This window comes from Pseudomonas sp. SWRI92 (genome assembly GCF_014268685.1).
Classification (GTDB): Bacteria; Pseudomonadota; Gammaproteobacteria; order Pseudomonadales; family Pseudomonadaceae; genus Aquipseudomonas; species Aquipseudomonas marvdashtae.
On sequence record NZ_JABWQY010000018.1, the window covers coordinates 1 to 109,598 of the forward strand.

125 protein-coding genes and 1 tRNA gene (1 of these 126 running past the window's edge) are annotated in these 109,598 nt (G+C 59.6%); 32 read left to right on the forward strand and 94 right to left on the reverse strand.

Annotated features, from left to right (window positions below; translation table 11 throughout):
* Positions 1 to 464: 464 nt before the first annotated feature.
* Both dapF and HU762_RS22235 read right to left on the reverse strand, forming a co-directional pair.
* Positions 465 to 1,268: a diaminopimelate epimerase gene (dapF, locus tag HU762_RS22230; protein ID WP_186640671.1), complete on the reverse strand. Its 804-nt coding sequence runs from the start codon at positions 1,266 to 1,268 to the stop codon at positions 465 to 467.
* A gap of 61 nt (positions 1,269 to 1,329) precedes the next feature.
* Positions 1,330 to 1,902, reverse strand: a complete 573-nt coding sequence (locus HU762_RS22235) for a hypothetical protein (protein ID WP_225923608.1) — start codon at positions 1,900 to 1,902, stop codon at positions 1,330 to 1,332.
* A 136-nt stretch (positions 1,903 to 2,038) separates the two neighbouring features.
* Between HU762_RS22235 and HU762_RS22240 the strand changes: the two genes are divergently transcribed.
* Entirely contained in the window at positions 2,039 to 3,004 is a 966-nt protein-coding gene (locus HU762_RS22240; protein ID WP_186640672.1) for a DMT family transporter, read from the forward strand.
* Between the two features lie 16 nt (positions 3,005 to 3,020).
* Here HU762_RS22240 and HU762_RS22245 read toward each other — a convergent pair whose 3' ends face one another.
* The 4 genes from HU762_RS22245 to HU762_RS22260 form a co-directional block, all read right to left on the reverse strand.
* Positions 3,021 to 3,659 carry an XRE family transcriptional regulator gene (locus HU762_RS22245; RefSeq protein WP_186640673.1) on the reverse strand — a complete coding sequence of 213 codons (639 nt, stop codon included), beginning with the start codon at positions 3,657 to 3,659 and terminating at the stop codon, positions 3,021 to 3,023.
* Positions 3,656 to 3,988, reverse strand: a complete 333-nt coding sequence (locus tag HU762_RS22250; protein WP_186640674.1) for a type II toxin-antitoxin system HigB family toxin — start codon at positions 3,986 to 3,988, stop codon at positions 3,656 to 3,658. The genes HU762_RS22245 and HU762_RS22250 overlap by 4 nt, the downstream gene beginning before the upstream one ends.
* A 214-nt stretch (positions 3,989 to 4,202) precedes the next feature.
* Entirely contained in the window at positions 4,203 to 4,685 is a 483-nt protein-coding gene (locus HU762_RS22255) for a nuclear transport factor 2 family protein (RefSeq protein ID WP_186640846.1), read from the reverse strand.
* Between the two features lie 137 nt (positions 4,686 to 4,822).
* Complete coding sequence (locus HU762_RS22260; RefSeq protein WP_186640676.1) at positions 4,823 to 5,866, reverse strand: UV damage endonuclease UvsE; 1,044 nt, start codon at positions 5,864 to 5,866, stop codon at positions 4,823 to 4,825.
* Positions 5,867 to 6,234: 368 nt separating this feature from the next.
* On the opposite strand from HU762_RS22260, the gene HU762_RS22265 reads away from it, so the two are divergent.
* The 5 genes from HU762_RS22265 (at position 6,235) to HU762_RS22280 (ending at position 10,755) form a co-directional block, all read left to right on the forward strand.
* Positions 6,235 to 6,903, forward strand: coding sequence for an Abi family protein (locus tag HU762_RS22265; RefSeq protein WP_238340422.1), 669 nt, complete (start codon positions 6,235 to 6,237; stop codon positions 6,901 to 6,903).
* 1,189 nt (positions 6,904 to 8,092) lie between these two features.
* Entirely contained in the window at positions 8,093 to 8,353 is a 261-nt protein-coding gene (locus HU762_RS22270; RefSeq protein WP_186640677.1) for a hypothetical protein, read from the forward strand.
* A gap of 3 nt (positions 8,354 to 8,356) precedes the next feature.
* Positions 8,357 to 8,653, forward strand: coding sequence for a hypothetical protein (locus HU762_RS26790; protein ID WP_238340423.1), 297 nt, complete (start codon positions 8,357 to 8,359; stop codon positions 8,651 to 8,653).
* A 144-nt stretch (positions 8,654 to 8,797) separates the two neighbouring features.
* Positions 8,798 to 10,072, forward strand: coding sequence for an ATP-binding protein (locus HU762_RS22275; protein ID WP_186640679.1), 1,275 nt, complete (start codon positions 8,798 to 8,800; stop codon positions 10,070 to 10,072).
* Between the two features lie 2 nt (positions 10,073 to 10,074).
* Entirely contained in the window at positions 10,075 to 10,755 is a 681-nt protein-coding gene (locus tag HU762_RS22280) for an RloB family protein (protein ID WP_186640681.1), read from the forward strand.
* Positions 10,756 to 10,897: 142 nt separating this feature from the next.
* Here the strand turns inward: HU762_RS22280 and HU762_RS22285 are convergent, their stop codons facing one another.
* The 23 genes from HU762_RS22285 to HU762_RS22395 all read right to left on the reverse strand — a co-directional run bounded on the left by HU762_RS22285 (position 10,898) and on the right by HU762_RS22395 (position 28,071).
* Positions 10,898 to 11,875, reverse strand: coding sequence for a hypothetical protein (locus tag HU762_RS22285; RefSeq protein ID WP_186640684.1), 978 nt, complete (start codon positions 11,873 to 11,875; stop codon positions 10,898 to 10,900).
* Positions 11,848 to 12,552 carry a hypothetical protein gene (locus HU762_RS22290; RefSeq protein ID WP_186640685.1) on the reverse strand — a complete coding sequence of 235 codons (705 nt, stop codon included), beginning with the start codon at positions 12,550 to 12,552 and terminating at the stop codon, positions 11,848 to 11,850. The genes HU762_RS22285 and HU762_RS22290 overlap by 28 nt, the downstream gene beginning before the upstream one ends.
* Entirely contained in the window at positions 12,549 to 13,091 is a 543-nt protein-coding gene (locus HU762_RS22295; protein WP_186640687.1) for a DNA-binding protein, read from the reverse strand. The genes HU762_RS22290 and HU762_RS22295 overlap by 4 nt, the downstream gene beginning before the upstream one ends.
* Positions 13,088 to 14,011, reverse strand: a complete 924-nt coding sequence (locus HU762_RS22300) for a hypothetical protein (RefSeq protein WP_186640689.1) — start codon at positions 14,009 to 14,011, stop codon at positions 13,088 to 13,090. Before HU762_RS22300 ends, HU762_RS22295 begins: the two co-directional genes overlap by 4 nt.
* Positions 14,008 to 14,574: a hypothetical protein gene (locus HU762_RS22305; protein ID WP_186640691.1), complete on the reverse strand. Its 567-nt coding sequence runs from the start codon at positions 14,572 to 14,574 to the stop codon at positions 14,008 to 14,010. The genes HU762_RS22300 and HU762_RS22305 overlap by 4 nt, the downstream gene beginning before the upstream one ends.
* Before the next feature lies 1 nt (position 14,575).
* Positions 14,576 to 16,159, reverse strand: a complete 1,584-nt coding sequence (locus tag HU762_RS26795; protein WP_238340424.1) for a phage tail protein — start codon at positions 16,157 to 16,159, stop codon at positions 14,576 to 14,578.
* Positions 16,160 to 16,167: 8 nt separating this feature from the next.
* On the reverse strand, positions 16,168 to 16,692 hold the full coding sequence (locus HU762_RS22315; RefSeq protein WP_186640693.1) for a phage tail protein: 525 nt from the start codon (positions 16,690 to 16,692) through the stop codon (positions 16,168 to 16,170).
* Positions 16,685 to 17,860, reverse strand: coding sequence for a baseplate J/gp47 family protein (locus HU762_RS22320; protein ID WP_186640694.1), 1,176 nt, complete (start codon positions 17,858 to 17,860; stop codon positions 16,685 to 16,687). Before HU762_RS22320 ends, HU762_RS22315 begins: the two co-directional genes overlap by 8 nt.
* Positions 17,857 to 18,174: a DUF2590 family protein gene (locus tag HU762_RS22325; RefSeq protein WP_186640695.1), complete on the reverse strand. Its 318-nt coding sequence runs from the start codon at positions 18,172 to 18,174 to the stop codon at positions 17,857 to 17,859. Before HU762_RS22325 ends, HU762_RS22320 begins: the two co-directional genes overlap by 4 nt.
* Positions 18,171 to 20,156, reverse strand: a complete 1,986-nt coding sequence (locus tag HU762_RS22330) for a phage tail tape measure protein (protein WP_186640696.1) — start codon at positions 20,154 to 20,156, stop codon at positions 18,171 to 18,173. Before HU762_RS22330 ends, HU762_RS22325 begins: the two co-directional genes overlap by 4 nt.
* A 170-nt stretch (positions 20,157 to 20,326) precedes the next feature.
* On the reverse strand, positions 20,327 to 20,620 hold the full coding sequence (locus HU762_RS22335) for a putative phage tail assembly chaperone (protein ID WP_186640697.1): 294 nt from the start codon (positions 20,618 to 20,620) through the stop codon (positions 20,327 to 20,329).
* A gap of 42 nt (positions 20,621 to 20,662) precedes the next feature.
* Entirely contained in the window at positions 20,663 to 21,118 is a 456-nt protein-coding gene (locus tag HU762_RS22340; RefSeq protein WP_186640698.1) for a lysis system i-spanin subunit Rz, read from the reverse strand.
* Positions 21,118 to 21,651 carry a lysozyme gene (locus HU762_RS22345; protein WP_186640699.1) on the reverse strand — a complete coding sequence of 178 codons (534 nt, stop codon included), beginning with the start codon at positions 21,649 to 21,651 and terminating at the stop codon, positions 21,118 to 21,120. The genes HU762_RS22340 and HU762_RS22345 overlap by 1 nt, the downstream gene beginning before the upstream one ends.
* On the reverse strand, positions 21,648 to 21,944 hold the full coding sequence (locus tag HU762_RS22350; protein ID WP_112192989.1) for a hypothetical protein: 297 nt from the start codon (positions 21,942 to 21,944) through the stop codon (positions 21,648 to 21,650). Before HU762_RS22350 ends, HU762_RS22345 begins: the two co-directional genes overlap by 4 nt.
* Complete coding sequence (locus tag HU762_RS22355) at positions 21,941 to 22,153, reverse strand: TraR/DksA C4-type zinc finger protein (protein WP_078834475.1); 213 nt, start codon at positions 22,151 to 22,153, stop codon at positions 21,941 to 21,943. The genes HU762_RS22350 and HU762_RS22355 overlap by 4 nt, the downstream gene beginning before the upstream one ends.
* A complete protein-coding gene (locus tag HU762_RS22360; RefSeq protein ID WP_186640701.1) occupies positions 22,153 to 22,602 on the reverse strand; it encodes a DUF2597 family protein in 450 nt (149 codons plus the stop codon). Before HU762_RS22360 ends, HU762_RS22355 begins: the two co-directional genes overlap by 1 nt.
* A gap of 6 nt (positions 22,603 to 22,608) precedes the next feature.
* Positions 22,609 to 23,724, reverse strand: coding sequence for a DUF2586 domain-containing protein (locus HU762_RS22365; protein ID WP_186640703.1), 1,116 nt, complete (start codon positions 23,722 to 23,724; stop codon positions 22,609 to 22,611).
* A gap of 11 nt (positions 23,725 to 23,735) precedes the next feature.
* Positions 23,736 to 24,416: a phage virion morphogenesis protein gene (locus HU762_RS22370; RefSeq protein WP_186640705.1), complete on the reverse strand. Its 681-nt coding sequence runs from the start codon at positions 24,414 to 24,416 to the stop codon at positions 23,736 to 23,738.
* On the reverse strand, positions 24,406 to 24,852 hold the full coding sequence (locus HU762_RS22375; protein WP_186640707.1) for a phage tail protein: 447 nt from the start codon (positions 24,850 to 24,852) through the stop codon (positions 24,406 to 24,408). The genes HU762_RS22370 and HU762_RS22375 overlap by 11 nt, the downstream gene beginning before the upstream one ends.
* A complete protein-coding gene (locus HU762_RS22380) occupies positions 24,849 to 25,310 on the reverse strand; it encodes a head completion/stabilization protein (RefSeq protein WP_186640709.1) in 462 nt (153 codons plus the stop codon). The genes HU762_RS22375 and HU762_RS22380 overlap by 4 nt, the downstream gene beginning before the upstream one ends.
* Positions 25,311 to 25,407: 97 nt before the next feature.
* Positions 25,408 to 26,133, reverse strand: a complete 726-nt coding sequence (gene gpM / locus HU762_RS22385) for a phage terminase small subunit (protein ID WP_186640710.1) — start codon at positions 26,131 to 26,133, stop codon at positions 25,408 to 25,410.
* Complete coding sequence (locus HU762_RS22390) at positions 26,130 to 27,149, reverse strand: phage major capsid protein, P2 family (protein ID WP_186640712.1); 1,020 nt, start codon at positions 27,147 to 27,149, stop codon at positions 26,130 to 26,132. Before HU762_RS22390 ends, gpM begins: the two co-directional genes overlap by 4 nt.
* A 1-nt stretch (position 27,150) precedes the next feature.
* Entirely contained in the window at positions 27,151 to 28,071 is a 921-nt protein-coding gene (locus HU762_RS22395) for a GPO family capsid scaffolding protein (protein ID WP_186640714.1), read from the reverse strand.
* Between the two features lie 161 nt (positions 28,072 to 28,232).
* Between HU762_RS22395 and HU762_RS26800 the strand changes: the two genes are divergently transcribed.
* The 3 genes from HU762_RS26800 (at position 28,233) to HU762_RS22405 (ending at position 31,403) form a co-directional block, all read left to right on the forward strand.
* Positions 28,233 to 30,290 carry a terminase family protein gene (locus tag HU762_RS26800; protein ID WP_238340425.1) on the forward strand — a complete coding sequence of 686 codons (2,058 nt, stop codon included), beginning with the start codon at positions 28,233 to 28,235 and terminating at the stop codon, positions 30,288 to 30,290.
* A complete protein-coding gene (locus tag HU762_RS22400) occupies positions 30,229 to 31,071 on the forward strand; it encodes a phage portal protein (RefSeq protein ID WP_238340427.1) in 843 nt (280 codons plus the stop codon). Before HU762_RS26800 ends, HU762_RS22400 begins: the two co-directional genes overlap by 62 nt.
* A gap of 74 nt (positions 31,072 to 31,145) precedes the next feature.
* Entirely contained in the window at positions 31,146 to 31,403 is a 258-nt protein-coding gene (locus HU762_RS22405; RefSeq protein WP_186640718.1) for an ogr/Delta-like zinc finger family protein, read from the forward strand.
* A gap of 38 nt (positions 31,404 to 31,441) precedes the next feature.
* Here the strand turns inward: HU762_RS22405 and HU762_RS22410 are convergent, their stop codons facing one another.
* Both HU762_RS22410 and HU762_RS22415 read right to left on the reverse strand, forming a co-directional pair.
* Positions 31,442 to 31,627 carry a hypothetical protein gene (locus HU762_RS22410; RefSeq protein ID WP_186640720.1) on the reverse strand — a complete coding sequence of 62 codons (186 nt, stop codon included), beginning with the start codon at positions 31,625 to 31,627 and terminating at the stop codon, positions 31,442 to 31,444.
* A 75-nt stretch (positions 31,628 to 31,702) separates the two neighbouring features.
* Entirely contained in the window at positions 31,703 to 31,996 is a 294-nt protein-coding gene (locus HU762_RS22415) for a helix-turn-helix transcriptional regulator (RefSeq protein ID WP_189684717.1), read from the reverse strand.
* Between the two features lie 141 nt (positions 31,997 to 32,137).
* On the opposite strand from HU762_RS22415, the gene HU762_RS22420 reads away from it, so the two are divergent.
* The 10 genes from HU762_RS22420 (at position 32,138) to HU762_RS22465 (ending at position 39,299) form a co-directional block, all read left to right on the forward strand.
* On the forward strand, positions 32,138 to 32,350 hold the full coding sequence (locus HU762_RS22420; RefSeq protein WP_186640723.1) for a DNA-binding protein: 213 nt from the start codon (positions 32,138 to 32,140) through the stop codon (positions 32,348 to 32,350).
* A gap of 29 nt (positions 32,351 to 32,379) precedes the next feature.
* On the forward strand, positions 32,380 to 32,859 hold the full coding sequence (locus HU762_RS22425; RefSeq protein ID WP_272976360.1) for a YmfL family putative regulatory protein: 480 nt from the start codon (positions 32,380 to 32,382) through the stop codon (positions 32,857 to 32,859).
* Positions 32,856 to 33,221 carry a hypothetical protein gene (locus HU762_RS22430; RefSeq protein WP_186640727.1) on the forward strand — a complete coding sequence of 122 codons (366 nt, stop codon included), beginning with the start codon at positions 32,856 to 32,858 and terminating at the stop codon, positions 33,219 to 33,221. The genes HU762_RS22425 and HU762_RS22430 overlap by 4 nt, the downstream gene beginning before the upstream one ends.
* Positions 33,222 to 33,294: 73 nt before the next feature.
* Positions 33,295 to 33,528, forward strand: a complete 234-nt coding sequence (locus tag HU762_RS22435; protein ID WP_186640729.1) for a hypothetical protein — start codon at positions 33,295 to 33,297, stop codon at positions 33,526 to 33,528.
* 4 nt (positions 33,529 to 33,532) lie between these two features.
* Entirely contained in the window at positions 33,533 to 36,331 is a 2,799-nt protein-coding gene (locus HU762_RS22440) for a toprim domain-containing protein (protein ID WP_186640731.1), read from the forward strand.
* A 15-nt stretch (positions 36,332 to 36,346) separates the two neighbouring features.
* Positions 36,347 to 36,640 carry a hypothetical protein gene (locus tag HU762_RS22445; protein ID WP_186640733.1) on the forward strand — a complete coding sequence of 98 codons (294 nt, stop codon included), beginning with the start codon at positions 36,347 to 36,349 and terminating at the stop codon, positions 36,638 to 36,640.
* Between the two features lie 66 nt (positions 36,641 to 36,706).
* A complete protein-coding gene (locus HU762_RS22450) occupies positions 36,707 to 36,955 on the forward strand; it encodes a hypothetical protein (RefSeq protein ID WP_186640735.1) in 249 nt (82 codons plus the stop codon).
* Complete coding sequence (locus tag HU762_RS22455) at positions 36,948 to 37,118, forward strand: hypothetical protein (RefSeq protein WP_186640737.1); 171 nt, start codon at positions 36,948 to 36,950, stop codon at positions 37,116 to 37,118. Before HU762_RS22450 ends, HU762_RS22455 begins: the two co-directional genes overlap by 8 nt.
* Before the next feature lie 106 nt (positions 37,119 to 37,224).
* On the forward strand, positions 37,225 to 38,388 hold the full coding sequence (locus tag HU762_RS22460) for a DUF3596 domain-containing protein (RefSeq protein ID WP_186640739.1): 1,164 nt from the start codon (positions 37,225 to 37,227) through the stop codon (positions 38,386 to 38,388).
* 266 nt (positions 38,389 to 38,654) lie between these two features.
* Positions 38,655 to 39,299, forward strand: a complete 645-nt coding sequence (locus HU762_RS22465; protein ID WP_186640741.1) for a hypothetical protein — start codon at positions 38,655 to 38,657, stop codon at positions 39,297 to 39,299.
* A gap of 81 nt (positions 39,300 to 39,380) precedes the next feature.
* Here the strand turns inward: HU762_RS22465 and HU762_RS22470 are convergent, their stop codons facing one another.
* The 3 genes from HU762_RS22470 to HU762_RS22480 all read right to left on the reverse strand — a co-directional run bounded on the left by HU762_RS22470 (position 39,381) and on the right by HU762_RS22480 (position 40,700).
* Positions 39,381 to 40,169: a hypothetical protein gene (locus HU762_RS22470; RefSeq protein WP_186640743.1), complete on the reverse strand. Its 789-nt coding sequence runs from the start codon at positions 40,167 to 40,169 to the stop codon at positions 39,381 to 39,383.
* 17 nt (positions 40,170 to 40,186) lie between these two features.
* The gene (locus HU762_RS22475; RefSeq protein ID WP_186640744.1) at positions 40,187 to 40,405 is read right to left on the reverse strand and encodes a hypothetical protein; all 219 of its coding nucleotides are present in this window, start codon (positions 40,403 to 40,405) and stop codon (positions 40,187 to 40,189) included.
* 205 nt (positions 40,406 to 40,610) lie between these two features.
* A tRNA-Ser gene (locus tag HU762_RS22480) sits at positions 40,611 to 40,700 on the reverse strand.
* A 126-nt stretch (positions 40,701 to 40,826) separates the two neighbouring features.
* Between HU762_RS22480 and HU762_RS22485 the strand changes: the two genes are divergently transcribed.
* From HU762_RS22485 to HU762_RS22500, 4 genes are all read left to right on the forward strand, one after another.
* Positions 40,827 to 40,973 carry a hypothetical protein gene (locus HU762_RS22485; RefSeq protein ID WP_186640745.1) on the forward strand — a complete coding sequence of 49 codons (147 nt, stop codon included), beginning with the start codon at positions 40,827 to 40,829 and terminating at the stop codon, positions 40,971 to 40,973.
* Positions 40,974 to 41,007: 34 nt separating this feature from the next.
* Positions 41,008 to 41,697, forward strand: coding sequence for a crotonase/enoyl-CoA hydratase family protein (locus HU762_RS22490; RefSeq protein ID WP_186640746.1), 690 nt, complete (start codon positions 41,008 to 41,010; stop codon positions 41,695 to 41,697).
* Between the two features lie 226 nt (positions 41,698 to 41,923).
* Positions 41,924 to 42,646 (forward strand): 1-acylglycerol-3-phosphate O-acyltransferase, encoded by a 723-nt coding sequence (locus HU762_RS22495; protein ID WP_186640747.1) that lies wholly within the window; start codon positions 41,924 to 41,926, stop codon positions 42,644 to 42,646.
* 135 nt (positions 42,647 to 42,781) lie between these two features.
* Complete coding sequence (locus tag HU762_RS22500) at positions 42,782 to 43,753, forward strand: magnesium and cobalt transport protein CorA (protein WP_186640748.1); 972 nt, start codon at positions 42,782 to 42,784, stop codon at positions 43,751 to 43,753.
* 12 nt (positions 43,754 to 43,765) lie between these two features.
* Here the strand turns inward: HU762_RS22500 and HU762_RS22505 are convergent, their stop codons facing one another.
* The 3 genes from HU762_RS22505 to HU762_RS22515 form a co-directional block, all read right to left on the reverse strand.
* On the reverse strand, positions 43,766 to 44,482 hold the full coding sequence (locus tag HU762_RS22505) for an amidotransferase (protein ID WP_186640749.1): 717 nt from the start codon (positions 44,480 to 44,482) through the stop codon (positions 43,766 to 43,768).
* An 83-nt stretch (positions 44,483 to 44,565) separates the two neighbouring features.
* Positions 44,566 to 46,710, reverse strand: a complete 2,145-nt coding sequence (locus tag HU762_RS22510; RefSeq protein ID WP_186640750.1) for a 3-hydroxyacyl-CoA dehydrogenase NAD-binding domain-containing protein — start codon at positions 46,708 to 46,710, stop codon at positions 44,566 to 44,568.
* 25 nt (positions 46,711 to 46,735) lie between these two features.
* Positions 46,736 to 47,941: an acetyl-CoA C-acetyltransferase gene (locus tag HU762_RS22515; protein WP_186640751.1), complete on the reverse strand. Its 1,206-nt coding sequence runs from the start codon at positions 47,939 to 47,941 to the stop codon at positions 46,736 to 46,738.
* A gap of 599 nt (positions 47,942 to 48,540) precedes the next feature.
* Here HU762_RS22515 and HU762_RS22520 point away from each other — a divergent pair.
* A complete protein-coding gene (locus HU762_RS22520) occupies positions 48,541 to 49,368 on the forward strand; it encodes a cytochrome c (protein ID WP_186640849.1) in 828 nt (275 codons plus the stop codon).
* A 164-nt stretch (positions 49,369 to 49,532) separates the two neighbouring features.
* Here the strand turns inward: HU762_RS22520 and HU762_RS22525 are convergent, their stop codons facing one another.
* From HU762_RS22525 to HU762_RS22575, 11 genes are all read right to left on the reverse strand, one after another.
* Entirely contained in the window at positions 49,533 to 49,874 is a 342-nt protein-coding gene (locus HU762_RS22525) for a ribonuclease E inhibitor RraB (protein ID WP_186611482.1), read from the reverse strand.
* A gap of 202 nt (positions 49,875 to 50,076) precedes the next feature.
* Positions 50,077 to 50,313, reverse strand: coding sequence for a hypothetical protein (locus HU762_RS22530; RefSeq protein ID WP_186640753.1), 237 nt, complete (start codon positions 50,311 to 50,313; stop codon positions 50,077 to 50,079).
* Between the two features lie 138 nt (positions 50,314 to 50,451).
* Positions 50,452 to 51,060, reverse strand: a complete 609-nt coding sequence (locus tag HU762_RS22535) for an START domain-containing protein (protein WP_186640755.1) — start codon at positions 51,058 to 51,060, stop codon at positions 50,452 to 50,454.
* A 39-nt stretch (positions 51,061 to 51,099) separates the two neighbouring features.
* Positions 51,100 to 51,354 carry a YkgJ family cysteine cluster protein gene (locus HU762_RS22540; protein WP_186640757.1) on the reverse strand — a complete coding sequence of 85 codons (255 nt, stop codon included), beginning with the start codon at positions 51,352 to 51,354 and terminating at the stop codon, positions 51,100 to 51,102.
* A 147-nt stretch (positions 51,355 to 51,501) separates the two neighbouring features.
* Positions 51,502 to 51,981 carry a translation initiation factor 2 gene (locus tag HU762_RS22545; protein ID WP_186640851.1) on the reverse strand — a complete coding sequence of 160 codons (480 nt, stop codon included), beginning with the start codon at positions 51,979 to 51,981 and terminating at the stop codon, positions 51,502 to 51,504.
* 84 nt (positions 51,982 to 52,065) lie between these two features.
* Positions 52,066 to 53,508, reverse strand: a complete 1,443-nt coding sequence (locus HU762_RS22550; RefSeq protein ID WP_014339472.1) for a PLP-dependent aminotransferase family protein — start codon at positions 53,506 to 53,508, stop codon at positions 52,066 to 52,068.
* A gap of 200 nt (positions 53,509 to 53,708) precedes the next feature.
* Positions 53,709 to 54,518: an OmpA family protein gene (locus tag HU762_RS22555; RefSeq protein WP_186640759.1), complete on the reverse strand. Its 810-nt coding sequence runs from the start codon at positions 54,516 to 54,518 to the stop codon at positions 53,709 to 53,711.
* The gene (locus HU762_RS22560) at positions 54,515 to 54,874 is read right to left on the reverse strand and encodes a DUF4398 domain-containing protein (RefSeq protein WP_186611488.1); all 360 of its coding nucleotides are present in this window, start codon (positions 54,872 to 54,874) and stop codon (positions 54,515 to 54,517) included. Before HU762_RS22560 ends, HU762_RS22555 begins: the two co-directional genes overlap by 4 nt.
* Positions 54,875 to 54,883: 9 nt before the next feature.
* Positions 54,884 to 55,708, reverse strand: coding sequence for a transporter substrate-binding domain-containing protein (locus HU762_RS22565; RefSeq protein ID WP_186640761.1), 825 nt, complete (start codon positions 55,706 to 55,708; stop codon positions 54,884 to 54,886).
* A gap of 91 nt (positions 55,709 to 55,799) precedes the next feature.
* The gene (locus HU762_RS22570; protein WP_186640763.1) at positions 55,800 to 56,729 is read right to left on the reverse strand and encodes an FAD-binding protein; all 930 of its coding nucleotides are present in this window, start codon (positions 56,727 to 56,729) and stop codon (positions 55,800 to 55,802) included.
* A 2-nt stretch (positions 56,730 to 56,731) separates the two neighbouring features.
* A complete protein-coding gene (locus HU762_RS22575; RefSeq protein WP_028620627.1) occupies positions 56,732 to 57,481 on the reverse strand; it encodes an electron transfer flavoprotein subunit beta/FixA family protein in 750 nt (249 codons plus the stop codon).
* A 546-nt stretch (positions 57,482 to 58,027) separates the two neighbouring features.
* Between HU762_RS22575 and HU762_RS22580 the strand changes: the two genes are divergently transcribed.
* Positions 58,028 to 59,692, forward strand: coding sequence for a 4Fe-4S dicluster domain-containing protein (locus HU762_RS22580; protein WP_186640765.1), 1,665 nt, complete (start codon positions 58,028 to 58,030; stop codon positions 59,690 to 59,692).
* 89 nt (positions 59,693 to 59,781) lie between these two features.
* On the opposite strand, the gene HU762_RS22585 is transcribed toward HU762_RS22580, so the two are convergent.
* Entirely contained in the window at positions 59,782 to 60,672 is an 891-nt protein-coding gene (locus HU762_RS22585) for an AraC family transcriptional regulator (protein WP_186640852.1), read from the reverse strand.
* Between the two features lie 180 nt (positions 60,673 to 60,852).
* On the opposite strand from HU762_RS22585, the gene HU762_RS22590 reads away from it, so the two are divergent.
* Complete coding sequence (locus HU762_RS22590) at positions 60,853 to 61,905, forward strand: NAD(P)-dependent alcohol dehydrogenase (RefSeq protein WP_186640767.1); 1,053 nt, start codon at positions 60,853 to 60,855, stop codon at positions 61,903 to 61,905.
* A gap of 6 nt (positions 61,906 to 61,911) precedes the next feature.
* Here HU762_RS22590 and HU762_RS22595 read toward each other — a convergent pair whose 3' ends face one another.
* From HU762_RS22595 to HU762_RS22615, 5 genes are all read right to left on the reverse strand, one after another.
* On the reverse strand, positions 61,912 to 62,715 hold the full coding sequence (locus tag HU762_RS22595; RefSeq protein ID WP_186640769.1) for an IclR family transcriptional regulator: 804 nt from the start codon (positions 62,713 to 62,715) through the stop codon (positions 61,912 to 61,914).
* A gap of 60 nt (positions 62,716 to 62,775) precedes the next feature.
* The gene (locus HU762_RS22600; protein WP_186640771.1) at positions 62,776 to 64,086 is read right to left on the reverse strand and encodes an MFS transporter; all 1,311 of its coding nucleotides are present in this window, start codon (positions 64,084 to 64,086) and stop codon (positions 62,776 to 62,778) included.
* 98 nt (positions 64,087 to 64,184) lie between these two features.
* The gene (gene dgoD / locus HU762_RS22605; RefSeq protein ID WP_003179439.1) at positions 64,185 to 65,333 is read right to left on the reverse strand and encodes a galactonate dehydratase; all 1,149 of its coding nucleotides are present in this window, start codon (positions 65,331 to 65,333) and stop codon (positions 64,185 to 64,187) included.
* Between the two features lie 49 nt (positions 65,334 to 65,382).
* Entirely contained in the window at positions 65,383 to 66,003 is a 621-nt protein-coding gene (locus HU762_RS22610) for a 2-dehydro-3-deoxy-6-phosphogalactonate aldolase (protein ID WP_186640772.1), read from the reverse strand.
* A 19-nt stretch (positions 66,004 to 66,022) separates the two neighbouring features.
* A complete protein-coding gene (locus HU762_RS22615; protein ID WP_186640774.1) occupies positions 66,023 to 67,006 on the reverse strand; it encodes a 2-dehydro-3-deoxygalactonokinase in 984 nt (327 codons plus the stop codon).
* 175 nt (positions 67,007 to 67,181) lie between these two features.
* On the opposite strand from HU762_RS22615, the gene HU762_RS22620 reads away from it, so the two are divergent.
* Positions 67,182 to 67,814, forward strand: coding sequence for a glutathione S-transferase (locus tag HU762_RS22620; RefSeq protein ID WP_186640776.1), 633 nt, complete (start codon positions 67,182 to 67,184; stop codon positions 67,812 to 67,814).
* Position 67,815: 1 nt separating this feature from the next.
* On the opposite strand, the gene HU762_RS22625 is transcribed toward HU762_RS22620, so the two are convergent.
* On the reverse strand, positions 67,816 to 68,298 hold the full coding sequence (locus tag HU762_RS22625; RefSeq protein WP_014339485.1) for a GNAT family N-acetyltransferase: 483 nt from the start codon (positions 68,296 to 68,298) through the stop codon (positions 67,816 to 67,818).
* A 166-nt stretch (positions 68,299 to 68,464) separates the two neighbouring features.
* Between HU762_RS22625 and HU762_RS22630 the strand changes: the two genes are divergently transcribed.
* The gene (locus tag HU762_RS22630; RefSeq protein WP_186640778.1) at positions 68,465 to 68,803 is read left to right on the forward strand and encodes a hypothetical protein; all 339 of its coding nucleotides are present in this window, start codon (positions 68,465 to 68,467) and stop codon (positions 68,801 to 68,803) included.
* A 42-nt stretch (positions 68,804 to 68,845) separates the two neighbouring features.
* The gene (locus tag HU762_RS22635; protein ID WP_186640780.1) at positions 68,846 to 69,226 is read left to right on the forward strand and encodes a Rho termination factor N-terminal domain-containing protein; all 381 of its coding nucleotides are present in this window, start codon (positions 68,846 to 68,848) and stop codon (positions 69,224 to 69,226) included.
* Positions 69,227 to 69,276: 50 nt separating this feature from the next.
* Here the strand turns inward: HU762_RS22635 and araH are convergent, their stop codons facing one another.
* The 23 genes from araH to HU762_RS22750 all read right to left on the reverse strand — a co-directional run bounded on the left by araH (position 69,277) and on the right by HU762_RS22750 (position 89,397).
* Positions 69,277 to 70,245, reverse strand: coding sequence for an L-arabinose ABC transporter permease AraH (gene araH, locus HU762_RS22640; RefSeq protein WP_025214842.1), 969 nt, complete (start codon positions 70,243 to 70,245; stop codon positions 69,277 to 69,279).
* A 9-nt stretch (positions 70,246 to 70,254) separates the two neighbouring features.
* On the reverse strand, positions 70,255 to 71,799 hold the full coding sequence (gene araG / locus HU762_RS22645; protein WP_186640782.1) for an L-arabinose ABC transporter ATP-binding protein AraG: 1,545 nt from the start codon (positions 71,797 to 71,799) through the stop codon (positions 70,255 to 70,257).
* Between the two features lie 75 nt (positions 71,800 to 71,874).
* Entirely contained in the window at positions 71,875 to 72,879 is a 1,005-nt protein-coding gene (locus HU762_RS22650) for a substrate-binding domain-containing protein (RefSeq protein WP_186640784.1), read from the reverse strand.
* A gap of 174 nt (positions 72,880 to 73,053) precedes the next feature.
* Positions 73,054 to 73,872 carry an SDR family oxidoreductase gene (locus HU762_RS22655; RefSeq protein WP_186640786.1) on the reverse strand — a complete coding sequence of 273 codons (819 nt, stop codon included), beginning with the start codon at positions 73,870 to 73,872 and terminating at the stop codon, positions 73,054 to 73,056.
* 237 nt (positions 73,873 to 74,109) lie between these two features.
* On the reverse strand, positions 74,110 to 74,985 hold the full coding sequence (locus HU762_RS22660; protein WP_186640788.1) for an SMP-30/gluconolactonase/LRE family protein: 876 nt from the start codon (positions 74,983 to 74,985) through the stop codon (positions 74,110 to 74,112).
* The gene (locus tag HU762_RS22665) at positions 74,982 to 75,728 is read right to left on the reverse strand and encodes a FadR/GntR family transcriptional regulator (protein WP_186611507.1); all 747 of its coding nucleotides are present in this window, start codon (positions 75,726 to 75,728) and stop codon (positions 74,982 to 74,984) included. The genes HU762_RS22660 and HU762_RS22665 overlap by 4 nt, the downstream gene beginning before the upstream one ends.
* Before the next feature lie 92 nt (positions 75,729 to 75,820).
* Positions 75,821 to 76,381 carry a DUF1285 domain-containing protein gene (locus tag HU762_RS22670; protein ID WP_186640790.1) on the reverse strand — a complete coding sequence of 187 codons (561 nt, stop codon included), beginning with the start codon at positions 76,379 to 76,381 and terminating at the stop codon, positions 75,821 to 75,823.
* Between the two features lie 15 nt (positions 76,382 to 76,396).
* Complete coding sequence (locus tag HU762_RS22675) at positions 76,397 to 77,002, reverse strand: DUF4823 domain-containing protein (RefSeq protein WP_186611509.1); 606 nt, start codon at positions 77,000 to 77,002, stop codon at positions 76,397 to 76,399.
* Positions 77,003 to 77,107: 105 nt separating this feature from the next.
* Positions 77,108 to 78,076, reverse strand: coding sequence for a radical SAM protein (locus HU762_RS22680; RefSeq protein WP_186640793.1), 969 nt, complete (start codon positions 78,074 to 78,076; stop codon positions 77,108 to 77,110).
* Between the two features lie 138 nt (positions 78,077 to 78,214).
* Positions 78,215 to 78,853 carry a TetR/AcrR family transcriptional regulator gene (locus tag HU762_RS22685; protein ID WP_186640795.1) on the reverse strand — a complete coding sequence of 213 codons (639 nt, stop codon included), beginning with the start codon at positions 78,851 to 78,853 and terminating at the stop codon, positions 78,215 to 78,217.
* A gap of 387 nt (positions 78,854 to 79,240) precedes the next feature.
* On the reverse strand, positions 79,241 to 80,035 hold the full coding sequence (locus tag HU762_RS22690; protein WP_186640797.1) for a TatD family hydrolase: 795 nt from the start codon (positions 80,033 to 80,035) through the stop codon (positions 79,241 to 79,243).
* Between the two features lie 11 nt (positions 80,036 to 80,046).
* Positions 80,047 to 80,403 (reverse strand): PilZ domain-containing protein, encoded by a 357-nt coding sequence (locus tag HU762_RS22695; protein WP_186640799.1) that lies wholly within the window; start codon positions 80,401 to 80,403, stop codon positions 80,047 to 80,049.
* Between the two features lie 42 nt (positions 80,404 to 80,445).
* On the reverse strand, positions 80,446 to 81,432 hold the full coding sequence (locus HU762_RS22700; protein ID WP_186640802.1) for a DNA polymerase III subunit delta': 987 nt from the start codon (positions 81,430 to 81,432) through the stop codon (positions 80,446 to 80,448).
* Positions 81,425 to 82,057, reverse strand: coding sequence for a dTMP kinase (gene tmk / locus HU762_RS22705; protein ID WP_186611515.1), 633 nt, complete (start codon positions 82,055 to 82,057; stop codon positions 81,425 to 81,427). The genes HU762_RS22700 and tmk overlap by 8 nt, the downstream gene beginning before the upstream one ends.
* 20 nt (positions 82,058 to 82,077) lie before the next feature.
* Positions 82,078 to 83,238 (reverse strand): endolytic transglycosylase MltG, encoded by a 1,161-nt coding sequence (gene mltG / locus HU762_RS22710; RefSeq protein ID WP_346656879.1) that lies wholly within the window; start codon positions 83,236 to 83,238, stop codon positions 82,078 to 82,080.
* A 3-nt stretch (positions 83,239 to 83,241) separates the two neighbouring features.
* Positions 83,242 to 84,057 (reverse strand): aminodeoxychorismate lyase, encoded by an 816-nt coding sequence (gene pabC / locus HU762_RS22715; protein WP_186640804.1) that lies wholly within the window; start codon positions 84,055 to 84,057, stop codon positions 83,242 to 83,244.
* Entirely contained in the window at positions 84,057 to 85,301 is a 1,245-nt protein-coding gene (gene fabF, locus HU762_RS22720; RefSeq protein ID WP_186611518.1) for a beta-ketoacyl-ACP synthase II, read from the reverse strand. Before fabF ends, pabC begins: the two co-directional genes overlap by 1 nt.
* A 108-nt stretch (positions 85,302 to 85,409) precedes the next feature.
* Positions 85,410 to 85,646: an acyl carrier protein gene (gene acpP / locus HU762_RS22725; protein ID WP_003175607.1), complete on the reverse strand. Its 237-nt coding sequence runs from the start codon at positions 85,644 to 85,646 to the stop codon at positions 85,410 to 85,412.
* 191 nt (positions 85,647 to 85,837) lie between these two features.
* Entirely contained in the window at positions 85,838 to 86,581 is a 744-nt protein-coding gene (gene fabG / locus HU762_RS22730; protein ID WP_186640805.1) for a 3-oxoacyl-ACP reductase FabG, read from the reverse strand.
* A 15-nt stretch (positions 86,582 to 86,596) separates the two neighbouring features.
* On the reverse strand, positions 86,597 to 87,535 hold the full coding sequence (gene fabD / locus HU762_RS22735; protein ID WP_186640806.1) for an ACP S-malonyltransferase: 939 nt from the start codon (positions 87,533 to 87,535) through the stop codon (positions 86,597 to 86,599).
* A 123-nt stretch (positions 87,536 to 87,658) separates the two neighbouring features.
* Entirely contained in the window at positions 87,659 to 88,669 is a 1,011-nt protein-coding gene (gene plsX / locus HU762_RS22740; RefSeq protein ID WP_186640807.1) for a phosphate acyltransferase PlsX, read from the reverse strand.
* Positions 88,670 to 88,673: 4 nt separating this feature from the next.
* Positions 88,674 to 88,856, reverse strand: coding sequence for a 50S ribosomal protein L32 (gene rpmF, locus HU762_RS22745; protein ID WP_003179396.1), 183 nt, complete (start codon positions 88,854 to 88,856; stop codon positions 88,674 to 88,676).
* A gap of 13 nt (positions 88,857 to 88,869) precedes the next feature.
* The gene (locus HU762_RS22750) at positions 88,870 to 89,397 is read right to left on the reverse strand and encodes a YceD family protein (protein ID WP_186640808.1); all 528 of its coding nucleotides are present in this window, start codon (positions 89,395 to 89,397) and stop codon (positions 88,870 to 88,872) included.
* 105 nt (positions 89,398 to 89,502) lie between these two features.
* Between HU762_RS22750 and HU762_RS22755 the strand changes: the two genes are divergently transcribed.
* On the forward strand, positions 89,503 to 90,081 hold the full coding sequence (locus tag HU762_RS22755) for a nucleoside triphosphate pyrophosphatase (protein WP_186640809.1): 579 nt from the start codon (positions 89,503 to 89,505) through the stop codon (positions 90,079 to 90,081).
* Between the two features lie 33 nt (positions 90,082 to 90,114).
* Here the strand turns inward: HU762_RS22755 and HU762_RS22760 are convergent, their stop codons facing one another.
* Genes HU762_RS22760 through rluC form a run of 3 tightly spaced genes read right to left on the reverse strand, consistent with a single transcriptional unit; the run spans position 90,115 to position 92,733 of the window.
* Positions 90,115 to 91,104 (reverse strand): S49 family peptidase, encoded by a 990-nt coding sequence (locus HU762_RS22760; RefSeq protein ID WP_186640810.1) that lies wholly within the window; start codon positions 91,102 to 91,104, stop codon positions 90,115 to 90,117.
* 20 nt (positions 91,105 to 91,124) lie between these two features.
* On the reverse strand, positions 91,125 to 91,787 hold the full coding sequence (locus tag HU762_RS22765) for an HAD-IIIA family hydrolase (RefSeq protein WP_186640811.1): 663 nt from the start codon (positions 91,785 to 91,787) through the stop codon (positions 91,125 to 91,127).
* Positions 91,777 to 92,733, reverse strand: coding sequence for a 23S rRNA pseudouridine(955/2504/2580) synthase RluC (gene rluC, locus HU762_RS22770; RefSeq protein WP_186640813.1), 957 nt, complete (start codon positions 92,731 to 92,733; stop codon positions 91,777 to 91,779). Before rluC ends, HU762_RS22765 begins: the two co-directional genes overlap by 11 nt.
* Positions 92,734 to 93,432: 699 nt before the next feature.
* Between rluC and rne the strand changes: the two genes are divergently transcribed.
* A complete protein-coding gene (rne, locus tag HU762_RS22775) occupies positions 93,433 to 96,654 on the forward strand; it encodes a ribonuclease E (protein WP_186640815.1) in 3,222 nt (1,073 codons plus the stop codon).
* 79 nt (positions 96,655 to 96,733) lie between these two features.
* Here the strand turns inward: rne and HU762_RS22780 are convergent, their stop codons facing one another.
* The 12 genes from HU762_RS22780 to HU762_RS22835 form a co-directional block, all read right to left on the reverse strand.
* Positions 96,734 to 97,324, reverse strand: coding sequence for a nucleotidyltransferase family protein (locus tag HU762_RS22780; RefSeq protein ID WP_186640817.1), 591 nt, complete (start codon positions 97,322 to 97,324; stop codon positions 96,734 to 96,736).
* Between the two features lie 18 nt (positions 97,325 to 97,342).
* The gene (locus tag HU762_RS22785; protein WP_186640819.1) at positions 97,343 to 98,314 is read right to left on the reverse strand and encodes an XdhC family protein; all 972 of its coding nucleotides are present in this window, start codon (positions 98,312 to 98,314) and stop codon (positions 97,343 to 97,345) included.
* Positions 98,314 to 100,629 carry a xanthine dehydrogenase family protein molybdopterin-binding subunit gene (locus tag HU762_RS22790; protein ID WP_186640821.1) on the reverse strand — a complete coding sequence of 772 codons (2,316 nt, stop codon included), beginning with the start codon at positions 100,627 to 100,629 and terminating at the stop codon, positions 98,314 to 98,316. Before HU762_RS22790 ends, HU762_RS22785 begins: the two co-directional genes overlap by 1 nt.
* On the reverse strand, positions 100,626 to 101,096 hold the full coding sequence (locus tag HU762_RS22795; RefSeq protein ID WP_186640823.1) for a (2Fe-2S)-binding protein: 471 nt from the start codon (positions 101,094 to 101,096) through the stop codon (positions 100,626 to 100,628). Before HU762_RS22795 ends, HU762_RS22790 begins: the two co-directional genes overlap by 4 nt.
* Before the next feature lie 265 nt (positions 101,097 to 101,361).
* A complete protein-coding gene (gene murB / locus HU762_RS22800; RefSeq protein WP_186640825.1) occupies positions 101,362 to 102,381 on the reverse strand; it encodes a UDP-N-acetylmuramate dehydrogenase in 1,020 nt (339 codons plus the stop codon).
* Positions 102,378 to 102,842, reverse strand: a complete 465-nt coding sequence (locus tag HU762_RS22805) for a low molecular weight protein-tyrosine-phosphatase (protein WP_186640827.1) — start codon at positions 102,840 to 102,842, stop codon at positions 102,378 to 102,380. Before HU762_RS22805 ends, murB begins: the two co-directional genes overlap by 4 nt.
* Complete coding sequence (gene kdsB, locus HU762_RS22810) at positions 102,842 to 103,606, reverse strand: 3-deoxy-manno-octulosonate cytidylyltransferase (RefSeq protein WP_186611532.1); 765 nt, start codon at positions 103,604 to 103,606, stop codon at positions 102,842 to 102,844. Before kdsB ends, HU762_RS22805 begins: the two co-directional genes overlap by 1 nt.
* Positions 103,603 to 103,788: a Trm112 family protein gene (locus tag HU762_RS22815; protein WP_003179363.1), complete on the reverse strand. Its 186-nt coding sequence runs from the start codon at positions 103,786 to 103,788 to the stop codon at positions 103,603 to 103,605. Before HU762_RS22815 ends, kdsB begins: the two co-directional genes overlap by 4 nt.
* Positions 103,789 to 103,810: 22 nt before the next feature.
* Entirely contained in the window at positions 103,811 to 104,821 is a 1,011-nt protein-coding gene (lpxK, locus tag HU762_RS22820; RefSeq protein WP_186640829.1) for a tetraacyldisaccharide 4'-kinase, read from the reverse strand.
* On the reverse strand, positions 104,821 to 105,249 hold the full coding sequence (locus HU762_RS22825; protein ID WP_186611534.1) for a biopolymer transporter ExbD: 429 nt from the start codon (positions 105,247 to 105,249) through the stop codon (positions 104,821 to 104,823). The genes lpxK and HU762_RS22825 overlap by 1 nt, the downstream gene beginning before the upstream one ends.
* Positions 105,246 to 105,881 (reverse strand): MotA/TolQ/ExbB proton channel family protein, encoded by a 636-nt coding sequence (locus tag HU762_RS22830; protein ID WP_186611608.1) that lies wholly within the window; start codon positions 105,879 to 105,881, stop codon positions 105,246 to 105,248. The genes HU762_RS22825 and HU762_RS22830 overlap by 4 nt, the downstream gene beginning before the upstream one ends.
* A 95-nt stretch (positions 105,882 to 105,976) precedes the next feature.
* Entirely contained in the window at positions 105,977 to 108,223 is a 2,247-nt protein-coding gene (locus HU762_RS22835) for a DNA internalization-related competence protein ComEC/Rec2 (protein WP_186640831.1), read from the reverse strand.
* Between the two features lie 144 nt (positions 108,224 to 108,367).
* Between HU762_RS22835 and HU762_RS22840 the strand changes: the two genes are divergently transcribed.
* Complete coding sequence (locus HU762_RS22840) at positions 108,368 to 108,883, forward strand: DUF2062 domain-containing protein (RefSeq protein ID WP_186640833.1); 516 nt, start codon at positions 108,368 to 108,370, stop codon at positions 108,881 to 108,883.
* 71 nt (positions 108,884 to 108,954) lie between these two features.
* Here the strand turns inward: HU762_RS22840 and HU762_RS22845 are convergent, their stop codons facing one another.
* On the reverse strand, positions 108,955 to 109,598 hold the 3' portion of the coding sequence (locus HU762_RS22845) for an ABC transporter permease (RefSeq protein WP_186640835.1). 136 nt of this gene lie beyond the right edge of the window; 644 of the gene's 780 nt are visible here — the last part of the coding sequence; its start codon lies off the right edge, out of view — the gene reads right to left on this strand; it ends in the stop codon at positions 108,955 to 108,957.

The following is a 109,598-nucleotide window of genomic DNA, read 5'->3' on the forward strand; positions in this document are numbered from 1 at the left end:
GGCAAAGGGGGGGTGAGGGGCGGGCACGGGCGATGAGGCTACAGAAATATCCTACATATCGTTGGGATTTGGCCTGATGTAAGTGGCGGGCTTGCTGGGTTGTAAGACATACAGCTCAGATACCCGCGACCCTTCAGGATCTGGCGCAGCTCTGCTGCATCCCGCTGCGTGATGGGTGTGATGTGATGGATGTGATTGCCCGTCGATTGGATGCGGCACCGGCAGGTTCCACTTTAAGCTTGCCCGCCAAATAAGCCTGCAAACCGACAACCTGTGGCGAGGGAGCTTGCTCCCGCTGGGCTGCGCAGCAGCCCCTTTTGTGAGCGCTGCACACTCAAGCGGGAGCAAGCTCCCTCGCCACGGAGTGTGTAAATATTAAGACCGTGTGTAACTCACTGCCGCGTTGGCGAGCAAGCTGAACTTCCTGCGGATCCTTGCTATGTCGGGGTGGAAAGCCTACCGACTCAGCCTTGACTCATCGTCCCCGAAAAACTCGCCTCCACCGGCCCGATAAGAAAGACCGCACCCACGCCATCCCATTGCACCGTCACGCTTCCGCCGTCACATTCAACCTCGACGGAACCGTCCAACAAACCACGACGAATCCCGTTGACAACCGCACCGCATGAACAAGACCCCGAACCCAGCGCAATACCCGCCCCGCGCTCCCAGATGCGCAGTCGAATATGTTTGCGATCAACAACCTGGACGAAATGAACGTTGGTCTTGAGTGGAAATAGCACGTTGGTTTCGATGGCCGGTCCGATCGTTGCGATGTCGACGCTAGCCAGATCATCGACAAAATAAGTGCAGTGGGGATTTCCCATGCTGCACGCGGCTGGATTGCCGGCCAGTGGCAAGACAGTGGAGTCCAGCTCTTGCGCCAAGGGAATGTCCGACCAGCCGAAAAGCGGCACGCCCATGTCGACGGAAATGTCGCCGGTTGGGGTACGTTCGCTAGTAAGCAGCCCACGGTTAGTGCGCAGGGTTATCGAAGTAACATCGGCCTCGCGCATGAGCAGGTCCGCAGCCCCCCGCGTCGCGCTGCCGCAAACATCCAATGCGGAGCCATCTGCATTCCAGAACATCACGCGCGCATCGGCATCGTCGCAATCGAGCAGCACCGCGAGTTGGTTGAAGCCCACGCCCCGGTTCCGATTACCCATTCGCTGGACCATGGCACTTGTCATTGGGTTAACGGCGTTTCGCGCGTCGACGATGACGAAGTCGTCGCCATTGGCATGCATCTTTTGAAAGCTCAACGGCATGGATTGATCCTGACAGCGAAGAATGGGGGCCATTTGATCGATCGGTCGAAAAATCGCCACGCTATAAGTTGTCCGTTGCCCTACACAGTTTGCTGTCCTTCAAGAATGAAGGGGGGAGCTGCGTCGATCCCGCAGGCAGTTGCTGGAGTGTCACCGTACATTCATAACGCCCCGCTGCTTCCAGCTGGTAATCCATTCCTGCCTCAGGAATAAAGCTGAACATGTTGTAGCACTGAGCCCCGATGTAATGAAAAGCGATGGGCTTCCCGGCGGGCACTCGCAGCTCAGTCATTACCGTAGAGGGCGAGGATTTGCCGATAGCCGGCATGCCCAGGTTCTCACCGTTGCGATTGGCGTATCCATCGCGCAACGCCACCATGACGCCCGCGCCCGGCAGACGGAAGTCCACGCAATCAGACTTGGGGACAGCCCTGACCATGCCATCGCTGATCACCCGCAAGCGCGCGGTCTCAGCACCATCGGGAGTTGAGTAGGGGGTGGAGAAAGAGCGGACGTCCGACAGCGCTCCGCATCCGCTGAGCAGCGCCAGGAAGCTGAGGTTAAAGGCATGTCGCAGCGCGCGAAACGTACTGCGGGGGCGAATGTCAGTTCGGGAGTTGAGGTGGGGAAACATTTGGCTCACGATGATGCTCCATGCAGGTCAGATATCCAGGGCCAACGACGGTCGAAAGGGACGCGATGCCAGCGCGAGATTTTATAGAGGGTTCAGGGACTCGCTGCAATGGCCGGTGCATCGGGGCGCACGCCTGATGATCCGGACCCACTCGAACCTCATCACCGGACTAGCCCTCGCCGTGGTCGCGACGCTGAGCTGGGCGTTGAACTTCATTGCGCCTTACGTCACCGGTGCCTACACGATCTATGACTTGTTGATCGTAAGATTCTTGATCGCCGGTGCCCTGGGCCTGGCTGTCATGCTGATCTACCGAGCCCAGCTTCGACGCCTGCGCCCCAATCAGGTTTTTCTGGCCGCAGGCCTGGGCGTGATCGGCTACCTCGGCTACAGCGCCTGTATCGCCGCCGGCATCATCTTCGGCGGGCCGGTGCTGACCCCCGCCTTTATTGGCATGGTGCCGGTCTTGCTGGCACTGCTGGGCAACGCCACGACCAAAACCCTTCAATGGCGCAAACTGGCGATCCCACTGATGTTTTTGACGGTTGGACTTCTGCTGTCGAATCTCGGCGCGATCCATCAACCCGTCGCAAGCGATGGCTCGTGGCTGATGGGCTTATTATTTTCAATTGGCGCCGTGTTGTTGTGGCTCGCATTCAGCTGGTTGAATCAGCGGGCGCTGCTTAAGCTGCCAGCCGATGCATCAGGTGCGTGGACCGGTCTCATGATGGTCGGCGCCGGAATCGGCACCTTGTGCCTGCTACCGACGGTACAAGCCCTCGATCTGCTCAAACTGCCGAGCCTGGGTTTTGGTGTTTCCGTTGCAGGGGATCTATACCTCTGGGGTTTCGGGATTGCGCTGATGTCATCCGTTGTCGGGGCCTGGGCTTGGAACGCCGCGTCACGGCGCCTGCCCATGGTGCTTTCCGGGCAGTTGATCGCTCTGGAGTCGTTGTTCGCGACATTACTCGGCTTGTGGTTTCATGGCCGGTTGCCGACAGTTCTGGAGACGACAGGTCTTGCCGCTGTGTTGGTTGGGATGGTGATGGGCGTGCGTATCATCCTGACTTCCCGTGAGTCGTCAACTGGCCCCGGCCCTTAATCAGCAGATGACTGCCCTACCCTTTGTCAGGCTCTTCGACTGTTTTTTTGCGGCCCTTCGAAGCCACCACTTTGTATTCACCAGCGCTGGGCTCTTTCACTGAATGGGCGGTCAACGGGTCGTTGCGAAAGCGGTGATACGCTGAAGTTTTACCGACGGGAAGACGAACAGTTTCGATATGAGCCGCCTCTATCGAGCCTGCGGTCAAGAAAGCACTCGGCTCCATCGCAAATCGTTCGGCCAGCGCATACGCCATCTTGTGACTGATAGGCCGATCGCCATTGAGCACTTTGGACACCGCCGTTTTATCGCCGATTTCAGGGAGGTCTGAACCGGTGAGCCCGACCGTCTCCATAAGGTCCTTGATCAGCTGTACAGGCGTGCAGGTCGCCTCAAAAGCGGCATTCGATTCGCGAAACTGGTCGGAGTCGCTCTGGTAGGCCAGGATCTCATCCTCAAGTTCAACGAGAATTCTCTCTTCGGTTCTGTTCAGCTCGTGCCCATCGGTGAGCGCATCGAGCAAGTCCGTCGCACGCTTATAGTCGGCAGGAGTTTTGATGCCGTGCACAAACTCACCGCGCAGGCGATCCAGTACCGCGTGTAGCTCGCCAAGCGTAGCGATCACGGTTTGAAAGTCGGTCCGGGCTGCGCTCATCGTCTTACCCCTTTGTTTCTTGCATACCAGATGTTGGCAACGTCGTAATCAGCATGCGCGTAGATGTGTTTGACGTAGAACTTCTGTCGGGTGAAGTTGACTCCGCCTATCACCCTCAGATTATTGCCACCCACGTCGATCACCACCCAATTCATCGCAGCTCTGGGCTTGAACAAGTCGACACCGTGCACACCGAAAAGCTTTTGCAGGTCCGAGAACCCTTTGGGGCGCGCCATCCTTAAAATGCGCAGGCAACGATCAAGCCCAGCCTTATCGTTTGGGTAGAGAATCGCAGCGTCGCCAAAACGTGATGGTGTGAGTATATCCATGGGCGTCCTTGTCTTCGGGCCGATGGTACTCTTGTTGTGTTTTTTCACAACTTCTGTTTGATGACTGCCGGGAGCATTCATATGTGGAAAGATTTCAAAGGCGCAAGCGGCGGGGGCTCAAACAGAAAGGGCGCGTTGCGCAAGGGAATTGGCAACGCGCCCATCAAACGGGCGCTCGAACAATATAGCCCAGCACGCGGTTTCCGACAGGCCATCACTGCGCGGGTTTCACCCGTCGCATGAGGTCGTCCAAGGCGTAGGTATCCAGAAAAGCCGTCACTTCAACGATCTGGCCATTCTTGAACGTCATGTGCCACAGATAGGTGTTGTCGTAGGGTTTGTGATCCAGCGCCGTGGCCGTTCCATTCCAAAGAACCGCCACGACATCGCCCTGGGCAACGATACTGCGCACCGTAGGGACAATTGGCGTTGCCAGCCTCGCAGTAATTGGCCGCACGGCTTGGGCCAACTCAGCCTTGCTGGCGTAGACAGCAGAAACGGGGCTCGTGCCGGCCACGGTCCATTTGGCATCGGGCGCCAGCAGATCGAACGCCGAGCCTTTGCCTTGCTGCCAGTTAGCGAATGCCTGGCGGACCAGATCCGTGTTGGTGTTTTGAGTGTTCTCCGAGGCCCTGGCGTGGGCCGTTGAAAATATTAAAGACAAAGCGAGAACCTGGACGCGCCAGGCCAAACTCATCCATTTCATCATGATGTACCTCACAGCAGTTCAGTGGGTAAGGGTCTTCAGGAAGAACCTTACCGGCATGCGCCGTTAAGCTTTTGCCCGATACTGCTGTGGGGTTGCATGATGCTGTTCAGTGGTCTGAAGTTCGCTTAAGTCGACAATGCAGCAAGATACGGCCGCGCAACATTTTCATAGAACGCCTGCGCGGCCAGGTTCTTGTCTTTCGCCTCCAACATAATGTCGAAACGGTCCAGGAACCTGAGCGCATAGGTGTTCGTCCAGTCGTTCCACATTTGATCACTGTGACCGTACAAATCACGTTTGGAAACGGCCTTCAACAACGCCTCCATCTCAAGCTTGCGGTCCGCATCGAAACCCAGCTCCTGAAGGCGCTCCGGCGGCTGCGAGTAATGCATGGTGGGCCGAACCCCACGCCAACTTTCGATGATGCGATCGACTCGCGAGGAATCCGGCGCGATGTAGTCGTTCTCGTTGATCCAACAGTGATGAATGTCCAGCACGACGGGGGCAAGGTCAGCGAGTTGCAGGCAATCATCCACGCCGTAAGTTTTCTCCTCGTTTTCAAACGTGATGCAATTGCGTGCCACTTCCGACAGTTGCGGCCAGATCCCACGAATCCCCTCGCCTCCCAGGCGCCCGGCGATGTGCACGTTGCATTTGAAATCCTGGAAGCGCCGTCCGTAGCCCATCATCCGAATCATGTCGGCGTGGTATTCAAACTCGGCGATGCTGTTTTCCACCACCGATGGTTTATCCGAACCCAACACGCAGTATTGGCCCGGGTGAAAGGACAAGCGGATATCCGCCGAACGCGCCAGATCGCCGATCGCGGCGAAACGCTCTTCAAGTTGATGTTGAATAACAGTGTCCTGATAGAACCCGCGCACTTTCGGATGGCTGTAGAACGGCAGCAGGTCGCTGCTCAGGCGAAGCATGCGCAGAGTAGGCGGCAACTCGGCAACGTAGGCGATAAGGCGCAACTGCGCGTCGAGATTGTGGACGACCACTTCCACTAGCTTGTCGCGGGCGACCTGGGGAGCGACGCCATCCATCCAGCGCAACGTCGTGGTGCGAGGATTGAATGGGCTTTCGATTGCTTTTAACGCGCTGACTGAAAGGCCGCGATCTGGGTGCCGATATTGGCAGGCGAAGCCGATTCGGGGGTGGGTCATGGAGTGTCCTGGCCGTTGAGTCCGTATGGGCGGTAGACATTGCGGTGGCCGAGTGGTGCTTTTTGATTGGCTATTTGACAGCAGACAGCAAACCCGTCGCCTACATACCGAGTTACGCCGAACTAAGAAAGTAGGATAAATCTGGGAGCTACGTAAGAGAGTGCGTTTACGTTGGGTATCTACCTGAAACCGGCTTGTTGGCCTTACAAACAAGCAATAGGCTTCACCCGTTCGCCTATTGCCGCTCAAACGAGACAGCGGATTGACGCCCTCGCCTTCAGCACAGATAATCAGCCCAATAGCGCCCGAACCCCTGGTGCTGGCTCAGTCCAGCATTATGTTTGGGCCTTCTTTTTTCTGGACAACGGATGTCGCAACAATTAGCTCCGCCAAAACCGTTTAGATCCTATAGCGCCCTCTGCTCCCTACTCGCCAGCCGTGGCATGCAAATCGCCGACGTACCCCGAGCCGAACGTAAGCTCAGACAGGTCGGCTACTACCGCTTAAGCGGATTCTGGTACCCGTGCTGTGAATTTCTCCGCGATGCCAGCGGCAACGTGATGCTGTGCACCGTTAGCAAAAAACCATTACGCCAAGATTCGTTTGCCTCGGGCACCCAGTTCACCGCATCGAAATACTACGAGATCTTGAAGGACAGCCACCGGAACAGAATCTGCAAGCGGTTTGGCCTCAAACACACAAATATCTTGAAAGAATGGCTGCGAGAGATCAATACCCTACGAAACCGGTGCGCCCACCACAGCCGCATCTGGAACCAGGTTTCAGCCAATCCGCTGCCCACCATTCCGAATGATCGCTACTTCGAAAGACTTTCCCTCGATTCGAATGCAACGAGCCGTCTATACGGATTGATTGCGATCATTTGGTATCTGGTCAAAACCATCGGAGCCAACTCGAAATGGATACAGCAGGTTGCAGACGTCATCGACTCCAAGCCTATGGTGCCGGGCTGTCCATTTGCATCGCTGGGTTTGCCTGATGAAACAGGATTCCCCCGGGCGCTGTTTGGGATCTGACTATGCTTTGTGTTCCCTGATGGGTCCCATAGCGCCCTTTCCCACACACCAAAAACCACAAACCCCCGACTTTCTCTAGGAAAATCAGGGGTTTGTGTTTGTAGAATATGGCGGTGAAGGAGAGATTCGAAACTACCCGTTCGCGGTTTTCGAAACAAAAGCCCCCGGTTTATAAGGGCTGCAGCCCGATGGTGCGCGCAGGATCTGTCCCATGTCAGTCCCATGGCTCAAATGCACCAGGTTGCAGAAAACGGTCAGAACAGCCGTTTTGAGTGATTTATGTTGAGGCATGGGAAAAAGGTAATTTTGGTAATGAGCCGTGAAAAACCGGATAAAGCCTAATAAAATCAGATAGTTGATATAATTTTATAGAGGTAATAATAAGGTAAGTAAGTGGTTAGAAAATTACTTTCAGAGCTAGTAATGCCAGTGAGCCGCCAAACCCAGTAAAATGGGGGCTTGAACAAAATATTACCTCTCTCGTTACCTTATATTACCCTTCAAGGTAATGGCTGAAGACCAAGCTCTATAAGCGCTCCAGCCCATTCCTACCTACCGATTACTAAAATTACCCTTTTCCCACCCCTCGCCTAGAAAATAGCCATGCGCTAACCGTTTTGGCGTTTTTTTCCGCACGCTCTTGGTGGGTACTCACAGCCGGAAACTGATGGCGATGCTGTGCAATGTCTCGGGATGCTTGAAACCCAGACAGGCTGGGCCTCACAGTCGTTTTTGCGTAGGGTTTGACAGCAACTGGTTGACCCCTGATATGAACGGTTCCGAAAACGAAAACACCGCCTGCAGCAGGTTTTCACAACCATAGCCCCCGTAAACCGGGCACCTCCTTTGCATGACCACTCCCCTGCCGTCCCGTGACACATGCGCAAGGCCACTGCACTTTTTTGCAAAGCCTTGCACTCTGTGCAATTGCGAAACATCCCCCAGCCCCCGCAGCGGGCTTGGGCGGGGGCACCGTTTGCACCCCAATCCCTGTTTGCACAAAAAAGGGACACAAAGCCCGTCGGCGGGAGGGGGATAAGTGCTTTTTCGCGATCTTTTTCCTTCACTCACCGGCTTTCGCCGCGTCCCAACCTGATCCGCACTCACCAGCACTTCATCGGCCTGCTATAGCTTGACGCCGCCCCATAGATATACTGTTCATATATACAGTTATCAATAGGAGCCAGCGATGCGTGAAGAACATTCTGAAAGGTCGGTCGACCAAGCAACCGATATCGCGCTGTGGCACGCACTGCTGCGTGATGAAGCCGCTTTGTTAGCGCACGCGGGATCTCATCACAAAATGCTGCTGGCAAAGGCCTACGCCATGCATCGGAACCTGGTGATCGACCGTGACGATCTGAGCGATCTCCTGGAGCAGGCTGATGGCGCCCTAGCCTATGCAATTGAAGCCCTTTTTGATCGCCAGCTTGGCGAGTCGGCGGACTAACGTATGCATATGTTGATTACCCCAATGAGGTGCCGAGGCGTTGCACTGACGCCCCAGGAACGGCGACGCTATCCAGCGATAAAGGGCAATGTGATGGTGAACTCAGAGAACAATGCCGAGCTGGGCCGGAGTGCCAATGTTGCCCGTGTTGAGGTGGGCATGCCTCTCGACCCAGATCCCTTACCACGATTGCTGGACGCAACGCTGGCGGGGATGGCTGTGACGGGATTCGTCTTGAGTGGGATTGAGTACATCGATGGGTGCGCTTATGCACAGTCCTGGTGGTGCCGCCTCGGGTAATCCGGGAGCAATTCATCAGCAGCGTCCGAAATCAAGACGGAATAGGTTTTCGTCATGACCACTGTATAAAAACCATGCTAAAGTCGATTTCGTTATATTTTTTGGCGTTTTTTGTCAAAAATCACCTTTAAATGGGCTACTGCAATGCTAATTCAGTTCAGCGTAAAAAATTGGAGATCGGTCCGCGACGAGCAAACGCTGAGTATGGTTAAGGCCAAAGGTGGTGAACTGGTAGAAAGCAACAGCTTTCAACCAGACGCTCAGGCTACCGATGCTCTCCTGCACTCTGCGGTAATTTATGGAGCAAACGCTGCTGGAAAATCGAACTTGCTTAATGCTCTTCGCACTATGCGCGTAATAGTTGTGAACTCAGCCACAAATAAGCAAGAAGGTGATGAGCTGCCGGTAGTACCGTTTCTTTTAGATGAAGAAACAATCGACTCTCCCACCGAGTTCGAAGCTATCTTTGTAGCAGATAATGTTAGGTACCAGTACGGGTTTAGCGCTACAAAAACACAAGTGGTAGATGAGTGGTTAATTGCGTTCCCCAATGGTCGGCCACAACGCTGGTTTGAAAGAGCGTGGGATGGTGAGAAATATCACTGGGGTCTCGGCGGCTCACTGCTCGGGCAAAAACAACTATGGCAAGAATCTACCAGAAGCAACGCGTTATTTTTGTCTACAGCCAGCCTACTAAATAGCAAACAACTTAAGCCCGTATTCTCATGGTTCAAGCAGACCCTCGGATTAGGAAAAGTCACCGGCTGGACACCTAACTATACTGCTTCGCTATGCGAGAAAGACGAATCTCGCACAAAGGTGCTTGAATTTTTAGCCGCTGCTGATCTTGACATTAAAGACATCTTGGTAACCGCTGAGCAGCTTAGCACCAAACACTTACCGGCCTCCATCCCAGAGGAAATCAGAAAGCAACTTATTGATAACGTTGAAACCCCAACTAAATTCTACGACATCAAAACAGTGCACAAAGGTATGCAGGGGCAACTTGTTGAGTTTAACTTTAACGAAGAGTCTGACGGAACCAAAAAGTTTTTCTCATTTGCAGGCCCTTGGATCGATGTTCTTACCCGAGGACGAGTGCTCGCAATTGATGAGCTTCACGACAACTTACACCCGAAACTCGTCAAGTTTTTAGTAGAATTATTCCATAACAAAAAAACAAACCCATATAACGCACAATTAATTTTTACGACACATGAAACTTCAATCCTCAATCAGGAAGTTTTTAGAAGAGATCAGATTTGGTTCTGTGAAAAGACAGACAATCAGGCGACAAGACTCTACCCACTGAGTGATTTTAGCCCTCGCAAAGGTAGAGAGGATTTGGAAGCAGCTTATCTATCTGGACGATACGGCGCCTTGCCTTATGTGCGTCCTTTGAAGGATACGGTGTCATAATCATGGGCAGCGATAATTTTTTCCACCGCCGCAAAGCAAAAAAAGCAAAAGACGTGCAGCGTAGCAAGGCACTTAGGGAAAGATATCCAAAGGTGCTGATTGTTTCAGAGGGGAGCAAAACCGAACCAAACTACTTCAACGAAATAAAATCTCATTACGAGATTAATACAGCCAATATTCGCATTAGTGGAGAATGTGGATCCGACCCAGTCAGCGTTGCTCGCCACGGCAAAAATTTATATTTGGACGAAATCCGAAAGGGACTTGAGCCGTATGATCGGGTGTTTTGCGTGATCGACCGAGACCAACATGATAATTTCGACGAAGCCGTGTCCCTTATAAAAAGTTTTAATCCCACAAATACCTACAAAGCGATTGTTTCCGTCCCTTGCTTTGAAGTATGGCTATTACTTCATTACACCTACTCTTCCGCTGAGTTTATTTCTAACGGAGGAAAAAGCTCTGGCAGCTTAGTAATGAAAGAGCTTCGCCGATACTGGCCCGAATACTCCAAAGGCCAGAGCGGAGCGTTCCAACATTTATTCAATCAGATGGATGGCGCGATTCATTCAGCCGAAAGATTAAATAAAGAAGTTGCTGCACGAGGCGGAGATAATCCAACCTCAAATGTATACGAACTAGTGACCTTTTTGAAGGATATAAAAGCAACGGACGCAGGCTAACTTCTCGGATATTTTCTCGGAGAAGCCACGCCCTCTTGAAAGGGAATACCAGACTGAGGAAAGCAGTTATCTACAGCATAGTGACGACTGCAAACATGATGAGCTGCCCGCTATGTGCGGGCATATTTGCACTGACCCGCAGCTACAAAGTGATCGGTTTTAACTTCGTAGCAAGTGCCAAAGCTTTTCCCGCTTTCGCGGTAAATTCCGCCGCATCAGTCGGGCTCGGAGCTGGCCCTGGTGAATGAATGTGAGCCGCCAATTGCATGTTCATCTGCTGCAGCAGATCTAGCGTGTCGCATACCACCTGAAACAGGTTCACACCGCCGGAGCCAATCCAATTCTTCGGCGCCTGCAACTGCTGACTCACACCGGCAACTCTTTTGTGCAAGCCCTGAATCCTTTCCTGCATGTCACCACCGACCGTGGCGTTGTGCTTCTGCCCCACCACTAAGTTTAGATCTCTGCCAGTAGCCTGGTGCAGATCATCCACCGCCGCCAGGCTTGCGGATCCACCCGACAGCAGCTTCAACGCGCCCAGTGCCTCGATCTTTTTGATGCCGCCTACTGACTCGGTCGAATGATCGTCCACCGTCCTGGTGTGGCTCTGGAAGTTTTCGGTGTTGTCCAGAGCTTCGACTTCGCGTTCGATCGCCTGGTCCCGGATCTTGCCATCCGTCTGGCGCAGCCAGTTGCCGTCGGCGTCGACGCGTTGCTGGCAGGCTTCGCTGTGTTGCCAGACCTGGTCACCCTTCGGCACCCGGGGCAGGCTCAGTCCGTGAGGCAGGATCTGGGTGATAAAGGGCTTGTGCGGCTTCCCGTAGGCGAAGCTGATCACCACGGTGGTGCCCTCCTCCGGAAAACCAAACATGCCCGCCTCTTGCCCGCCCATCGGGGCAGGCAGTGGCAGGCCAGTCAGGATAGGCAGGTCTGGATCCGGTTCGCCGTCCTCCCGCAAAACCTCGACATCGACGCCGAAGCGTGGCCGGAAGTCGTCGCACAGCCCAGGTGCCGCCGGGGCATCCGGTACCGCGACCACGCGGCCAAAGCGAGGCAGGTGGTAGCCTCCGCTCAATTCAGGGAATTGGCGCGCTACGCTGCGCCGGATTGCGTCGTCCATTTGATCGCCATTTGATTGCCGGCAAGGGTCACACTCGTGATCCGTTCGCCCTGGTTGATGGTTGCACCTGGTCGAAGCCCTGGAAGGGGCGCGATCATGGCGCTCTGATTACCTTGGTAGCCGTCGAACAGTTCGACGGGCAGCTGCAGCGCGGAGCGGGCACCAAAAAAACTATCGGCCCAACTGCCCACAAACACTTCGCCGTCGCCCTGTTGCTGCCAGATAAAGTCGGGAATGCTGAACACACTGGCCAAACTGTCCATGGCCAAGTAACCCGCTGCCAGGCTGTAGAAGAACGGGGCCTTGACCTTTGCGTAGGCTTTGTCCGGGATCCGGAACCCCAGCCCGGTCTTTTCGCTGATCTCAGCCAGCACAGCCGGAAGGTCGACATGCCGCAGATTCAGCGGCAAGGGGTTGGCCAGGATCGAAGCCAGTTCACGGCAGCTAATTAGCTGCTGGGTGCTGTTGGCAGCGGTCGAGCGCTCGACATAGCCTATAAAGTGGCGCTGCAGCGTGCGCTCGTTGTAGCCGAGATCCAGTGTCACCAGCCCTTTCAGCGCCTCGCTGGCCTGTACCGTGAACGTCGCCCGGCCGGGGCTTTTGATATCCAGGCGCACTTCGTCCTTGATCAGAGGGTAGATCTGGCCGGCGATCGTCAAAACCTTATGCAGCTTCATGGTGTCGGCGCCAGGTAGTCGTCCAGCTTCTTGAGGGTCCTTTCGAAACCGCCCAATTCCTGGCCGCTGCCGGATTCGCCGGCGGCCGCCGAACTCCCAACCGCTTGGCCGGGCGCTGACTGCGAGCTGACTCCATTCGCCGCACGCCGCTGCTCGACCTTCTCGGGATTTGAGGCCTTTTCCGACAGGGTGAACTGGACCAGCCAGGCGGCCAGAGTATCGTCCTCCCGGGCGCTGACACCGTCCGAAAACTGCACCTCCCGGATGCCGAATGCAGCGGCGGTATCATTGACGATTCGGTACATTTTCAGCTGACCGCCGCCGGCGGTGGCCTCTGCCAGGCGCATGATGGTGCGTAGTTGCACCTTGTCCACAAAGGGGATCATCAACGACACCGCTAAAGTTTTGGGCTTGAAGCCCTTGTGCGCAGTCTGGGTGTTGCTGGTCTGCCCGGACATGTCATCGCTTTCAATCCGCAGGTTGGCGGTGATCTTCATCTTCTTGCCCAGAACCTGTTCGCCGTCGAGTAGTAGTGTCATAGGCCAACCAACTCCCGGACGAAGCTCAAGCCCTGGGGCGATCCGACCAGCAGCACGCCGGCGGACAGCACCCACTCATGACCTGGTGCTTCACCCTCGAGTAAAAGACGGCGCAGCTCGGTGCTGTCGCCAGGGCCGATGATCCGCGCACGCATGCTGTTATCTGCGTTGCCGTTGGCCAGCAGGACTTTCAGATCATCCAGCTGCTTATCGTGATCCCGTTGCTGGGCAGCTTTGCGGCCGGCCAGGGCCGCCAAGTCGCCCATGGGCGAGCTGTCGGCCGCGTAGCTCTCCAGGACGGCAATCTGGCCGGCCATGGATTGCTTGGCCGCTTTGACCACCGTGCAACGCTCCAGGGGCAGCGCAGACCAACGCGGCAAAGGCCCTGCGCTGGGCATCTCCCACTTTTCAGCGTCGAGGCGCGACAGGTTGCGGGCACGGCGTTCGGTGCGCACCAGGTCCGGAATCGGCAGCAAGGCGTTGAAGCGTGCGAGGGTTTCGGCAAACTGGTCGTAGCGCGTGCCGAGAAACATCAGCGACAACGCGTATTGCGGCCCGACCGGGCGCCCGGCGTCAGTGTTATCGACCAGTTTTCTGGCCATCTGCTGCAGCAGGTTCGGTGCCGACAGAAAACGCTGGTGGCCCTGGCCCTGGCCGATCCCGCTTTGAAAGGGAGTAACAGCCAGGCACGCCGGTGCCTCACCCATCTGTCCGGCCAGCGCAGCACGTCCGGCCTCGATCGCGCCCTTTGCCGCGTCACCCACCGGCCCGGGGTTGGTGCTGGTCATGCCGTCAAGGCCGGCCAGACGCAAGCCTGTGCTGGCCAACTCGCTACCGGCCAATTCTTGCGCCGCCACCAGTCCGTCCATCCATTGGGTCGACTGCTCGGGCCAGCGCATGGTTACGGGTGCCCAGGTCATAGCGATCCAGACTCCCAGATCACCGCCTCAATCGCAGCAACATCGAGGGCTGCCAGGGCCGCGTCCAGCGTCTGTTTGAGGTCATTCGCCTTCCGCAACAGTTGCAGCTTGATCTGAATGAAATCCTCACCGACTTGCTGCAACTGCGCAGCAGTGTGATCCCGGAATACCTTCACGCCCTTTTCGTCGCGGCAGGGATAGGCGCTGTCAGTACCGGCCTGGATGATGCCAGTCAGGTTCAGTTGGTCTTCTAACCGGCTGTCGTAGAAAAACGCGCCCCCCAAAGCCGACGACCAAAACCCGTCACTAATACGCGCCTCACAAGCCGCGTTTATCTCTTGGACTTTCTGGTCATAAATTGCGGTGGCGACTTCTTCCAAGGCGAGTGCAACGCGTTCCACAATGATTGGAAGCCCAGTTACAGGATCAGGCCGCAAAGCATTCCCTCGGCTTTCAGCCTGCAGCAATTCTGTATGGCGGGCCGTGCTAATACTCTTTTCGCCCCGCTCCAGGCTGAACGAGAATCTTTGGTCAGCGTCAATCCAAGTCGTAAAAATGTTCATGTCAGATTCCGAAGGCAAACCAGGGGATGTCGCCAATTGAAGTATTGGTGTCGTGATCGCCGGCGACTTCAAATCCGGTGAGGGTGTGACCGGGCTTAATCACAGTAGCGACGGCGCCTGTAATGACGGCGCTGCGGCTAATCACTGCGTCGACGTAAAAGACCTCACTGGTAAACGCTATTGGGAACGTCACCGGGTAGAACGTCTGATTGAGGCCCACCGACTCCAAGCGCCCCCAAACTATTTTCAGGCTCAGCATCCAGCTTGGAAAAATGATGTACTTCAGCCCCTTGACCATTCCCCAACGAAGTTTTTTCGAGGTGATATAGGCCGTATCGTCTATGCCCTGGTCAGTCTGAGTTTGGGTTGCGACCCGTGCCCCACCAGCCACAGCCTCGGTGGCTTGAGTTGCCGCGACAGCTATCGTCACATCTGTGGAACCGTCGAAAGTCACGTTGCCGGTCATTGCACCGCCCAGCGTGATCTTACGGGCAGTTGCCCACCTAGCGGCTTTGCCGACAACAGTAGCGCCCGAAACGATGTTGGCGATCGCCGTCCAGATCAGCGCCGCCGCTGTTTTCACCGCCTTGGTGGTTGCCAGAATCGCGCTGCTGTTGGTCTCCGAATCATCACTGATCGCATTGGGCAGGTTCCCCAGTTTCACGTCATCCTTGGTCGTTGCACGGGCACGCAGGTCAGGGTAATCACCCACTCGAGCCGCAAAGTGCGTCACCAGCGGACCGCTGATCGCTTCGACTGAGCGCCGATCGGTGATGGTTGCGGACGTTGGAAAATCGGCAATGGCCACGCAATAGTGCTTTGCACCTGCGCTATCGGTGTAGTCCGCTTTATCAGCCCCAAACACCACTTGCCAACTGGCCACCACATCGCTCAGTTCGCGCTGCAGCGACACGTCCAACCACGCGGTGGTCGGAAACGCTGGCGGTACGATCACCAAAGCGGTCGACCGCTGCAGGCGAATGCCCTCCACGTACCCGGTGCCGGGTTTTACCTGGTAGACGCTGCCGACCTTTTCCACCTGCAGGGAACTGCCGAAGAAACAGGCCCGGCCGAACACATCGCGATTGCTCTGGCGCTCGCGCTCGTCAATGCCGGCCAGGCGCACGGTGAAATCATGCTGCCAGGTGTTGGCATCGATCGTGATTCCGGTCAGCGCCTGGGCGCCATCGAACACCACCAGGAAGTTGCGGGTCAGGTTATTGCCGATCTGCAGCGGCGGGATGTTCCGGCGCTTCTGTTGAACGGGCACATAGGCCACGGCAAACAGCACGTTTTCTGCCGTTTCCAGGCCGATCCAGTTGAAATCCCAGTCACCGATATCAGACCCGATCTGCGCGCTGTACACGATCTGGTTGGGATTCACATAGCCGGCGTTTTCGTCTGGAATCGTGTAGCTGTAGACGATCTGTGCCGCAGCTGGCTTGCCGGCGGCTCGATCCACTGGGTCACTGGCATCGAGTCCTAGAACATTGGCAAAAATGAAGCGAGCCACTTTCAAACCCGTGTGAGCGGCTTGCTTTTGGGCGATCAGGTTTTCACCTGCAAGGGTAATGCTGGCTCCCATGAGGGCTCCTACAGGCTGGCAACCAGCGTTTGCTGGTCGTCGTGGAAGTGAACGATGCCGGCGGATAGCTGGATCGGGGTCATGGTTGAGAAGTCGTAGCGGCGGCAGGTGCGGCCGTATTGCTGGATCAGCACGCGCAGCAGCTCGGGGTTTTGTGACAGCTGGGAGTCGGTAAAGCGCAGCAGCACCACGTCCCAATCACGGTCGGGCTGGCGCTCGTCGATCTCGACATAGCCCACACCCAGGCGCACCAGGATGCGTTTCATCCCGGCTGTGCTGCCGGCGTCCACCGCGTTGATGAAAGCGTGTTTCACGCGCAGCCGATAAAGGGCTTCAGGTTCATCCTTGAAGCGGGTGATGTCGCGCTGCCAGGCCAGCAGATCGAGTACGGTCAGGTGGCAGGTGTCGGCATCCATCTGCAGCAAGGGCCAGCGCAGCCAACCCTCGACCTTTTCCCACCAGCCCTGGGCAGCGTCCTTGAGCTTGGTCAGTTCGGTACCGGCCAGCCAGAACTTCAAATCGAGCTTAATCATGCAGCACCACCTGCAGACTCTCGATCCGAGGAATGTTCAACTCAGACACAATGTCGGCATTAGCGAAGTGCAGCGACTCAATGCCGGCGAACTGCTGGTGCAACTCCTCGCCCAGGCGGCTGAAGGAAAACCGCGACTGAGGAAAGGTCAGGGTCGGCTGGTAGTCGCTCGCGGTACTCTCGCGGAACGCCGCTCGGATGAACTGTTCGGCACCGTCCTCCAGGGCCTGCCGCTGCTCGGTGGTCAGGGTAGAACGGGGCCAGATCTCGACACTCAGCGCATGCTGGGTTTCTGGCATCACCATCACCAGAAGATCATCGCCGTGGCCATGGTTGCCCTGGTCACGGATATGGGCGTTGATTTGCTCCAGGTAAGTCGCCGCCGGCACGTCTGCCTCAAACAGCACAAAGGCATTGGCGCTGCCGGGTCCACGTGGGGCCCCGTGCTCGAAGTAAACACCATCGGGCCGAACACCCGGGAACGCGGAAATCATGGCCCGATACACCGCGTCGGTGTGCCACTGGTTGACCGCCGAGAACTGGTTGCGTGTGCGCAGGCGCAACTCGTCATTGCCCTCCGGATCGGCGCCGGGAGTAGTCAACCAGCCGTCGTTATTAACCACCTGGGCAATGCCCGGCACTGGTACCGGCAGAATGGCGTAATAACCCGGGGCCAGGTTGAACCCTGACCCCGTGTCGACCGCCTCCACGGGGATTTCCAACTGCATAAGGCCGTCGGTGAACAAACCCGGGGCCGTGGTCACCAGCTGGTAAACGTGACCATTGATCGCGGCGGACTGCACCACCGTTCCGGCGGGAACCTCCATCGCGCCGCCGGCGGCCGTACGGGTGAACAGCAACACGCCCCGGGCTTTAGTCGCGCCCTTGCGCTCGACGTTCACCGCCCAGGCCAGCATGTCCAACCAAGCATCCACAGCGGTTTTGACAAAGAAGTTCGGCAGCACAGTGGCCACGAAGAACTCCAGGATCCATAGCACTGGTTTGGTTACCAGCGCGGTGATCACCCGCCAGAACGGCGAATACGCGCTGGTGTTGCTCAGTTTGCTGCCCTGCTCGGCAACCTCAACTTCCCAGGCTTGACGCAGGCCTGCCTCGGTGGTCGGAATGCCAGCGTCAGCCAGCGCCTGCTTGAAATCTACGTCGCTCACAACGTTACCTCGATCGTGCCGAATTTCAGGGTGGTGGCCGTCACCAGGTACTGCCCTGGCTCCAGTTGAGTGATCAGCGCGGTACCGGGTACCAGGCGCTCGTCCGCTTCCACCAACAGCTCCAGTTGCTGGATACAGTCGCGCTGCTTGAGCCGATCGCGCTCAGCAACCAGAGTCACCAGCAGACCGCTGTCGCGGATCATGTGAGCGAGATCCTGGGCAATGCTCGCCCGGTCATCGATGAGCAGCGGCTGACGGGATAGATCCAGTACCAGGTCGTTGTCATGGATCAGCAGGTCGATGTATTCGCTCATCCCGGCACCGCCATGCTCATCATGTTTTCCAACTCCAGCGGGGTCATGGGCTTGGCGGTGTTGATGTTCAGGGTTTCCACGTGAGTGCCTTTGTTCTGGCTGCTGTTGTTGTTCTGGATGCTGGTCAGCAAGCCACCCGGCGGCACGGCGTTGGGCCGCGCCGGCGATAGGCTTGGAATGGCTGCATTGATGGTCTGCTGGGCGCGCTGCGCCGCTGCAGCGCTGTCTATGGTGTTGACGCCAATGTCTGTACCGGGCACCTCGGGCATGGCGCCAAAGCGGGCTTCAATGTCGACGCCGGGGATCTTGTTCAGCATCTCGATCAGGTTATTGATCGCGGAATGAAAGATCGCGACGATCCCGTCCCACGCAGCCTTGGCCATCCCGGACCAGCCGCCCATCGAGGCGAACCACTCCGACAGCGCGGTCAGTTGGTCGCTGACCCACTTGAACGCCTCGCTGTTCATCAACGCGGCCGTCCACTCGTCCCAGTACACAACGGCCGCGATCACCGCAGCGACCAACGCCAGAACACCGATGACAACCCAGGCCACCGGGTTGGCCAGCAGCGCCGCGTTGACCAGCCAGATCGCGCCCTGCCAGAGCATCATCCCGGCTCGAATTAACGCCATCGTGGTGTACAGCACCGTCAGACCGGCCACGTACAAGGCGATGACAGCCACCTGCAGCAGAAATCCAGCAATGGCCCGCAGGTTGAGCAATTGCACCACCTTCCAAACGGTCACCATGGCCAACCAAGCCATACGGCCGGCGCCGATGGCGAAGGTCAGCAGGGACATGGCCGCAATCAGCGCCAGGATCGTCAGCGTGACGATGCCGATCACCCGGGTGATGTTGGGAAACATCTGCGTCCAGCGGGTCATGCTGCCGGCGATGCCCGACAGTTTGGCCATCAGCGGCGTGAGGATCGGGATCAGCGCCTGGCCGAAGGCAATGCGCAGCGCTTCAACGGCCGCCCCGAACTGTTGCCACGGATCGACCATGGCCATGGCCATGTTCTGCGCATCCTCTAGGCCCCGCACCTTGCCCAGCTTTTCCATGCCGTTGCGCAAGCGATCGGTGTCCTTAGCCAGGGCGCCGATCACCTGCGCGCCCTCCCCGCCAAACGCTTCCATCAGCTTGGCGCTGGCCGACGCGCTGGTCAGATCGCCCAGCTTGCCCTGCAGCTTGTCCATGATCTGCAGCATGGGAAGCGCTTTGCCGTTGGAGTCAGTGAACTTCACGCCCATTTTTTCGGACGCAGCACCCAGGTTTTCGAAAAACGCCTTATAGCGCCCGCCGGCGTCGCCGCCTTCCATGGTGCTGCTGAGCGAGCCGATCACCGCAAACTGTTCGGCGATATCGACGCCAGCCGCGGTGGCGATTGAGCCTACTTCTTTGAAAGCATCCTTGAGCTGGGCGCCGTCGGTGCGGAACAGCTGCACGGCCAGGGCGGTCTGCCCACCGAGTTTTTCAACCCATTCGCCCTTGCCCATGGCGTCGGCTTGGCCCTTGAACAGGTTGTACATGGTGCCCACGTAGGCGCCCATGGTTTCGGCGTCGGACTTGGTGGCCTTGGCCAACAGGTTGCTGGTGTTGGTGAAGGTCGCCAGCTGGCTGCCGGTCAGCCCCTTGATAGCCCCCTCAATGCTGTAGGCCGACGCCACAAAATCCCGGGCGTTCTCGCCATAGTTCACCGAGAACTCCAGGGCCTTCTGATTCAGCGCGGTCAGCGCGTCCTCGGCCACGCCCAGCGACTTGACCTCGCCCAAGGCGCGGTTCATCTCCAGAGCGGGCTGCAGTGACTCGTTGATGCCGACAAAAGCGCCGGTAACGCCCGCCAAGCCCATGGCCATGGTCTTGATGTTCTTTTCGCTTTGCTCAGTCAGCTCGGAAAAGCCCATTTTCACCTTGCCCAGGGGTGCGGTGACCTTGTCGGTCAGGGCCAGGATGAAATCGAGGCGGGCGCTACGGTCAGCCATGCGGTGCTATCCATTCAAGGCGTGGGCGATGCCGTTGGCCACGGCGAACTCCATGCGCTTCCAGTGTTCGTCTTCCAGCCACTTGGCCGTGCCCATGTTTTCAATACTGGGCTCGGCGCCAGGCAGCCATCGGTTGGTCAGGGCCAGCAGCTGGCCGAGACCGTCCTTGGTCAGGCGGTCAGCGTGCTCAAGGGCTTTTTTACGATGATCTCGACGTCGGGGGCGTACTCCTCGAGCAGCGCGCCGGCGATTTGCATGGTCATCACTGGGTTGGCCAACACCTCGCGCAAGCCGGCCTTTTCGGCGGGCAACACGGTGCTGCTCAGCAGGTTGAAGGAAGGCGCCACCTTGTTGTTGGCGGTCATGGCGTTGAAGTACTTGGTCACGTCCTGGGGCGTCAGGGTGAAGGTGAATTCCTTGTCGCCGACTTCCAGGGTGATGTCGCGGGCTTGGATCTGGCTCATGTTCGTATCCATTATGGTGGTTGGTTTGAAGGGTTTTTCGGGTCAGCGCAGGCACACCTGGTGCACGTAGTCCTGCAGGCCCAGGATCATTTGTTTACTGAGGGCAAGCTGATCTCTGAGGGTGAAATAATCCGGTCGAGCGTCAGTTGCGAGTTCGGCGGCGGCTGCATCAGCCACGCCGCCGGCGCTGGCTTTTTCGGCACCGGCGGCGCTGCAGGTGGCGTTGACGCGCAGCCGCTGACGGCGATCGTCAACAGACTGGCGAAGCTCAAGGTTTGAAGCGCGTTCATCGGCAAGCTCCAGGGTTCGTTTAAGATCGATCGCGTCACGGTAGGCCAGCATTTCGCCGCTGATGCGGGCGGCTTCGCGAAGCCCCGACACTTCGAACAATGCGTCGTCACGTTCCTGGCGGGCGGTGTCGCGCTGCCCCTCCAGAATGTTGAAGCCAACAAACGCCACCAGGCACAGCACCAGGGGAAACAGTATCTCGCGCAGCATCACAAGCCCTCCGCGCACATCGCCGCTTCGGCACGCCGGCGAGCGTGTAACCCCGGCACAAAGCGCTTGCGGCCCTGGGCGTCGGTGACCGAAGCCCACACCGGACTCTTGCCATCGGGGCCCCAAGCGAGCGCCTTGCAGCCTTCGGCGATCTTGCCGGCATTGATCAGGCCCACGGCCCGACTGGCGCATGTGCTGGGTACGCCGAAGTTGTGGCCATGGCTACTCAGGGCGTCGAAGGTCTTCTGCTCGATCGCCGGGTTGGTCAGGCAGTCAGCCAGCGTCAGTTGGCCTTTCTCGACCACCAGCTGCTCCACCTCGGCGCAGCGCTCCGGCGACCAGTAGTCACCGACCACCAGCGGATACGGGCTGGTGTAACGAGTGATGCCTTTGCACACCGTAGGCAGGCCTCGGGCCAACTGGTCGGGGTAGACGACGTTCTGGCCGTTGCCTTCCCACTTGCCCAGGAACGCGAGCAAAGGCGCGCTGACCAGCACGATGGCGCCCGTGGCGATCTTGTTACGCAGGCTCATGGGAACAGGATCCGCAATAGCGCCGGCCCGACCATCTGCGCGACCACACCCAGCACTGTCAGCACCGCCAACATGCGGGTGACCTTGGTACCAATATCGGACACGGTGGCAGTAAGTTCGCGCTGGCCATCGTTCAAATCCGATAGCTGCACAGCCATGTGTTCGAACTCGCCTTCCAGCCTGGTGACGCGAGTCGGCACGGTTTCGTGACGTTCTTCCAGGTCGCCGACGCGGTGTTCAAGCACAGCGAAGCGGCTTTCCAGAGTGCCTTTGGGCTTGGCGCGTGCGGTCATCGGCGCTGTCCTTGCTCAGTAAGGGATTGGCACGGCACGCAGCGGGTAATTCCGCCCAGGGCCTGGCGCTTTTCCGGGATTGGCTTATCGCAATCTTTGCAATGGGTCAGGCTTGGCCCGCTCGGCCGTGCTGCAGCAAGTGCGGCCGCGATTGCAGCGTCACGCTGACGTTGCTCCAGGGCTTGGGCGCGATCGAACGGGCAAACCATCAGCGCAAGCCCTCGATCTCTGCAGCGGCCAGGTACGGCACGCCGTTGACGCGGATAAAGTCCGGACTGGTGACCTCGAAAGGCACCTTGTGCTTGGACTTCTCGCCACCTTTGGGGTCGACACTGAGCAGGCTGGACACCTTCAATTTGCAGCCGAAGGCCTCGATGCGCAGCTCTTCCTCGCCGGCCTTGGCGAAGAACACCGAGTCGAAGGGTTCCAACTGTCGGAAGCTGCCGGCAGAACGTGCGGCCTCGATCAGCAGGTTGAAGTTGCTGGTGTCGAATTCGAATTCGCCGCTGGCCGCCACGTCGCCGTCGACATGCCCGTTGGGCACGCCCCGGGTCTGCGCCACGGCGGTGTTGTCGGTGATATCCAGGGTGCAGCTTTCGACATGAATCTGCAGGTCGCCCAGGTTGATGTCGAAGTTTTTACCGCCAATACGGGACATACGGGATTACTCCGAATCGTCGTTAGAAAGGTCCAGGGCGATGTTCGCCGTCAGGTCTTTCGGGCAATTGAGGGGCTTGATCTTGATGTACACCTCGACCTTGGTTTTGGTGTGCCACACCAGCTGGATATCGCCGTCTTTCGGGGATTCGATCTCGCCCGGGAACACCTGGCCAGCGAAGGTCGTGGACTTGGCCATCACGCGCAGCGGCTTCATAAAGGCGCTGATGGCGGCCGCCATGCTATTGGCCGTATTGTTCAAGCGCCGATCGGCAACGCGAAGGATCAGCAGCGGGCGCACCTGGCGGGCGGCTTTGTCCGCCAAACGCAAGTACTCAACCACCTGGAAGTCGCTCGCCGGCGCGTCGAGCATGTTGCCGTCGCCCCAGAACACGCCCGGGTAGTCCGGATAGGTCTGCGAGACGGAGAAGCGCGCCTTGTCGAGTTCCGAGCGGATGGCCGAAGGCAACGGCACGCCGTTCATGTCTTTGGGCACAGGGCCCAGGCCCAACACGGCACCGCTGGCCACGCGCATGGGGCTGTCGGCAATACTGACTGCAGCATTAGCCAGTCGCCCAGCCAGAACGCCCAGGTCATTACCGTGCAACTGGGGCACGACCAGGACACGCGGCGCAGCCAGATCCTTGGTGATCGCCTTCTGTTCGGTCAGGTAGTCCGACCAGGACTGCTGGGCAACGATGCCTGCGGTGCTGGTCATCACGAACAGGCGGCGCCCGTAGGTGTTGCTGACGGCAATTGCAGCGTCGTGCATCGCTGACAGTTCCGCTGCAGCGGCTACCGGCTTAGTGATCACCACCGCCTCAACGGAAAAGCCTTGTTGCTGGGCCATTTCGAGTGCATCGGACCAGTTGCCGTCTACTGCGATCGGAGCCGCCAGGCACGCCCAGCGGTCGCCACCGTTAAGGCGTGCTGCAGTGACCTGGGTTTTCAGATCGCTGTCGGGCAGGCCTAGCATTACGTCCAGGTCGCTATCGGTGTTTAGAGCGATCAGGCTGCCTACGCTTTTAGCGCCGGGGCCGATGAACAGGAAATAGCGCTCGATCTCGGTCACGGCACCCTGGCCGAGGTTGAGATTGTTGACGCTGACTTTGCCAAGTGCCATGCAGTGCCTCGTTATTTGGGAGAGTTGAGAATTTGTGCCAGCACCTGGTTAACCAGCAGGCTGGTATCCCGGTCAGTGCTGACGCCCAGGAACTGGCGCTTGGGCAGGGTTATTTCCCAACTTTGCGCGCCGGTGCCTTCGGCTTTTTCGTCAGACAGGATGCGAATTAGCAGCCCGGCCTTGGCGTAGTTCACGTGTTCTTGAATCCACGCTACGGACGGCCGTGTCAGGCTCTTTTTGCCAGCCTGGCGAACCTTGAAACCCAGGCGGCGCAAGCGCTTTGCTTGTTTGTCCGTCGCGGCCAGGCCTTCAGGAACCCTGTTCCACCGGCGCATCTGGGCGGCGGTACGACGCTCACTCACGCCATGGTGTTGTTGCGCAGCGACCCAAGCGGTCAAGCCGTTTCGCCATCCCAGCGTTGCTGAATCGGGGCTCACGCTTGTGACTTGGAGCAACTTGCCAAGGCCGGCTTCCATCTTCTTTTTGCCCTTGGCGTCGCCCTTCCGCGCTTCGAAGGCCGAACCGTCCAAGTTGCGCTGTTCGCGGATCCGCTTACGGCTCATGGTGCGCACGCGCTTGGTAACGTTGTTCAGCAAACGTCGGCGCAGCTGCGGGGGCAGGCTCAACAGGGCCAGTTGCTCGCGAACGCCCAGGTGGCCCCGTACGTCCAGTTCGAAAGTGCTACGCGCCACCGCCGCGGACCTCGCCGTGTTCAGCGGTCCACAGATCGAAGTCGACCAGGCCCCACGTTTTGCCAAACGCATCGATCAGACCGTTGGGATCCTCAGCCAGGTGCTGGGCCTCGACGAACTCAAGGGTCAGTTCCAGGTCGGCTTCGTCCGGGGTGGCCTGGTCGACGGCAAAGGTCGGCGCCGGCAGGTCGTCGTCCCGATCGGGGTCGTTGGATTCAAGCCAGCCGCCCAGGAGCGCCATCAGCAACGCGGGGTTACCGGCGAATCGCTCGATCACGAACACGGCGCGGTAACGCATATCGCCCATGTGCAGGCCCCGCGTGCCCGGTTTCCAGATCAGATCCAGATTGACCTGCTCAGCCCAACTGTCGATCTGTTCCGGCAGCACCAAGTTGAGGCCGATCAAATAGGTGGTGAGGGCACGGAGCTTGTTCATAGCAGCGCCGCCGTGATGCGGCCACGGCCCTGCAGCGAACGAACGGCCTGTTGGCTGAACGCCAGGAAGGTTTCCGGGCGATCGGGCAATTCCTTGCCCAGGTTTTCCGCGCTCTCGCGGCGGACTATGGTCACGAACTGGGGCAGCAGGCTGGCTTTGGCTCTGCAGTAAACGGCGCGCTTGTATGTCGCTGCTTGAAAGGTGCGCTTAGGTAGAACCGTGGTGTCTGCAGACTCAACGCTTGACACTCCAAGGCCCTGCCATCGCGCTTTTAACTTGGCCAGGTCGCTGTTGACTTCGGTCATCGCCGTGGTCAACTCATCGGTCAGCAGTTCCACCAGGTATTCCGCCGGTAGGCGATAGCCCTTCTGAAACTCGCCCACATCGAGGTTCGGCCAAAAGCCGTCGTTCTCGATCGCCAGTTCCACCAGGGTGGTGGGTTTACCTGAAAAGCTCATGCTGACCGCTCAAATAGGGCGGGGAGCCTGTTTTCAGTGGGACGGTCCATAGCTGGGCGGCTCACTTCCACAGGGCCCCGCTGGGGGGGGTAGTCGGTTATTCGTTGGCCGGGGTGGCGGCCGCTTGTTTTGCCAGGGCCTTGCGGACCTTTTCGATACGGGTGTCGTTGCCGGCCTGGGCGTACAGCTCCGTTGAGCGCTCCAGGTGCTTGAGTGCCACCTCAAAATTCCCGGCTTCAATGGCGCGAATACCGATCAACTTGTGGTACTTGCTCGGGATCTGTTCCGTCAGTTGCCATTCACCGTCAACCAGGGGCAGCAGATCGGAGAGGTAAGGCTCCGGGCTGCGGTTGGCTTTGTATTCGGCGTAGGCCCACTCACACACGGCGTCTGCGACAAAGGTCTGGATGTCGCGGCGCTTGAATCGCTCCGGCATCTGCTGGCCCTGCTCTATCAGGAAGTCGGCCAGCTCCAACGCGTCATCGAACTGCGCGGTATCGAACAGCCAGATCAATACCTGCACCGCAACGCGATTCGGGAAATTGAGCCCAGATTCGCAGTAGCGCTGGACGTATTCCTGGTACTTAGGCAGCAGCTCTTCACGCTTAAGTGCCTGGCGTCCGGCCAGGCCATTGATCGCGCTGATGCGTGCCAGGTCCTGGTCCAGCGCGGCTTCCTGCAGCAGCAGGTGCTTGCGCGCATTGGCGGGGCTGCTCAGTGCCTCCGCTGGCGAATAAGGCAGGGCTGCGGAGGCGGCAGCCGCCACAACGGCGGCGCCCCCCAGCGCGATGGTGCGGCGCTTATGCGCTAGGGCCAGACTCACGCGACCAGCTCCACGTTTTCGGTCATGGCGAACTTTTCCAGCTGCTCGATCACATAACCTTCATTGCGGCTGTTGTAGTCCTCGACGCGGGAGCGCTTCGGATTGTCGATGGTCTGCTTACGCCAGCTGGAGTCCTGGAAGTAGATCGACAGGTTGTCCCAGCTGGTGACGACCACACCGTTGACCGGGAAGAACGGCACGCTAAAGCTAGGCAAGCCGCCATAGGTAGCGATTACCTGGGCTTCTTCGATACGCTCTTTTTCGGTCGGGGTGTCGCCCTGCTTCGAATACAGCTTGGCCTTGTCAGCGGCCAACAGGTCGGTACCGATAATCGCAATCAGGTCGCCGGCATCACGCAGACGCTCGTCCACCAGTTGCTTGGTGTCATGCACCAGGGCATCGAGGTTGGCATAGTCGCCACCCGCGCCGAGGGTGACCTTGCCGGCGACATTGCCTTCCTTGAGAACCTGGGCCGGAATTTGCTCGCGGGCCTGTTGCAGCCAGCCTTTGTTGACGTCCTGCAGCATCGGATATTGGGCAATATCGGTCTGCACAGCAGCATGGGTGCCGTGGAAGCCAACCATAATGCGGTCCAGCGCGATCTGCTTTTGCACAGCAGCGGAATAGCGCTGATGGAAGTCCGGGAACTTGGCCCAGGCGTCGATTTTGGCGTACGGCAAGCCCACATCGGATTCGGTGGAAGACAACTCGTAGGTGGACTGATCCAGCGACGACGCATCCTTGGCTTCGCGATCGGTGGTTTTGGTGTTGGTGCGGCCCGTGACCGGACCCGAAACGCCGATGAAGACCTTCTGCCCCTTGATCTCGGTCACCGGAATGACGTTGATACGCCCCAAGAAGTCGGACTTGGCCGTGATGGCGTCGTTCAGCTCCTGGGCAATGGTCGGATCAACGCTAAACATCTTGGTAGCCAGGTCGACGCCATAGCTTTCTGCGATGGCGACCTGCAGCTCTGCGAACATTTGGGCGCCAAAGGCGCTCAGGGAGTAGGCCATGTTAGAGCACCCGCTTTTTGACGGTGGTTACCGGGCCGGGGTTGCGCGGCAACTGGCGACCGGTGGAGTTGTTTTGCAGGACGCTGAACTGCTTCTGTAGCGCATCCAGCTTGGCAAGTACTGACTGGTTGCCCTTGCTCTGGCGGCGGAATTCGCGCTCTTGCTCGGCGGTGGCCACGATGTCATCCACGGCCGTGCTGACGTCATCAATCAGGTCCTGATCGGGCTCAGGTGCATCTGCGGCGGCAGGCTCAATGACGGCTTGAAGGCCGGCAGCGACAACCAGCAGCTGCGCCACCAGGGCTGTCAAAGCCGTTGCTGTAGCTTCATCCATTGGGGGGTTGCTCTCTGTTTGGGGTTGAGTGGTTTCGGCGGGCAGCGCACCGGTGGCGAAACGCTTGAAGAAGCCGGTCAGGGCATCAATCAGTCCGGTTTCGGCGGTGTTGGGGCTGTCGTCCTGCAGGCGGCCGAGTTCGACCGAAGCGGCGTAGTAGGAGGCGCGGTTGTTCTTGTGGGAGAAGTAGAGTTCCTGAGTGCCCACGCTGGCGGGCTGGTCGGTAACACCCAAACCAGTGAGATAGGCTTTGCCCTTGCCACGGAAGTCCGGGGTAATTTCGATGCTGCTGAATAGCTTTTGGCCCTGATCATTCAAGTACAGCAGGCGGTCGTTGGGCTTCAATTGCGCTTCCAACGCCACTTCGCCCGGCTCCAGGTCTTCGGCTTCTTCCACCAGGCGCACCGCGTAAACGGTGCCGTGGGAGCCTGGCCAGCGTTCGTGGTCGCACCAGATCACCGCCGTGTAGAACGAAGGCTTGTAGGTTTCAGCGATATCGCGCAGTTCCTGGGGAAGGATCACGCGCCCATCAACGGTGGCTCCGCTGGTGGCGACACGTTTCCAGAACGATACAAGGGAACGGGGCATGGATTTGACTGCGCTCAATCACTGAATGAGCCGCCAAGATAGGGATCAGTCAGCCCTCAAACAAACGGTTCAAATGCGCGTTTCTCCTATATTTGAGATATAGGCGTATCACGGAATTTAACCCCGCGTTTCCAGCGTTTTCGCCGCATAGACTGCGGCCCATGTACTACTCGACCGAAGTTAAAGAAGCCGCGAAACGCCTATTTCTGCGCCGCTATAAGGCCAAGGAAATTCAGGCGCAGCTCAACCTGCCCAACATCCGGATCGTCTACTACTGGATCCGCCAGGGCGGGTGGGAAGACATGTTGTCGGAAGAAGAACCGCTGACGGCCGTCGGCCGGCGGATCACCCTGCTCCTGGACAAGGTAGGCAGCCTGTCCAAAGACGATCTCAACGAACTGGATCGACTGACCGCCGTTCGCGAACGCCTGCTGAAACAAGCGGCCAAGCCCGCACCGGTGGCGGCATCGAACGGCGACGCCCTGGACGAGCCCCAAGAACCGCGCAAGCGCTCGCGTGGGGAACGCTCCAGCCGTGGCGAGGGCGGCGACAAGAAAAAGGAGAAGAAGGCCAAGAACGACATCAGCGGTCTGACCGAAGTCGACTTCCTGGATAAATTCATCAGCAAGATGTACCGCTATCAGCAAGAGTTGTTTGCCGCCAAGCAAAACCCGCTGACGAGCCGGATTCGCAACATCCTCAAAAGCCGCCAGGTAGGCCTGACCTACTACTTCGCCGGCGAAGCGTTCATGGATGCGGTACTGACTGGCGACAACCAAGTGTTCCTGTCGGCCAGTCGCTCCCAGTCGGAGATTTTCCGCAGCTACATCATCCAGTTTGCCAAGCAGTGGTTCGACATCGAGCTGACCGGCAACCCGATCACACTCAGCAACGGCGCCGAACTGCGCTTCCTATCGACCAACAGCAGCACCGCCCAGGGCTACCACGGGCACGTCTACGTCGACGAATACTTCTGGATCCGCGACTTCGAAAAGCTCAGCACCGTGGCCAGCGCCATGGGTACCCACAAGAAGTGGCGCAAAACCTACTTTTCCACCCCAAGTGCGGTGTCACACCAGGCGTACCCGTTTTGGTCGGGCGAGGAATTCCGCAATAGCAAGCGCGGCAAGAAAGCCGGCGGTACCTGGCCCACCGAGGCGTCCTACACTCAGGGTGCGCTGTGCCCCGACGGCCAATGGCGCAAGACCATCACTATCCAGGATGCGATCGACGGCGGCTGTGATCTGTTCGACCTCGAGCAGCTGCAGCTGGAGTACGACGAAGATAAATTCCAGCAGCTGTTTTACTGCAAGTTCATTGACAGCAGCCAGAGCGCGTTCGGGCTCAAGGATCTGGAGCGCTGCTATTCCGACCTATCGTTGTGGGAAGACTACAACCCGGAGCTAGACCGACCTTTCGGCAGCAGTCCGGTGTGGCTTGGCTACGATCCGAGCCGCACCCGCGACGACGCCACGTGCGTGGTGGTGGCCCCGCCGCTGGAACCCGGGGCGAAATTCCGCATCCTGGAAAAGCACAGCTGGCGAGGACATTCGTTCAACTACCAGGCGGCCCAGGTCAAAAAGCTCACAGAGCGTTTCAACGTCCAACACATCGGCATCGACATCACCGGCGTGGGCTATGGCGTGTTCGACCTGGTGCGCGACTTCTACCCTAAAGCCACGCCGATCCATTACAGCCTTGAGACCAAGAACCTGTTGGTACTCAAGGCCCAGGACACGATCCAGGGTAGCCGCATCGAGTGGGACGCCGGCTGGACAGACATCGCCCAGGCGTTCCTGACCATCAAGCGCGGCACCACCAACAGCGGACAGGTCACCTACAGCGCTTCACGCACCGACGCCACCGGTCATGCCGATATTGCCTGGTCAATCATGCATGCCCTGTTCAATGAACCCCTCAACACCAACAAGCGGCGCCGTAGCCGCTACGTCACGAGCGGAACCAATGCCCAAGCCACGACACAAAAAGTCCCAAATCAGCCAACAAGCGCGACAGCCGCAGCCCATGCGGGCGTTTACCTTCGGAGAACCCGAACAGGTGCTGTCGGGCAATATCGGCGAGTACCTGGGGGTGTTTCTCAGCGACGACGGCGAGATCTACAAACCGCCAGTATCGCGGGCAGGCCTGGCCAAGCTGCTGCGCGCCAACGCGCACCACGGCGCCATTCCGAAGTTCAAGCGAAACCTGCTACTGCGTGAATTCATCCCGTCCGAGGGCTGCAGCACGCAGACCATGGGCAGGGCTAGCCTGGATTACATGGTGTTTGGCGAGGCGTATTTCTATCGCGACACCAATGCGTTCGGCGAAGTGCTTGAGATGCAGCACCTCCCGGCGATCAACATGCGGGTAAAGGTCGACGGCGGGTTTCGGATGCTGCTGCCCGACAGCAAGTTCATGGACTTCGACCAGGACGAAATCGAACACGTGTTGGACTACGACGTAGAGCAGAACATTTACGGAGTGCCTGACTACCTGGGCGGCCTGCAGGCGCTGCTGCTCAACGAAGCCGCGACCCTGTTCCGCCGACGCTACTACAGCAACGGCGCGCACGCGGGCTACATCTTCTACACCAACGACCCGGACCTGACCGAGGAAGACGAAGACAACCTGCGAGCCCAAATCAGCGCCAGCAAGGGCGTGGGTAACTTCCGTTCGATGTTCGTCAACATCCCCAACGGCAAGGAAAACGCGATCCAGATCATCCCCGTGGGGGACTTCCAAGCCAAGGATGAGCTGGAGAAGGTGAAGAACATCACCCGCAACGATGTGATCGCCGCCTGGCGTATGAACCCTGCCCTGGCCGGAATCATCCCCGAGAACAACGGGGGGTTTGGCGACATCGAGAAGATCGATCGCGTGTACACCAGCAACGAGATCAGGCCGATTTGCCAGTTGTTCAACCAGGTGAATGACGCCCTTCGGAGAGACAGACGAATCAACTGGAGAGAGCCGACCTCAGCAGCGGAAAGCGCTAACTGATATTTCAAAGATAGAGAAAAATCCTGCACCGCATGCGAAAATAGTGGCAATTTGCTGCGCCCTGGGGAGGGAACATGAGAGTTACTTGTAAATGCGGACACAAAGGCCGAATTGCATCACGTGAGGTGCTATCTGCCGATTTCGCGAAACTGTATTGCCAGTGCCTGGACGCAAAGTGTGGGCACAGCTGGGTCGCGAATCTCACGTTTTCCCACACGCTAAGCCCGTCTGCACAGACGTTCGACAGGCTCCTGATGGATCGATTGCGAGACATGCCCAGGGCCCAGCAGCGTGAGCTATTCGAAAAGCTTGGATCGCAGGCAGTCGCATGATGCAAACCGCCGACAACCAAATGCCGGCGGCTCAGGAATCAATCGTCGTTGGACTGATCCGGATTGCCCATCAGCGCTTCGGTCAGCCTGCGCAATTGCTCCTGGTCACGACGGCTCAACTGGCGATAGAAACCTATCAGGCGTCTTTCAATGTGCGAAAGCTCATATCGCGCAGATGCAGCTATTTCAACGTAACCGACATCGGCGTTCTTGCGATCCAACATGCTTACCACTCCATAAAATCCATTGCTGACGCACTAATATGGGGGCGAGCTGAAGGCAAGACAGGCACAGCGTGGTCAGTTTGCTCCTTTGACAGCATCGTCTGCCATTGCCTTAAGGAAGCGTCGAATCGCTCTTTGATCATCCGCCGGGATACTGCGGTACTGCTGAACAATGCTGTCTTCAACTTCACTCAGCGAATCAAGGGCGAGCGTGCTGCGCCGTCCTGTGAGGATGTAGGGCACATCGAACTCGAACTGAACCGCAACTTTACTCAGGTACGACGCAGTGGCATCGCTAGATCCAGCCTCGTAGTTCGCCTGTGTTCGTTTTGCTATCCCAAGTGCTTCCGCGACCTGGTTCTGTGTCATGCCGCATCGCTTCCGTTCTTCTTGCAGCCGAGAACCGATCTCTTCAGAAAGATGCACTTTTTTTCATCCTTACTATTTACAAGTGCACCTAAGTGCATCATTGTGCATCTCACACCACATGATATTGCACGGATCTGCACTATGCCGAACTCAAGCGTCACCGAGCAAGCCCGTCAGCAAGCACGGGAAGCATTAGAAAAACGGGGCCAGTCCGCCAAAGACTTCGCCACCAAACATCAGCTCAACCCCAGCACCGTCTATGCGGTCCTGAGTGGCCAAAGCCAGTGCCGTCGTGGGGAAGCACATCGAGCTGCCGTTCTGCTGGGGATCAAAGACGGCGAAATTGCACGGTAATGGCCGGGGCTCTGAGGGAACAGCAGAAGATGAAAAGTCGGGTTCTAAAAACACGCCGCGAGGTAGTTAGCGCAATTATTTGCACCTTTGAAGGTGGACGCGAATGCGCCGCCGCCAGGATCGGTCTGCCGCTCAAGAAGTTTGATAACCATGCCTATGAGAACAACAACTGCCGTCCATTAACCGATGTGCAGATCTGCCAGCTGGAGCAAGTCACTGGCACCCAGCACTTCGCCAACTACGTAGCGGCAATGTACGGTGGCATGTTCGTACCAGTGGCTCATCCCGAGAACCTGGACAACGTAGAGATGTACGCACGGGCGATGCAAAGCTCGGCTAAGCGAGGGACTGTCGATCAAGCGATTGCTCAGGCGCTTGAAGACGGCGTGATCACTGACACCGAAGCCGAGTTGATACGGGACGCTCACACACTACATATGGCGGCACGGACTGCCGAAGTCTATGCAGCGATCGACCTCTACCGCGCCAAATCGGGGAAAGCCAAATGAACGCTCAGACCAATACGCTGAATTATCAGGAATACATGCAGAACACCGCGCTGGCATTCCTTGAGCGTCATCAAGCCGAACACCTGGGCGACCTATCGGCGCTTCTCAACCGTGCAGTCAATCACCTGGTCAGCAGTTTCGATGTGGCGGAACCGATTGCAATCAAACTGACCTCGCTTGCCCACGTCGAGCTGGTCGAAATTGCCTTTCGCCAGCGCCTCGATCTGGACTACAGCAGCGACACCGTTGTGGTGATCAAGGATCCCGTCAAGGGCCATTGCTGGTCCGTGCCCGTCAGCCTGATCTATGAACGCATCTTGAACGCCCCTGACAACGTGCGTTTGCGCTCCGCGAACTCCTAACACCAACCCAACCAATCGCCGGCCCCACGTTCCGTGGGTTTGGGTGAGCTGCGCCCGAAATCGAGGTTTAACGATGGCAAACGCCGTGATTGTCACCACCCAACTGCCACCGGCCGAGGCCGAAGCGTTGCTGGCCAACCTGCGTGAGCAGTATCGCTTGAGCCTCAACGAACACTGGTACGCAGACCAGTTCCGCCTTGTTGCGAACGGTCTGCGCCACGGCGCAATCCTCGCCCATGTCCCGGTAATGGCTGCACAAAAACGCCTGATGGCAGCCCTGTCCCACAGCCTCAAAGCAGTGAAGTAACCCCATGAAAGAAGATCTACGCCACGACGTGTTGCAACGCCTCCAGTCCGACTTCGGGCTCAAGCACCGCACGGGCACCGACTACATGCGCGGCGGCACCTGCCCGAAGTGCAAAAAGAAAGAGCTGTACTCCCGCTTTGACACGCCATGGATGGTGATTTGTGGGCGCCCTGAAAAGTGTGGCCACACCCTGCACGTGAAAGAGCTGTACGACGATCTGTTTGAAGATTGGAGCAAACGTGCGCCGGCGACAGACCAACATCCCAACGCCACCGCACGCGCTTACCTGGAGTTCGCCCGAGGCTTTCGGTTTGAGCTGATCCAGGGATGGTTCACCCAGGAAACATTCTATTCCGTTGAACACAACGCCGGCAGCGCTACTGTGCGGTTCGCCCTGGATAAAGGTGGCTGGTGGGAACGCCTGATCGATCAGCCGCACCGCTTCGGCAAGATGAAGGCCCGCTTCAAATCCAAGGACAGCTATCGCGGCGTCTGGTGGTGTCCGCCCTGCATCGATCTGCTTGAAGCCAAGGAGATCTGGATTGTCGAAGGGATCTTCGACGCCATCTCCCTGGTGCACCACGACATCGCGGCCGTGTCTGCAATGTCCTCCAACGCATTTCCTGGGGACTCGCTCAAGGCACTGATTAAAACCCGGGAAGGCGGGAAGCTGCCCAAGCTGGTTTGGGCTTTGGATAATGAGCCAAGCGCAAACGCCTACACCAGACGTTGGGTCCGCGAAGCACGTGCCCTGGGCTTCGTATGCGAGTCAGCACAGATCCCACAGCGCGACGGCCGCAAGGCGGACTGGAACGATCTCCATCAGCGCTGGAGCTTCATCCAGGACGATACCAAGCGTGCCGGACAGATCGCTACCGACCTCAAGCAAGCCCGTCACCTGGGAGCCTTGCTGCTGGCAGAGAGCGCGGCGGAAAAAGCCTTGCTCATGTACGACTGGAACAAGCGCGGGGAATTTCACCTGGGCTTTGGGAGCCGTCTGTACTGGTTTAAGTTGGACATGGAGAAATTCAACCGGGCCATGTCCGACATCGAGGACAGCGAGAACCACGACGACCAGTTGCTAAACCAATCGCAACAGCGCGAAAAGGCGCTGCAGCAGTCCGGCAGCGTCGTAGAGATCGCCAATTGCTACCCACAAGCCTTGTATTTCCAGCGCAACGAGGTAACGGACGAGTCCTGGTACTACCTACGCGTGGACTTCCCGCACGATTCGGAAAGTGTGAAAAACACCTTCACCAGCGGTCAGCTATCGGCCGCGAGCGAATTCAAAAAGCGACTGCTCGGTATGGCGGCAGGTGCCATGTTTACCGGTAGCGGCCAGCAGCTCGACAAGCTCATGAAGGATCAACTGTTCGGCATCAAAACCGTTTCGACGATCGACTACGTGGGCTACAGCAAGGAATACGCCTGCTACGTCTACGGCGATATCGCGATCAAGGACGGCACCACCTACAAGGTCAACAGCGAAGACTATTTCGAGTTCGGCAAGCTGCGCCTGAAAACCCTGCAGAAAGGCGTCCCTATCAAGCTGCAGCGCGAAGCTAAAGGCTTTGATGAGAAGTGGGTGCAGTTGCTGTGGACCTGCTTCGGCGCCCAGGGCTTTGTCGCATTGGTGTTCTTTTTTGGCTCGCTGTTCTGCGAACAGATCCGCACCCGCTACCAGTCTTTCCCGTTCCTGGAAGCCACCGGTGAGGCCGGCGCCGGCAAAACCACCCTATTGAACCTCCTCTGGAAACTACTCGGCCGCGAAGGCTATGAAGGATTTGACCCTATGAAGTCTACCAAGGCCGGGCGCTCTCGCTTGATGGGTCAGGTTTCCGGCATGCCGGTTGTGTTCCTGGAAGCCGATCGCCACAGCGATGATCGAGCGCACGCTAAAACCTTCGAATGGGACGAGCTGAAGGACTTCTATGGCGGCGGCACCCTGGCTACGAAGGGAGTCAAGACCGCCGGTAATGAGACATACGAGCCACCATTCAGGGGAACGATCGCTATCAGCCAGAACGCGGCCGTGGTCGCGCACGAAGCGATCATGACGCGCATCGTAAAGCTGCACTTTGTGCGCCCAACCGTCACTCCGGAAAGCCGTGCTGCAGCTGATCAGTTGAACGCGCTGGATGGCGGCACTATGAGCCACTTCCTGTTGCGGGCCGTGGGCAAAGAGTCCGCGGTGCTTGAGCTGTTCGCCCAGCGTATGCCCGAACACGAAGCGAAGCTGCGCCGTCTGCACACTCACTGCTTTGCCTGCAGCTCCGCGTATGTCAGCGACCAGGGCAACTGCAGCAGTTGCGGCTATGACCTGCGCGGCTACATCCGGGTCGAGCGCATCAGCAAGAACCACGCTCAACTGCTCTCACTGCTGGATGGCCTGCGCCTGGTCCTGAAATTGAGTGATCCCCAGGTCGCCGCCACCCAACGCCAGATCGTGCGGATGGCCATCGAGCGCCAGGCGTCGATCAGCTCCGACCACGCGGCCGTGGCCGAGTTTTGGGAGGTTTACGACTACCTCGAATCCTTGAGCGAAGACCCGGTGGTGGACCACAGCAGTGACCCCACTGTGATCGCTATCAACCTCAACGAATTTTGCGAGCGCGCCGCCGAACACAAACAGAAGTTGGCCGACGTTGCCACGTTGCGCGACCTGCTCAAAGAGTCCCGTTCCCGCAAGTTTCTGGATAGCAACAAGGCCGTACACAGCGCTGTACGGGCAGCGTTCAACAGCCGCAACCCCTGTTCACAACCCCGGCCGACCACAGTGAAGTGCTGGACATTCAAGGCGTAAAGGAGAGCAAGACCGATGCAAATCCAAGTGTTTATGGGCAATGCCGGCGACGGCAAAACAAACAAGTTGCAGTCAGTACAGGACCGCCTGGACTTCGCCGGCGAGAGCGCGCCGATCATTCAAGCCGGGGCTTATGGGGAGGCTGGCTTGCTGGAGATCCTGGAAGTCCGAGCAGCCGGTGGCCAGCGAGAAATCCTGGTGGACGACTGCAGCCGGCAACAAATCTTGAGGGTACTCGAGTGGCAATCATGTGTTGAACATGAGCCGAATTTTGACGACCTGGTGATCCACCTGGCCCGTAAGGACTGACCTTTTAAGAAACAGTGCCGAGGAGTTGCAGCTCCTCGACACCCAACCACAGCAGAGGGCTATACCATGCAAGCACAGAACCTAAGCAGCAGCGGCACGAAGGCTACCACACCGGCGCGACACCTGGTGGCCACCGCGATTATCGGCGCGGCCGTCATTGGCTACCTGGTGCACAAAACCCCTGAATCCCGGACCCGCCTCGAAAGCTTCAGCCAAATGGCCAACACCCTGGGCGAATTGAGCGAAACGGATGCGGCCGTAGTTGCCCAACTGCTCGCCACCCCCGCAATTCGGGGTGCATCACGCAATGTCTAACAGTCCTGCAGCAACGCCAGTACGGCGCTTTCCTTGGAACATCGATTACACCAGCGTGTGCGACCAATGCGGCAAGTGGCGCGCCCAGGGCAATCATCTGAAATGCAGCCGGCGGCGTCAGTTGCAGAATGCCCATCTACGCAACCACAAGCCCAAGCCATAAGCCGCGTCCACCAGAAGATGCGCTTCCAGATACTTGGCCCGGAAACGGGCCTTTTTGTTTCCGATCGTCAGACTGTCGATATACGAGTACAGCGTTAGGGGTTTACATGAGTGGGGTCGAAGCTCGCGGGAAATCCGTGAGAATCTATTTTCAGTACAACGGGGAGAAATGCCGGGAAACGATCCCGGGTGGCAACACACCGAGCATCGTGGCCCAGGCAAAGCGCCTGGTCGATATCATCGAATACGAGATCCAGACCGGCACGTTCGATTATGCGCGGCACTTCCCCAACTCGGCCAAGCTGGTCGAAAACACCTTCGGGCACTACCTGGACCTGTGGTTAAAGATCAAAGCCAACAGCGTTGCTGCGTCGAGTTATCGAGGCTATGCCAACAAGGCAGAGGTTCATGTGCGGCCGCGCTGGGGGAAGGTACAGATCGACAAGATCGATCACCTGGACCTGCAGGAGTGGATCCAGGGAACCCTTTCTAAAACGCTGAAGAACAAAACCATTCGCGACATCATCAGCAACGTACGCCAGGTGTTCCGGCTCTACCGCACGCGGATGAAAGTCGCCCACGACCCCACCGAAGGTTTGATGGTGCGCCTGCCGGATCCCGAGGCGCCAGACCCGTTCACCCGGGCGGAAATCAAGCAGATCCTGGAAACACCGACCACCCGCACTCATGAGCTGTTGATGGTGCAGTTCATGCTATGGGCGGGGCCCCGGGTTTCAGAAACCATTGCCCTGGCCTGGGAGGACGTCGATCTAGAACAAGGCACGGTGACGTTTCGCCGATCAAAAGTGCGCGGTGCTTATCGCGTGACGAAAACCCGGCGCTCAATGCGCAAGGTTCGCCTGCTGGCTCCCGCGTGGGAGGCCTTGCGCAAGATCGATGCACTGACGCGTAGGCGAAAAGCGGAAACCGTGGATATCGTTGAGCGGGACAACAAGACCGTACGCCGGCACACGCTGCATTTCGTCTTCGTGAACACCAAAAGCGGCCTGCCTCACGCCAACGACTTTGTAGTGCGTGACCGGTTCTTCAAGGCTCATTTACTCGCTGCCGGCGTTCGCTATCGTGGACCAGGTCAATGCCGGCACACATATGCCAGTCAGTTGCTGACCACCGGTATAGCGTCGATCGACTGGATAGCCGAACAAATGGGACATACCAACGGGAACATGATCCGCCAGCATTATGGGACATGGATCAATGAAGACGGGCCGGATGTCGTCGGGATGTTGCAGTTAGCATTGAAGCTTTAACGGCCCATCCCCCAGCCACCCGTTCATAGCCTCCTATCGACCATGTCCGAGATACCCAGTCCAGCCTTCCATGACCGCCCTGGCTGGCCGGACCGGGCCGGCAGGCTGCCGCAACACTTGAAATCAATAGGACAACTGCAATTTATCGTTGCCGGATTGCTGAAATACTCAAGCATGGTATTGTCTTTAATGAGCCGTGAGCTGGCCGAAAGCTTACTCACAGTGGGCGAAAACCACCTAATCTGACGAAATCGGAGCAATTATTCATGCAAACCCCTGTTTACTCGACGTTATTCTCCTGCCTCTATGACGAACCAGAACCAGTTGGGCATCTCGGTCGAGGGTCGCACTACTCGGTCTTTCGATCTGTAGAATGGCTTGATGTCATTCGATCGCCTCTCAAAGTCCCCCAAGTTCATGACTTTGCGGTAATTTGGGATGAAGATCATGACACACGAATAATCGAAATAATCGAATCCATATACATGGCAGGCTTGTTGTCACCTATACAATTCATCGGTGAGCGGAAGGGAACGCTCACAGTTATTGTCGCCGCAAAATTTTACTACAGTGGTAAAGATGCGGCTGATATTATCTCTTATCAGCGCGAGTTACAGAAAATTTGCGATAACCCGAGCCATGGCGACTCCTGGCCAGTTGACCTAGGCATGTTTGATCGCTCCCCTGGATTCCCAACCCACCAAACGGAATTGCATGGTCTGATTAGTGCTGAGGATCACCGTGTAATTACGTACCTACGAAATATCGACTCGCTTTGGCAACTTGGTACAAAATCTTTCACTCCCAAGGTTCAACTAAATACTCTCCCACCATTGCCACCGCTGCCCTCAATTCCGCCATTACCGTCAATCCCGCCACTACCGACACGATCGTCTTTCCCAAACACCTAATCTAGTCATAGTCGTGGCTTAACTTACCGTTCGCTCCAAATAAAAAGCCCCGCTTCGGCGGGTTTTTTTACATAAACTACGTTATGTGTACCTGTCGACGCGAGCAGCCGACCAATCATTGGACTGGAAGTTGGTGCTTGTTGCTTTTAGAAAGCCAGCCTCATACTCGCGAATTGAAACAAATAACTCTTCATCACCAAACGCCTTTGCTGCATAGCAACAAGCCATGATGCCTCGATACATATAATTCCAAAAATCAGCGCGATGCTCAGCTTGCCTTATAGTCCCGTGCATACCACGCATAAAAAATCCACGCGTAACTCCCCCATACATATCCATGATCTGAGGTGACGCGGCATGAACGTAACCAGAATATGCCTTGCTGACAGTTCTGGAAGTGTCCAGGTTCTTGCTTGAATTTTTTGTGCCACTCGCACACCGATCCAAATAGGCCCGAATTTTTTTCCTCGGCACCATCGCCCTGTTTGTCGACGAAGCAGACTCCTCGGCGGGATCAAATTCTTCTTGAAAGAAATTCTCCAGGTATTGCTCATGTGAAGGAGTCGACTCTGCGTTTATTACCGAGAATGCCAAGAACGAAACATCTTCAGTAATTTCATCAAGAATGCGTTGTAGAGACGCCTGTTCTTGAACAAACCCCGCTTCCAGGAGCAGCTTTGCGGCATGGAGACTGCTCACCATCCGCGCGAGCTTTTGCACCAATGCTTGATGTACCGTTTTCTCTACATACCGATAAACGAACGAATGCCTAAAAGCGACACGTTTGGGAGCAGGAACACACATGGAAAACACACTAACTATGCGCTCCATATAATCCAACGCTTGTTCGTAAGGCGTGCTTTCTGTCATAGGAAATGGCATCCCACCTAGGATTGTCGAAGTCGCAGAATCGCATCTTTAATCGCTTTCGCGTTTGTATCCAGGGTTTCCATGGCCATGACCGCGTTTTCTGCCGCCGTCTCTACGCCATTCTCTGCAAGCCATTTCGTGACCTCTTCTATTGCCGCCCCAAGCGCATGCTGGTTGTGCAGGAGCAATGTCAGAGCATCGGCCGTGGCAATGTTGGAATCTGAGTCAGATGGCATGGAAGTCGTCCTTGGAGATGGGTTCGGAAAAGCCTAGCTCATCGCTTGGCTGGCGAAGGTCAGTCGCTCATACAGATGAGCTCTATTTGCGCACCAAAATAGAGCCCCAGTCCCATATCAGTCCCATATGGCCTTTTTTCAGACGCCAAAAACCACAAACCCCCGACTTTCTCTAGGAAAATCAGGGGCTTGCGTTTTCATAATTTGGCGGTGAAGGAGAGATTCGAACTCTCGATACAGTTTCCTGTATACACACTTTCCAGGCGTGCTCCTTAAGCCACTCGGACACTTCACCGTGTCTCGGCAAACTGTTCCGTCTGTCGAGGCGCGCTAATGTAGTCGAAAGCTTTTCCGATGGCAAAGGTTTTTTTCAGAATTTTCATGTGGTTAAGGCTGGCTGGCGTTTCAAACGCGCCGGGGCATGGCAAACCGGCCAAACTCCGGCTTTGTCTGTGTGCTGCGCTATAGAAGGAGGCGCGGCCTGCTGGGCGGGCCGGGCTGTTTGTCGGGGGCGCGGCTGACCGGCGAGTCAGTCATGGTGCTTTACCTGGCCTGCGGCGGTGGGTAACGTCTGCTCCACTTCTCTTACAAGGAATAGCGCCATGAGCGACCTGATTGCCTACCACCTCGACGACGGTATTGCGACCCTGACCTTGAACAACGGCAAGGTCAATGCTATCTCGCCTGACGTGATCGTCGCGTTCAACGCCGCGCTGGACCAGGCGGTGGCCGATCGCGCGGTGGTGATCATCACCGGGCAGCCGGGGATTCTGTCGGGCGGTTACGATTTGAAAGTGATGACCGCCGGGCCCAAGGAGGCGGTGAGCCTGGTCGCGTCCGGTTCGACCCTGGCCCGTCGCCTGTTGTCGCACCCCTATCCCGTCATCGTCGCGTGCTCGGGGCATGCAGTGGCCAAGGGTGCGTTCCTGTTGCTGTCGGCGGATTACCGCATCGGTGTGGAGGGCCCGTTCACGATTGGCCTGAATGAGGTGCAAATCGGCATGACCATGCACCATGCCGGCATTGAGCTAGCCCGCGATCGCTTGCGCAAGTCTGCCTTTCACCGCTCGGTCATCAATGGCGAAATGTTTAACCCGCAGAGCGCCGTGGATGCCGGCTTCCTCGATAAGGTGGTCTCGGCTGACGAGTTGCAAGCGGCGGCATTGGAAGCGGCGCGCCAGTTAAAGAAGATCAACATGACGGCTCACAAGAACACCAAGCTCAAGGTTCGCAAGGCGCTGCTGGAGACGTTGGACAGTGCGATTTTGCTGGATCAGGAATACATGGGCTGAACTGGGCTACCGCGCGACCCAGCGGGAGCAAGCTCCCTCGCTCAGGCTATGCGGGATTTTCCTACGCATGCGGTGTAAAAATCCCGCGGCCGCTCTAGTCTGCTTCTTACAGATGTTTCGAAACATACGCTTAAACATCGGCCATCTCCTACCTCTATAGGGACAATTGCTGAAAACAGTGCACATCCGTACACTGCGCCACCTTTTGTCCCAATGGGGCCTGTTGATGTTGTTTGTACTGCGTATGTGTTTGATGGGCTTGCATTTTGTCTTGGCGGGCGTGCTGGGCGTGATGCTGGGGCTGTGCCGGCCGTTCAACCCCGACAACAGCCGTTTATGCGCCAGGCTGTATGCACTGCCCGCGATGTGGATCCTGCGCCTGCGGGTGAAGGCCGAGGTCGATACGCTGGTGAACAAATCCCAGGGTTGCGTGATCATCGCCAATCATCAGTCCAATTATGATCTGTTCGTGTTCGGCAACGTGGTGCCGCGTCGTACCGTGTGCATTGGCAAGAAGAGCCTGAAGTGGGTGCCGCTGTTTGGGCAGTTGTTCTGGTTGGCGGGCAACGTGTTGATTGACCGCGGCAATGCGATCAAGGCGCGCCAGTCGATGCTGGCCACCACGCATACGCTCCAGCACGAGAACACGTCTATCTGGGTGTTCCCGGAAGGCACGCGCAACTTGGGCGAAGAGCTGCTGCCATTCAAGAAAGGCGCGTTTCAAATGGCGATCGCCGCCGGGGTGCCGATTGTCCCGGTGTGTGTCAGCAGCTACATCAAGCATATGCGCCTCAATCGCTGGCGCAGTGGTGACATTCTCATACGCTCGCTGCCGGCGATTCCTACGGCAGGCCTGAGCATGAATGACATGCCCCGCCTCGTCGCCCAATGCCGGGAACAGATGCGCGAGTGCATCGAGACGATGGATCGGCAGCTGCAAGCCGCATGAGCCAAAAACCCGCCTCCATGGCGGGTTTTTCATTGGCGGCGAACTCAGCGGATTTTGCTGACTCTCAAGCACCATGGCGCGCTAAGCTGCACGTGCCTGCCACTGCCAATTTCCAAGAAGAAGTGAACCATCATCATGGGTAGAGTCGTTGCTGCTGCGGTTTACAGCGCCGGTAAGAAAGTCACCAACATCACCCTCGACGAAGGCAGCGCCTGGGCTGCAAAACCAGGACATTTCGTGTGGATCGGACTCGAAGAGCCGAGCACGCTGGAACTGACCAACCTGCAACGCCAATTCAACCTGCATGAGTTGGCGATTGAAGATGCCATGGAGAAACACAGCCGTCCGAAGCTGGAGACATTTGGCGATGCGCTGTTTATCGTCACGTATTCGCCGGTACGCCAGGACGGCAAGCTGCAGTTCATCGAAACCCATATCTTCGCTGGCAAGGGTTACATCATCACCGCCCGCAACGGTCACTCCGCGTCCTACGCCCACGTCCGGCAACGCTGTGAGGCACGTCCTATTCTGCTGGAGCACGGGGAAGATTTCGTCCTCTACGCCATCCTCGATTTCGTCATTGAAAACTACCAGCCGGTGGGCGAAGCCATTCACGCCGAGATCGATGAGCTGGAGCGCAACGTGCTGTGCAGCGCTCTCAACGAGCGAGACATCCAGAACCTGCACAGTTTGCGCCGCGACGTGCTGCGCCTGCGTCGCTACGCGGCGCCGATGGTGGAAATCAGCGAGGAACTGCAGCGGCTGGACTTTCCGTTCATCGACAAGAATATGAGCCCGTATTTCCGTGATGTGCAGATTCACGTCACCCGGCAGATGGAAGACTTGGCGACCCTGGCGGACATTGCCAGCCAGACCATCGAGATTGGGGTGCTGCTCGAAGCGTCACGCCAGAGCGTGGTGCAACGCAAGTTCGCAGCATGGGCGGCGATCCTGGCGTTCCCGACAGCTGTCGCCGGGATCTATGGGATGAACTTCGAGAATATGCCGGAGTTGACCTGGCACTACGGCTATTTCCTGGTGCTGGGGTTTATCGGGGTGGGGTGTACCGCGTTGTGGGTGAGTTTCAAGCGGTCGGGATGGTTGTAGGAGAGGAGCAGCTTAAAGCTGCTTCTGAGCCACAAAACGCATCATCCACTCCGCCACGGTCGTGCCGTGATGCTCATGCTCAAGACTCGCCACGCCCTGGCTGTAGATCTGCTCGCCGAGGTGCTGTTGGCGGATCTCCAGCAAGGCCCGGGAATAATCGTGGATAAATTCCGGATGGCCTTGGAAGCACAGGACTTGATCGTTGATGTGATAGGCCGCGAAGGGGCAGAAATCGCTTGAAGCGATGACCGTGGCGTTTTCTGGCAGTTGGGTAACTTGATCCTGATGGCTGATCAGCAAGGTCAATTCTTCCATTACCGGGCTCATCCACGGCGCCTTGGCCGCGAGCTTATAACGATGGGTGCCCACGCCCCAGCCTTGGCTCGCCCGCTCAGTCTTGCCACCCAGCAGCAGCGCCAGCAACTGATGGCCAAAGCAGACGCCCAACAACTTGTCGCCACGCTGGTAGCGGTCCAGCAAGTAGGTCTTGAGGGTCTGGATCCAGGGATCGGTGCCGAAGGAGTCGGCCTTGCTGCCTGTGACCAGATAGGCGTCGAACTGCTCGTCGTCACTGGGATATTGCCCTTGCACCACGTTGTACACGGTGAAATCAGCCGCAATGGGCTGCTGCGAAAACAGGCGCTGAAACATCTGCCCGTAACCCTGATATTGGTCGACCAGTTCCGGACGCAGGATATCGGTTTCCAAAATGCAGATGCGTAGCGACATAAAAAATACCTGACACGATGATGGGAATATTGCACACCCAGAGCCTGCCTTGAAACACTGCCCCAAGGCAAGCCCCCTCCCCGTCAGAACCGCGCCTGGCTCGCGGCTTTTTCCAGCAACAGGGCGGGCGGTGAGAAACGTTCACCGTATTGATCGGCCAGGTATTGGGCACGGGCCACGAACGCCTGCACACCGTATTGGTTGATGAACTGCAACGCTCCGCCCGTCCAGGCCGCAAAGCCGATGCCGAAGACCGAGCCGACGTTAGCGTCCGCCGTCGAGGTGACGACGCCCTCCTCGACGCAGCGCACGGTCTCCAAGGCCTGGATGAACAGCAGGCGCTCACGGATGTCCTGAGGCGGGATCTGCCGATCGGGCTTCTCGAAGCGGTTCTTGAGCCCCGGCCAGAGGTATTTCTGTCCCTGGGCCGGGTATTCGTAAAAACCGGCGCCGGCGGCTTTGCCCGCTCGCTTGTCTGTCTCGAGCAGCCAGTCAATCACGGCGAACGCTGGGTGCTCAGTCGGCGCCTTCCCTTCTGCTTGCAGGTCCTTGGCCGTTTGCGTGCGGATATGGCTCATCAGGCTGAGGGAAACTTCATCTGAAACAGCCAGGGGGCCGACCGGCATCCCGGCCTTGCGCGCCTCGGTTTCGATCATCGACGCACTCACACCTTCGCCAAGCATCGCGATGCCTTCATTGACGAAGGTGCCGAAAACCCGCGATGTGAAGAAGCCGCGGCTGTCATTGACCACGATCGGGGTCTTGTCGATTTGCAGGACGAAATCGAAGCCCCGGGCGAGGGTTTCATCGCTGGTCCGCGCGCCCTTGATGATTTCAACCAACGGCATTTTTTCCACTGGGCTGAAGAAGTGCAACCCGATGAACTTGCTCGGGTCCGGCACCGCCATCGCCAAGCCGCTGATGGGCAACGTCGAAGTGTTGGAAGCGATCACCGCGTCAGGCCCTGCCACCGCTTGGGCAGCCGCCGACACGCTGGTTTTCAAAGAACGGTCTTCAAATACGGCTTCGATGATCAGGTCACAACCCGCCAGTTCGGCATCGCTGTCGGCGGGATGGATGCGCGCCAGCGTGGCATCACGCTGTCCATCGGTAAGCTGGCCACGGGCGACTTTTTTGTCCAGCAACGCCGCCGAGCGGGCCTTGCCCTTTTGCGCTGCGGCCAGGTCGATGTCCTTGAGCACCACGTCAATGCCAGCCATCGCGCTGACATGGGCGATGCCGGCACCCATCATCCCGGCACCGAGCACGCCGATTTTGTTTGTCCGAAAAGGCGTGAAACCCTGTGGGCGGGAACCGCCGGCCTTGATCTCGTTGAGTTGAAACCAGAAAGTGCCGATCAGGTTCTTGGCCACTTGGCCGGTGACCAACTCGGTGAAATAGCGGGTCTCGATCAGATGCGCCGCGTCAAACCCCACCTGTGCACCTTCGACGGCGGCGCAGAGGATTTTCTCCGGAGCCGGCAAGCAGCCCTGGGTCTTGCTGCGCAAGATCGAAGGCGCGATCGCCAACATTTGAGCGACTGCCGGGTCGGCCGGCGTCCCGCCTGGCATACGATAGCCTTTGCTGTCCCATGGTTGAGCCGCACTCGGGTTGGCGAGAATCCAGGCCCGGGATTTGGCCAGCAGTTCGTCGCGGTCCGCCGCCAACTCATCGATCAAACCGACCTGCTGCGCCTGTTGCGGGCGCACACGCTTGCCTTCAAGCAAATACGGCAAGGCCTTTTCCAGGCCCAACAGGCGCACCATTCGCACCACACCGCCACCACCCGGCAGCAGGCCGAGGGTGACTTCCGGCAAGCCGATCTGCACCGACGGATGATCCAACGCGACGCGGTGATGACAAGCCAGGCAGATTTCCCAACCGCCGCCCAAGGCTGCGCCATTGATGGCAGCGACCACGGGCTTGCCGAAGGTTTCCAAGGCACGCAGTTGCGCCTTGAGTCCCAAGACCGTTTCGTAGAACGCCTGGGCTTCGTGCTTGCCGACCTTGACCAGCTCGTTCAGGTCGCCGCCAGCAAAAAAGGTTTTCTTGGCGGAGGTGACGATCACACCGGCAATCGAATCTTTTTCAGCGATCAAGCGAGCTACGCAAATGGCCATCGCCTCGCGGTACATCGCGTTCATGGTATTGGCGCTCTGGCCTGGCATGTCCAGGGTGAGGACGACGATCCGGTCCTCGCCGGTTTCGTAACGAATGGCGTCGATCATGAAAAGTGTTCCTTGCAGTCGGGGCTCAGAGGCGTTCGATGATGGTGGCGATGCCCATGCCACCGCCGACACACAAAGTCGCCAGGCCATAGCGCTGGCGACGCACCTCCAGTTCGTCGAGCAGCGTGCCGAGGATTGCGCATCCCGTGGCGCCCAAAGGGTGGCCCATGGCAATGGAGCCGCCGTTGACGTTGACCTTGGCCGGGTCGATGGCCATGTCCTTGATGAATTTGAGCACCACCGAGGCGAAGGCTTCGTTGACTTCGAACAGGTCGATGTCTTCCACCCGCAGCCCAGCTTTCGCCAAGGCCTTGCGGGTGGCTGGGGCCGGACCGGTGAGCATGATGGTCGGCTCTGAGCTGGTGACGGCAGTGGCGACGATTCGCGCCCGAGGCTCCAGGCCCAGCTCGCGTCCCTTCGCCTGGGAACCGATCAGCATCAGCGCCGCGCCATCGACGATGCCCGAACTGTTGCCCGGGGTGTGCACATGATTGATCCGTTCGACATGACTGTAGACCCGCAACGCCGAAGCATCGAAGCCCGCCTGCCCCATCGCTTCGAAACTCGGCCTGAGCTTGCCCAGGCCTTCAAGCGTTGAGTCGGCGCGGATGAATTCGTCGTGGTCCAGCAACACGATGCCGTTCTGGTCCCGCACCGCCACCACGGATTTGTGAAACGAACCGTCGTCACGGGCCCGCGCGGCTTTTTGCTGGGACTGCATGGCGAACGCGTCGACGTCCTCGCGATTGAAACCCTCCAGAGTGGCGATCAGGTCGGCACCAATGCCTTGGGGCACGAAATGGCCGTGCAGGTTGGATTGCGGGTCCAGCGCCCACGCGCCACCGTCACTGCCCATCGGCACCCGCGACATCGACTCGACGCCGCCCGCCACTACCAGATCTTCGAAACCGGAGCGCACTTTCATCGCGGCCAGGTTCACGGCCTCCAATCCCGAGGCGCAAAAGCGGTTGAGTTGCACGCCGGGCACGCTCACGTCCCAGTCGGCCACCAGGACAGCGGTCTTGGCAATGTCGGCGCCTTGATCGCCCACTGGCGTCACGCAACCAAGCACAACGTCATCCACATGGCGGGTGTCCAGGCTCATGCGCTGCCGTAACGCAGTAAGCAGGCCAGCAACCAGGTTTACCGGCTTGACGGTGTACAGCGCGCCGTCGGGTTTACCTTTGCCGCGAGGCGTGCGTAATGCATCGAAAATAAAAGCTTGGGTCATGACATCCTCGAACCGCTATCGGCATGGAACAAAAACCCCTCCAACCTTAAGCCCAGCGGCGCTGGATGCAATGACCACAGTGCTCAATGGCATTGACAGCCACGCTCAGACGAACGGTAGCGAGCTATCGGGTTAACCGTTTCAGGTGAGCAAGCTGTCTAGCAAAAGGCCCGGCAAGAAGCTGGCAATAAGCCTCATGCCTTTTTAATAGCGAAACAACTGGAATTGATATGAATTGGATCTAAGCCATAGCAGCCGTGGCCCCTAAGGTAAACCTTGTACAAGTAAGTCGTCGGGTTTTGCCGAGGCGCTTGTTCAACAGGAAGTGCAATGCCAGCCGTGATGGAGTTATGCAGGCTGGCCTCAGGAAATAACAAAAAGGCGGGTCAGCCATGTTCAAACATTCGAAAGTTCGTCAAGCCGGACTCATTCTCTTTGCCACGACGCTGCTGTTGATTCTGCCGAATATCACCAAGGTGATCGGCTGATCCAGGCGCGTGGTGTCCGCACCCTCAGTAAAGTTGCATCGCCGATAAATACGAGACGGATCGTTGTTCCGACAACGGTGGCTGTGCCAACCTTTGCACTTCCCCCTCGACATGGACGGCGACGTATTGAAAGCTCTCACATTGATTGGGGCGCTGCTGCTCAGCACGCCTTCCTATGCCGCGCAGTTGGTGCTGGAGCTGGGTACGAATGCGCGCACCTGGCAAACCGAAGAGCTGCTCAAGCATTCGGAAGTTCAAACCGTCCAAATCACTGAAGACGTTTCCTACAAGAAACCCATGAGCTATCGCGCCGTGCCGTTGACCGCACTGCTGACCGGCATCCGCTCGGACGATCATTTGCAAGCCGTGGCGCTGGACGGCTTTGCCGCCGAAATGCCCGCGGCGCCGCTGCTCAACACGGACGGCGCACGAGCGTGGTTGGCGATTGAAGACCCGGCCAAACCTTGGCCGCCGCTGGGGCAAGGCAAGCACAGCGCCGGCCCTTTCTACCTGGTCTGGACCGATCCCCAAGCGGGCCATATCAGCCCCGAGCAATGGCCCTACTCAGTGGCGACCATCAAGCGCCTGTCGGCAGTGGCCGACCGTTTCCCGGCGCTACTGCCCTCGCCCACCCTGGCCAAGGATGATCCGGTCAATAAAGGTTTCGAGTTGTTCCAAAAAAACTGCCTGGCTTGCCATCGCCTCAACGGCGCGGGAGACGCGCAGTTCGGCCCGGACCTGAACATCCCTTTCAACCCCACCGAATATTTCTCGGGAGATTTCCTCAAGCGCTACATACGGGATCCGCAAAGCCTGCGTCGTTGGCCTCAGGGGAAGATGCCCGGGTTCGCGGCGGCGGTGCTGCCGGACTCGGAGTTGGATTTGCTGGTGGGGTACTTGAAGCACATGGCGGGGCGTAAGCAGCCGTTGAAGCAGTAAGTTGGCCTTTGTGGTGAGCTTGCTCCTCACCGCAAGGGCTCGCTTGCCAGGAGTTATAGCTGCTGCACGGTGATCAAAGAATGTTGCCGAACGGATCGAGCTGCCAGACACATGAAAACGGCCGACACGATGGCCAGCCGTTGCTGTGGATCTGTTGGAAAGTATCAGGCTTGCAGGCGCCGAATCTCCTGCTTGACGCCCCACCCTTCGATGATGCCACCCAACGGTTCGACCACGGCTTCGAAGTTCATCTCGAAGTCCCCGATATCATCATAAGTGGCGTACATCACCCGGCTCAGCTCCAGCGACCAAGCCCCATCGTCCCGTGCACTGATCTGTGCATTCAACGACTCCCCCCGAAAATGACCTGCCGCGCGCCGTGCCCGTTCCTCGTCGGGAAAAATGGCGTAGAACTCGATGGGATGAAACTGGGAGAAATCGAAACCGCCTTCTTTCATGCGGCGCAACACGCTGGTGCTGATGTCTTCTTGATAGGCTGTGCTCATGAAACGTCCTCCTAAAACCGATGGATAGACTTTCCGTCTTCCCGTGCGTGCAACCTGCTGTTGCAAGCGATACGGCATCAACTGACCGTCGGGACACAAGCATGTAGCTGACAAGACCGGACCTTGGCGATCCTTTCGCTGATCTCGATTGCAGAGTAGCTTCAAGTCAGTGCGGCTGCCAAGCGGGACCAGACAATGAATTTCATGAAACCGGTTTAATGCTGCTGATTTCAATGCTGTTTTGGGTCTTCAGGCTCTTGACTGTGGGGTCGTCGGTGCGACCTTCCAAGTCGTTGAGGTCAAGCTCTTTCGAGAGAGGCACCAGCTTTTCACGAATCAGTTGTGCAGCTTGTTCCATCGTGGGCTCCTGGGCGTAATCAAACTGCTCGGCGATCGTTTCGCCGTGATCGTCAACGAAGGTGATTTCCCACTTTTGCATCAGTGTCTCCTTGATCGATGGAATGGCCGGGCATACCTCTATCTCGACATTGGCGGCGAAACAATCGTTCCGCTGAGTTCATAGCCGGCATATACAAAAAAACCGCCTCGCGGGCGGTTTTTCACAGGGGCATTACCGTTACTTTTCGGCGCGTTCTTTCATCGCTTTCAACGTATTGAACGGCGCATCCACGACAAACTTGTTAGCGAGCCAGGACGGTACGTCGCCACCGGGCTCGGTATGGACCTGATAAATCACTTCGATCTGGTCCGCGCCCTTGGGCGTGAATTTCCAGAACCCGTCGACTTGGGTCACGCGCACGAAACCTTTTTCTTCAGGCGCGTAAGTGGGCACGCCCTTGAGGTTGCGCGTCAGGCTGCCATCAGCGCCTTCGACGGTGGTGACTTCCAGCACGGAATCACGGGACGTGACCGGCCACGGCGTGTTGAATTGCGTATAGGTCCAGCTTTTGTTGCCTTCGTGCTTGAGCAGCTTCTGGCTCTTGCATTCATGAATCCAGGCGCACGCGCCGGGCACGTCTTCCTGCAGGGCCCGCAGCTTTGCCATGGTGGTTTTCATGACGGTCACGCCACGGTAGGCCTTGTACTTCGAGCCGGCCACTTCGCTGAGGGAAACCTGGATACCTTCCTTGTCCTTGGCGACCTGCCAGTCTTCTGCCTGGGCGGTCGCCGCTGCCAACAAGACGGTCAAACCACACAACACAGCCATACGATGCAGCGAACCCATAGTTGTTTTTCCTTATTGTCCAAGTTCGATCATTGACCACTACGCCGCCGTGACTTGCTCCCACCAACCGATCAACCGAATGGCTTCGTCGCTGCTGTGACCACAGACCTCTATATCGGCCTGGAACGCCGAGCACACCGCCGGACGTTCCGGTTGGCCAAAGATCTGGCACAAATTGTCGGCCGACAGTTGCACACAACGCTCTCCCGCAGGTTTGCCCTGGGGCATGCCCGGGATGGGCGAACTGATGGAAGGGGCAATGCAACAGGCGCCACAGCCCTCACGGCATTCCATGACGACGATATCCTCACGACAGGTAATGATTGGTAACAGAGACAGAGTAACGGCTAAAACACTCGTTTCAAATTGCCAGCCGCGTGTTTTTTCGTACATCGCGCGGTGACCGGACGGTCAGCGACGAACAGCACTGTTTTGCTGCGCTTATTGCTTGAATTCGAACTCCAGCGCGGCGCCTTCCACTTCGTTGCGCTCCTGGTTGCGCAGCGGCAGCTGCATCTCGTTGCTCAGCAGGCGGCCGTTGAGCTGGAACGGTCCGGGTTTATTGCCGAACATGGACGGCAATAACGGCTCACGCTTGGGTAACGGTACCTTGCCCGGTGGTTGCAGCTCGTCGACCATATCGTGCGGCAGGCTCAGGTCAAGCTTGGCCGATGGCAAAGGCGTCTTGGCGACCTCACGGGCGGATTTGCTCTTGGAGGCGATGGGCGCGCGTTTTTTCTTCGTCGTGGCGGATTTTTTAGCAGGGGACTTTTTCACCACCACTGCGGCTTTCTTTGGCGTGTCCTTCTTGGCGCTAGCGGTGGTTTTTTCCTGCGCTGGAGCCGCCACGGCAACGCCTGCGACATGGAAGGCGCTCAACAAGCCGATCAAAACCCAGGCAGCAGGACCAATAGCTTTCATAGACACAACGACATCCGCGGCAGAGTCTCCATGCTCGCCCGATTATGAGGCGCTGACAAGCACATCAAACCAAGCCATTGATTCCTATAGGAACCCGTTGGCTGTCTCTTGGCACAATTGAGTGGCCAGCAGCCCCAGCGTCATCAAGGCCCGCTCTGCTTCGCGGTTCCACGGTGTGCCGCAGTTCAGGCGGATGCAGTGGTTGAACTGCTCGGTATTACTGAATATCAACCCAGGGGCGATGCTGATGCCCTGTTGCAACGCCCGCACATGCAATTCCTGGGTGTTGACCCGCCCCGGCAGGCTGACCCACAAGATGAAACCTCCCGTGGGACGGCTCATTTGTGTGCCTTCCGGGAAGTATTGCTGCACCGCCAGCTGGAAGGCGCTGAGGTTTTTGCGGTACTCCTGGCGGATATAGCGCAGGTGCCGGTCGTAGCCGCCGTTTTCCAGATAGGCCGCGATTCCCATCTGGGTGACGCTGCACGCCGAGTGGGTACTGAACGTCTGGAGCCGCTGGATTTCCTGCTGGAACTTGCCGGCGATCATCCAACCAATACGCACGCCCGGTGACAGCGTCTTGGAAAAACTCGAACAGTAGATCACCCGGTCCAATCGGTCGTAGGCCTTCAGCGCCTTGGTGCGGCCCTGCTCGAACATGAGCTCGCCATAGATATCGTCCTCGACGATCTGGATGTCGAAGTCCGACGCCAGACGCAGCAGCTGCTTTTGCCGCTCCTCGGGCATGGTGCCGCCGAGAGGGTTGCTCAGGCGCGTGGTCAGGACCAGCGCCTTGATCGACCATTGGTTGGCCGCCAGTTGCAAGGCTTCAAGGCTCATGCCAGTGACAGGATCACTCGGGATCTCGATCACCTTGAGCCCCAGCAGATCCGCCAGTTGCAGCAAACCGTAATAGGTCGGCGATTCGGCGGCAATCAGATCGCCGGGGCGAGTCAGCACGCGTAACGACATCTGCAGCGCATCGACACAGCCATGGGTGATCACGACTTCGGAAGGATCCACCACGACACCAGCGTCCCGCATGCGAATTGCCACCTGGCGGCGCAACGGTTCGAAGCCGGGGCTGAACATGTAGCTGAACGCCCGTGGGCTGTGGAAACGCGTGACCTTGGCCAATTGCTGATGCAACGCCCGGACAGGCAAGTAGTCGACGCTCGGTACCGCTGCGCCCAACGGAAAGACGCCTTCGCGGCGCGACTCGACCAGTACCTGCTGGATGATGCTGCTGCGCGTCACCAGCCCCGGGCGCTCCACTCGGGCAATGTCCGGCGTCGGCGCGGTCAGGGCTGGCGTCTGGTGCACGTAATAGCCCGATTGCGGCCGCGCGCGAATCAAACCCTGGTCTTCAAGGTTGGCGTAGGCCTGCAGCACGGTGGCATGGCTGACGTTGAGCTGCGAACTCATCTTGCGCACCGAGGGCACGCGTTCACCAGGCTGGTACACACCGCGCCGGATGTCTTCAGCCAGCTGTTGAGCAATACGTTGGTAAAGCAGGAGGTTGGTCATGACGCAGCACTCGATTTCACGGGCATTTTATTCTTGTCGGAAACGATACCGTAACAGTTTAGAAGTGTACTGGGACAGTTGCCAGATTACTCGACAGTACAGTGGAGTGACAGCTCTAACTGTACCCCTTGCCGGACAATAGGCGAGCCCAAAAAAACCCGGCGCCTGTAAAGGGGCCGGGTTCTCCAGAGACGCAGCCCTTAGCGGGCGGCGCCGAGCTGGCCTTTTTCGTCGGAGAACACAATTTCAACCCGACGGTTCTGTGCCCGGCCACGTTCGGACGCGTTGACGTCCACCGGGTATTGATCGCCGTAGCCTTCGACCTGAATGCGCTTCTCGTCGATTCCCAGGTCCACCAGCACGTCCGCCACCGCTTGCGCGCGGTCACGGGACAGCTTGAGGTTCTCCTGTTTGCCACCGGTGCTGTCGGCGTAGCCCTCGATACGCACTACGCGCTTGGGGTTGAGTTGGAGGAACTGCACGATCTTGAGCACCACGCGATTGGCCGAGTTTTTCAGCTCAGCTTCGCCGGTATCGAACAATACGTCGCCGAGCGTCATCACCAGGCCGCGATCAGTCTGGGTTGTCGCCATCGCCATGATCTGCTCTTCCAGCCATTTGCCCTGCTGCTGGACACTCAGCAACTTGGACTCGCGCAAGGCCAATTGCAGACGCTGGCGCTCAAGCTCGAGCTTCGTCGCGCGCTCTTCGTTGAGCACTTGATTGCTGTGCTCCCGGGCAATCGCACTGTAGCGTTGGCTCAGATAGGCGTAATGCTGAACATCCTCACCGCTGCCCCAGTAGCTGGACAAGCGATCGGCACGGGCCAGGGATTCGCCGGCGCGGATCACGTCCCGGGGCGCGGCACGGAGCACGTTGGCGTCTTCCTTGACCTTCTGGAAATCGCCGCTGGCCTGTTCCAGCACTGCCTCGCTGCGCTGGCCGGCGCAGCCATACAAACTCGCGAGACCTGCAATCAGCAGGCCGCCGAATACATGGGAGTGATTCATTGGGCATCCTCCCTCAACTGTTTGCGCAAGCGCTTGATACGCGTATCGAGCACGTTCAGTTGCTCCTGGCTCTTGAGCGTCAGCACCTTCGCTTCGGCCAGGCGCGCGTCCAGCTCGGCCTGCTCGGCCCGCATACGCGCCTTCTTGTAGGATTCGTCGGCCATGTTCGATTTGGCACGAGCGAACTTCTCTTCGGCCAGTTTCAACTCGGGCACTTCTTCGGTGGTGGCACCTACCGCACGTGCTTGCTCGATGGCCTGTTCAGTCAGGCGGATCTGTTCATTCGGCGCAGGATCGGCTGCACAACCCGCCAGAGCCAGAACGGCCAGGGCAGCGAAAAGAGGTCGAATAGTCACTAATATTCCCTACTGTTTTGGGGCACTGACGGGAGGCTTCAACTGTGTCTTCCAACGCTCCAGATTGCGTTGCAATACAGCCTCCGTCAGGCCGGACGCGGCCAATTCTGTCATCTTTTGCGCCAGCTGTCCGCGTAACCATGGGTCGTTGCAGGCGGAGTTATGGGAAACCGCCAGGAACAGTCCCGGTTTATCCACCGGTTGCGGCGCAGCCTGCAGATCGTTGGCCAAGCCCAATGTCTGCGCCATCGCCAAGCCCGAATAGCGCCCCGCCAAGACATATTCCACCTCGCCCAGGAGCAATTTCTGAAAGGCCTGGGTCAGGTTCGGCGTACGGATCAGCGACAATTGCTGCTCGGCGAAAACGCCAAATCCCTGGGTCATTCGAGCCTTTTCCGACAGCGCGCCGGGATGCCCATGAAGGTCCTCGGGCTGGTTGATGACCAGCGTCGAGTCGTTGCGAGTCCAGACCAGGTAATCATTTTCCAACAGCGGCGGATGAACGTAATCCAACGCTTCAAGCCCGGCGGCGGTCAGCGGAGCGTCGGTGAGCAGGTCCATGCGCCCGCTGCGCACTTCGTCCAGCGCCTGGGCACGCTTGCCGGCATACAGCAGCTCGATCTTGATCCCCAGCTCCGTCGCGACGTGCGCCAGCAGATCGGCACCGGCGCCAATCAGGTGCTTGGGGTCCTGGGGGTCTTGCCAGAGGTAAGGTGGCGCGTCCGGACTGCCGGTGGCGATCAGTCGTTCACATTTGCCGGCTGCGACAGACAGGCCCGGCATGACCGCCAATGTCCACAGCAACGACCAACTGGTCAAACGACGCAGATCCATGGCGACTTGCTCCCCTTGCAGCGAAAAAAACAATGCAGAAAATAAAAAGCCCGGCCAAAGGGCCGGGCTCTTTATAAGTGAAGACGCTGGATTAGACCAGCTTCTCCAGCTCAGGGATGGCTTCGAACAAGTCCGCTACCAGGCCGTAGTCGGCCACCTGGAAGATCGGTGCTTCTTCGTCCTTGTTGATCGCAACGATCACCTTGGAGTCCTTCATGCCGGCCAGGTGCTGGATCGCGCCGGAGATACCGACGGCGATGTACAGCTGTGGCGCAACGATCTTGCCGGTCTGGCCGACCTGCATGTCGTTGGGCACGAAACCGGCGTCTACCGCCGCGCGGGAAGCACCGACGGCGGCGCCCAGCTTGTCGGCCAGGGCGTACAGGTGCTTGAAGTTGTCACCGTTCTGCATGCCACGGCCGCCGGAAACGACGATCTTGGCAGCGGTCAGTTCCGGACGATCGGACTTGGCCAGTTCTTCGCCGACGAAGCTGGAGATACCGGCGTCGTGGGCAGCGCCTACCGCTTCAACGGCAGCCGAACCACCTTCGGCGGCAACCGGGTCGAAACCGGTGGCGCGAACGGTGATGACCTTGACCGCAGCGTTCGATTGCACGGTGGCAATGGCGTTGCCGGCGTAGATCGGACGCTTGAAGGTGTCGGCGCTTTCTACCGAGATGATTTCGGAGATCTGGTCGACGTCCAGTGCAGCGGCAACGCGCGGCAGGATGTTTTTGCCGTTGGAAGTCGCGGCAGCCAGGATGTGGCTGTAGCCCTTGCCCAGCTCAGCTACGAGCGGCGCAACGTTTTCTGGCAACTGGTGCGCGTAGGCGGCGTTATCGGCCGACAGCACTTTTGCCACGCCAGCGATTTTCGCAGCGGCTTCGGCAACGGCACTTACGCCCTGCCCGGCCACCAGAACGTGCACGTCACCACCGATTTTGGCTGCGGCAGCAACGGTGTTCAGCGTGGCCGGAGCCAGCGCCTTGTTATCGTGTTCGGCGATTACCAAGATAGTCATAGTCAGATTACCTTCGCTTCGTTTTTCAGTTTCTCGACCAGTTCAGCCACCGACTTGACCTTGATGCCCGCGCTGCGTGCAGCCGGCGCTTCGACTTTGACGGTCTTGTTGGTGGAAGCGGTGGAAACGCCCAAAGCGTCAGGCGTCAGCACTTCAAGCGGCTTCTTCTTGGCTTTCATGATGTTTGGCAGAGACGCATAGCGCGGCTCGTTCAAACGCAGGTCAGTGGTGACGATGGCCGGCAGTTTCAGCGAAACGGTCTGCGCGCCGCCGTCGATTTCGCGAGTCACGGCAACGCTGTCGCCAGACACTTCGACTTTCGAAGCGAAGGTGCCCTGACCATAGCCGCTCAGTGCCGCGAGCATCTGGCCAGTCTGGTTGTTGTCGCTGTCGATAGCCTGCTTGCCGAGAATCACCAGCTGCGGCTGTTCCTTGTCGACAACGGCCTTGAGCAACTTGGCCACGGCCAGGGAAGTCAGGTCTTCGGCGGATTCGACGAGGATGGCGCGATCGGCACCCAGTGCCAGCGCGGTGCGCAGTTGCTCCTGGGCGGTGGTCGGGCCGATGGAAACGACGACGATCTCAGTCGCCACGCCTTTCTCTTTCAGGCGTACGGCTTCTTCTACGGCGATTTCGCAGAATGGGTTCATCGACATCTTGACGTTGGCGAGGTCGACGCCGGAGTTGTCCGCCTTGACGCGAACCTTGACGTTATAGTCGACCACTCGTTTGACAGCTACAAGAACCTTCATGGATTCCTCGTTACTCTCCGGTGAAAAGAAAGCCGCCCGGGCGAACCTGGCGGTTGATGATCATGGGCGCAAGGGCACCTCTAAAAACGCCGGCATGAACCACACATGACCTTTGCTCACGGGAGTGAAGACCATTCGTCAGTGATGACCGATGAGTCATTCATTATCGCGGCGTGTAAACTGCGCGTTTAAACCACGCAACCCGTCACTTTGTGCTGCCTTCGCCCTGTCTTTAGAGGTGCTCTTGAAACCAACAGTCAGCCTACGGCGAGCGCAAAACCGCCCGTATCTTGACCGGAACGCCTATTCCGGTCAATACGGCAAAATGGTCAGTCATAAGCCGTACGTCAGTGATTTATCTGGGCTGCGGCAATTTCAAACAAACGTTTGTATTGGACCCAGAGAGTGGTGTAGATATAATGCGCCGCTTAAGAGAGAAGCGCGGGTCATCCATTGCCGTTTTCGTCGCCTGGCGAGAGAAACAACGGATGCATCGCCAAACCTCCAATTAGAAAAAACTGTAGAGCCTTGAGTAGGAGATAGCCTGTGGAACGCGAATACATGGAATTCGACGTGGTCATCGTCGGTGCCGGCCCCGCTGGCCTGTCTGCCGCTTGCCGACTGAAACAGAAGGCCGCCGAAGCCGGTAAGGAAATCAGCGTCTGCGTGGTCGAAAAAGGCTCCGAAGTCGGTGCGCACATTCTCTCCGGCGCGGTATTCGAACCGCGCGCCCTGAACGAACTGTTCCCGGACTGGAAAGAACTCGGCGCCCCGTTGAATACGCCCGTCAAGCGCGATGACATTTATGTCCTGAAGAACGCCGAGACCGCGAGCAAAATCCCTGACTTCTTTGTGCCCAAGACCATGCACAACGAGGGCAATTATATTATTTCCCTGGGCAACCTGTGCCGCTGGCTGGCCCAGCAAGCCGAGAACCTGGGCGTGGAAATCTACCCGGGCTTCGCCGCCCAGGAAGCGCTGTTCGACGAAAACGGCGTGGTGCGCGGGATCATCACCGGCGACCTGGGTGTCGACCGCGAAGGCCACCCGAAGGAAGGCCTCTACACCCCCGGCATGGAATTGCGTGGCAAATACACGCTGTTCGCCGAAGGCTGCCGTGGTCACATCGGCAAGCAACTGATCAAGCGCTTCAACCTGGACAGCGACGCCGACGCCCAGCACTACGGCATCGGCCTGAAGGAAATCTGGGAAATCGATCCGGCCAAGCATCAGCCAGGCCTGGTGGTGCACACCGCTGGCTGGCCGCTGGACATCATGGGCACCGAGAATACCGGCGGCTCCTTCCTTTATCACTTGGAAAACAACCAAGTGGTGGTCGGCCTGATTATCGACCTGTCCTACAGCAACACCTTCCTGTCGCCGTTCGACGAATTCCAACGCCTCAAGCATCATCCGGTGCTCAAGCAGTACCTCGAAGGCGGCAAGCGTGTCAGCTATGGCGCCCGGGCTATCTGCAAGGGCGGCCTGAACTCGCTGCCGAAAATGGTCTTCAAGGGCGGTGCGCTGATCGGTTGCGACCTCGGCACCCTGAACTTCGCCAAGATCAAGGGCAGCCACACCGCGATGAAATCAGGCATGCTCGCCGCCGAGGCAGTGGCCGATCGGTTGTTCGCCGAATCCGAAGGCGGTGATGAACTGACCGCCTACGTCGACGGCTTCAAGAGCAGCTGGCTGTACGAAGAGCTGTTTGCCAGCCGCAACTTTGGCGCCGCGATCCACAAGTACGGTGCGATCATCGGCGGTGGCTTCAACTGGCTCGACCAGAACATCTTCGGCGGCAAGATTCCGTTCACCCTGCGCGACACCAAGCCGGACTATGCTTGCCTGAAACTGGCGGCCGACTGCAAGAAGATCGACTACCCGAAACCGGACGGCAAGATCAGCTTCGACAAACTCAGCTCCGTGTTCATCTCCGGTACCAACCATGAAGAAGAACAGCCCTGCCATCTGAAGCTGACCGACCCGAGCATCCCGATCAGCAAGAACCTGCCGCTGTACGACGAGCCGGCCCAGCGCTACTGCCCGGCTGGCGTGTACGAAGTCATCACTAAGGAAGATGGTGAAAAACGCTTCCAGATCAACGCCCAGAACTGCGTTCACTGCAAGACCTGCGACATCAAGGACCCAGCACAGAACATCACCTGGGTATCGCCGGAAGGCGCCGGCGGTCCGACTTACCCGAACATGTAAGCCGACACGCTGAACATCGAGGCTCCCGCAATGGGGGCCTTTTTGTTGCCGCCAATTTAAGAAACACCCTCAAGGGAACATCAAAGACCTCAGGCGGCGCGCTCTTCGCCGGGGTTGCGTTCGAAGTAGCGCTTGTACTCGCGACTGAATTGCGACGGGCTCTGATACCCCACCTGATGCGCCACCTGGGCCACGCCCATGCCTTCGATGAGCAGCAGTCGCTGGGCCTTGAGCAGGCGCAACCGCTTGAGGTACTGCACCGGCGACAGCAAGGTGCTGCGCTTGAAGTGCTCATGGAAGGTCGACGCGCTCATGTTCGCGCAACTGGCCAAGGTCTCGACGTTCAGCGGCTCGGTGAAGTGTGCATGCAAATGGCTCAGGGCCGCGGCAATCCGGGCGAACTGGCCTTGCTGCTCCACCAGCGCCCGCAGCACATCGGCCTGGGGGCCGCGCAACACGACGAACAACAACTCCCGCAACCGTGCCTGGCCCATGACCTGGCATTCCAGCGGATCGTGCAGGCAGCGCAACAAGCGTTCGACACACCCACGCATGGCGTCATCAAGCACTGCGCAGGTCATCGATTCAGGCGTCTGCGGCGGCAGGCTCCGACCCGGCATCAGTCCCATGGCCAGCACCAATTCCCCCAACATCGCCCGATCGATCGCAACGGAAACCCCAAGCAGCGGAGCATTGGGCATGGCGTAGGTCTCGCATTCGAACGGCACCGGCAAGGCCTGGATCAGATAATGCCCGGCGCCATATTCCATCGTGCGAGGCCCCAGGTACGCCAGTTTGCTGCCCTGGGCAATGATCACCAGGCTCGGCTCATAAAGCTGTGGGCCACGGGCGACGTCCTGGCTGGCGCGCAGCGCATGCACGCCGGGCAATGGTGTGGGGACAAAACCGTCACGGGTCGCCAAGGGTTCTATCAGGGAAACCAGCGTGGCGTTGGCATCAAGATGGCGGGTCAACAGCATAGGCGAAAACTTCACGGAAAATGGCATGAAAACATCATCGCAGGTCTGGCGCCACAGAGGATCAAATCCTGGCCAAGACCGGAGGATTAGGCATGACAGGCGGAGGAATCGCCATCGCCGCCGGTCGCCATGCCTCCCAGAATGGATTCCCTCACCGTTCACTGCTTAGCGAGGTCCATCATGTACACAGCTATCGGATATGCCGCCCAATCGGCCACCACGCCCCTCGCCCCCATGACGTTCGAGCGTCGCAGCCCGCGAGCCGACGATGTGGCGATCGATATTCTCTACTGCGGGGTCTGTCACTCCGACATCCACCAGGCCCGCAATGAATGGGGCATTGCCGTTTACCCGCTGATGCCCGGCCATGAAATCATCGGAAAAGTTACCGCCGTCGGTGCGAATGTCACCCATCACAAAGTCGGTGACTTGGTCGGTGTAGGCTGCATGGTCGACTCCTGCCGCGAGTGCGAAGCGTGCCGGGCCGACTTGGAGCAATACTGTTTCGAAGGCATGACCCAGACCTACGCCAGCCCGGACCGCGTCAGCGGCGGCCACACCATGGGCGGCTATTCCGACAGCATCGTGGTCAGCGAGCACTTTTTGCTGCGCATCCCGCAAACACTCGATCCAGCCAGCGCCGCACCGCTTCTGTGCGCCGGCATCACTACTTATTCGCCCCTCAAACACTACGGCGTCAAGGCTGGCGACAAGGTCGGCGTGCTGGGCATGGGCGGCCTGGGTCACATGGGCATCAAGTTCGCCAAGGCCATGGGTGCGGAAGTGACGTTGTTCACCCGCTCGGCGAGCAAAGCCGAAGAAGCCCGTCGCCAAGGCGCGGACCATGTGATCGTGTCCACCGACGCTGAACAGATGGCCGCTGCCGCTGGACGTTTCAACTTCCTGCTGGACACCATTCCGGTGCAGCACGACCTCAACCCCTACCTCGACACGCTGCATTTCGACGGAGTGCACATCATCGTAGGCCTGGTCGAGCCGGTCGACCCGCCGGTACACGCGGCAAAACTGATCATGGGTCGCCGAGTGCTGGCCGGCTCGCTGATCGGCGGCATCGCAGAAACCCAGGAAATGCTGGATTTCTGCGCCGAGCACAACATCAGTTGCGACATTGAAATGCTCGACATCCGCCAGATCAACGAGGCCTACAGCCGCATGATCGCCGGGGATGTGAAGTACCGCTTTGTCATCGACATGGCGACCCTCAAGGCCTGACGTTCGTCAAACCTTGGCGCCCAGTTCCGCCGACAGCCGGGCTGTGACCCCTTTGACCAGGGGAATCAGCTCGGCCATCTTTTCCAGCGGCATGTACGGCACGGTGCTGGCGATGCTGATACCGGCGACGATGCGCTTGCCGGCGTCACGAATCGGCGCCGCTACACAGCGAATCGACGGTTCGTTGTCCTCCAGGTCGAAGGCATAGCCCCCCGCCACGTATTCCACCATACGTTGCTGGAACTGTTCCCAGGATTGCTCCTGATGCTGGGGCCAGAACTGATTCTTCCCACCCGCCGGCAGGCTGATTTCATACAGCCGCTTCCATTGTTCCTGAGGGTCATCGAGCATCAGCGCCTTACCGATCCCGGTACGCGCCAACGGCATGCGATGGCCTACGCGCGAGCGCATTTCCGGACCGTTACGTCCTGGGTTCTTCAGCAAGTACAGAACTTCGTCGCCCTCGCGAATCGCCAGGTGAACGGTGTCCCCAGTGAGCGCCGACAGCTCGTCCAGGTACGGCCCCGCCAGGCTCACCAGCGGCAACTCCTCCCGGGCCTGAAAGCCCAGTTCAATCAGCTTCGGTCCCAGCAGGTAACCCACTTGCGGCACCACACGCAGGTAACGCTCGTCCACCAGGCAACTGGCCAGGCGATGGGTGGTGCTGCGAGTGGTGCCGATCAGCCGGGCGATTTCCTTCAAGTCACGGGCGCCGCTGGCGACCGCCTGGACCACGCCCAGGCCACGCAGCAATGTCTGCGTGCCTGTAGGCGCGGCATCCTTGGTGATTTTTGAATCGTCTTGCTGCATATCCGGCCTTTCTCAGTGAGCGGGGAAACGGGCGGCATTATGGTCGCCCGCCTCGTAGGACTACAACTCGATGCGCTCGACTTTCCCCACCAGCAGGATGTAGGAAAGCGCGCCAGCCAATGCCAGGACAGCGATATAGGTAATGGCCGGGGCAAACGAATCGCCGCTCGCCAGGAAGCCAATGACAATCGGCGTCGCGATGGCCGCCAGGTTGCCGATGAAGTTGAACACCCCACCGGTCAAGCCGAGCAACCGCGCCGGCGCCAAGGTGGAAACCAGCGACCAAGTGATCGACGCCAGGCCATTGCCGAAGAACGCCAGGGCCAGGACCGCGATCACCAGCGGCGTCGACTCGACGAAGTTGGCACCGATGATTGAGGTGGAAATCAGCAGCCCGCCAATGATCGGTAACTTGCGCGCAAACCCCACGCTGGTGCCGCGGCGAATCAGCCAGTCAGAGAAGAACCCCGAACACAGCACGCCGACAAACGCCGCGAGGAACGGCAACGACGCCAGCAGGCCAGACTTGATGAAATCCATGCCGCGATATTTCACCAGGTAGGTCGGGAACCACGTCAGGAAAAACCACAGCGTGGAGTTGAGGCAGAACTGTCCCAGGTAAATGCCCCAAAGCTTGCGCTGGGTCAGGACGATGCCCAGGTCCGTCCAGCTGAATTTCGCCTTGACCTTCGCCGTCTCGGCCTGGATATCCACCAGCCCGCCGCCTTCGCGGATCAGCTCGATTTCGGCGGCATTGGCACCTTTGAAATCCCGCGGCTCGCGATACACCGTGTACCAGATCACCGCCCAGAGGATACCGACGGCACCCGTCGCGACGAACACCATGTGCCAGCCGAAGGCATGCTGCAGCCACGCCAGGACCGGCGTCAGGAATGCCAGCCCGACGAACTGTCCGGAGGTATAGAAACCAATCGCCGTGGCGCGCTCACGCTCGGGAAACCACGTGGTAACGACGCGGCTGTTGATCGGATAGGCCGGCGCTTCCAGGGCACCGACCGCCATGCGCAGGACGAACAGCGCGATGAAACTGGAGACGAAACCGAGCATCACCGTGGCCACCGACCACAGCAGCAGCGCCACGCTGTAGAGAATGCGCGGCGGCACGCGGTCGACCAACCAGCCACCGGGAATCTGCATGGCGGCGTAGGTCCAGCCGAACGCCGAGAAAATCAACCCGACATGAATCGGATCAATGCCCAGCTCACTGGTCATTGCAGGGGCGGCAATCGAGAGGTTACTGCGGTCCAGGTAATTGATCACCACGGTGATGAACAGCAGGACCATGATGAAAAAACGCTTGCGGCTGGGCGTCACCAACGACGCCTGCGCGTTCAGGGTGTGCGCTTGCATGTGAGGTGCCTCTTTTTGTGTTTATTGAGGAGTCGAGCACGACCGATCGTTCCCACGCAGAACGTGGGAACGATCAAACCGAGAGAGTCAGGACTCACTCACCACTCGGCAAAACTGCCGTCGGCATGGCGCCAGATCGGGTTGCGCCAGCGGTGGCCGATGGCCGCGCGTTCAATCACATATTCCTCGTTGATCTCGATCCCCAGGCCCGGACCGTTGGGGATTTTCACGAAGCCTTTGTCGTAGTCGAACACCTGCGGATCCTTGATGTAATCCAGCAGGTCGTTGCTTTCGTTGTAGTGAATGCCCAGGCTCTGCTCCTGAATGAACGCGTTGTAGCAAACCGCGTCCAGTTGCAGGCATGCCGCCAGGGCGATTGGCCCCAACGGGCAATGCAGCGCCAGCGCCACGTCGTAGGCCTCGGCCATGTTGGCGATCTTGCGGGTTTCGGTGATGCCGCCGGCGTGGGAGGCATCCGGCTGGATGATGTCCACGTAGCCTTCGCTGAGTACACGCTTGAAATCCCAACGCGAGAACAGCCGCTCGCCCAGGGCGATCGGTGTGCTGGTCAGCGGCGCCAGTTCCTTGAGCGCTTCGTAGTTTTCGCTGAGCACCGGTTCCTCGATGAACATCAACTTGTAGGGGTCGAGTTCCTTCATCAGCACCTTGGCCATCGGCTTGTGCACACGACCGTGGAAGTCCACGCCGATGCCGACGTTCGGCCCCACCGCGTCGCGCACCGCCGCCACGTTGGCCAGGGCCAGGTCGACCTTTTCGAAGGTGTCGAGGAACTGCAGCTCTTCGGTGCCGTTCATCTTCACCGCCGTGAAGCCCCGCGCCACCGCTTCTTTCGCCGCTCGCGCAGTGTCCGCCGGGCGATCGCCGCCAATCCACGAATACACGCGGATCTTGTCGCGCACTTGGCCGCCCAGCAGATCGCTGACCGACACGCCCAGGGCCTTGCCCTTGATGTCCCACAACGCCTGGTCGATACCGGCCAGGGCGCTCATATGGATGGCGCCGCCGCGGTAGAAGCCGCCGCGATAGAGCACGGTCCAGATGTCTTCGATGTTGCGTGGGTCCTTGCCGATCAGGTAGTCGGACAATTCCTCGACGGCCGCCGCCACCGTGTGGGCACGGCCTTCGACCACGGGCTCGCCCCAACCGGTCACGCCCTCGTCGGTCTCGACCTTGAGGAAGCACCAGCGCGGCGGAACGATAAACGTGGTCAGCTTGGTGATTTTCATCTTGTTGTCTCTCTTATCAGATGCAGCGCGCGGGGCGCTGGAAAAGTCTTCAGTTCAAGGCATTCCATGCGACCACATAGGCCTTGGCGCGTACCGCCACTTCATCCGCTGTCAGGCCCGGCTTGAACAGCCCGGAACCGAGGCCGAAACCCTTGACGCCGGCTTCGACGAACACCGCCATGTTGTCCGGCGTGATCCCGCCCACCGGCACTAGCACCGTCCCGGCCGGCAACACCGCGAGCCAGGCCTTGACGACCGCCGGGCCCATTTGCTCGGCCGGGAACATCTTCAGCACGTGAGCGCCTTCGGCCAGCGCGGCAAAGGCTTCGGTGGGTGTGGCGACGCCGGGCGACAGGTACAGCCCCGCCGCTTTCGCCGCTCGCAGCACCTTCGGATCGCTGTGGGGCATGACGATGACTTGGCCGCCAGCAGCTTTAACCTGCTCGACCTGTTCCGCTGTGAGCACGGTCCCTGCACCGATCAGGCAATCGGCCGGCAGGGTACTGCGCAGGATGCGGATACTTTCGTACGGCTCAGGGGAATTGAGCGGTACTTCGATGACGCGAAATCCGGCGCTATAAAGGACTTCGCCGATAGCGGCGGCCTCCTCGGGACGCAGGCCGCGCAGAATCGCGATCAGCCCGTTGTGCGCCAGTGCTTGTGTGAGCATGTCAGACCTCCAGTCAGGTTTAACGCAATGGGGTGGCGTCGAGCAGCCCGGCCGCTACAGCCAACTGCCACAAGCCACGCTCGGTGGCCTGTTCGGCCAAGGTCACCCGGGCGAAACCGCAGGCGTCGAGGGCCCGTTGATAACGGGCACAGAGTTGAGAGTTGCCGATCAACACCACCGTCGGCAGATGCACGCTGTTGCGTCGTTGGCGTTGCGCCGCGGCCAGGGCCGTCAGCTCATGGCCGATCAACAGGCCGGAGAGATAATCGGCTTGTGCACTGGCGCCGAGTTCGCCGGTCAGCCCCAGGCTGCGGGCGCTGAATACGGTGGACAACGGGCCAATCTGCCCCTCCGCCGACAGCGCCACCTGCACGCCGCGATCGAAGGCCAGGCCATCGAACGCCGCGCCGCGCTGCTGGGTACGGCCGAGGATGCTGTGGTCGCTGAGCACGGCAAAGATTTCACCGGTCATGAACGTGTCGAAATGCACAATGCAGCCATCGGTGACTTCCACCCACTTCGAGTGGCTGCCCGGCAGGCCGATCAGCACCGCTTCGTTCGGCAGGCTGTGCAAGGCGCCAAGCACTTGGGTTTCTTCACCACGCATGACATTGGGCAAGCGTGAACGCTGGATCACGCCGGGCACGATGTGCACATCGACACCGCGAAGGCTGCGAACGGTTTGTAGGGAATGTCCGAGGTTGGCGACGTTTGCAGGCGTGTCGCAGTAAGGCGCTTCGCGCCAGCCTTGGGCGCTGCCGACCATGCCGCAAGCAATGACGGGCAGGCTCGGCTGTGCGTCGAGCCAGTCGCCGCAGGCATCGTCGAAGGCCAGTTCAAACCCATCGATGCACACCCGGCCGGCCACGGTTCGTGGCCCGGAGGGCAACTGCATGATCCCCGATGACAGCGAACGCTGCTCGAGCACCTCGCCTCCAGCGGCGAGTTTGTAAGCCCGTAATGAGGTAGTTCCCCAATCGAGCGCGATCAATTGCGCCTGCATCCGCTTCACCTGTTCTGTTTATTTGGCAGTGAGTGAGACGGACTATAAACCCGGGCACGGACAAATCTCAATATATAAATATCACTCCCATATATTGGGATATAACATTGATAGTCGCCATCCGTCCCAGACCCTGCTACGTTTTTGATCGGACGCCAAAAACTCAGGAAAGAACATGGAACATCGACTGAAGATCCTCGGCCGCACCTCCTCGATCAACGTCAGAAAAGTACTGTGGACCTGTCAGGAACTGGACCTTTCCTACGAACGCGAAGATTGGGGCATCGGCTTTGCCTCGACCCATGACCCGGCCTTCCTGGCGCTCAACCCCAACGCCCAGGTGCCGGTGATCATTGACGAGAACGGCGTGCTCTGGGAGTCGAATACCATTTGCCGCTACCTGGTCGGCAAACATGGGCGCAGCGATCTGCTTCCCATCGAGCCTGCCGCACGGGCGCGTGTAGAACAGTGGATGGACTGGCAAGCCACGGAGCTCAACCCGTCATGGGGTGATGCGTTTTACGGACTGGTGCGCAAACACCCGGACTTCCAGGATCCACAACTCATCGCCGCTGGGGTTAAACGCTGGAACAAGACGATGGGCTTGCTGGAGGGTCAGCTGAGTCGCACCGGCGCCTACGTGGCCGGTGCGGACTTCTCCCTCGCCGACGTGCTTATCGGCCTGTCCGCGCATCGCTGGCGCCAGACGCCCATGGAGCGTCCGGACTATCCGGCGGTGACCGCCTACTGCAAGCGGCTCGAGCAACGCCACGGATTTGCCGAGTACGCCTCCAGCGCATACGCGTAAATCAGTTGCCGTTGGCAAAATCCCGGAGCACTTTACCGTCCATTCGATAGCGCACCCACTCCTCCTGCGGTTGCGCGCCGAGGGACTTGTAGAACTCGATGGCCGGCGTGTTCCAGTCCAGCACGCTCCATTCGAAGCGACCGCAATCATTGTCACAGGCGATCTTCGCCAAGTGCCGCAGCAACGTCTTGCCCGCCCCGCCACCGCGCTGCTCGGGAGTGATGTACAGGTCTTCGAGGTACAGGCAGTTGCTGCCCAGCCACGTCGAATAACTAAAGAAGAACACTGCAAAACCGATGGGCACGCCATCACGCAGGCAGATCAAGCCGTGGGCGGTTGCGCCTTCGCTGAACAGGCTGCGCTCGATATCGGCCACACTGGCGATGACTTCGTGGCGGGCTTTCTCGTAATCGGCAAGCTCAGTGATGAAGGCAAGGATTTGAGGCGCATCGCTAGGTTGCGCGGGACGGATCTCGATCGACATGAACGGGCCTTGTAGCCAATTGAAAGCACCATACTAAGCCGCTACGCAGCGCTCGTCACATCTTCTGGACGGGGCTTTCGGTATGCCATTCGTCGCCGCCGAGGCACCAACCTCGCTCCAGCGCGGCCCAAAATCAGGCAAGCATTCCAAAAATGGAGGCGACACCATGATTTATTCAAGGCTGACTGCGTTCACATTCGCTGCACTGCTGTCTTCGGCGGCTTTGGCGGCATCGACCTCTGGCACCGGGCCGACCGACCCGGTGCAAGCTCCGAACTCGCCCGCGACGCAAGGCTTGCCCAAGCTGAACACCGACGGTACCGGTGGCTTGAACAACGGCCAGCCGCCCGCCACTGGAACGGACCCACGGGTCCAAGGGAACGACACCGGTCGCCAGGGCGGCATGAACACCCCGGACTCCACCGCCCCTGACAATGCCGATACCGGCGTGGGTTCGAAAACCACCACCGGCGGATCCGGCTCGGAAGGTGGCGCGAGCCAGTAGTACGGCCCGCCGCTCTGCTCACACATTGAGGAGGAACATTTCATGCCTCGTGGAAGCAAAGAGAAGTACACCGACGAGCAAAAGCGCAAGGCCGAGCACATCGAAAAAAGCTACGAGCAAAAAGGTGTGTCTGAGAATGAGGCCGAGGCTCGGGCTTGGGCCACGGTCAACAAACAATCGGGCGGTGGCGAGCGCTCCGGTGGAAGCGCAAAGAAAAAGCCCACCGAAGAGAAGCAATCCGACCGCAAGGAGTCGGCCCGGCGTGCCGCCAAGACCCGCGAGGGACATCCGCGTACCAGCAAAGCCTCCCATGAGGCCCAGACCGTGGATAACCTGATGAAAGAAGCCCGGGCAAAAAATATTCCCGGGCGTTCGAAGATGCGCAAGCAAGAGTTGGTCGAAGCGTTGCGCAAGGCGGGATGAACGATGGCGTCAAGGACGACGCCATCGAGCAGGCCTGTCGCGCAGGGTTCTCAGCGTTGCTTCAACCGGTCGATCACCACCGCCAGCAGCAAGATCGAGCCGCGGATGACGTATTGGTAGAAGGTATCGATGTTCTTCAGGTTCATCGCGTTTTCGATGATCGCCAGGATCAGCACACCCGCGATGACGTGGCGAATCATGCCGATGCCACCACTCAATGAAACCCCACCCAGCACGCAAGCCGAGATCACCGTCAGTTCGAAGCCCTGGCCGATCATCGGTTGGCCCGAGGTCATGCGCGACGCCAGGATTACCCCGGCCAGAGCGCCGATCAAGCCATGCACGGCGAAGATGATGATCTTGGTGCGGTCAACGTTCACCCCCGCCAACAACGCCGCTTCCTGGTTGCCACCGATGGCCATGGTGTTGCGCCCGTAGGTGGTGTAGTTCAGCAGCCAGCCGAAAAACAGGAAGCAGACGATGGTGATCAGGATTGGCACCGGCACGCCGAACAACTGGCCGTTGCCGAAGACGAAGAACGATTCCTGGGACACGCCCACCGCTTTGCCGTTGGCGAAGATGTAGGCCAGGCCGCGAACGATCTGCATGGTCGCCAGCGTCGTGATCAAGGCATTGACCCGCAGCTTGGCAATCACGATGCCGTTGATCAGGCCGACGATCAGCCCCATCGCCAGCGCCGCGCTCACGCCCAGGAACACACTGTTGGTGTCGCGCATCACCACCGCCGCGACCACCCCAGCACAGGCAATCACCGAACCGACCGATAAGTCGAAGTGCCCGGAGGCCAGGCAATAAAGCATGGTGCACGCGGCGATGCCGGTGGTGGAAATCGCCAGGCCCAGGCCACGCATGTTCAGCGGTGACAGGAAGTTGTCGATCATCAGGGTGCAGAGCACGAAGATGCCGATGGCCGCCAACAGCATGACCCAGTCGTCGAGGAAGCGGCGCAGGTCCAGGGGTTTGCGTGCCGTTGGCAGTGCATTGTTTTGAATGGTCATGATTACCTCTCAGTTCGCCGCGTCGGCAACGCGTTGGCGCGGCAGCGCCAGTTGCAGCAGGTTGGATTCGTTGGCCTGGTCACGTGGCAACTCGCCGCGCATGGCCCCTTCGCACAGCACCAGGATCCGGTCGGAAATGCCCATCACTTCCATCAGGTCGCTGGACACCACAATCACGGCGATGCCATCGGCCGCCAGGTTGTGGATGATCTGGTAGATCTCAGCCTTGGCGCCGATGTCGATGCCGCGTGTCGGCTCGTCCAGCAGCAAGACTTTCATCGGCATCGACAGCCAGCGCCCGAGGATCGCCTTCTGCTGGTTGCCGCCGGACAAGTACATGATTTTCTGGCCCGCCGACGGTGTCTTCACCTTCAGCGCCTTGATCTGCTTGTCGGCGTTGCCCCGCTCCCAATCGCCACGCAACAGGCAACCGAGGGTTGAGTGGGACGGGCGCGCGCTGATGTTGATGTTCTCGCCGACACTGCCCAGCGGAATGATGCCTTCCTTCTTGCGGTCCTCCGGACAGAGCAGCACGCCAGCGGCGATGGCATCCCGTGGCGAACGCAGCTTCAGTTCCTTGCCGTGCAGCACGAGACTTCCCTCGCTCTGGCGCTCCAGGCCACTGAGCAAGCGAAACAGCTCGGTACGACCGGCGCCGACCAGCCCGAACAAGCCGAGGATTTCGCCCTTGTGCACCTCGAAACTCACCGGTTCGCGCAAGCCCGGCCCCAACAGGCCTTTCACTTGCAGCGCGACATCGCCGCGCTCCCGAGGACGGTAGTCATAGATGTCCTGGATATCGCGACCGACCATGCACGTGACCAGTTGATCGTGGGTCAGCTCGCTCATGTTCTCGAAGGTCCGGACATAACGACCGTCCTTGAACACGGTCACCGCATCGCAGATGCGGAACACTTCTTCCATGCGGTGGCTGACGTACAGCACCACTTTGCCCTCGTCCCGCAGGCGGGCGATGATCGCCATCAAACGGTCGATTTCCCGAGCCGACAGGCTGCTGGTCGGTTCGTCGAAAGCAATGACGTGGGCGCCACGGGACAAGGCCTTGGCGATTTCCACCAACTGCCGTTGGCCGAGAGACAGGCGCCCGACCTTTTCCTGGGGATCAATTTCATCGGCCAGGCCCTTGAGCAACGTCAGCGCCTGCTGGCGCAGCACACCGCGATTGACCAGGCCGAAACGCGCCGGCAAGTGACCAAGGAACAGGTTTTCGGCGACGGTCATTTCCGGCACCAGGTGCAATTCCTGGTGAATCACCGCGACACCGCTGGCGATGCTGTCGGCGGTGCCTTTGAAGGCCATCGTCTGTTCGCCGATCTGCAAGTCGCCGCTGCTCGGAATGTAGGCGCCACCGAGGATCTTAAGCAGCGTGGATTTGCCCGCGCCGTTTTCGCCCATCAACGCATGAACCTGCCCCGGATGGGCGACGAAACTGATATTGGCCAGCGCCTGCACGCCGGGAAAGGACTTGCCGATCCCGTTGAATCGCAAGCTGCCGCCGATGTTGTGTTGCCGTGTCGCTGTTTGCGCTTGCATAACCACCTCGAACTTACAGAGATCAAGCGACCCGGTCACGCCTGTGACCAGGGCCGCTTTTGAATCAACCGACCGTCAGTTCCACAGGCCGATCTTTTCCAGCTCCTGCTTGAAGTTCTCCCGGGTGATCAGCGTCACCTCGTCCATGGCGGTGTACTTCGGCGGCTCCTTGCCGGTGGTGATCCACTCGTACATCATCTCGGCAGTCTTGTAGCCTTCGATGTGCGGGCTTGGCAGCATCGAACCGAAGAAGCCACTGTTTGGTTTCTTCAGCTCACCGATGGCGTCGGTGCCGTTGATGCCGATACCGATCACGTTGGCTGCCTTGAACCCGGCCGCTTCGGTCGCGCGCACGCCGCCCAGCACGGTATTGTCGTTCATGCCGCCGATGATCAAGTTCTTCGCGGTGCTTGGCAGCTTCACCAGCGCCGAGTTGGTGGAGTCCATGCTGCCGGGAACGTCGAGGGTCTTCAGCGCCGAATACAGGATATGGTCTTCCGGCATCCCGGCTTTCTTCAGGGCATCAACCGAACCGTCGGTGCGTTTCTTGCCGGTGTCCAGCTCGTTGAAGGTGTTGATCACCGCGTAGGTGTCTTTCCAATCCCAGTTGCGTTTTTTCGCTTCAGCAGCCATCGCGGCGCCCTGCTTCTGGCCCACCTCGAAGGCGGCCATGCCCAGGTACGGCACGTCTTCCATGAATTTGCCGTTGGCGTCGACGAAACGGTCATCGACGGCAATCACCTTTAGATCGTTGAGCTTGGCCTTGGCCATGATGGCCGGGCCGAGGGACACGTCTGGCGGGCAGATCACGAAGCCCTTGGCGCCGTTGGCCGCGAGGCTGTCGATGGCCGAGAGGGTTTTCTCGCCATCGGGCACGGCGATCTTGATCAACTGGAAGCCTTTGTCCTTGGCCGCCTTCTCGGCGAATGCCCACTCGGTCTGGAACCACGGTTCCTCGGCCTGCTTGACCAGGAAACCAATTTTTACCGCATCGGCCGCCAGCAAGTGGCTGCTGAGACTGAACGCGGTAACCGCCAGGGCGGCGCGACACAGGGAACGGATCCCACGACGATGTTTCATAGCTGACTCCTTGTTTTTTTTATTGAAAGCCAAAAGTCCAGTGATCTGCTCCACCTTGGTGGAACCGCGCAGGCTGGCCGGTCAAATCGTGTTACTGCACAGCATAGGTCTAAATAGTCATATCGTATGATGATTGGATTACAGGCGAAGTTTCCCACCGCAACCCAAGAATATTCAGTCGTGGTACATGACCGAACGTCCACCATCGATGGTGATGCATGAAGCATTGATAAAAGGGGCTTCGTCACTGGCCAGGAACACCGCCGTCATGGCCACTTCGAGCGGCTGGCCGATGCGTCGAGGCGGGTGCAGATCCAGCGCACGCTGGCGTTCGGCATGGGGATCGGCGAAACCGTTCCAATAATCGACATTCAATTGAGTCTCGATGTAGCCAGGCGCAATGGCATTCACGCGCACACCCTTGGGCGCGTACTCGATGCCCAGGGCGCGGGTAAGACCGAGCAAGCCGTGCTTGGCCACCGGGTACGGAAAACAACCGGGAATGATGTGCGACGAATGGGTCGACGCGATGTTGATAATACTGCCCACGCCTTGCTCGATCATTTGTGGCAGCACCGCCTTGCAACCGTACCAGGCGCCATCCAGGTCGATGGCAAAGCAGCGGCGCCAGTCTTCCTCGGTCATTTCCAGGGGGTCGCGAAACACATTGACCCCGGCGCAATTCACCAGCACGTCGATGCGACCATGCAGTTCAACGGCGCGACGGGCCATGGCCTGCAGATCCTGCTGGTTCGAAACGTCGACTCTGAGCGCCTGCACGTCCGCGCCCTGGCCACGCCAATGGGCCGCGACGGCCTCGACTTTTTCCGTCTGGATGTCACTGATCACCAGCCGCGCCTGCTGGCAAGCAAATGCGGCAACGATCGCCTCGCCAATGCCTTGGGCTGCGCCGGTCAGCAGCACGACCTTGTCTTTCAGCCGTTCGCCTTTCACAGGCTCCGGCACTGGCGGCAAGCAAAGCGCTTCAGCCATGGGCCTGGGCTCCAGTGCGAAGGCACGACAAAAACCGGACACCCACGGATGACCGGCCAAGAGGCTGCGAAATTGACAGTAACTCGCGAACGCCGCCGGGGCGTTCGGGGAAAGATCGATGCATCACTTCACCTGTTTTGTTTTTTTAAGTGTGAGTGCGTATTGCTGATGGAGCCGACTATAAACCCGACCGCCAAATAATCTCAATATATATATTTACATCCCATATTTTGGGATTCAACCAGCAAACCGTGTGCAAGCCACGCCTGGCACATCGACCCGCATCGACAGCACCGCACCGTCAAGGGGATGGCCTAGAGGGCTCTCTGCACTGGTGATGTACAACGTCTTGAGGTCTTTACCACCAAATACGCAGCTGGTGGGGCGACTGACCGGCAGTTCGATCACCCGATCGACATGGCCGTCCGGATGCAGCCGCAACAGACAATTGCCGTCCCAGCGCGCGTTCCAGATGTAGCCTCGCGCATCCATCGCCGAACCGTCCGGCCCACCACGCGAATGGGGCCCGAACCAGACTTCGGCGGGCGCCAACTGTCCATCGGGATAGATGAAGTGCCGGTACAGCGTCCCATCCAGGCTCTCGCCGAAATACACCGTCGTGCCATCGGGACTCCACAACAACGTATTGGGAATGCCCAGCCCGCGCAGCAGCGGCATAACCCGGCCCTCTGCCCCGACACGGAACAGGCCGCCGGACCGTCGTTCGATGGGCAGGTCTTCGCCATTTTCACCAATGTTGTTCTGCATGGTGCCTAGCCAGAGCTGGCCCAGCGGATCACAACGGGCTTCGTTGGCGCGGTTGCCCGGCTGGGGATCGGCCATGCACAACAGCTTCAGGCGTGGTTCCAGCCCTGGCGAATCCAGATCCAGTCGATAGACACCGCTGCTCAGCGTCACCAACGCATCGCCGCTCTGCGTCGGGATAAAAGCCGAGACATGTTCAGGCATCTGCCAGATCTGGACGTTCTCGCCGATCAGCCGCAGCGCCTGCTTGCCGGCGATATCGACCCAATAAAGCGCCTGGGTCGGCTCATCCCAGAACGGCCCCTCGCCCAACTTTGCCCGATGCTCCGTGAGCGCCGTCCACTTCATTGAAACCTCCTGTCCCCGGCTTTCCCGGCGTTGTCTGTCCGACCGGCCATGACATCAGGGTAAAACCGCTTGATGGCCAAGTCTGCATTATCGATCAAGGTCATGCAGGCCCAGACACCTCGCGCCGCGTCACGGGCGGCGATGGCGTCGGCGATCTCCTTGTGAATCGGCAAGGTGCGGCGCAGTTCGTCCGGATCGGCGGCCGACACCTCGAACGAAACCGCCAGCAGCGCGCCGAGGGCCGGGACCATTTGTTCGATGAATTGATTGTGGCTGGCGGCGAGAATGCACTCATGAAAGAACTGATCGGCGCGGTTGTAATCAGCGCCACTGTCCACCGCCCGTTCCAGCGCATGATAGGCCAGGCGGATCGCCTGCACCTGGTCAGCCGTCGCCCGTTCGCAGGCCCAGCGCACCGCCATCGGTTCGATGGTCCGGCGCAGGTCCAACAGGTCGTCGACGAAATTTTCCGGCAGGCCACTGCGCGACAGCCAGCCAACGACTTGGGGATCGAACAGATTCCAACGGCGCACCGGCAATACCCGCGTGCCGACTTTCGGCCCCACTTCCAGCATGCCCTTGGCGACCAAGGTCTTGATGGCCTCACGAATGACCGTGCGACTCACGCCCAACTGCTCGCCCAAGTCGGCCTCGACCTTGATGGTTTGCCCAGGCTTGACCTGGCCAGCGGCAATCCAGCCACCCAGCCAATCGACGGTCGACGCATGAAAACTGCTGGACATGAACACCCCGTGGGCTTTTCTTATCAGGCGCCCACGCTAATCATCATATGATTGAGTGTCAATTTGAATTTTTGCCCCCTCAAGGTTGAGGGTCAGGGTTCGAGGCCTATGGGAAAGAACACGCCGCCGCTCCAGACACCCAACCACCGCTGGCCGTCGACCTCGCGGCTGACCGCCAGTTCGACCAGCTGATAGAAGACGTTGCGGTGAATCAGCGCTTCGAGGTTGCTGCGCACGTGGATATACGGAGCGGGCTCCTGGGTCTGGGGATCGATCACCACTCGCATCGGATGTTCGGGTCCAGCTTCGGTGGCTTCATCGACATTAGTCGTAAAGCGCAACAACTGCCCTTCTCCCTGTCCCTCGACTTCCAGGGTCACTGCCACGAACGGGGCGTCGTCCACCTTGATGCCGACTTTTTCCACAGGAGTGATCAGGAAGTAATCATCGCCGTCGCGGCGAATGATAGTGGAGAACAGCTTGACCATCGGCTTGCGTCCGATGGGCGTCCCCAGGTAATACCAAGTGCCGTCACGGGCGATGCGCATGTCGATGTCGCCGCAGAAGGCGGGGTTCCACAAGTGGACCGGCGGCAGGCCTTTGGTCTTGGGGATCTGTCCCAACAGGTCATTGGCTTTTTGCGGTCCGCTCATGGTGACTCCTTCTGTTTATTCGTCGCTCATCCCCAGCAGGCTGCGGGCATACTCACGCAGCGGCGCGGCGATGAGGTCTTGTGGCTGCTTGTCGTGCAACGTCAGCAAACCGCCACGGCTCTTGATACGTGCAGTATCAATCAAATACTGGGTGCTGGTCTCGATCAACATGATCTGAATCACGCCGGTATCGACGCCGAGGCGATCCACGGCCTCTTCATCCAGCCATTCGTCGGTAGTGCCGATGCGGTTGTCCGCCTTGGCGAATCGGGTATACAGCAAATAATGGGCGCCGGCGGCACGCGCTTCGCCCATAGCCTGGTCAAGCCCTTCGGGGACCCGGGCGCGACGAACCATGGGGAAATATTCAACGAAACCGTTGAAGGCTTCTTCAGCCACGACGTTGGGACGCGGATAGGCGCTGCCTGGCGGAGCGAACGCCCCCTGGGCGATATAGATAAAGGAATCCGGCTGGATGCGCAGGTTGTTCACGCGACGACTGTCGCTATGGTCCAACAGGCCGGCATCGCTCATGTGATAACGAACGCCCTCCCCCATGTCGCTGACATTCATGCAGCCACCCAGCGCCAAAACGGCCAGCAGCGAAAACAGGCTACGCATCCTACCCTCCAAAGACCGGTGACGGAAAACCGGCGAATGGCCACGGGATGCAGCTTTTGCGCCAGCTCGCAGAATGGTGGAATTTTATTGCCTCGGAATACCCGATCAGCCGCCGATGATTTTCATGATGGTTGCACCGCCGGAGAATGCCACTTCCTGCTTATCTCCCAGCGCCTTGACCAGCAAGCGCTGAAGCGCTGGCAGCGCCTGATGGCGGGGTTTGTCCAGCAGATCGCCGACAAAATGACGATTGCTCGACGACAGGCAGCCGTGCAACCACCCCGTCGAAGACAGCCGCAGCCGCGAACAGGTACGGCAGAACGGCACGCTTTCGTTGGCGATCACGCCAAAGTGCCCCAGCCCCGGAATCTCATAACGCACTGCGGTGGCATCCACCGGCGCATCGGCCTGCAGGTATTCGTATTGGTCGCCAATCAGGCTCAGCAGTTGCTGGAGGCTGACGAACTGCTGGAGGAACGCATTCGAGTCCTTGGCCAAGTGACCCATGCGCATCAACTCGATGAAACGCAACTCATAGCCACGCTCGAGGCAGTACTCCAGCAACGGCATCACCTGATCGAGGTTCTGCCCGCGCAACGGCACCATGTTGACCTTGATTTTCATCCCCGCCGCCCGGGCTTGCTCCATGCCGTCCAGCACGGCCGCCAGGTCGCCACCCCGGGCGATGCTGCGAAACGCGCCAGCATCGAGGGTGTCGAGGGAAACGTTGATTCGGCGGATGCCGGCACTCACCAGCAAAGGCAGCTTTTTTGCCAGCAATTGACCGTTGGTGGTCAGGCTGATGTCGTCCAGCCCCATCTGCCCAACCGCCGTCATGAAGCGCTCAAGCTTGGGACTGACCAGCGGCTCGCCCCCGGTGATGCGCAACCGCTCGATGCCGGCAGCTTCGATCAGGTATGCCACGCCCCGCGCCATCGCCTCGGCCGACAGCTCATCCTGCGCAGCCACCAGCCGCTTGCCATCAGGCACGCAGTAGGTACAGGCGTAATTGCAGGCTGAAGTCAGGCTGATCCGCAAATTGCGAAAACGCCTGCCTTGACGATCAACGATCATGGATCACTCCGGCGAAAGAAAAATCGGGCCCGCAAAACTTGACTTAGAAATCAAATTTCCGCAAGACCCCAGCCCGAGTATATTCCTGGGGCGCCACGCCATGTAAGCGGACATGGCGCAATTAAACAGCTGAATGCCTCAACTGTTCGGTGTATCCGTATCGCGCTTGCGCTTGTTGCCCATGCGCACGCCGATATCCATCAGGAACTGGAAGAAACCTTCCTGATCTTCCAACACATTGCTCCAGAACGGCGAGTGATACAGCGCCACCGCGCCGTGCACCAATGCCCAAGCAGCGCAGTAGTGGAAATAAGGCGGCACGTCTTCGAGCTTGCCTTCGCTGATCCGGCCCTTGATCAGCAGGGTCAGGCGTTCGAAATTCGAGGCACGGATCTTGTGCAGTTCCTCGACCATTTCCGGCACCTGGTTGCCCTTGACCACTTTCTCTTCGAGACGGTCGAACAAACGGTAACGTTGGGGGTCACGCATGCGGAACTCGAAGTAGGCCCGGGACAGGGCCTCCTTGTCTTTGTCCACATCGGCCGAATGCAACAGCTCGTTCAAATCGCGCTCGTAATCGAGCATCAAGCGCAGGTAAATCTCCGCCTTGGATTTGAAGTGCTTATAAATCGTGCCTTTGCCGATACCCACGGCATCCGCAATCATCTCGACGGTGACGCTGTCTTCGCCCTGGTCGAGGAACAACTTGAGCGCGGTGTCGAGAATTTCCTGCTCGCGGCGACGAAACTCACGGACCTTACGGGGTTCTTTATGCATAAGAAAAAAGGTCTGAAGGGTCAAAATTCGAAGCCGGGTATTATGCCTAACTTACGCAAAAATGCACGGATCATCCGCTCTTGGCGGCAGTTCTTCTAAAAACCGTGCGAACCCGACTCCCCCATGTACGCCACCACCCGCACCGTACTGGCAGGCTTGGGTAACGGTGAGAACCTATCCGAAGCGAACGTATTCCAAATTTGTTTAAAAACCAAAGCGGCCAAACTGGACGCGTCGCCATAGTGATCAATACTTGAACTGTCGGCGCGACATCTCCCCCAAGTGACGCGCCGATAAAGGTACCAACGGACCGCGTGCCTTTGTTTTACTCCTAATGGTCTTAACCCGGATTCACCCCCCAGAACCCGGGTTTTTTTTGCCTGCGATTCAAGCCCGCACCGAACGGACATGGGCCAAGGGAAACAGCCGCTTGAAATTCTCCGTGGTCTGCTGGGCGAACCGCTCGTAGGACTCGCCGCGCAACATCGCCAGGAACTCCGCCACCTCCCGTACGTATTGCGGAAGGTTCGGCTTGCCGCGATACGGTATCGGAGCCAGGTAAGGCGAGTCCGTTTCCACCAGCAAGCGATCGGCCGGCACCTTGCTTGCAACATCGCGCAGGGCATCGGCATTGCGAAACGTGACAATCCCGGACAGGGAAATGTAATAACCCATGTCCAGCGCGGCCTTGGCCATGTCCCAGTCCTCGGTGAAACAATGCAGCACGCCGGCCTGGGGCAACGCCGCCTCTTGCAACAGGGCCAAGGTATCGGCCCGGGCACCGCGGGTATGAATGATCACTGGCTTGCCCGTCTGTTGCGCGGCCTCCAAGTGTAGACGGAACGAAGCCTGCTGAACGTCGGCGGCCTCCGGCTCGTAGTGATAGTCGAGGCCGGTCTCGCCGATGGCGACCACCCGGGGATGGTCCAGCTCACGCAGCAGCCAGTCCAGGGCCGGCGCAGCACCGGGCTGAACATCCAGCGGGTGGATACCGACTGAGCAATCGACGTCTTCGTAACGTTCAGCCAGGACTTTGACGTCGGCCGCATTGTCGGCGCTGACGCCAATGCACAGGAAGTGGCCGACGCCCCGTTGGCGTGCGGCATCCAGCGCAGCGTCCAGGGAGCCGCCATGGGCGACAAGGTCGAGGCGATCGAGGTGGCAATGAGAGTCTACAAGCATAAGAGGCCAGGCTACATCGTATGGGTGGGACGGTCGGACTTGAGGGTTCCGGCCAGGTGGGTTTCGATCTGACTGCGGGCGGAGTTGTCGCCTTCATTGAATTGCACGCCGACGCCAGCGGCCCGATTGCCCTGGGCGCCTTTGGGCGTCATCCAGATCACCTTGCCGGCAACCGGGATTTTCTCCGGCTCGTCCATCAGGCTCAACAGCATGAACACCTCATCGCCCAAGCGATAATTCTTGTTGGTGGGAATGAACAGGCCGCCGTTCTTGATGAAGGGCATGTAGGCGGCGTAAAGCACCGACTTGTCCTTGATGGTCAGGGACAAGATGCCATTGCGTGGCCCGGGACTGACAGGTTCGTTCATGCTGATCTCCGCTGCAATTGAGCTGAGTCTAGGCGCTCTCTGTCAGTTACGACCAGGCAAACTCGCCCATTGCACCAACAGTGCCTCCAGCAGCAACACGCGATTGAGGTTGGCCTTGCTCAGCACCTTCTGACGTTGGGCAAGGATCCAGTCCTGAATGTTCAAGATTTTGTCCTGGCTGCTTTTTTGCGCCAGGTATTGGATCACCTTGCGCATGTCTGCCAGCCCCAGGCCTGCCTCGTCCTCGGTGAGCTGATAACGCAGGACCAGGCTCGACCAGTCGCAGAACCAATCAAACAACAGCAGCAAGGGAATGGCGTTCCACCCCTCGGCCAGTTGCGTCGGAGATTGTTGCTGCTTGAGCAGTTTCTTCACGCCGTCCACCACCAGCGCCCGCTGCTCGCGCACGCCCTGGGCCTGGAGGCTGACGGCGGCAAGCGGTGAACCGGCGGCCAGGGTCAGCAGTTCGACACGTTCTTCATCGGTGCTCTCAGGCAACGCCTGGCCCAGCCATTGCAGGCTGATCGCCTCGCTGGGCAACGGACAGGCCTGCTGCACGCAACGGCTCTTGATGGTTGGCAGCAGACGGCTAGGCTGGTGGCTGACCAGCAACAGCACCGTATCGCCGGAAGGCTCTTCGAGGCTCTTGAGCAGCGCGTTCGCGGCGTTGATGTTCATCGACTCGACCGGCTCGATCAACACCACTTTGCGCCCGCCCATCTGCGCGGTCTGGACCACGAAACTGACCAGGTCGCGGACCTGGTCGACCTTGATCGCCTTGTCCGCCTCTTCCGGCTCCAGCACATAGTTGTCAGGATGACTGCCGGCCCTGAGCAGCATGCACGACTTGCATTCACCGCAGGCGTTCAAGGCCGTCGGAGCCTGGCACAACAAGCTGGCCATCAGGCGCTCGGCAAGGGCTCGCTTGCCGATACCGGCCGGGCCGTGCAACAGATAGGCATGGGCGTGTTGCGAACGACCGGCCAACTGTTGCCACAGGCCGTCCTGCCAGGGATAGGCTTCAGCCACGGGTACGCTCCAGCAAACGCGGCAGCAAGCTGTCCAATGACTGCTGGACTTGCGTCAGCGGCTGAGCGGCGTCGATCAACAAGTAACGCGCAGGATCGGCCTTGGCGCGGCCCAGGAAAGCATTGCGCACGGCATTGAAGAACGCCTGTCCTTCAAGCTCGAAGCGATCCAGGCGACCGCGAGCACTGGCGCGGGCCAGGCCGATTTCCACCGGCAGGTCGAAAACCAGGGTCAGGTCAGGTCGCAGGTCGCCCTGGACGAAAGACTCCAGCGCAGCGATACGTTCAAGTGACAAGCCTCGGCCTCCGCCCTGGTACGCGTAGGTCGAATCGGTAAACCGATCACACAGCACAACGGCACCACGGGCCAGCGCCGGGCGAATCACTTCCGCCAGGTGCTGTGCCCGGGCTGCGAACACCAACAGCAGTTCCGTATCGGCGTTCATGACTTCGTCGGCAGGTGCCAGCAGGACCTCGCGAATCCGCTCGGCCAACGGCGTACCGCCCGGCTCACGCGTCAACACGACCTCGACGCCCGATGCCCGCAGGCGTTCGGCCAGGTATTCGCGGTTGGTGCTCTTGCCGGCGCCTTCGGGGCCTTCCAGCGTTATAAACAAGCCAGTCACGGGCGATCCTTAATTCAGTGTCATTGCGGGCTCGGCGGCTCGCTGGCGTTCGGTTCAGGGGCAGGTTCCTGCGGCGGCACCTGAGGCACGGCTTCGGGCGCGGTATCAGGCGATGCGGCGGGAATCGGCGCTGAATCTTCCGGCGCAGCTGGAGCCGGGCTGGAGCGATAGTCGGCACGGCGCTTGAGCTGATATTCGCGCACCGCGTTATTGTGCGTCTCCAGGTCATCGGAAAAGACGTGGCTGCCATCGCCGCGCGCGACAAAGTAAAGGCTGTTGCCGTCGGCCGGGTTCAATGCCGCATGAATCGCCTCGCGCCCGACCATCGCAATGGGCGTTGGCGGCAAGCCTGGAACGAGGTACGTGTTGTAGGGATTCGGTTCTTTCAAATGGGCCCGGGTGAGCTTACCGGTGTAGCGCTCCCCCAAGCCATAGATCACGGTGGGATCGGTCTGCAACAGCATGCCAAGGCGCAGGCGGCGCACGAATACTCCGGCAATCTGGCCGCGCTCCTGGGGCACGCCGGTTTCCTTTTCAATCAGGGAGGCCATGATCAGCGCTTGGTAGGGCTGGGTGTAAGGGACGTCGGCGGCGCGTTGCGCCCACTCTTTGGCAAGCACGTCTTCGAGCCGATCGTAGGCTTTTTTCAGCAGGTCGACGTCCGACATACCGCGCACGAATCGATAGGTATCCGGAAAGAACCGGCCCTCGGGAAATACCCCGGAATGGCCAAGACGCTCCATCACCTGGCTGTCGCTCAGGCCGGCAACGGTTTGCTCGAGCTTTTCAGCCTTGGCCAGCGCAGCGCGAACCTGACGGAAGTTCCACCCCTCTACCAGCGTCACGCTGTACTGCACCACTTCGCCGCGCTTCCAGACACCGATCAGGCCTTCCATGGTCATCCCCGGCGTCATCCGGTATTCACCGGAATGCAACGGCTGGCCGGCGAGATTGAAACGCCAATAGACCCGCAACCAGAATGCATCCTTTATCAGGCCATCAGCTTCGAGACGATTGAAGGTGCCGGTCGGCGTGGTCCCGTTGGGCACGTCGAGCAGTTCTTCCTGGGCGATGTTCAACGGCTGCTGCAAAGCTGAATGAATTTTCCAGGCCGAAGCGCCCAACAACAGCCCCGCCAGAACCAGTCCGGTCTCTAGCAGCAACAAGAATTTACGTCTCACGAATCAAGCATCCAATAGCGTACGGGCAAGGGACTGCAGTTTACGGGTGAGCGGGCCAACCGACCAGCGCGTCGAACCGCATCCGCGTACCGGCCACACGCCGTACACGCTGTTGCAGACAAAGACTTCGTCGGCCTGGTGCAGCTGTTCGAGGCGGATATCGGTGATTTGCGTGGCGATGCCCTGGGACTTGGCTTGAAACAATAATTCCGCGCGCATCACACCGGCCACACCACAACGGCTAAGGTCCGCCGTGAACAATACGCCATCACGCACCAGGAACAGGTTGCTGAAGACGCCTTCGATCACCCGACCGGACGTGTCGAGCATCAAGCCTTCGGCATGCTCGGTGTCGCTCCACTCGGCCCGGGCCAGCACCTGCTCAAGGCGATTGAGATGCTTGAGGCCGGCGAGCAAAGGTTGTTCGCACAGGCGTGTTGCGCAGGGAAACAGCTGAATACCTTGCTCGACATGGGCCGCCGGATAGGCGGCCGGTGGGCTGCCTTGCAAAATGCGTCGAGCCTGGGCCAAGGGGCTCGCGGCATAGCCCCGCTGACTGTCGCCTCGGGTCACGATGAGTTTCATCACGCCTTCGCCAAGCTGTTGCGCATAGGCTTGCAGCTCGTCGTTCAGTAAGGTCCAGTCGAGATTGAATGCCAACCGTTGGCACCCCAGCGCGAGGCGTTGCAAGTGACGCTCCAGCAAAACGAGCTTGCCGTCACGCACAGCGATGGTTTCGAACACACCATCGCCGTAAGCCAGGCCGCGATCTTTCAGCGACAGGACGTCAGCCGTCTGACCGTCGACCCAGCTTTCCATCAACCGGCGAACCGGCGGAACACCAGCGAGCCGTTGGTTCCGCCGAAGCCGAAGGAGTTGGACAACACCACATCGATGTCCATGCTACGGGCCGTATGCGGCACGAAGTCCAAGTCGCAACCCTCGTCTGGCTCATCGAGGTTGATGGTCGGCGGCGCCACCTGGCTATTGATCGCCAGCACGCTGAAGATCGCTTCCACTGCCCCTGCCGCACCCAGCAGGTGACCGGTCATTGACTTGGTAGAGCTGACAGCCAGCTTGTAGGCGTGGTCGCCGAACACAGTCTTGATCGCCTGGGCTTCGGCCAAGTCGCCGGCCGGGGTCGAAGTGCCATGGGCGTTGATGTACTGCACCTGTTCGCCGTTGAGCTTCGCATCCCGCAGGGCGTTGGTGATGCAACGGGCAGCACCGGCACCATCGGCCGGCGGCGACGTCATGTGATACGCATCGCCGCTGGTGCCAAATCCGATCAGTTCGGCATAGATGGTCGCGCCGCGCGCCTTGGCGTGCTCCAGCTCTTCGAGAACCAGCGCACCGGCACCGTCCGACAACACGAAGCCATCGCGGCCCTTGTCCCATGGACGACTGGCGCGGGCCGGCTCATCGTTGCGGGTCGACAGCGCACGGGACGCGCCGAAACCGCCCATGCCCAGGCCGCAAGCGGCCATTTCGGCGCCGCCAGCGATCATCACGTCAGCTTCGTCGTACATGATGTTGCGCGCGGCCATGCCGATGCAGTGGGTACCCGTGGTACACGCTGTGGCAATGGCGTAGTTAGGCCCTTGTGCACCCAGGTGGATGGACAGGAAACCGGAAATCATATTGATGATCGAGCCCGGCACGAAGAACGGAGAAATCCGTCGCGGCCCCGAATCATGCAGCGTGCGGCTGGTTTCTTCGATATTGGTCAAGCCGCCAATACCCGAACCCATGGCCACGCCGATGCGCTCACGGTTGGCGTCGGTGACTTCCAGCCCGGCATTGCGCACCGCCTGGAATCCGGCTGCCAAGCCGTATTGAATGAACAGGTCAAGCTTTCGAGCTTCCTTGACCGACAGGTATTCCTCGACATTGAAGCCCTTCACCGAGCCGCCAAAACGGGTGGAATAGGCAGAAAGGTCGGTGTGTTCGATCAGACCAATGCCACTGCGGCCAGCCAGAATGCCTTGCCAGCTGCTCGGCACATCCGTGCCCAGTGGCGACAACATACCCATACCGGTGACTACGACGCGTCTACGCGACACAGCACTCTCCTTTTTCTAATGACGACTTTGCATCAGGCCTAAAGAAAAAACCGCACGCCGAAATGGCAGTGCGGTTTTTCCATGACAGCTAGCGACGACTAAAAACGATTACGCCTGGTGGCTGGTAACGTAGTCGATAGCAGCTTGTACAGTAGTGATCTTCTCAGCTTCTTCGTCAGGAATCTCGGTCTCGAATTCCTCTTCCAGAGCCATCACCAGCTCAACAGTGTCAAGGGAGTCGGCACCCAGGTCTTCAACGAAGGAAGCGGTGTTCACAACTTCTTCTTCTTTAACGCCCAGTTGCTCGGCAACGATTTTCTTGACGCGCTCTTCGATGGTGCTCATACCTTGTTTTCACTCCTAATGGACAAATTCAGGCAGCTGGCCGGTGGGTAAGTGTATAGAAAGACTTTTCAGTTTTTCAACTGAAAGCTTCACTCCTCGAACCCTGGGGCCCGCCGCCTATAAATAGATTGCAGCTTTATAACGGATTTTAGACAGCTCGTATGACATTTTTTTGAAGCAATCCGTCACATTTAACTCATGTACATCCCGCCGTTTACCGGGATTGTAGCCCCAGTCACGTATGCCGCACCGTCCGAAGCAAGAAAAGCGACCACCGACGCGATTTCTTGAGCTTGCCCCAGACGACCCAGCGGAATCTGCGTCAACAAGGCTTCACGCTGTGCTTCTGGCAGTTCACGGGTCATGTCGGTGTCGATGAAACCCGGTGCAACCGAGTTTACCGTAATCGAGCGCGAACCCACTTCACGCGCCAGCGCACGACTGAAACCTTCCAGGCCGGCCTTCGCCGCAGCATAGTTTACTTGGCCTGCGTTGCCCATGGCACCCACAACCGAGCCGATACTGATAATTCGACCCCAACGCGCCTTGGTCATGCCGCGCAGAACGCCCTTGGACAGCCGGTACAGACTGTTCAGGTTGGTATCGATCACATCGAACCATTCGTCATCTTTCATGCGCATCATCAGGTTATCGCGGGTGATACCGGCATTATTGACCAGGATCGCCGGCGCGCCGAACTGCGCCTGAATGCTCGCCAGCACCGCCGCAACGGATTCGTCGCTGGTGACGTTCAGCTCAAGGCCGGTGCCCTGGATGTCGTTTTCCTTCAGGGTCGCGGCGATACGCTCGGCGCCCGAAGCGGAAGTCGCGGTGCCGATGACGATGGCGCCTTGACGACCCAGTTCCAGGGCGATGGCCTGGCCGATGCCACGGCTTGCACCGGTCACCAGTGCAACTTTACCTTGCAGACTCATGCAAGCTTCTCCTGTTCAGGCCTGCGCTGCACGGGCGGCAGCGAAGGCGTCTGGGGTGTTGAGGTTGGAAGTCGACACGCCTTCGGCGCAGCGTTTGTTCAGGCCTGCCAGCACTTTGCCAGGACCGCATTCGACCAGTTCGGTCGCGCCCTTGGCTGCCAGGGTCTGTACCGATTCGACCCAGCGAACCGGCTTGTAGAGTTGTTCCAGCAGATCACGCTTGAGGGTCTCGAGATCCGGCGCCACGTTGGCGCTGACATTCTGCACCACCGGAATCTGCGGGGCCTGCCAGTCGATGGCGGCGATGGATTCGGCAAAGCGCTCGGCGGCTGGACGCATCAGTTCGCAGTGCGATGGCACGCTGACCGGCAAGGGCATGGCGCGCTTGGCACCACGGGCCTTGCAGCCCTCGATGGCGCGCTCGACAGCGGCCTTGGCACCGGCGATGACAACTTGGCCCGGGGAGTTGAAGTTCACCGCGCTGACCACTTCGCCTTGCGCCGCTTCGGCACAGGCAGCGAGCACATCAGCGTCTTCCAGCCCCAGGATCGCGGCCATGCCGCCCTGCCCGGCCGGAACGGCTTCTTGCATCAACTGGCCGCGACGCTCCACCAATTTCACCGCGGCGCCCAGGCTCAGGCTGCCAGCGGCCACGAGGGCGCTGTATTCGCCCAGGCTGTGACCGGCGACAAATGCCGGGCGCGCGCCGCCTTCAGCCAGCCACAAGCGCCACAAGGCGATCGAGGCGGTGAGGATGGCTGGCTGGGTTTTATCGGTTTGATTGAGTTGCTCTTCCGGCCCCTGCTGGGTCAGTGCCCACAAGTCGTAGCCGAGTGCATCGGACGCTTCTTTGAATGTTTCAAGGACCAGCGGGTATTGCGCGCCCAGCTCGGCCAGCATGCCGAGGGACTGCGAGCCCTGTCCTGGAAAGACGAATGCGAGGGAAGCAGACATGAAAGCAAAGCCCCTAATGTTCTTGTCGTCAAAAATTGACGCCCCTGGGGGCGCTAGGAAACTGACAGTTGGATGGCGGGTTGAACCGACCGGTCACATTTAAGCATTGTCGGACGAAAACGCCTAAGTTAACAAATCTTCGAGGCGACCATGAAGACGTTCCGGCAGGTTCTCCTGGATCTCGATCACCGCCCGATTGATAGCACTTTGGAACCCCTGCACGCCCGCCGAACCGTGACTCTTGATCACGATGCCCTGCAACCCGAGAAAACTCGCCCCGTTGTGCCGCGCCGGGGCCAGGTCCGCTTGCAGTCGCCGCATCAACGGCAGGGCCAGGGCGCCAACGACCCGCGAGGCCAGATTCTGTTTGAACAGGGCTTCAATGCGCTGGCCGATCATGGTTGCCAGGCCTTCACTGGACTTGAGCAGGATATTGCCGACAAAGCCGTCGCAAACCACAACATCGGCCTCGCCACGGTACAAGCCGTCGCCCTCGATGAAACCGATGTAGTTGATTCCGCTCGCGCCCTGCAACAACGTTGCCGCCAGCTTGACCTGCTGGTTGCCCTTGATGTCTTCGGTGCCGATATTGAGCAGCGCCACGCGAGGCCGGGCGATGCCAAGGGTCTGCGCCGCAACCGAGCCCATCACGGCAAACTGCAACAGGTGCTCGGCGCTGCAATCGACGTTGGCGCCCAGGTCCAGCAACTGGCAGAAGCCGCGCTGGGTCGGGATCGCAGCCACCATCGCCGGGCGATCGATACCCGGCAGGGTCTTGAGTACGTAGCGCGACAGCGCCATCAGCGCACCGGTGTTACCCGCGCTGACACACGCTTGGACTTTACCGTCTCGCAACAACTCAAGAGCCACCCGCATCGAAGCGTCAGGCTTGCCACGCAGGGCCTGGGCCGGCTTTTCGTCCATCGTGATGACTTCGGACGCAGGCGCAATCGATAGGCGCGCGCGATCCGCAGCCGATTGGCCGCTGAGCATTTCTTCAAGGAGAGAGGGTTGACCGACGAGGGTCAGGTGTAGCGAGGGCATGGCGTTCAGGCAAGCAAGGCTGGCCTGGACAATGCTGCGGGGACCGAAGTCCCCGCCCATTGCGTCAATCGCGATGACTTGAGCGGACAAGTGATTACTCGTCGGCGCCCTTGTCGATCACTTTACGGCCACGATATACGCCTTCTGGCGATACGTGGTGACGCAGGTGAACTTCACCGGTGGTTTTTTCTACAGACAGGGTGCTAGCCTCGAGAGCGTCGTGCGAACGGCGCATGTCACGGGCAGAGCGGGATTTTTTGTTCTGCTGAACAGCCATAATTGATTAACTCCTAAACGTTTGGGTCACGCTTTAACTGCGCCAATACACTGAACGGGTTGGACCGCGTTACCTCGTCCTCGCTCGGTTCGGGCTCACCTGCTCCCGCCGGCTGCTGGCATTCTTCCGGATGATGAGCAGGCACAATGGGCAAGGCGAGCAGAAGCTCCTCCTCGATCAGTGACTGCAGATCCAATGGATCTTCGCCCAGTTCCAGCACGTCATAACCTTTCGGCAACGACTGGGTATTCGCACCCTCCTTCACCACGGCGTAACTGCACTCGCTGTGGATCGGCAGGGTGACCAGCTCAAGACAACGCTGGCAAACCATTTTGACTTCAGTGTCGATAAAGCTGTGGATGACCACAGATTTACGTTCATCTCGTTCAAAAACGAATTTGGCCTGGACCGTACCGACATTGTCGGAAAGCGGGTCGCAGAGTCTCTTCAAATCGGCCAGCAGCAGTTCACCTTGAAGGGTGGTGCCACGGTCAGCCAATTTGCGCGGGTCAACGTGAGGTGGAATCGGGTCATTCAACATAGGCGCAGCATTATAGGGATGCACCGGGCCATGTCAAAGGAAATTCAGCCCTGTCCGTCACTTGCGCGCCTCGCTAGAATTCGCTCCTGCCTCCTGGAGACACCCATGCTGCCTTTATTACTTGCCTCAAGCTCGGTCTACCGCCGAGAATTGCTCGCCCGCCTGGGGCTGCCGTTCGTCTGCAGCTCACCGGACATCGACGAAAGCCGCCGCCCCGATGAATCCGCGCTCGAACTGGTAAAACGCCTGGCCCGGGAAAAAGCCTTGGCGCTAGCCGGCAGCCATCCGGCGCACCTGATCATCGGATCAGACCAGGTCGCCGTACTCGGCGAGCGCATCCTGGGCAAGCCCCATACCTTCGAAAACGCCCGTGACCAACTACTGGCCGCCAGCGGCGCCCGCGTGACGTTCCTGACGGGCCTGGCGCTGCTCAACAGCCAGACAGGCACCTGCCAGGTCGATTGCGTTCCGTTTACCGTGACGATGCGGACACTTGACCAGGCACGCGTCGAGCGCTACCTGCGAGCGGAGCAGCCGTACGACTGCGCCGGCAGCTTCAAGGCCGAGGGGCTGGGCGTGAGCCTGTTCAAGAGCACTGAAGGGCCAGACGCCACCAGCCTGATCGGCCTGCCGCTGATTCGCCTTGTGGATATGTTGCTGGCCGAGGGTGTGCAGATCCCCTGAGCCACACTGGATGGCATCAACCCTCGGTAGAAATCAGCGCAACGCCGGGCCTTGGAAGCCCATCCACATCGCCAGATGCTCGGCAATGCTCGCACCCAGTTTTTTCGAGAAACGATCGAACGGCGACTCTTCGATAGTGAAATCCACCAGCTCTTTCTCGCCGATCACGTCCCGAGCCACGAAACTGGCACTGCCCAAGCCATCGATCAAGCCCAGCGGCAACGCCTGCTCCCCCGACCAGACCAGACCGGAGAACAACTCCGGATGTTCTTTGTCCTTCAGGCGCTCGCCCCGGCCTTTCTTGACGCTGGCGATGAATTGCTTGTGAGTCGTATCCAGCACACCCTGCCAGAACGCGGTTTCTTCAGGCTTTTGCGGCTGGAACGGATCAAGGAAGGATTTATGCTCGCCAGAGGTATAGACCCGGCGCTCCACGCCAAGCTTCTCCATGGTTCCGACAAAACCATAACCGGCCGCCGTCACACCAATGGAACCCACCAGACTGGCCTTGTCGGCATAAATCTGGTCTGCCGCACTGGCAATGTAATAGGCCCCGGACGCACCGAGATCGGCGATGACCGCGTAAACCTTGATGTTCGGGTGCAAGCCACGCAAGCGGACGATTTCGTCGTAAACGTAACCCGACTGCACCGGACTGCCGCCCGGACTGTTGATGCGCAGCACCACACCTTTGACCTTCGGATCCTCGAACGCTGCCCGCAGGCTACCGACGATGTTGTCCGCGCTGGCGGGCTCCTTGTCGGCGATCATGCCTTCGATGTCGATCAGCGCGGTATACGCCGAACCGCCCGCGGCGCTTTTCTCCAGGCTCATCAGCGGTGTGAACAGCATGAGCGCGGCGAAAAGATAAACAAACGTCAGCAGCTTGAAGAAGATGCCCCAGCGACGCGAACGACGCTGCTCCTGGACACTGGCCAGCAGAGTCTTTTCCAGCAGCTTCCAGCTTTTATCATCACCGTTCTCGGCGCTTGCCTTGGCCGGTGCCTTCCATTCATCCGTCATGCATGCATCCCCGTCAAAACTTAATCGGCACGCCGGCTCAACCAGGCGTGCAACTCAGGAAAATGGTCAATCGCCAGGCATGGCTCAAAAGCCTTCAATGCCTCGATTGTCTGCGCGCCGTAACTGACAGCCACCGAACTCATGCCGGCGTTACGCGCCATTTGCAGGTCGAACGACGAGTCCCCCACCATCAGCGCCTGCCCAGCCTGCACACCGCAATGAGCCAGGATTTGCTCAAGCATCAGCGGATGCGGCTTGCTGGCGGTTTCATCCGCAGCACGGGTGATGTCGAAATAATCGTCCCAACCGTGGGCTTTCAATACCCGATCCAGCCCACGCCTGGCCTTGCCGGTCGCGACGGCCATGCGATAGCCCTCGCCCCGCAGAAGCTGGAGCGTGTCCGCCACGCCATCGAACAGCGGCGAAGGCTCGGCCTCCAAGGCAATGTAGTGATCGGCGTAATGCTGGCGGAAAATAACCAACCCATCGTCATCGATGTCCGGGTAGAGGCTGCGGATCGCCTCTGGCAACCCGAGGCCGATAATGCCCTTCACCGCAAAGTCGTCACGCCGCGCGAAACCCGTACGGTCAGCCGCGATATGCATGGACTCCACGATCCGACCAATGGAGTTCGCCAGAGTGCCGTCCCAATCGAATATCAACAGCTTGTAGTCAGGATGCACTCAGCCGCTCCACGGTCTTGGCCCACATTTCATCCACGGGAGCCTGCAACTTCAACTCGCCGCCATCAGGCAGCGGCACAGTCAGCATGTAGGCGTGCAGAAACAGGCGCTTGCCGCCCAGGTCGCGAATTTCCTTGGTGAAATCGTCATCGCCGTATTTGCTGTCACCGGCGATGCAATGCCCGGCATGCAGGGTGTGGACACGGATCTGGTGAGTCCGCCCGGTGACCGGCTTGGCTTCGACCATGGTGGCAAAGTCGCCGAAGCGCCGGAGCACCTTGAACACGGTCAGCGCCTCCTTGCCCTCCTCGTTGACTTCCACCATGCGCTCGCCCGAACGCAGATTGCTCTTGAGCAACGGCGCACGGACCTGCTTTACGGAGGTATCCCAACGACCACGCACCAGCGCCATGTAGCGCTTGTCGACGCCATCGCCGCGCAACTGCTCGTGCAGATGCCGCAGCATGCTGCGCTTCTTGGCGATCATCAGCAGACCGGAGGTGTCGCGATCCAGGCGATGGACCAGTTCCAGCTCCTTGGTATCCGGACGCAATTGACGAAAGGCTTCGATCACCCCGAAGCTCAGGCCGCTGCCGCCGTGGACCGCGATGCCCGCGGGCTTGTTGACCACGATCAGCGCCTTGTCTTCATAGACGATCGAGGCTTCAAGGCGCTGCAACAATCCCTGGGCCAGCGGTACCGGCTCATCGCGCTCGGGCACGCGAACCGGCGGCACGCGCACGACGTCGCCGGCCTGGAGCTTGTATTCGGGCTTGATCCGACCCTTGTTCACCCGCACTTCGCCTTTGCGCAAGATGCGGTAGATCAAGGTCTTGGGCACGCCTTTGAGCCGGGCCAGCAGGAAATTATCGATTCGTTGGCCGGCATATTCCGGCGAGACCTCGAGCAGTTGAACGCCAGGGGTCGAAGGGGCAGTAGTTGTCATGGCGGCGATCATAACAATTTTTTATGGAATTGAAGCACTTAATCATTGCTGCTATAGTCGCGAACGCCGCCAAAAGTGGCTGGACAGCGGACTAGCGGTCAAAAACCGGCCCTGACCAACGCAATTCACGAGGACGAGAGGCCGTCCTACGGGGCTTTTGCTACGTAACGGTAGAGTCTACGGGTGCAACGAGCGCAGGTGACATGAGGCCTGAAATACGCCGCAAAGCAGAGTTTTGACTCGCATTGCGCGCCACATTCACGGCCAGTTCACAAAGTGCAGTCAGCCGAAGACGACCCCGAGCGAGAGCTTCGGAAACAACGCCTAAATTAGCCATGATGCGTGACCTCCCCTTTCGGAGCTCACGGTAAATGCCAACCCGCTGCGGATTCTGCGCGCGGCAGCACCCGAATTATCAGGGATACGTGTAGGGTGGAGATGTACAACCGTCGGACTGTGTAGCACTAGGCTTATATTTAGACGCTTCATCTCGTCCACAGGCGCCGGTTGATTCCTCCTCCTGACTGAGTGCTTGAGTACCAGCAAGCAGGACGCGTCCGTCGCGACTTCGCCATCATTGGGCCGAACTCGCTGGACACTGGAATGGCCTCGCCATTGCCAGGACGCACCTGACACCGACCGTGAGAAGTCGTGTGTGCCGAACGCCGTTTCCGGCAGCCCGGAAACCGACGGTACTACATGAAAAGAATGCTGATTAACGCAACTCAACCCGAAGAGTTGCGTGTTGCACTGGTAGACGGCCAGCGCCTCTACGACCTGGATATCGAATCCGGTGCACGCGAGCAGAAGAAGGCCAACATCTATAAAGGCCGGATTACTCGCATCGAACCAAGCCTTGAGGCTGCCTTTGTCGATTTCGGCTCCGAGCGCCACGGCTTCCTGCCCCTCAAAGAAATCTCCCGCGAATACTTCAAGAAGGCCCCTGAAGGCCGCGTCAACATCAAGGACGTCCTGAGCGAAGGCCAGGAAGTCATCGTCCAGGTCGAAAAAGAAGAACGTGGCAACAAGGGCGCCGCCCTGACCACCTTCATCAGCCTCGCCGGCCGTTACCTGGTCCTGATGCCGAACAACCCGCGTGCCGGTGGTATCTCCCGCCGCATCGAAGGCGAAGAGCGCAACGAACTGCGCGAAGCCCTCAACGGCCTGGTCGCACCTGCCGACATGGGCCTGATCGTGCGCACTGCCGGCCTGGGCCGCAGCAGCGAAGAAATGCAGTGGGACCTCGATTACCTGCTGCAGCTGTGGACCGCCATCAAAGAAGCCTCGCTGGATCGCTCCGCGCCATTCCTGATCTACCAGGAAAGCAACGTGATCATCCGCGCCATCCGCGACTACCTGCGCCAGGACATCGGCGAAGTGCTGATCGACAGCGTCGAAGCCCAGGACGAAGCCCTGACTTTCATTCGCCAGGTGATGCCGCAGTACGCGAGCAAGATCAAGCTCTACGAAGACAGCGTTCCGCTGTTCAACCGTTTCCAGATCGAAAGCCAGATCGAGACCGCCTTCCAGCGCGTCGTCGAACTGCCGTCCGGCGGCTCCATCGTCATCGATCCGACCGAGGCCCTGGTGTCCATCGACATCAACTCGGCGCGCGCCACCAAAGGCAGCGACATCGAAGAAACCGCCCTGCAGACCAACCTTGAAGCCGCTGAAGAAATCGCCCGTCAGTTGCGCCTGCGCGACATTGGCGGCCTGATCGTCATCGATTTCATCGACATGACCCCGGCCAAGAACCAGCGCGCCGTGGAAGAGAAGGTCCGTGAGTGCCTGGAAGCCGACCGCGCCCGCGTACAGGTCGGTCGTATCTCGCGTTTCGGCCTGCTGGAAATGTCCCGTCAGCGCCTGCGTCCATCGCTGGGTGAAAGCAGCGGCATCGTTTGCCCTCGCTGCAACGGCACCGGCATCATCCGTGACGTTGAATCGCTGTCCCTGGCAATCCTGCGCCTGATCGAAGAAGAAGCCCTGAAAGACCGCACCGCCGAAGTTCGCGCCCAGGTGCCGATCCCGGTGGCCGCGTTCCTGCTCAACGAAAAACGCAACTCGATCACCAAGATCGAACTGCGCACCCGTGCCCGTATCGTCATCCTGCCGAACGATCACCTCGAGACGCCGCACTTCGAAGTGCAGCGCCTGCGCGATGACAGCCCGGAAGCCCACACCAACCAGTCCAGCTACGAAATCGCCGCTGCCGCCGCCGAAGTGGAAGAAGTCCAGCCGGCCGCCGCCGCCACTCGCACCCTGGTTCGCCAGGAAGCGGCGGTCAAGACCGCCCCAGCCCGCGCCAACGCTCCGATCCCGAGCGAAGTCGCCGCCCCGGTTGCCGCACCCGCCGCCGTGCCAGAACCAAGCCTGTTCAAGGGCCTGGTGAAATCCCTGGTCAGCCTGTTCGCCACCAAGGAAGAGCCAGCGACCCCTGCCGTTGTCGCCAAGCCTGCCGCCACCGAGCGTCCAGCCCGCAACGAAGAACGTCGCAATGGTCGCCAGCAGACCCGCAACCGCAACGGTCGTCGCGACGAAGAGCGCAAGCCGCGCGAAGAACGTGCACCGCGTGAAGAGCGCGCGCCACGTGAGCCGCGTGAAGAACGCCAGCCACGCGAAGCCCGCGAGGAAACGCCAGCGACTCCAACCGTAGCCCGTGAAGAGCGCGCACCGCGCCCACCACGTGAAGAGCGTCAGCCGCGCGCACCGCGTGAAGACCGCAAGCCGCGTGGCGAGCGTGAAGAACGTGTCCGCGAACTGCGTGAGCCACTGGATGCCGCACCCGCCGCCGCTGGCGCCGCACTGGCTGAAGAGCGCCCGGCCCGCCAGCCTCGCGAAGAACGCGCACCGCGTCAGCCGCGTGAAGAGCGTCAACCACGCGTCGAGGAGGCAGCCGCTGCCAGCGAAGAAGAAGTGCTGAACAGCGAAGAGCAGTTGCAGGAAGACGGCCAGGACAACGCCGAAGGCGATCGTCCACGCCGCCGCTCCCGTGGCCAGCGTCGTCGCAGCAACCGCCGCGAGCGTCAACGTGATGCTAATGGCAACGTGATCGAGGGTTCGGAAGAGTCCGAGTCCGCCGAGAACGCCGAAGCGCCAAGCGGCGCGGATCTGGCCGCAGGCCTGGCCGTCACTGCGGCAGTGGCCAGCAGCGCGATCAGCGCCCCGGCCGAAGCCCAGGCACACGAGCAGGCTGAACGCGCCACCGCTGCGGTGGAAGATGCCCCGGTTGAAGCGCCAGTCGTCGAAGCGACCACGCCAGTGCAAACCACCGCTTCGCCAGAAGTGGAACTCGCACCGGTTCCCGACGCCGAGCCTGAAGCCCAAGCCGCCGAGCCAGCACCGGTCGTCGAGCAGCCAGTGGCCGTCGCCGAACCTGCCGTCGAAGCTGTGGCGCAGGAAACCCCGGCCGAGGAAGTTGCACCCGAGCCTGTGCGTGAAGAGCAGACGACGTTCAACTGGAACGCAGAACCCGCGGCGCCAGCGCCAGTCGCCGAGCCTGAGCCAGTGAAAACCGTCGAAGCGCAAGTGATCGAGCCGGTGGTCGAAGCTGCCCCGGTGGAAGAGCCTGCGCCCGTGATCGAGGTTCCTGCGGTTGTCGAGGCTCCGGCCCCGGTTGAGGCACCTGCACCTGTCAGCGCCTTGGCTCCGAATGGCCGCGCTCCGAACGATCCGCGTGAAGTGCGCCGTCGCAAGCGTGAAGCCGAGCGTCTGCAGAAGGAAGCCGAACAGGCCGCCGCTGCCGCTGCCCAGGCGCCTGCCGCCGAACCGGCGCCAGCCGTGGAAGTCGTCGAAGCCCCTGCCCCGGTTGCTGAAACCGCAGCAGAGCCGGCGATCGACGAACCTCAGCAGTCCGCTGAAGAAGTTGCACCGCACCACCCTGAAGCCCTGGAAAAAGAGCACGAGCCTAAACCTCACGCCTGATTCCACCGCCCAGTAAAAAGCCCCGCCTGGTGATGCCAGGCGGGGCTTTTTTATGCCTCAGTGGATCTGACCGAGTGAGTTATCTAAAAACCAGTGCCTCAGGCACATCGACATCCCACGTCACACCCGCATCGTCCACCGGCACTTGGACCACGTGCGCCCCGGCGAACAGCACCTTGGCGCCGCGATCACCAGTCAAGGCCATCAGTTGCGGACCCAACGCGCGACCAAATCCCACCGGATGCCCATACTCCCCGGCAAGCACCGGCACGCTGATGCCCTCCTCGCGCATCCCCGCCACCACCCGTTCGAAGCTCGACGGCAAAATGAAAGGCATGTCGCCCAACACGACCAGCCAGCCGTCAAGGTCCGGGCACGCCTGGACGCCGGCGGCAATGCTGTCGCCCAGGCCGGGCGAGTCCAGCTCCACGTAATCGCACCCGTAGGCCTGGGCCATGCGAATGGCCTGCGGACGATCGTTGCGGGTCACCAGCACGCGTTTTTCCAGGGAGGACGGTAAATTGACCAGCACATGTTCGATCACTGAGCGCACCGCACCGTCACGCCCGGTGCAATCCGCCAGCAACTTATCCTTGTCGGCACCGGCAACCTCACGGAAACGGCGACCCGATCCCGCCGCAAGAATGATCACGCCAATGGACCCAGTCATAACCTGCTCCTTTGTGGCTTACAGCGGTTTCTTTTGACGCAGTTCGATGCCATTTTTGATGGCAACGATTTCCGCCAGCAACGACAAGGCGATTTCCGCGGGTGTGTGGCTGCCGATGTGCAAGCCGATAGGGCCATGCAGCCGTTCGATGGCCTGTGCCGACAAGCCTAGCTGAGCCAGGTTGTCCCGGCGTTTCTGGCTGTTGACCCGCGACCCCAGGGCGCCCACATAAAAGGCCTTGGAATCGAGGGCGGTCAACAAGGCCATGTCGTCCAGGCGCGGATCATGGGTCAGCGCCACGATCGCCGTGCGCTCATCCGTCTGGATGCTCAGCACCGCTTCGTCGGGCATGCCGGTCACGAAGCGGCCGTGCTGCTCCTCCCAGCCGTAGACGAATTCCTTGCGCGGATCGCAGATCAGCACTTCGAAATCCAGCAGTCGGGCCATCTCCGCGACGTAACGGGACAGCTGTCCAGCGCCTATCAACAGCAGCCGCCAACGCGGGCCATAAATTGCCCGCAGTGTCTCGCCATCAAACACTAAAGCATCGCTTTTACTGGCCGGCATCAACGACACGCTACCGGTGGCGATGGTCAATTCCCGGGCGACAATCTCATGGGCCTCGCAACGCTCCAGCAAGTCGCTGATCCACTGGGGATCGCCCACTCGCTCTTCCGTCAGGCGCAAGGTGCCGCCGCACGGCAGGCCGAAGCGCGCCGCCTCCTCGCGGGTGACGCCATAGGTGATCAGTTGCACCGGCGGACCGTCCGCCGGAATTCGGCCGTCGTGCAGCCGGGCGATCAAGTCATCCTCGACACAACCGCCCGACACCGAACCGATTACCACGCCATCCTCGCGCAGGGCCAGCATGGCGCCAGGAGGCCGTGGCGCGGTGCCCCAGGTCTGGACCACGGTGAACAACACCACGCGCTGCCCGGCGCGGCGCCACTCCAGCACGCTGCGCAGGACATTCAGGTCAACGCTGTCCATCAGGCTTTGGCCTGTTGCCAGCCTTGCAGCTGATAACGCACGGGCAGATCGCGGATACGCTTGCCGGTGGCAGCAAAAATCGCGTTGCACAGCGCCGGCGCGATCGGCGGCACGCCTGGCTCACCCACGCCGCCCAAGGGAACTTCACCCGGCGGCGTGACCAGATGCACCGCCACTTCCTTGGGCGCCAGGGACATGCGCGCCACTTCGTACATGTGGAAGTTATCCTGCTGGACCTTGCCGTCCTTGAAGCTGATCTCGCCGACCATCGCGTTGCCCAAGCCCATGACGCAGGCGCCTTCGAACTGGGAGCGGATGCGCTCGGGGTTGATCTGTGGCCCACAATCCACGGCAATGTCGGCCTTGTGCACCATCACCGTGCCGTCATCCTTGACCTCGACTTCGATCGCCGCCGCGACGTAAGTGACAAAGCTGTAATGCACCGCCAGGCCCAATCCCCTTCCCTTGGGCAATTCACGTCCCCAACCGGCGGCTTTCGCGGCAGTCTCCAGCACGGTACGGATCCGCGCCGTATCGATGGGATAACGCTCGGGCGATTCGCCGTAGTTCCAATCGTCGTTCAGGCTGTTCGGATTGATCTTGCGGTCCGGCCCCAGCAACTTGAGGTGATACTTCAGCGGATCCTGGCCGGCCTTGTGGGCCAATTCGTCGATGAAGCTCTGGATCGCAAAACCGTGGGGAATATTCGACACCGAGCGGTACCAGCCCACCCGGGTGTGGGCCACCGTCTCGGGATTTTCCAGGCGCATGTTGGGAACGGCGTAAGCCATGTTGGTCACGCCCATGCCCACTTCGAACGGTGCTTCGTGGGTCATGCCCGGCGCGAACAACGCGGTGATGGTCGGAGCCACGGTGCGATGCAGCCAACCGGAGGGCAATCCGTCCTTGTTCAGGCTGGCCTTCAGGTATTCGGCCGATACAGTGTGGAAATACGAGTGATGGATATCGTCCTCGCGTGTCCATTGCACCCGTACCGCCTGGCCGGGAAACTCCTTGGCGAGCACGGCGGCTTCGACGACAAAATCGGGTTTCGACTTGCGCCCGAAGCCACCGCCCAGCAACGTGATGTTCACCGTGACGTTCTCGAAAGGGATGCCCAGGCGCTCGGCGACGCGCTCGCGGGTCACCTGCGGTGCCTGGCTCGGCGCCCAGGCTTCGCAGTGGCCATCCTCGAACCGGGCGACGGCGACCATCGGCTCCATGGGGGACTGGGACAGGTGCGGCAGATAATATGAAGCCTCCAACGTCGAATCGGCCTTGGCCAATGCGCCATCGAGATCACCGGTGCTGCGCAAGACTTTTCCAGGCTTGCGAGCAGCCGCTTCCAGTTCCTTGCGGTAGGCGATGGAGTCGTAACCGACGTTCGGGCCGTCGTCCCACTCTATTTTCAGCGCTTCGCGGCCCTTGATCGCTGCCCAGGTATTTTTCGCCACCACCGCCACGCCGCCCAGAGGTTGGAATTCGGAGGGCAATGGGCGCCCCTCGATCTGCACCACCTTGACCACGCCCGGTACTTTCAACGCCGCGCTGCTGTCGACGCTCTTGACCTTGCCGCCATAGACCGGCGGACGCGCGATGACGGCATAGAGCATGCCGTCGAAATGCACGTCGGCACCGAAGACTGCGCGACCGTTGACGATGTCCGCGCCGTCGATGGCACGGGTCGCCTCCTTGCCGATGTAACGAAATTCCGAAGGCTGTTTGAGGCGCAGGCTCTCGCGGGCCGGCACCGGCAAGGCACTGGCGGCGGCAGCCAAGGCGCCATAACCCAGCTCCCGCCCGGAAGGCTGGTGCACCACTTTGTGCAGCTGCGCGCGGCATTCGCCTACCGGCACGTTCCATTGTGCAGCGGCGGCCAGTTCCAACATGGTCCGGGCGGCGGCACCGCAACGGCGCATCGGCTCGTACCAATGGCGCATGCTGCGCGAGCCGTCGGTGTCCTGGTTGCCGAAGCGCGCCTCATCTGCCGGTGCCTGCTTGACCTTGACCAGCGCCCAGTCGGCGTCCAGTTCGTCGGCCACCACCATGCTCAGGCTGGTGCGCACACCCTGGCCCATCTCGGAACGGTTGCAGATCACCGTCACGCTGCCGTCGGCGGCAATGCTCACGTAAACCTTGGGGTCGTCGACCGCGCCGTTGGGCATGCCCTCGGCGCCAAATTTCTTTTCCTCGGCAAAGGCATCCGGCAGGCCCCACGTGGCCGCCAGCACCAGCACACCGGTGGCGCTCGCACCTTTCAGGAAGCCACGACGGCTGAGATTGCTCAGGACAAAATCATCGGGCAAGTGGCTCATGCCTTGGCCTCCTTCAGGTGGGTGGAGGCTTGGCGAATCGCGGTCTTGATCCGGTTATAAGTGCCGCAGCGGCAGAGGTTGCCGACCATGGCTTCTTCGATCTGCTCGTCGCTGGGGTTGGGGTTGGTCTTGAGCAGGGCCGTAGCAGACATGATCTGCCCGCCCTGGCAGAAACCGCACTGCGCCACCGCGGTATCCAGCCAGGCTTTCTGCACCACCTGCCCGACCGGGTCGACGTGAAGCGCGTCGATGGTGCTGACGTTCTGCCCCTTCACCGAGCCGATCGGCGTGATGCAACTGCGTGCGGGGGCACCGTCGATGTGAATGGTGCAGGCGCCGCACAAGCCCATGCCGCAGCCGAACTTGGTGCCGTTGTAACCGGCCACGTCACGGATCGCCCACAGCAGCGGCATGTCCTCGATCACATCCAGTTGGTGATCTTTTCCATTGAGTTTCAGGGTAATCATGGGCACGCCCGCATCGTCATCGAGTTATGGGGTCGAGCCATCTGCCGTTTGGTTATCGGTTCGGTGTCGCAGACTGGCTCAGGCTAATCGGGCTCTCTTGTGCACACGCGAGCAAGCGTCTGCACCGGGCCTCAGGGATGCGTATGCTCGCATCGTCAGCCCATTAAATTAACCCAGGATCAAGCAAAACGCCCTGCACAATCCTGCACGAATGGTTTTGTGCAGCCTGTCCAGGGCGTTTTATCCGGCGCTTGCGAAGCGCGGTTCAATACCGATTAGGTTCCATTTCCAGCTCGACCTGAAAACGTTCGGCAATGTCCTTCTGGATGCGCCGGGCCAGCTCCAGCAGTTGCAGGCCGGTGGCATTGCCGTAGTTGACCAACACCAGCGCCTGCAATTTATGCACCCCGGCGTCGCCATCGCGAAAGCCTTTCCAGCCGGCGTGCTCGATCAGCCAGCCAGCGGCGATCTTCATCTGCCCGTCGGGCTGTGGATAAGCCACCAGGTCCGGGTATCGGGCCTTGAGTTGCGCCACGTGGGAGGCCGGCACCAGCGGGTTCTTGAAGAAACTGCCGGCATTGCCCAGCACCGCTGGGTCTGGCAGTTTTTCGCTGCGGATACTGCAGATGGCCCGGCTGACATCGCTGGGCGTCGGCTGGTTGATGCCTTGCTCGGTCAACCGTTGGCGTACTGGGCCGTATTCCAGATGCAGATGGGCGGCACGACTGAGGGCAAAACGCACCCGCAGGATCAGCCAGCGACCCGCCTGCTGCTTGAAAAGGCTGTCGCGGTAGGAGAAATCGCATTCTTCAAGGGTGAAATCGCGCAGTTCGCCGGTCTGGCGATCCAGCGCGGTGAGGCCAGCAAAGACGTCCTTTATCTCCACCCCGTAGGCGCCGATGTTTTGCATCGGTGCCGCGCCCACGGTGCCGGGGATCAGGCTGAGGTTCTCCAATCCAGACCAACCTTGCGCCAGCGTGTGCTGGACGAAGGGATGCCAGGGTTCCCCGGCTTCGGCCTCGATCACCACCCGCTCGCCATCATCGCTGAGCAGGCGGATCCCCTGGCTGGCCATGCGCACCACCAAGGCGTCGATGTCGCCGGTCAGCAACAGGTTGCTGCCGCCGCCAATCACCAGCAACGACACGGCATGCTCGGCGGCATAGGCCAGCGCCTGGCGAACATCCGCATCGCTGTGGGCTTCGGCGAACAGCCGGGCGCTGACATCCACGCCAAAGCTGTTGAATGGCTTGAGGCTGACGCCCGCCTGGACGTGCAAGGTCATAACCGCCCCTTCAGTTCGACCACCAGGCGATCCGTGGCACGTTCAATCAAATCCAACACTTGCTCGAAACCTTGCTCACCGTCGTAGTAAGGGTCTGGTACGTCATCGAGTTCCGCCTCGTAACGACGCAGGAACAGGTCCAGTTCAGCCCTGGCATTGGTCGGTTGCAGGACTTTGAGATTGCGCAAGTTGCTGCTGTCCATCGCCAGGATCAGGTCATAGGCGGCGAAATCGGCACGGGACACTTGCCGGGCACGCTGGGCCGACAAATCGTAGCCGCGCCGCAGGGCTGCGGCCTGGCTGCGCTTGTCCGGCGCCTTGCCGACGTGCCAGTCACCGGTTCCGGCGGAGGCGACCTCCACCTGACCGTTCAACCCGGCTTCGCGCAACTTGTGGCGCAAGATGCCTTCGGCCGTGGGCGATCGGCAGATATTGCCGAGGCAGACAAACAAAACCCGCATCAGGCCTCCAGCAAGCGCCGAACGCGCTCGAGATCTTCAGCGGTATCGACGCCGGTCGGCGGAGCGATCAGTGCATCGGCCACGTGGATTCGTACGCCGTGCCACAGGGCACGCAACTGTTCCAGCGCTTCAGTGTTTTCCAGCCAGCACGGTCCCCAGGCCACGAAGTCGTGGAGGAAGCCGGCGCGGTAGGCGTAGATGCCGATATGGCGGCGGTACGGCACGCCTTCGGGCATTACGTCCCGGCTTTGCGCGAAGGCATCCCGCGCCCAGGGCAACGTCGCGCGGCTGAAGGTCAAGGCCAGGCCATTGAGGTCGCTGATCACCTTGACCACGTTGGGATTGAACAACGCTTGCACGTCGTCGATCGGCTCAGCCAGGGTCGCCATGCGCGCTTCGGGATGGGCCGCCAGGTTAGCCGCGACCTGATCGATCACGCTGGGCGGGATCAACGGCTCGTCGCCTTGTACGTTGACCACGATGGCATCGGGCTCAAGGCCCAGTTTCGTGGCGACTTCCGCCAGGCGATCGGTGCCGGAATTATGATCTTCGCGGGTCAGCACCACTTCGGCGCCAAACGCCTCGCAGGCTTCGACGATGCGCGCATCGTCAGTCGCGACCACCACGCGCTGGGCGCTGCTTTTGCTGGCCTGTTCCCAGACGTGCTGGATCATCGGCTTGCCGGCGATCAACAGCAACGGCTTGCCGGGCAGGCGCGTCGAGGCAAAACGCGACGGAATGACGACGGTGAAGGCTGTGGTCATTTATCCAGGCGCTCGTCAGTGGTCAGGGTGCGGGCTTCGCTCTCGAGCATCACCGGGATGCCGTCGCGAATCGGATAGGCCAGGCCGGCACCCTTGCTGATCAGCTCAGTCTTGTCGGCGCTGAGCTTGAGCGGGCCTTTGCAAACTGGGCAGGCCAGAATATCGAGCAACTTGGTGTCCATGGTTTTCCCCTGGTAAAGATTTCTAAGGCAAGAGCCGATCCGGCAACAGGCGCATCAACTGCGTATCGAACCAGGCCGCGAAGGCCGGGGACAGCGCGGCGTCCACCGCCAGGTACCACCAATCCGGTGCGGCGAAGGCACGGCACTTGACCGCGTCTTTTTCCGTCATGATCACTGGCAGGGCTGGCGTGAAATTCAAGGCCTGGGCACTGTATTCGGCGTGATCGGCAAACCCGTGCGGTATGGGCCGCCAGTGTAGCGTTTCGAGGGCCTTGAAGAAACGCTGCGGATTGCCGATACCGGCCACGGCGTGCAGGGCCTGGCCGGCTGGAAAGTGGTCGAGAGCGCGCCGTTCTCCACTGGCGAGGTTCACCAGGGCGGTGGGCCGCAATTCGAAAGCGAAGCCGTCTTCGCGGTCGGCGCTGGCGCCGTTGTACAACACCGCATCGACCGATTGCAGGCGTTCGACCGGTTCGCGCAACGGACCGGCCGGCAGGCAACGGCGGTTGCCGAGGCCGCGGGCGTTGTCGATCAGTACCAGTTCAAGGTCCCGGGCCAGGCGGTAATGCTGCATGCCGTCGTCGGACAGGATCAGGTCCAGCGGCTCGGCTTCCAGCAGCGCGCGGACTGCGCGACTGCGATCAGGGTCGATCATCAACGGCACGCCGGTGCGCTGGACGATCAGCAGCGGCTCGTCACCCGCGATGTCGGCGCCCTGCTCGGCCTGGACCCGCCAAGGCAGTTGCGGCGGCTTGGCACCATAGCCACGGCTGACCACGCCAACCCGCAAGCCACTGCGCTGGCAATGTTCGATCATCCACAGGATCAGCGGCGTCTTGCCCGTGCCGCCAACGGTAATATTGCCGACCACGATCAGCGGCACGGGCGGTTGATAGATCTCGCCGCCGCCCGCCAGGAAGCGTTCGCGCTTGCTCTTCACCACACGCCGATACAGCCATTCCAGCGGTCGCAACAGCGTCAGGGCCGGGTGACCTTCATACCACGCGGCAAGCAATCGATCGGACATGGCCATCAGGGTGCCGGCGCCGCCTCGACCGTCGTCATGCGCAGGTGGCTGAAGCCGAGCTTGCCGGCTGCGTCCATGGCAGTGATAACGGATTGGTGAGGGGTCTTGCCGTCGGCGCTGATGGACAATGGCAGGCTGGTGTCACCGCCGGATTCCTTCTGCAGGGCCTCGATCAGGCTCGCCAGGTCGCTTTTTGGCAGCAAATGGTTGTTCACCGAGAACGCGCCTTCGGCGCTGATGGTGACTTCCAGGTTCTTCAACTGCTGGTCTTCGGCGGGCGAACCACTGACCGCTTGCGGCAATTCGACCTTGAGCTGGGTCTCCCGGGTGAACGTGGTGGTCACGACGAAAAACAGCAGCAGGATGAACACCACGTCGATCAGCGACGCGAGATTGATCTCGATGTTTTCCCGTGGTTTGCGGCGGAATTTCACTGCTTGCCCCCGGCCAGGTCCACGTCACGGTCGCCCTGCACCACCTCGACCAGCTTGATGGCTTCCTGCTCCATGCCCACCACCAATTCGTCGACGCGGCGTTGCAGGAATCGGTGGAAGAACACGGCTGGGATACCGACCATCAGGCCTGCGGCGGTGGTGATCAGGGCCTTGGAAATACCACCTGCCAACACCGCGGCGTTGGTGGTCATGCCAGAGCCGGTAAAGGCACTGAAAATATCGATCATGCCCAGCACCGTGCCCAGCAGGCCCAGCAATGGGGACATGGCCGCGATGGTCCCCAGGGCATTGAGGTAGCGCTCCAGATCATGAATGACCCGCGCGGCAGCTTCTTCAATGCATTCCTTCATGATCTCGCGACCATGCTTGGAGTTCGCCAGGCCCGCCGCAAGAATCTCTCCCAGAGGAGAACTGGCTCGCAGCTCCTTGAGCTTGTCCTTGTTCAGCTGTTTGTCCTTGATCCAGACCCAGACCTGCCCGAGCAGATGCTCCGGGGTCACGCGACTGGCCCGCAGGGTCCACAGGCGTTCGGCAACGATACCCAGTGCCGCGATGGAACTCAGAATGATCGGCAACATCATCCAACCGCCGGATTTGACCAATTCCCACACAGTGACAGCCCCCTCGAAAAAGTGCGCCACTTTATCATACAGACTCGCCGTGCAGACCCGCCCGGCCGACAACACGCCAAGAACGATGAGCCAGATCAATGCTGCATCGATGTGCCAGCGGGTGGCGGCTCACGCCAGTAGCGACGCTCGCCGGCTTGGATGTGCGCCGGCCCGAACGCGCCCAGCTGCAGACGAATGGCACCCTGTTCGGCACTGTCATGGATTGTCATGCCCAACCTTCGATACCGCTCCATCACCCACGGATGTGGATGGCCGAATGCGTTGTTTCGACCTCGGGAGATCAATACCGAATGAGGCTGGAGGCGCGTCAGCAACGCCATCGACGATGAGCTGCGGCTGCCATGGTGCGGAGACGCCAACCATTGGGTCGGTACCCCCAGCGGACCGTCAAGCAAGGCGCGCTCGGCATGGGTGTCGATGTCACCCGTCAGCAACAATCGCTCGCCGCCGGCCTCCACCAGCAAGACGCAGGACGTCTGGTTACTCTCGACAGCCGACGCCCATCGCCACAGCTCGAACCTGACCCCGTCCCACTCCCAGCCTTCACCGCTATCGCACGGGCCCGCCTGTAGATCGACGGGCAGCGCAGTGGGGTCGCCGCTGATCACCCGGGTCGTCGGCAGCCCGTTGCGCACGGCGCGAGCACCGCCAGCGTGATCTGCATCCGCGTGGCTGAGCAACATCAGGTCCAATCCGCGCACGCCGAGCTTGCGCAACGTCGGCACCACCACACGTTCGCCCGCATCGGCGTCACCAAAGCGCGGCCCCGCGTCATATAACAAGGCATGGCGACGGGTGCGCACCAAGACCGCCAGCCCCTGGCCAACGTCCAATTGCCAGATTTCGGCCTGCCCCCAAGGCACTTCTTCCCGTGGAGGAAAAACGATCAGCAACAGCATCGGCCAACCCAGGATCCGCAACGGCAGGCCCTTGGGCAACAGCAGCAACAAAGCACCGAGCGTCGCAAGGGCCCAAGCCCATAACGGCAAGGCGGGAGGCGCCCAAGCCGGTATTCGCCCGGCTGCCAGGGCAAGCCCCTTGAATAGCAAATCGAGCAATCCACCGGCGATCCATAAAAGGCTTTCACCCATGAACGGGACCGGCAGCAACGCCGTGCCAAGCAGCGCCGCAGGCAATACCAACAGGCTGATCCAGGGCACCGCCAGCAAGTTGACCAACGGACCGCTGAGACTGACCGGCAAACCCAGTATCAGCAACAACGGGCAAAGGCCGAGCGCAATCAGCCACTGGGCGCGGGTCCAGGTCTGCCACCAGCGCCAGGGCCCCAGGCGAGCACCGAACGTGAACATCAATATGGCCACGGCGGCAAACGACAACCAGAACCCTGGCCGCAGGCTCGCCAGCGGGTCCAGCACCAGCACTCCAACGAAGGCCAACAGCCAGGCCCACCAAGGCTTCGCCTGCCGGAAGCGCAAGCGCCACAACAGCACCAGCCCGATCATGGCGCAGGCCCGCCGCACCGGCACCTCGAACCCGGCGAGCAAGCCGTAACCCAGGGCAGCGGCAAAAGCCAGCGCACAAGCCCAGGGCAGCCACGGCAGACGCGACGGCCATGCGCCATAACGCGCCGCGCCGGCCACCAGCAGATAAACCAGGCCGGCAAGCAAGCCGATATGCTGTCCGGAGATCACCAGTAGGTGGACAGTGCCGGTGTCTTGCAGCACCTGCCAATCTTCCCGGGCCAGACCGGCACCGTCGCCGAGAACCAACGCCATTAGCGCGCCGGAGCGCCCCTGGGCATCGACTTTTGCCAGCGCCTGGCGCACCCCATCGCGCCAGGCGCCTTGGGCCGGCTGCACCCGCCAACCATCCTTGACCGAGCCGGTGGCGCCAATGCCCCGGCTCAGCAACCACGCTTCATAGTCGAAGCCGTGGGGATTGAGCAGCCCGGCGGGCCTTTTGAGCTTGACCGCCAGGCGCCATTTTTCACCGCTGTTGACCGCCGGCCCGTCGTACCAGGCCAGGCGCATCAACGTCGGCAAGCGTGTGCGTCGGGATTGAGCGTCGGCCAGTTCGAAACGCACCACGCCGTCACTCTGTTGCGGCAAGCCGACGACACGCCCCTCGACCCAGCGGGTCTCACCTTCCAGCGCGGCGGGTAGCCGGTCGTCCAATGCAAGCTGCGCCGAGAAACAGGCCCATGCCAGCCCGAAGAAAAAAAAGCCCACCGGGTAAAGGCGAGATGGCAACACCATCAACGCCAAGATAGACATGGCTGCGATCAGCCACAGCGGTGGCAAAACCGGTAGAAAAATCGGCGCCAGCAGCCCCGATGCAAGCGCGACCATTGCTCTGCGCATAAGCTCATCCTTGAGAGTTCCCTCTCAGGCTTAGCCGGTTAATGGCACCGCGCGCGTTATCAATTGTCACAAAGTCTGAATCTGCCGGCCGTAGAATCCGGACATACTTGCGACCTGACTGCTTTGATCCCACCGAGAAGCCTTATGCCCCGGCGCCTATTCAAACGTTACATGCCTGACCCAGCGAGCATTCGGGAACACAAGTCCTTACGCTTTCTCGGTACTCTGCTTCACGATCCGAACCTTTGGCACCTCAATCGCCATTCAGTGGCGCGGGCGATGGCCGTCGGCCTGTTCGCCGCGTTTCTGCCTATCCCGTTGCAAATGCTGCTGGCCGCGGCGCTGGCCGTCACGGTGCGTGGCAATATTCCGATTGCGGTGAGCCTGGTCTGGTTGACTAACCCCATCACGATGCCTGCGGTGTTCTTCTGCACTTATCAAACCGGTGCCTGGCTGATGGATGTGCCAGCCCGGACGCTGCCGGATGAGCTGACCTGGGAGTGGATCACTAATCAGTTGTCGACGTTGTGGCAGCCGTTTTTGCTGGGGTCTGTGGTGACGGGGTTGGTGCTTGGCGCGTTGGCGTATTTTGTCACCATGGCGTATTGGCGGTGGTGGGTGACGCGGCAGTGGCGGCGGCGTAAGAAAAGCCGGATGTGAAATGCAAAAGGCCTCCAACAATTGGAGGCCTTTTCGTTCCGCTCGAGACGGTGGCGCATGAAACTACCGGCTCAAGTCCGCATCCCCCGCCCACTCACCAACAACCGCGCGCATCCTACATAAAGCACCACAGTCGCCACCACCATGAACGTAATCGCAATACTGATGCGAATGTCCGAAACCCCAAGGATCCCGTAGCGGAAAGCGTTAACCATGTGCAGCACCGGGTTGGCCAGCGATACGGTCTGCCAGAACGGTGGCAGCAGGGAGATCGAGTAGAACACTCCGCCCAGGTAGGTCAACGGCGTGAGCACGAAGGTCGGGATGATGGAAATGTCATCGAAGTTACGCGCAAACACGGCGTTGATGAAACCGAGTAACGAAAAGATCGTGGCCGTCAGAACCACAACCAGGATCGTCAACCCCAGGTGATGCACTTGCATGTCAGTGAAGAACAATGACAGCAGCGTCACGATCAAACCCACCGCCAGCCCTCGCAGCACGCCGCCCAAGGTAAAGCCGATCAGGATCGTGTGAGGCGAAACCGGCGAGACCATCAGTTCTTCGATCGAGCGCTGGAACTTGCTGCCGAAGAAACTCGACACGACGTTGCCGTAGGAGTTGGTGATCACCGACATCATGATCAGCCCAGGCACGATGTAGTCCATGTACGTGAAGCCGCCCATGTCGCCGATCTGCCGGCCGATCAGGTTGC

What these genes read in the sequence shown, in the direction of transcription:
- fabD (WP_186640806.1), bottom strand. Translation starts at nt 87,535, where the DNA reads ATGTCTGCTTCCCTCGCATTCGTCTTTCCAGGACAGGGCTCGCAGTCC.
- HU762_RS22460 (WP_186640739.1), top strand. Translation starts at nt 37,225, where the DNA reads ATGAGTGGGGTCGAAGCTCGCGGGAAATCCGTGAGAATCTATTTTCAG.
- HU762_RS22380 (WP_186640709.1), bottom strand. Translation starts at nt 25,310, where the DNA reads ATGAGCTTTTCAGGTAAACCCACCACCCTGGTGGAACTGGCGATCGAG.
- rluC (WP_186640813.1), bottom strand. Translation starts at nt 92,733, where the DNA reads ATGACAACTACTGCCCCTTCGACCCCTGGCGTTCAACTGCTCGAGGTC.
- araH (WP_025214842.1), bottom strand. Translation starts at nt 70,245, where the DNA reads ATGACCATTCAAAACAATGCACTGCCAACGGCACGCAAACCCCTGGAC.
- HU762_RS22665 (WP_186611507.1), bottom strand. Translation starts at nt 75,728, where the DNA reads ATGTCCAGCAGTTTTCATGCGTCGACCGTCGATTGGCTGGGTGGCTGG.
- HU762_RS22530 (WP_186640753.1), bottom strand. Translation starts at nt 50,313, where the DNA reads ATGCAAAAGTGGGAAATCACCTTCGTTGACGATCACGGCGAAACGATC.
- HU762_RS22620 (WP_186640776.1), top strand. Translation starts at nt 67,182, where the DNA reads ATGGAACATCGACTGAAGATCCTCGGCCGCACCTCCTCGATCAACGTC.
- HU762_RS22510 (WP_186640750.1), bottom strand. Translation starts at nt 46,710, where the DNA reads ATGATCGACGCCATTCGTTACGAAACCGGCGAGGACCGGATCGTCGTC.
- HU762_RS22420 (WP_186640723.1), top strand. Translation starts at nt 32,138, where the DNA reads ATGCCGAACTCAAGCGTCACCGAGCAAGCCCGTCAGCAAGCACGGGAA.
- HU762_RS22675 (WP_186611509.1), bottom strand. Translation starts at nt 77,002, where the DNA reads ATGCGTAGCCTGTTTTCGCTGCTGGCCGTTTTGGCGCTGGGTGGCTGC.
- HU762_RS22785 (WP_186640819.1), bottom strand. Translation starts at nt 98,314, where the DNA reads ATGGACAGCGTTGACCTGAATGTCCTGCGCAGCGTGCTGGAGTGGCGC.
- acpP (WP_003175607.1), bottom strand. Translation starts at nt 85,646, where the DNA reads ATGAGCACCATCGAAGAGCGCGTCAAGAAAATCGTTGCCGAGCAACTG.
- HU762_RS22275 (WP_186640679.1), top strand. Translation starts at nt 8,798, where the DNA reads ATGCTAATTCAGTTCAGCGTAAAAAATTGGAGATCGGTCCGCGACGAG.
- HU762_RS22835 (WP_186640831.1), bottom strand. Translation starts at nt 108,223, where the DNA reads ATGCGCAGAGCAATGGTCGCGCTTGCATCGGGGCTGCTGGCGCCGATT.
- HU762_RS22815 (WP_003179363.1), bottom strand. Translation starts at nt 103,788, where the DNA reads ATGGACACCAAGTTGCTCGATATTCTGGCCTGCCCAGTTTGCAAAGGC.
- HU762_RS22270 (WP_186640677.1), top strand. Translation starts at nt 8,093, where the DNA reads ATGCGTGAAGAACATTCTGAAAGGTCGGTCGACCAAGCAACCGATATC.
- HU762_RS22285 (WP_186640684.1), bottom strand. Translation starts at nt 11,875, where the DNA reads ATGGACGACGCAATCCGGCGCAGCGTAGCGCGCCAATTCCCTGAATTG.
- HU762_RS22840 (WP_186640833.1), top strand. Translation starts at nt 108,368, where the DNA reads ATGCCCCGGCGCCTATTCAAACGTTACATGCCTGACCCAGCGAGCATT.
- HU762_RS22280 (WP_186640681.1), top strand. Translation starts at nt 10,075, where the DNA reads ATGGGCAGCGATAATTTTTTCCACCGCCGCAAAGCAAAAAAAGCAAAA.
- HU762_RS22240 (WP_186640672.1), top strand. Translation starts at nt 2,039, where the DNA reads ATGATCCGGACCCACTCGAACCTCATCACCGGACTAGCCCTCGCCGTG.
- rne (WP_186640815.1), top strand. Translation starts at nt 93,433, where the DNA reads ATGAAAAGAATGCTGATTAACGCAACTCAACCCGAAGAGTTGCGTGTT.
- HU762_RS22430 (WP_186640727.1), top strand. Translation starts at nt 32,856, where the DNA reads ATGAACGCTCAGACCAATACGCTGAATTATCAGGAATACATGCAGAAC.
- HU762_RS22755 (WP_186640809.1), top strand. Translation starts at nt 89,503, where the DNA reads ATGCTGCCTTTATTACTTGCCTCAAGCTCGGTCTACCGCCGAGAATTG.
- HU762_RS22495 (WP_186640747.1), top strand. Translation starts at nt 41,924, where the DNA reads ATGTTGTTTGTACTGCGTATGTGTTTGATGGGCTTGCATTTTGTCTTG.
- dgoD (WP_003179439.1), bottom strand. Translation starts at nt 65,333, where the DNA reads ATGAAAATCACCAAGCTGACCACGTTTATCGTTCCGCCGCGCTGGTGC.
- rpmF (WP_003179396.1), bottom strand. Translation starts at nt 88,856, where the DNA reads ATGGCTGTTCAGCAGAACAAAAAATCCCGCTCTGCCCGTGACATGCGC.
- HU762_RS22365 (WP_186640703.1), bottom strand. Translation starts at nt 23,724, where the DNA reads ATGGCACTTGGCAAAGTCAGCGTCAACAATCTCAACCTCGGCCAGGGT.
- HU762_RS22500 (WP_186640748.1), top strand. Translation starts at nt 42,782, where the DNA reads ATGGGTAGAGTCGTTGCTGCTGCGGTTTACAGCGCCGGTAAGAAAGTC.
- HU762_RS22375 (WP_186640707.1), bottom strand. Translation starts at nt 24,852, where the DNA reads ATGAACAAGCTCCGTGCCCTCACCACCTATTTGATCGGCCTCAACTTG.
- HU762_RS22760 (WP_186640810.1), bottom strand. Translation starts at nt 91,104, where the DNA reads ATGACGGATGAATGGAAGGCACCGGCCAAGGCAAGCGCCGAGAACGGT.
- fabG (WP_186640805.1), bottom strand. Translation starts at nt 86,581, where the DNA reads ATGAGTCTGCAAGGTAAAGTTGCACTGGTGACCGGTGCAAGCCGTGGC.
- HU762_RS22595 (WP_186640769.1), bottom strand. Translation starts at nt 62,715, where the DNA reads ATGCAGCAAGACGATTCAAAAATCACCAAGGATGCCGCGCCTACAGGC.
- HU762_RS22535 (WP_186640755.1), bottom strand. Translation starts at nt 51,060, where the DNA reads ATGGGTTCGCTGCATCGTATGGCTGTGTTGTGTGGTTTGACCGTCTTG.
- HU762_RS22325 (WP_186640695.1), bottom strand. Translation starts at nt 18,174, where the DNA reads ATGAGCGAATACATCGACCTGCTGATCCATGACAACGACCTGGTACTG.
- HU762_RS22395 (WP_186640714.1), bottom strand. Translation starts at nt 28,071, where the DNA reads ATGCCCCGTTCCCTTGTATCGTTCTGGAAACGTGTCGCCACCAGCGGA.
- HU762_RS26800 (WP_238340425.1), top strand. Translation starts at nt 28,233, where the DNA reads ATGTACTACTCGACCGAAGTTAAAGAAGCCGCGAAACGCCTATTTCTG.
- HU762_RS22555 (WP_186640759.1), bottom strand. Translation starts at nt 54,518, where the DNA reads ATGAATCACTCCCATGTATTCGGCGGCCTGCTGATTGCAGGTCTCGCG.
- HU762_RS22610 (WP_186640772.1), bottom strand. Translation starts at nt 66,003, where the DNA reads ATGCTCACACAAGCACTGGCGCACAACGGGCTGATCGCGATTCTGCGC.
- HU762_RS22615 (WP_186640774.1), bottom strand. Translation starts at nt 67,006, where the DNA reads ATGCAGGCGCAATTGATCGCGCTCGATTGGGGAACTACCTCATTACGG.
- HU762_RS22575 (WP_028620627.1), bottom strand. Translation starts at nt 57,481, where the DNA reads ATGAAGGTTCTTGTAGCTGTCAAACGAGTGGTCGACTATAACGTCAAG.
- HU762_RS22685 (WP_186640795.1), bottom strand. Translation starts at nt 78,853, where the DNA reads ATGCATAAAGAACCCCGTAAGGTCCGTGAGTTTCGTCGCCGCGAGCAG.
- HU762_RS22340 (WP_186640698.1), bottom strand. Translation starts at nt 21,118, where the DNA reads ATGCTGCGCGAGATACTGTTTCCCCTGGTGCTGTGCCTGGTGGCGTTT.
- HU762_RS22250 (WP_186640674.1), bottom strand. Translation starts at nt 3,988, where the DNA reads ATGGATATACTCACACCATCACGTTTTGGCGACGCTGCGATTCTCTAC.
- HU762_RS22475 (WP_186640744.1), bottom strand. Translation starts at nt 40,405, where the DNA reads ATGCCATCTGACTCAGATTCCAACATTGCCACGGCCGATGCTCTGACA.
- HU762_RS22780 (WP_186640817.1), bottom strand. Translation starts at nt 97,324, where the DNA reads ATGACTGGGTCCATTGGCGTGATCATTCTTGCGGCGGGATCGGGTCGC.
- HU762_RS22490 (WP_186640746.1), top strand. Translation starts at nt 41,008, where the DNA reads ATGAGCGACCTGATTGCCTACCACCTCGACGACGGTATTGCGACCCTG.
- HU762_RS22335 (WP_186640697.1), bottom strand. Translation starts at nt 20,620, where the DNA reads ATGAGCCAGATCCAAGCCCGCGACATCACCCTGGAAGTCGGCGACAAG.
- HU762_RS22450 (WP_186640735.1), top strand. Translation starts at nt 36,707, where the DNA reads ATGCAAGCACAGAACCTAAGCAGCAGCGGCACGAAGGCTACCACACCG.
- HU762_RS22410 (WP_186640720.1), bottom strand. Translation starts at nt 31,627, where the DNA reads ATGTTGGATCGCAAGAACGCCGATGTCGGTTACGTTGAAATAGCTGCA.
- HU762_RS22505 (WP_186640749.1), bottom strand. Translation starts at nt 44,482, where the DNA reads ATGTCGCTACGCATCTGCATTTTGGAAACCGATATCCTGCGTCCGGAA.
- HU762_RS22470 (WP_186640743.1), bottom strand. Translation starts at nt 40,169, where the DNA reads ATGACAGAAAGCACGCCTTACGAACAAGCGTTGGATTATATGGAGCGC.
- HU762_RS22415 (WP_189684717.1), bottom strand. Translation starts at nt 31,996, where the DNA reads ATGACACAGAACCAGGTCGCGGAAGCACTTGGGATAGCAAAACGAACA.
- HU762_RS22680 (WP_186640793.1), bottom strand. Translation starts at nt 78,076, where the DNA reads ATGATCGTTGATCGTCAAGGCAGGCGTTTTCGCAATTTGCGGATCAGC.
- HU762_RS22425 (WP_272976360.1), top strand. Translation starts at nt 32,380, where the DNA reads ATGAAAAGTCGGGTTCTAAAAACACGCCGCGAGGTAGTTAGCGCAATT.
- HU762_RS26795 (WP_238340424.1), bottom strand. Translation starts at nt 16,159, where the DNA reads ATGGGAGCCAGCATTACCCTTGCAGGTGAAAACCTGATCGCCCAAAAG.
- murB (WP_186640825.1), bottom strand. Translation starts at nt 102,381, where the DNA reads ATGACCTTGCACGTCCAGGCGGGCGTCAGCCTCAAGCCATTCAACAGC.
- HU762_RS22660 (WP_186640788.1), bottom strand. Translation starts at nt 74,985, where the DNA reads ATGAAGTGGACGGCGCTCACGGAGCATCGGGCAAAGTTGGGCGAGGGG.
- HU762_RS22290 (WP_186640685.1), bottom strand. Translation starts at nt 12,552, where the DNA reads ATGAAGCTGCATAAGGTTTTGACGATCGCCGGCCAGATCTACCCTCTG.
- HU762_RS22350 (WP_112192989.1), bottom strand. Translation starts at nt 21,944, where the DNA reads ATGACCGCACGCGCCAAGCCCAAAGGCACTCTGGAAAGCCGCTTCGCT.
- HU762_RS22695 (WP_186640799.1), bottom strand. Translation starts at nt 80,403, where the DNA reads ATGAACGAACCTGTCAGTCCCGGGCCACGCAATGGCATCTTGTCCCTG.
- dapF (WP_186640671.1), bottom strand. Translation starts at nt 1,268, where the DNA reads ATGCCGTTGAGCTTTCAAAAGATGCATGCCAATGGCGACGACTTCGTC.
- pabC (WP_186640804.1), bottom strand. Translation starts at nt 84,057, where the DNA reads ATGGAAAGCTGGGTCGACGGTCAGACGGCTGACGTCCTGTCGCTGAAA.
- HU762_RS22525 (WP_186611482.1), bottom strand. Translation starts at nt 49,874, where the DNA reads ATGAGCACAGCCTATCAAGAAGACATCAGCACCAGCGTGTTGCGCCGC.
- HU762_RS22600 (WP_186640771.1), bottom strand. Translation starts at nt 64,086, where the DNA reads ATGCAAGCGCACACCCTGAACGCGCAGGCGTCGTTGGTGACGCCCAGC.
- HU762_RS22445 (WP_186640733.1), top strand. Translation starts at nt 36,347, where the DNA reads ATGCAAATCCAAGTGTTTATGGGCAATGCCGGCGACGGCAAAACAAAC.
- HU762_RS22670 (WP_186640790.1), bottom strand. Translation starts at nt 76,381, where the DNA reads ATGAGCGGACCGCAAAAAGCCAATGACCTGTTGGGACAGATCCCCAAG.
- HU762_RS22750 (WP_186640808.1), bottom strand. Translation starts at nt 89,397, where the DNA reads ATGTTGAATGACCCGATTCCACCTCACGTTGACCCGCGCAAATTGGCT.
- HU762_RS22245 (WP_186640673.1), bottom strand. Translation starts at nt 3,659, where the DNA reads ATGAGCGCAGCCCGGACCGACTTTCAAACCGTGATCGCTACGCTTGGC.
- HU762_RS22435 (WP_186640729.1), top strand. Translation starts at nt 33,295, where the DNA reads ATGGCAAACGCCGTGATTGTCACCACCCAACTGCCACCGGCCGAGGCC.
- HU762_RS22260 (WP_186640676.1), bottom strand. Translation starts at nt 5,866, where the DNA reads ATGACCCACCCCCGAATCGGCTTCGCCTGCCAATATCGGCACCCAGAT.
- HU762_RS22540 (WP_186640757.1), bottom strand. Translation starts at nt 51,354, where the DNA reads ATGGAATGCCGTGAGGGCTGTGGCGCCTGTTGCATTGCCCCTTCCATC.
- HU762_RS22235 (WP_225923608.1), bottom strand. Translation starts at nt 1,902, where the DNA reads ATGTTTCCCCACCTCAACTCCCGAACTGACATTCGCCCCCGCAGTACG.
- HU762_RS22355 (WP_078834475.1), bottom strand. Translation starts at nt 22,153, where the DNA reads ATGGTTTGCCCGTTCGATCGCGCCCAAGCCCTGGAGCAACGTCAGCGT.
- HU762_RS22360 (WP_186640701.1), bottom strand. Translation starts at nt 22,602, where the DNA reads ATGTCCCGTATTGGCGGTAAAAACTTCGACATCAACCTGGGCGACCTG.
- HU762_RS22315 (WP_186640693.1), bottom strand. Translation starts at nt 16,692, where the DNA reads ATGATTAAGCTCGATTTGAAGTTCTGGCTGGCCGGTACCGAACTGACC.
- HU762_RS22405 (WP_186640718.1), top strand. Translation starts at nt 31,146, where the DNA reads ATGAGAGTTACTTGTAAATGCGGACACAAAGGCCGAATTGCATCACGT.
- HU762_RS22630 (WP_186640778.1), top strand. Translation starts at nt 68,465, where the DNA reads ATGATTTATTCAAGGCTGACTGCGTTCACATTCGCTGCACTGCTGTCT.
- HU762_RS22345 (WP_186640699.1), bottom strand. Translation starts at nt 21,651, where the DNA reads ATGAGCCTGCGTAACAAGATCGCCACGGGCGCCATCGTGCTGGTCAGC.
- HU762_RS26790 (WP_238340423.1), top strand. Translation starts at nt 8,357, where the DNA reads ATGCATATGTTGATTACCCCAATGAGGTGCCGAGGCGTTGCACTGACG.
- HU762_RS22255 (WP_186640846.1), bottom strand. Translation starts at nt 4,685, where the DNA reads ATGAGTTTGGCCTGGCGCGTCCAGGTTCTCGCTTTGTCTTTAATATTT.
- HU762_RS22330 (WP_186640696.1), bottom strand. Translation starts at nt 20,156, where the DNA reads ATGGCTGACCGTAGCGCCCGCCTCGATTTCATCCTGGCCCTGACCGAC.
- HU762_RS22545 (WP_186640851.1), bottom strand. Translation starts at nt 51,981, where the DNA reads ATGAAAGCTATTGGTCCTGCTGCCTGGGTTTTGATCGGCTTGTTGAGC.
- HU762_RS22550 (WP_014339472.1), bottom strand. Translation starts at nt 53,508, where the DNA reads ATGACCAACCTCCTGCTTTACCAACGTATTGCTCAACAGCTGGCTGAA.
- HU762_RS22305 (WP_186640691.1), bottom strand. Translation starts at nt 14,574, where the DNA reads ATGAACATTTTTACGACTTGGATTGACGCTGACCAAAGATTCTCGTTC.
- HU762_RS22440 (WP_186640731.1), top strand. Translation starts at nt 33,533, where the DNA reads ATGAAAGAAGATCTACGCCACGACGTGTTGCAACGCCTCCAGTCCGAC.
- HU762_RS22455 (WP_186640737.1), top strand. Translation starts at nt 36,948, where the DNA reads ATGTCTAACAGTCCTGCAGCAACGCCAGTACGGCGCTTTCCTTGGAAC.
- HU762_RS22465 (WP_186640741.1), top strand. Translation starts at nt 38,655, where the DNA reads ATGCAAACCCCTGTTTACTCGACGTTATTCTCCTGCCTCTATGACGAA.
- kdsB (WP_186611532.1), bottom strand. Translation starts at nt 103,606, where the DNA reads ATGACCACAGCCTTCACCGTCGTCATTCCGTCGCGTTTTGCCTCGACG.
- HU762_RS22635 (WP_186640780.1), top strand. Translation starts at nt 68,846, where the DNA reads ATGCCTCGTGGAAGCAAAGAGAAGTACACCGACGAGCAAAAGCGCAAG.
- HU762_RS22795 (WP_186640823.1), bottom strand. Translation starts at nt 101,096, where the DNA reads ATGATTACCCTGAAACTCAATGGAAAAGATCACCAACTGGATGTGATC.
- HU762_RS22625 (WP_014339485.1), bottom strand. Translation starts at nt 68,298, where the DNA reads ATGTCGATCGAGATCCGTCCCGCGCAACCTAGCGATGCGCCTCAAATC.
- HU762_RS22590 (WP_186640767.1), top strand. Translation starts at nt 60,853, where the DNA reads ATGTACACAGCTATCGGATATGCCGCCCAATCGGCCACCACGCCCCTC.
- HU762_RS22585 (WP_186640852.1), bottom strand. Translation starts at nt 60,672, where the DNA reads ATGCTGTTGACCCGCCATCTTGATGCCAACGCCACGCTGGTTTCCCTG.
- HU762_RS22390 (WP_186640712.1), bottom strand. Translation starts at nt 27,149, where the DNA reads ATGGCCTACTCCCTGAGCGCCTTTGGCGCCCAAATGTTCGCAGAGCTG.
- HU762_RS22650 (WP_186640784.1), bottom strand. Translation starts at nt 72,879, where the DNA reads ATGAAACATCGTCGTGGGATCCGTTCCCTGTGTCGCGCCGCCCTGGCG.
- HU762_RS22265 (WP_238340422.1), top strand. Translation starts at nt 6,235, where the DNA reads ATGTCGCAACAATTAGCTCCGCCAAAACCGTTTAGATCCTATAGCGCC.
- HU762_RS22515 (WP_186640751.1), bottom strand. Translation starts at nt 47,941, where the DNA reads ATGACCCAAGCTTTTATTTTCGATGCATTACGCACGCCTCGCGGCAAA.
- HU762_RS22655 (WP_186640786.1), bottom strand. Translation starts at nt 73,872, where the DNA reads ATGGCTGAAGCGCTTTGCTTGCCGCCAGTGCCGGAGCCTGTGAAAGGC.
- HU762_RS22805 (WP_186640827.1), bottom strand. Translation starts at nt 102,842, where the DNA reads ATGCGGGTTTTGTTTGTCTGCCTCGGCAATATCTGCCGATCGCCCACG.
- HU762_RS22790 (WP_186640821.1), bottom strand. Translation starts at nt 100,629, where the DNA reads ATGAGCCACTTGCCCGATGATTTTGTCCTGAGCAATCTCAGCCGTCGT.
- HU762_RS22485 (WP_186640745.1), top strand. Translation starts at nt 40,827, where the DNA reads ATGGCAAACCGGCCAAACTCCGGCTTTGTCTGTGTGCTGCGCTATAGA.
- HU762_RS22300 (WP_186640689.1), bottom strand. Translation starts at nt 14,011, where the DNA reads ATGACCTGGGCACCCGTAACCATGCGCTGGCCCGAGCAGTCGACCCAA.
- HU762_RS22570 (WP_186640763.1), bottom strand. Translation starts at nt 56,729, where the DNA reads ATGACTATCTTGGTAATCGCCGAACACGATAACAAGGCGCTGGCTCCG.
- HU762_RS22520 (WP_186640849.1), top strand. Translation starts at nt 48,541, where the DNA reads ATGGACGGCGACGTATTGAAAGCTCTCACATTGATTGGGGCGCTGCTG.
- HU762_RS22565 (WP_186640761.1), bottom strand. Translation starts at nt 55,708, where the DNA reads ATGGATCTGCGTCGTTTGACCAGTTGGTCGTTGCTGTGGACATTGGCG.
- lpxK (WP_186640829.1), bottom strand. Translation starts at nt 104,821, where the DNA reads ATGGCCATGTCCGATCGATTGCTTGCCGCGTGGTATGAAGGTCACCCG.
- HU762_RS22690 (WP_186640797.1), bottom strand. Translation starts at nt 80,035, where the DNA reads ATGCTTGTAGACTCTCATTGCCACCTCGATCGCCTCGACCTTGTCGCC.
- HU762_RS22295 (WP_186640687.1), bottom strand. Translation starts at nt 13,091, where the DNA reads ATGACACTACTACTCGACGGCGAACAGGTTCTGGGCAAGAAGATGAAG.
- araG (WP_186640782.1), bottom strand. Translation starts at nt 71,799, where the DNA reads ATGCAAGCGCAAACAGCGACACGGCAACACAACATCGGCGGCAGCTTG.